Here is a 115343-nt window from a genome sequence, read left to right on the forward strand (position 1 = left end):
GAAACCGGTTTCATTTTTGTTCAAAAAAATATCAGGTGTTTTTGTGTTGTTCTTTCGGGCGCCTTCGCGAGCAGGTCGAATCGTCGCACCGTCGCTCCCACATTTGGAACGCGGTCACCTGTGGGAGCGAGCCTGCTCGCGAAGGCGTCAGATCAAGCACTACCAACCTCACGGGTTGACCCACGCTCAACCAGCACCGGCGCAAAATCCACCACCCGCGCCACCTCATCATCCCCACGCAAGCGCTTGAGCAAACACTCAAACGCCCGCGCGCCAATCTCCTGCGTCGGCTGAGCCAGCGCGGTAATCCCGCTGCCCACCAACGGATACCAATCCAGATCATCCAGAGCGATCAGCCCGACATCCTCAAACAGCCGACAGCCGATTTCGCGCAACGCTGTAGTCGCTGCCAGCGCCGCCACGCCGTTGGCGCAAAACAGTGCCTTCGGACCATTCGTAGCGTTGTTTAAAAAAGTCTGAAGATGAGTGGCGAGTTCCACGCCCGTTTCAACAACGGCGCCCGCCAACCCGGAACGCTGAGCCACCTGCGCTTGAAAACTGCTGACCCGCTCGATCCGCGAACTGGTGCCGTCATACGGCTCGGTCACCAGCAGCACATTGCGATAGCCACGTTGTTCAAGATGGGCCAGCGCCATCTCCACCGCTTGCGGGTTGTTCAAGCCAATCATGTCGCTGTCGAGCCCATCGACCTTGCGATCGACCAGCACCAGGGGCATCTCGCGGTGCAATTCATGCAACTCGTCACGGTGGTGGCCCAAGGTGTTCACGATCAACCCTTCGATGTTGTACGAACGCAACAGGGCCAGATGCTGGCGCTCCTGCTCGTCATCGCGGTCGGTGTTGCACACCACCAGGCTGTAGCCGTGCGCACGGCAGGCGGTCTCCACCCCGTGCATCACGGCAATTGAATAAGGGTTACGGATATCGGCTACCAGCATGCCGATCAGGCGAGTGCGCCCGCGTTTCAGGCCGCGAGCCATCTGGTTAGGTCGGTACCCGAGCTCGGCGATGGCGTGCTCGATGCGCTGAGCGATGGCATCGGAGAGCAGGGCGCGGTCATCGCCGATGAAGCGCGAGACGCTGGCCTTGGACACGCCGGCGCGCTCGGCGACGTCGAGCATGGTTACACGGCTGCGTTGGGCGGTGGAGAAGTCGGTCATGGCGTGGATTTCTTATTGTTGGATGCTACAGCGTAAGTTTCTGAAACCGGTTTCAGGAAACATCAATCGGCCTGTCTTCGTCAAGGACCATTTGACTTGGCGATGGGCAATGGCCCGCTTAAAACCGACGAGCGGTATCTTTACCTGTCAGATCTGACAGTAGGCAAGTGCCGTATCTCGGCGCTTAATTCCCCCATAAGCAAGACCAACCTTTCGAGTAATTTAAGTGATCTGGCGAGTACATTATGACGGCGAAGAAAGCGACCGCACGAAGTATAGGGATTCTAGCGAGCCCACTATCGGTGGAGGGTATTGATGATAGTGATCTCGACGGATATGTGCCGCGCAACATTTTACTTAATGGTACTCGAATCATTATTCCTTACTGGCCCGATCCGCATCCAATGGACGAACTTTGGGTTGACCTGAGTCAGGGTGGCGATGATAAAAGGCTTCACAAGGATTGTTACAGTCCACCACAACCATCTTACCTGTATGTTGATTTGACGCCCGCGGACCTGGCAACTGATGGCGTCGCGTTTTTGTCCTACCAGATTTGGAAGGGGGGCGGGGGCAATTCTGATCCATCACCTAAAAGAAAGTTGACGATAGATCACGCGCCCACTGTTGTTCTGGATGAACCTACATTTCCCCATGCGACGATTTGGGGTTATTTGAATAACAAAACAGTACCGTCGTTGACTTCGGGAGCAACTGTTTTAATACCTACAGCCAATGGTCCCGCGAAAGTTGGTGATAAAGCCAAACTATATTGGCAAGGGTATTCAAGTTTGAATGGAAGCGGTCCACCGGTGTCGGACACTTATGGTGACTGGGAAATAACGCTGGAACCGAAACATATGACCGGACATTGGCTGCTTGCTGTTCCATTTGAGCCTAATATTCGGCCACTTATTGATAATGACTCGGCTATTACCTACTGGCAGTTGTTTAAAGATGGGCGATTGTTCGGTGAGTCGCAAAGAGGTTTGGTAAAAATAGACAGGGTAACACCTGGCGAAAGCGGCCCTTTCGGCCTCAGTACACAAGGAGATGGAAAAATGGCTATAAAAATCGTACCAAGAACTCCAAGACCTGACTCCAACGGTGTCAAGAACGTTGATCCCTTGGCTGATGTTGCGATAGATACACTTGCAGATGGTTTGATCGCTAAAAGCGTGCTGGATACCGGATTTGTGACGATAAACTTTACCCGCACTGCAGAAGAGTTCAACGAGGATGAACTGGAACTGGAATACGGTGTTAAGGGCCAGACACTGACCTTGTGGGATCAAAAAATTTTACTGGGCGACGTTTCTTCCCGGCCGGTAGGGATTATACCAATCCGGTTGCCAGCCAGCTTGTTTCCAGAGCGCCCAACACCCGCAGAACCGACCACTTATGAAGTCATGTTTCAACTTTACAAAGAGGGGGGTGGTGTTAATGAGCCCTCCAATGTACTGGAGTTTGTTGTCGACCAGACTGCACCGTTTGGTTCAAAAAGATCAGACGCTAATGGCAATGCCATCATCACGCTCGCCGTACCAACGCCAACCCCCGTATTCGTTAATACACCCTCGGATGCACAACGCACAATTAACGAAGCCTGGTTGGCGGCCCCGGCAAACGCCAACCTGAATTTCACCGTGAACGTAGGTTATCCGCTACGTCGATTGGACGATAATCTGCGCGCCTCGTTGATTTCTGGCACGAAGCGGGTTGAGGTGTGGAATGCTGCAGTGCCGGCCACCGGCGCATTTACTGTCGCCAACACCGTGTTACGCCAATTTCCAAATGGCCGCCTCAAAATTCAGTATCAATGGACAGATTTACCTGGCAACGACAGTCGGGAGTCTGCCGCAAGTGACGTGCTGACACTGGCATTGGCACAACCCCCAGTTTCAACAAAAGGTCCTCTGGTACCGAAAACCGATCCGAACTATACCACGGCACTTTATCTGGACGATTTTGCTGGCGGTATAACCGCTATCGTGGAAAGCGCATTCATCACGAACGCAGAGCCGGGTGATAATATTTTTATTACCATTGAAGATGCCACTGACGCGACTAACTATGTAAGTCTTACCGCCCAGCCGTGGGTGGCTAATACCAATTTAACGTTTAACCTGACATACACGGATCTCTCCACAATATTTAACGATGCCGATGCGCCTAAAATGGCCAATATCTGGTATGAGATCGTTCGAACTGGTATTCCAAACGCTGAATCTCCGGTTCAACTCATCACCTTGGCGTTCGACCATGCGGGACCAACAAATCCGGATCTTCCAGATCTTACCAATCGAGACATGGTGTTGCCTGTAGTGACAGGTGCTTCGAACACGCCTAATGACTTGCGACCTGGTGACAGAAACAGTCAGGGTAAATTTAAAGTTACCCTTGCGCTAGGTCAGCCTCCTATCACTTCGGCCGAGGTGGCGAAGTGTTATATTAATGGTCAGCTTATAGATGAGTTTAATCCGTTTGTAGATGTGGACGAGTTTGAAGTTAATATTTCCGCAGATATCATATCCAGGTTGCCCGTTGGGTCGGTAAATGCTTACTGGACTATTCAAAAAGCTGGTGTTGATAAAAACGTAATTAACTCCCGTAACCAACCTGTGGCAGTTGCCGGTGCGGCCATACCTTTACCTTTACCTACAATCCGGATCCGCAATCCGGAATTGCGTGATTACATTGAATGTTGGGGCATGATCAGTCCAACCAGTAATATGGTTCTAGGCTTGCACATTCAAAAAGACCCGCTTTTACCCCCAGGTAAAACGATTACAGCCCATTTCGCAGCTTACTCGGACCCGTTAGGCAAGGATCTGATTGATAATACTGAGGACTCTAGAGACTATGTCATCAAAGACGCGGGTCTTCCTGATGTCGCGCCAGTGGCCAGTGCTGCGATTTTCAAATTGGCGCAACCTGTCAGGGGAGCAATAGCCTATGGCAAATATTGGTACACGACCGACATCAATGGACAGCAATCGTCTGTACCAGTCATCAAACGGATCGACAATATCAGTAACAATTTTAACTATTGCGATTTGACACCTGCTCCGGTTGCACCTTAATTGGTGCATTAGCTAATCGGTGTTGCGAGAGAAACATGGAAGTTTCTTTCGCGATTATCGGCATTAACAATAAGGGAGCAGTGAGGGTGCTACAGCCGACGAGGATAATTCCTCTTTCATTACGGACTATTCCTACATAAAAGTCTCGACTTTCTTATTAAGGTGTCGAACGTTTTTTTGGTGGGAGCTTTCAATACTGCCAAAAAGCAATGTCAGTAGTTGTGCAGTTTAAGGGGGTCCCCATGTTCCTTTGTTTTAAGTCTCCGTCCTTTGTGACGTTCCAGAAATTAGCGGTTGCGGCGGCATTTCTATCCTCCAGCGAGGCCTTCAGCCGAACGCTAAATCCAGGAGAGAGTGCAGTCGTCACGAACCCATCCGTACCAGAAGCCTGGGTAGTGTCCCAAGGAGGCACCCTGACCGTTAATAACGCGCAGGCGCTGACCATCTCGTCATCGAATGCCAACGTTGTTTTCAATGGTGGTCAAAGCACCCGGATCGATGCCAACGCTTCAGTGCTAAACCTCTCCGGAGCGAATGTGAACAGCGCGGCGGGCAGGGGTGCGATACAACTGATCGACAGCAGCGCCATCATCGACAACAGCACCATCATCAGTACCAATAGTTTCGGTCTTCTCCTGGGGCGCAATACCACTACCCCGGCGTCTTCGAGCGCGACGGTCAAGGGCGCAAGCACGATCATCGGCCTGAATGGCGCGGATGCGGTGGGTTTTGCCGTATTGAACGTCGAGAACTCCACCGTTCGAGGCACCGGTTCGGACAGTTATGGTGTGAGGCTTGGTGGGGCAACGCTTTCGGCCAACGGCAGCGTTCTGGCCGGGGAGAAGAACGGCCTGCAAATCAACACGGATTTAACCGGTGTCAATGCCAACACTGTAACGTTGAACAGCACCCGCGTGTCGGGGGGAACAGGATCAGCCATTTTACTTGGCTCTTCGGGTGCCGCCGGTACAGTTGCAAATATCAATGTTTCTGGCACCAGCGAGTTGATCGGCGGCAACGGTAACGTATTGGAAGCGACCAATCGCTCCACCGCCAATCTCACCGTTGATGCAAGCCAGTTGAGTGGCAACGTAGTGGCCGATACGGGCAGCTCGGTTTCTCTACTGATGCAGAACGGCGCCGCGCTGGAAGGTGATTTACAGAACGTGACCCAGGTCAATCTGGACTCCCGCAGCACGCTCAATGGCGATGTCCTGTCCGTTGCAGGTACAGCCTCAAAGGTCAGTCTGAACAATAACGCCGTGCTCAATGGCAACGTTGAAAACATAGTCGGTCTGTTGCTGAACAATGGCAGTCAAATGACCGGCAATGTGTTGGCGGACACCAATGGCCGTGTAGAACTGGACAATCGTTCGGCAATCAACGGCAACGTCGAAAACGTCTCAAGCCTTGTCTTGAACAACGGCAGCAACCTCACTGGCGACGTCATCACGGCTGCCAACGGGAGTGTATCGCTGGACAATGGTTCGGTGCTCACCGGCCAGATCACCAATTCAGGCAACCTTACCATCAACAATGCGGCGCAGTGGGTCATGACCGGCGACAGCACCGTGCAGCAACTGGGCATGAACAACGGTGTCGTGCAAATGGGCACGAACGAGCAGTTCCAGCAACTGAATGTCGGCGATCTTTCCGGTCGCGGTACGTTTGCGATGGGCACGGATCTGGGCAATGGCAATACGGACTTCCTGAATGTCACCGGCAACGCGACTGGGCAACATCAATTGCAAATCGCGGCTACCGGCACGACGCCTGTCACCGCCGAAGCCGTGAAGGTCGGCAATATCGCTGCGGGCGATGCGAGTTTTTCGCTGGGAGGGCGTGAGACGGTTGATGCGGGCACGTTCGTGTATCGGTTGGCCAAGGAAGGTCAGGGTCTGTATTTGAACCCGGACAAGGAAACCGTGAGTACTTCGAGTAACACCGCTCTGGCCTTGGCGGGCAGTGCTCGCAGTGTCCTGAATGCTGAGGCTGCCATGCTCAGCGATCAGTTGGGTGACCGCAGTCTCAGTATCCGCCCTGAGGCCTCGTTGCGTGCGATGGATGACAGCTCGGTAAAACTGAGCAATAGCGTCTGGGTTCGCACTTACGGTAACCAGTACAACGTCGACAACGCGTATGGCGACGGTTACACCCAGAACCAGACCGGTATCACCGGTGGCGCCGATACGGTCGTCGATATTGCCGGGCGCGCATGGGTACTCGGTGGATTTGTCGGCACAAGTCGAACTGACATCGATCTGAAATATGGCTCCAGCGCCATTGTCGACAGCGTGAACGCAGGTGTTTACGGCAGCACGTTTGATGTCGACAGCGGTGTGTTCGTCAATCTCATGGCTAAAGTCAATCAGTTCGATAACAAAGCCAAAGTGACCATGAGCGATGGCACCCGCACGAAGGGTGACTACAAGTCTCTGGGATTAAGTGGTTCTGCAGCAATCGGCAAACATATTCGTCTCAAGGATGATTATTTTGTCGAGCCGCAGGTGCAGATATCGACGGGCGTTGCGCAAAGCGATGAATACAGGCTCGACAACGGCCTGCAAGTCAAAGCCGATACCATGCGTTCTGTTCAGGGCAAAGTGGGTGTTCGCGGCGGGCGCGTCATCACGCTGGATAATGGCAGTCTGCTGGAACCAAGCCTGTCGACCGCGTTCAATCACGAGTTTGTCAAAACCAACGAGGTCAAGATCAACGACGACAGCTTCGATGATGATCGTGCGAGCAGCTCTGTGGAGTATGGCGCAGGGCTCAAGTGGACACCGGCACAACGTACCTGGCAGGTTTCCGGCCAGGTGGGTGGCAGTAAAGGGACAACCGTGAGCCAGGACTGGAGCGGTAGCTTGCGAGTCAGCTACTTCTTCTGATCGGTCACCGCTGCATTAAAAATGCCCTGACAGTGTCAGGGCATTTTTTTGTTCGGGGTTGTTCAGCCAAAAAGTCCTGCGGCGATATTGATGGAGAATCCCAGTATCGCTGTGTTGAATACAAACCCGATCAGCGATTGCGCCAATACGATTTTACGGATATCTCGCGTTGCCACCCCGACATCGGCAGTCTGCACTGCTACACCGATGGTGAACGAGAAGTACAAGAAGTCCCAATAGTTGGGCGTGGTCAGCCCTTCGGCAAATCGCAATGCCGGCTCCTTGCCATCCCAGGTGTAATACAACCTTGCGTAATGCACGCAGAAAATCACCCCGATCAGCAGCCATGAACTGATCACCGTGAGGGCGGTAAAGCCGTAGTGCAGAAGTTTGTGCGTGGTGTCCAGGTCCTTGCTGCCCGCCAGTTCGAAGGTGATGGTCGCCAGACTGGCGAGGGCAGCGATGCACACCACGAACAGCACCAGTCCGGCGTTTTCGTCTTCGACTTCAGCGATACGTTTGACGTCCGGCGCCTTGGCGCGCACGGTCAGCCAGAACATCAGGATCAGGTAAGTCCAGACACCGGCGTTCCAGCCGATGAGGATTTTACTGACGATGGAATCGGCGGGCGCTAACAGGCCAGTGGCGAGGCCGAACAGGGCAGCGGCAGAAAGACGAGGGTGGGTGCGGGCGAGGAAGCGCATGGGGACTCACGTTGGTGAACTGTCCATGCACCATAGCGTACGCAACCCTGATTTTGTAGGAGCTGCCGCAGGCTGCGATCTTTTGAACTTCCAAGGGCAAAGTCAAAAGATCGCAGCCTGCGGCAGTTCCTGCATTGAGATCAGTGGGGTTTGGTGAATCGTTGTACGAGCTTCATGACGACGACGAAGAACACCGGCACGAAGATCACCGCCAGCGTCGCGGTGATCATCCCGCCAATCACCCCTGTGCCGATCGCTTGCTGACTTGCCGAGCTGGCGCCAGTGGCGATGGCCAGTGGCACCACACCGAGAATGAAGGCCAGCGACGTCATCACGATCGGCCGCAGACGCAAACGCGCGGCCTGCAACGTCGCGTCGATCAGGTCGTGACCTTCGTCATACAGACTCTTGGCGAACTCGATGATCAGGATCGCGTTCTTCGCCGACAGACCGATGATGGTGATCAGGCCAACCTTGAAGAACACATCGTTGGGCATCCCGCGCAACGTCACCGCCAGTACTGCACCGAGTACGCCCAGCGGCACCACCAGCAACACCGAAGTCGGAATCGACCAGCTCTCGTACAGCGCCGCCAGACACAGGAACACCACCAGCAGCGACAGACCGAGCAGGATCGGCGCTTGATTGCCAGAGAGGCGTTCCTGCAACGACAGACCGGTCCACTCCTGGCCCAGGCCTTTCGGCCCCTGCGCCACCAGACGTTCGATTTCCGCCATGGCCTCACCGGTACTGTGCCCCGGTGACGGTTCGCCGGAAATCGCAATCGCCGGATAGCCGTTATAACGGGTCAGCTGCGCCGGGCCCTGAATCCAGTTGGCCTGCACGAACGCCGAGAGCGGCACCATGTGCCCGGCGTTGTTGCGCACATGCATTTTCAGCAGATCGGCCACCTGGCTGCGTTGATCGCCTTCGGCTTGCACGACAACACGCTGCATGCGCCCCTGATTGGGGAAGTCGTTGATGTAGCTGGAACCGACGGCAGTCGACAGCACATTGCCGATGTCAGCGAACGACACGCCCAGGGCGTTGGCCTGTTTACGGTCCACGATCAATTGCACTTGTGGCGCTTCGGCCAGCGCGCTTTCACGCACGTTCATCAGCACTTTGCTCTTTTCGGCGGCCGCGAGTAGTTCAGTTCGCGCCTGCATCAGTGTGGCGTGACCAAGACCACCGCGATCCTGCAAACGGAACTCGAAACCGCTGGACGTGCCGAGTCCGTCCACGGGCGGTGGCAGGACCGAGAACGCCATGGCGTCCTTGATTTCGCTCAGCGCGATATTGCCGCGATCGGCAATCGAGCTGGCGGAGTCATCGCTGCTGCGCTGCGACCAGTCCTTCAGCGTCGAAAACGCCAGAGCTGCGTTCTGGCCGCTGCCGGAGAAGCTGAAACCGAGAATCACCACGCTGTCACTGATCCCCGGCTCGCCGGCGTTGTGCGCCTCAAGCTGTTCAGCCACGGCCACCGTACGATTCTTGGTCGCACCGGGTGGCAGTTGAATGTCGGTGATGGTGTAACCCTGATCTTCCACCGGCAGGAACGAGGAGGGCAGGCGTGCGAAGCACAGGCCCAGCCCGACCAGCAACACGACGTAAATCAGCAGGTAGCGGCCACTGCGTTTCAGCGCATAGCCGACCCAGCCTTGATAGCGATCGGTCAGGTGCTCGAAGCGGCGGTTGAACCAGCCGAAGAAACCGGATTTCTCGTGATGTTCGCCCTTGGCAATCGGTTTGAGCAGTGTCGCGCACAGTGCCGGCGTCAGGGTCAGGGCGAGGAACGCCGAGAACAGAATCGACGTCGCCATCGACAGCGAAAACTGCTGGTAAATCACCCCGACCGAACCCTGCATGAACGCCATCGGAATAAACACCGCGACCAGCACCAGCGTGATGCCGATGATTGCGCCGGTGATCTGCGTCATCGCTTTGCGCGTGGCTTCCTTGGGCGAAAGGCCCTCGGTGGCCATGATCCGCTCGACGTTCTCCACTACCACGATGGCGTCGTCCACCAGAATGCCGATGGCCAGCACCATGCCGAACATGGTCAGCACGTTGATCGAGAAACCCAGCGCGAGCATGGTCGCGAACGTACCCATCAATGCCACCGGCACCACCAGCGTCGGGATCAGCGTGTAGCGCACGTTCTGCAGAAACAGGAACATCACCGCAAACACCAGCAGCATCGCTTCGCCCAAGGTGTAAACCACTTTGGTGATCGAGACTTTGACGAACGGCGAAGTGTCGTACGGGATCTTGTATTCCACACCGGCCGGGAAATAGCGCGACAGCTCATCCATCTTCGCCCGCACCAGCGTCGCGGTGTTCAGCGCGTTGGCCCCCGGCGACAGCTGTACGCCGACGGCGGTGGACGGCTTGCCGTTGAGGCGCGTGCCGAACTGGTATTCCTGACTGCCGATTTCCACGCGGGCGACATCGCCGATGCGCACGGTCGAGCCGTCGCGATTGGCCTTGAGCACGATGTCGGCGAACTCTTGCGGTGTCGACAACTGGCCTTTGACCAGAATCGTCGCGGTGATTTCCTGGGTCGACGGCGACGGCAGATCGCCGATGCTACCCGCCGAAACCTGAGCATTCTGCGCGACGATAGCTTCGTTGACGTCTGCCGGGGTGAGGTTGAAAGCGATCAGCTTCTGCGGATCGATCCAGATGCGCATGGCCCGCTCGGCGCCATACAACTGTGCCTTGCCGACGCCTTCCAGACGCTTGATCTCGTTCATCACATTGCGCGCCAGATAATCACTGAGCGCCACGTCATCGAGCTTGCCATCGCTGGAGGTCAGGGTGATCAGCAAGAGAAAACCGGACGACACTTTTTCGACCTGCAAACCTTGCTGATTGACTGCCTGCGGCAGGCGCGATTCGACCACCTTGAGGCGGTTCTGCACATCGACCTGCGCCAGTTCGGGGTTGGTGCCCGGCTGAAACGTGGCTTTGATCGTCGCGCTGCCGAGGCTGCTTTGCGATTCGAAGTACAGCAAGTGATCGGCGCCGTTGAGCTCTTCTTCGATCAGGCTGACCACACTTTCATCGACGGTTTGCGCCGAAGCGCCCGGGTACACGGCATAGATTTCGATCTGCGGCGGGGCGACGTCGGGGTATTGCGCCACCGGCAACTGCGGGATGGCCAAGGCACCGGCCAACAGGATGAACAATGCGACGACCCAGGCAAACACCGGGCGGTCGATAAAGAACTGCGGCATAGAAAAGCGTCCTGCTTACTGACCAGAGGTCTGGGCAAGTGGAAGAGGGGTGTCGTCGATCTGCACGGTTTCGCCGGGACGGGCGTGTTGCAGGCCTTCGATGACGATGCGGTCGCCGGGCTTGAGACCGCCGGTAACGATCCAGCGATTGTTCTGTACGGCGCCCAGTTGCACCGGTTGCTCGGCGACGCGCATCTGCTCGTCGATGGTGAGTACCTGAGCAATGCCCGCGCTGTCACGTTGCACGGCGCGTTGCGGCACGGTGATGCCGTTCTGGATGGTTGCCTGCTCCAGACGCACGCGGATGAAACTGCCCGGCAGCAAATCGAGGTCCGGATTGGGGAATTCGCTGCGCAGGATGATCTGGCCAGTGCCCGGATCGACAGTGATGTCGCTGAACAGCAGCTTGCCCGGCAGCGGGTAGAGGCTGCCGTCATCCTGAATCAGCGTGGCTTTGACCTGATCCTGGCCGACTTCCTGCAACTGCCCGGAACGGAATGCACGACGCAGTTCGTTGAGTTCACGGGTCGACTGGGTGAGGTCGGCGTGGATCGGGTTGAGCTGCTGAATCAGTGCCAGCGGCGTCGTTTCGTTCTGCCCGACCAGTGCGCCTTCGGTCACCAGCGCACGGCCGACACGGCCGGAAATCGGCGCGGTGACGGTGGCGTAACCGAGGTTCAGTTTTGCGCGTTCGACGGCAGCCTTGTTGGCCGCAACATCAGCGGCGGTTTGCCGGGCACTGGCGCGGGCGTTGTCGTAGTCTTGGCCGCTGATGGCCTTGTCATCGATCAACTGGGCGTAGCGCTGCTCTTGCAGTCTGGCCTGGAACGCATTGGCTTCTGCCTTGCGCAGCGAGGCTTCGGCGCTGTCGAGGTCAGCCTTGAACGGTGCCGGATCGATACGGAACAGCACGTCACCCTTTTTCACGTCGCTGCCTTCGCGGAAGGTGCGCTGCAAGACCACACCGGCCACTCGTGCGCGCACTTCGGCAATGCGTGGTGCAGCGATGCGGCCGCTGAGTTCGCTGCTGATCGACAGGGGATGCGCTTCGACCGTCTCGATACGCACCGTGGCCGGTGGTGCCTGATCCTCGGTTTTCGAGGACGAATCACAGGCGCTCAGTGTCAGCGCCATCGCGATCAGGCCGAGCCCGGCCAGCAGTTTGTTCGACATGTACAACCCCCAATATTGATGCCCGCATCCTACGGGCAGACGCCGAGATTAGCGGTGAAGCTTTGTAGGCGCTGTGTGAAATTGTGTAAGGGTTTTACTCAGGGATGGGCGAGGGCGTATATCCTTCAGGTCTTGAATTCTTTTGTGACGGTTAAACCGCTTTCGCGAGCAAGCTCGCTCCCACACTTGGAATGCGATCCCTTGTGGGAGCGAGCTTGCTCGCGAAAGCGGTCTGACATCCACCACAGCAATATCTGGATCACCCATGCCCAACATCCTCCTGGTCGAAGACGACACCGCCCTCGCCGAACTGATTTCCAGCTACTTGGAGCGCAACGGTTATTCCGTCAGCGTGATCGGCCGTGGCGACCACGTGCGTGAGCGAGCGCGGGTCAATCCACCGGATCTGGTGATCCTCGACCTGATGCTGCCGGGACTCGACGGCCTGCAAGTCTGCCGTTTGCTGCGGGCCGATTCGGCGACGCTGCCGATCTTGATGCTCACCGCCCGGGACGACAGCCACGATCAGGTGCTGGGCCTGGAAATGGGCGCTGACGATTACGTCACCAAACCGTGCGAGCCGCGAGTCTTGCTGGCACGGGTCCGCACACTATTGCGCCGCAGCAGTCTCGGCGAACCGATGACCGCCAATGACCGCATCCTCATGGGCAATTTGTGCATCGACCTGTCCGAGCGCACTGTCACTTGGCGCGATCAACCGGTCGAACTCTCCAGCGGCGAATACAACCTGCTCGTGGTCCTGGCCCGACACGCCGGCGAAGTGTTAAGCCGTGACCAGATCCTGCAGCGCCTGCGCGGTATCGAATTCAACGGCACCGACCGTTCGGTGGATGTGGCGATTTCCAAGCTGCGCCGCAAGTTCGACGACCACGCCGGCGAGGCGCGCAAGATCAAGACGGTGTGGGGCAAGGGCTATCTGTTCAGCCGTTCCGAGTGGGAATGCTGAGCTGATGTTTCGCATCCTGTTTCGCCTGTATCTGGTGACGATCATCTCGTACAGCGCGGCGATCTATCTGGTGCCGGACCTGGTGGTCATGGCCTTCCGGGATCGCTTCGTCACCTACAACCTCGATTATTCGCGCGGCCTGCAATCGTTGATTACCCGCCAGTTTCACGCCGTGCCGCATGAGCAGTGGCCGGCGCTGGCGGCGTCGATGGACAAGGATTTCCAGCCGCTGCACATCGTCCTGGCGCGGATCGACGATGCCGGGTTCACCGCGATCGAGCAGCAACGCCTGCGCCGTGGTGAAAATGTCGTACGCATTGGCGACTGGGGCTGGCGCACGCTGGCGGTGACGCCGCTGGACGACACTACCGCCGTGCAAATGGTTGTGCCGCCGGATCCGATGGACGTCAATCTGTTGTACTGGAGCATCAACGTGCTGATCGGCGCGAGCCTGCTCGCCTGCCTGCTGATGTGGCTGCGCCCGCACTGGCGTGATCTGGAACGCCTCAAAGGCACCGCCGAACGCTTCGGCAAAGGTCATTTGAGTGAGCGCACGAAGATCGCCCAGAGTTCCAACATCGGCAGCCTCGCCAACGTCTTTGACACCATGGCCGGCGATATCGAAAACCTGCTCAATCAGCAACGTGACCTGCTCAACGCCGTGTCCCACGAACTGCGCACGCCGTTGACGCGCCTGGACTTTGGCCTGGCGCTGGCGCTGTCCGATGACTTGCCGACCGCCAGCCGCGAACGTTTGCTGGGGTTGGTCGCGCACATTCGTGAGCTGGATGAGTTGGTGCTGGAACTGCTCTCTTACAGCCGTTTGCAGAATCCGGCGCAACTGCCGGAGCAGGTCGAGGTGTCGCTGGACGAGTTCATCGACAGTATTCTGGGCAGTGTCGATGAAGAACTGGAATCACCGGAAATCGTCATCGACGTGTTATTGCACGGCCAGCTCGAACGCTTCTCCCTCGACCCACGCCTGACCGCGCGAGCGATCCAGAACCTGCTGCGCAACGCCATGCGCTATTGCGAGAAGCGCATTCAGATTGGCGTGCAGGTCAATGCCGAGGGCTGTGAGATCTGGGTCGATGATGACGGCATCGGTATTCCCGACGATGAACGCGAGCGGATTTTCGAGCCGTTTTATCGACTTGATCGCAGCCGGGATCGGGCTACGGGTGGTTTTGGTCTTGGCCTGGCGATCAGTCGTCGGGCACTGGAAGCGCAGGGTGGCACGTTGACCGTGGAGTCTTCACCGTTGGGCGGAGCACGATTCCGTTTGTGGTTGCCCACGACCGCATAAAGTCGAACCTGTTACCGCGCAATATCCGTGTAGGAGCTGCGGCACGCTGCGATCTTTTGATGGTGATTTTCAGGATCAAAGTCAAAAGATCGCAGCGTGCCGCAGCTCCTACAGTTTTGTGTGTACATAGAATGTATGAACACCCGAAGCCCCTGTGGGAGGGGGCTTGCCCGCGAAAGCGCCAGGCCAGTCAACGCATACTTCGTTGACATACCGCCATCGCGAGCAAGCGCAGGTCTACAGCGTTCTCACGTTCTCAGTGGTTGCGCACCTAGCAATCCCGCATGCTGCTCCAGTTCCGCCGGCGAATTACGGCCAATCAACATCCACGCATGTTCACGCTCGGTCCAATACACCACGTTCAACTCACGCCGACGCTCATGGGCCAGCGGCTGACTGCCGCTGTTCGAACGTGTCACGCACAGTGCCATTGGTCCATGTTTCGCATCCAGATAAACGATCTGCGCAATGGGTACGCCGTCGTACTCAAGCATTTGTGCGCGTTTGAATTCGGCACCCGGCAGCTTTAAAGTCGCTGGCGAAAGGTTCAGGCCAAGGCGTGCATCAATCGTGCGCAGTTGCGCACGCTGGGACGCTTCGTCGGTGGGCAGATGATCGAGCGTCTGCGGCACATACAGCGCCATGTAATCGCCCACCAGCGCGCGCCAGTTGTTCGATGGTGCGGCATGCCAGCCGAGGAATAACCGGTCAGCCAACACACTGCCCGCCACCAACGCTGCGGCGGCGCCACCGATAAACCAGCGGCGGTTGAAGCCCGGACGCTGCGGTGAAGGAATCGCATCCAGCCGCGCTTGCAGGCGATCCAGCGGCGCCTGTTGCGCCAGTTCGTCATAGGCGTTCTTGTACGGCAGATTACTGCGGCTGAGCCATTGCACGCGCAGGCTCAGCAGCGGGTCTTCGGCAATGGCGCTGTCGAGTTGATGGCGATATTCCTGCTCGAGTTCGCCGTCGAGGTAGGCGACCAGTTGTTCATCCGAAGGTGTGTTCATGAACGGTCTCCTTCGGTGGATTTCGGCACCGCTTGCAACGGCGGGTATTCGGCGAGTTTCAGTCGTGCAGTGGCCAGGCGACTCATCACTGTGCCGATCGGCACTTGGAGGATCTCGGCGACTTCGCGGTAGGACAAGCCTTCGACATAAGCCAGATATACCGTCTCGCGCTGGGTTTCCGGCAAGGCGTCGACGCGACGAATCACCTGCGCCGCCATCACGTGAGTCTGCGCCGCATACTCACCATCGAACGCCAGTTGGCCATCGGCATCGACCTGTCCCGTACCCTGACGCACGCGCCTGGCGCGCACTTCATTGAGCCAGATCGAATGCAGAATGCTCAGCAACCAGCGATCCATGCGCGTGCCGGCGCTGTACTGACTGGCGCGCTCCAGCGCCCGCACACATGTGGCCTGCACCAGATCCTCGGCTAAATGCCGATTGCGCGACAGCAACAAACCGTAGCGCCACAGTCGCGCCAGATGCTGTCCGAGTTCTGCTCTGAATGCCTGATCGTTGACGATGATGGCTGTCCTTTGTAAATGCTCAGGTTTTCGATGAGCCGTTGATGGCTTCGGCCAGGTCCTGGTACTCCTCGCAGGACGTGCCGCAAATCGATTGGATCTGCTGCAGTTGTTCCTGCGCCAGGTCGACGCGGCCCTTGATCACATAGGCCTCGCCGAGATATTCGCGTACTTGCGCGTATTGCGGATCGAGTTTCACCGATTGCAGGTAATAACCGATGCCCTCGTCGGTGCGCCCCAGTTTGCGCGTGGCGTATCCGCGATAGTTGAGGGCCTTGGCGGTGTTTGGTTGCTTGAGCGTATCAAGCAGTGCCAGGGCTTCTTCGTAACGACCGTCCTTCGCGAGGCGATAGGCGTAATCGGTACGGTCAGCGTCCGGCAACAGGCTGCTGGTTTGCAGCACGCATTTCTGCGTTTTGCTGTCCCAGACCTGACCTTTCGGGCATTCGGGCTTCTTTACCGGATCTTCTTCATCACCATTGGCGAATGCCAAATGGCTGGACATCGCCGCGACCAGCAGCAACGGGGCGGCGAACATAACGGAACGGATAGTCATGGGCAAGGCTCCACAGAGGGTTATGTCTCACTTTGAACACCACAGGGTGAATTTTTATTCATTGCTTTATCAGTGACTGTTCAAGTTCAGCGTAAATTCAAGCGCTATGCTCGGGAGCGTCTGCCGTCGATCCGATGATTTGTCGTAAGGAGAGTTGCCATGACCGATCACGTCCATCATTCAGCCGCTGCCGGCTATAAAACCGCCGCCGACACCTACGTCAAAGGGCGGCCGGACTATCCGCCGCAGGTCAGCGAGTGGTTGGCCGCAACGCTGGGCCTGGATGGGCATAAAACCGTGATCGATCTGGGGGCCGGCACCGGCAAGTTCACCGGGCGTCTGGTGGCGACCGGCGCGCAAGTGATCGCCGTTGAACCGGTGGCGCAGATGCTGGAAAAGCTCTCGGCCGCCTGGCCCGATGTGCTGGCCGTGAGCGGCACCGCGAGCGATCTGCCGTTGCCGGACGCCTCAGTCGACGTGGTGATTTGCGCGCAAGCGTTTCACTGGTTCGCCAGCACCGAGACACTGAACGAAATCGCCCGGGTGCTCAAGCCCGGTGGCAAGTTGGGGCTGATCTGGAACCTGCGCGACACCGAAGTCAGTTGGGTGCCAAAACTGGACGCCATCGTCAACGCGCTGGAGGGTGACACGCCGCGCTATTACACCGGCGCGTGGCGCACCGCGTTTCCGCACCCGGCGTTCGCGCCATTGCAGGTTGAACGGTTTCACCATGGCCATACCGGCTCGCCGGAAGACGTGATCTTCAACCGCGTGCGCTCCACCAGCTTCATCGCCGCGCTGCCGGATGCACAGCGGGCGCAGGTCGATGAGCAGATTCGTGCATTGATTGCCGCCGAGCCTGAATTGCGCGGCAGGGACGTGGTGACAGTGCCTTACGAAACCGCCGCCTTCGTCGCTGTGAAAAAGGGCTGAATGCCACGACATTCCAATGTAGGAGTGAGCCTGCTCGCGATAGCGGAGTGTCAGTCATCTCATCTTTGGCTGACACTCCGCTATCGCGAGCAGGCTCACTCCTACAGGGGGTCAGGTGTTCATAGTATCTGGCTGCACTTTGCCACCGCCTTCCGGCGCTCGCGAATCCCACGCACGACCAGATACAACAACGGCCCAACCGAGACAAAAAACGCCGTCAGCAACAAATAAGGCAGCACCGACCAGACCGACTGCCCACGCGACCGGGCGTCCTTGACCATCCACACGCCCGCCAGTGTCGCCAGCAGATACAGATCAATCACCACCTGCGCGGTATCGGGCCGCGACATCAGGCTGATGCCGAAGTCGATCAATGATTGTTCGGCCTGGAGCATCACCGAAACGGTATAACCGCTAAACGTGAGCAAAGCCGTGAGGGGCAGGGTGATCGACATCATGCATTCCTTCCTTGGTGTGATGAGAGAGTCGCCAGACTAACGCCGCCGCTAAAAATTGGCCATTGACTTGCCCGTAGCGCGCAGGCTAATTTTCAGGCCATGACTTCGACTGTATCGCGTTGCCAGCCAATTATTATTACCGCCATTCCTCATTTGGCGGGCTAGCTCACGACTGCAGCACCCAACCCGCCCTAGAGGCGGGTTTTTACTTTCTGTCTCCGGGGTTTTTGAAATGTGGCTCACGTAGGAGCTGCCGGAGGCTGCGATCTTTTGATTTTGCTTTTGATTGAAAAAATCCAAGTCGAAAGATCGCAGCTTTGGCAGCTCCTACAGGGACCGTGTGAATTCTGCCAAGGAGATGTTCATGAGTTACACATACGACCAGCAAACCCTGCTTGAGCACTATGTGAAAAAGATCCTCGCCGCGCCGGTGTACGACCTCGCGGTGCGCACGCCTTTGCAGGCGGCGCCGGCACTGTCGGAGGCGCTGGGCAACCGGATTCTGCTCAAGCGCGAAGACCTGCAACCGACGTTCTCCTTCAAGATCCGTGGCGCCTACAACAAACTGGTGCAACTCAGTGACGAACAGAAGGCGCGCGGGGTGATCACCGCATCGGCCGGTAATCACGCGCAAGGTGTGGCATTGGCAGCACGCGAGCTGGGCATCGCGGCGACCATCGTCATGCCGCAAACAACGCCGGAACTGAAAGTGCTGGGTGTGCGCAGTCGTGGCGCTGAAGCCTTGCTGCACGGCGAGAGTTTCCCGTTCGCGCTGGCCCATGCGCTGCAACTGGCGGAACAGACCGGGCGCACCTTCGTGTCTCCGTTCGATGACCCGGAAGTGATCGCCGGGCAGGGCACCGTGGCGATGGAAATCCTCCGCCAACATCAAGGCACCCTGGACGCGATTTTTATCCCGGTGGGCGGTGGCGGTCTGATCGCCGGCATCGCCGCCTACGTCAAATACCTGCGCCCGGAAGTGCGGATCATCGGCGTCGAGTCCGAACACTCAGCGTGCCTGAAAGCCGCGCTGGAAGCCGATCAGCGCGTCGTGCTGGCCAATGTGGGAACGTTCGCCGATGGCGTGGCGGTAGCGCAGATCGGCGCGTTCGGGTTTGAGGTTTGCCGTTTTTGCGTTGACGAAGTGATCACCGTCAGCAACGACGACCTCTGCGCGGCGATCAAGAATATCTACGACGATACGCGCTCGATCACCGAACCTTCCGGCGCCTTGGCCGTTGCCGGCATCAAGCAGTACGTGGCGCGAACCGGGGTGCGCGAGCAGACATTCGTGGCGATCGACTCGGGGGCCAATATCAACTTCGACAGCCTGCGCCATGTCGCCGAGCGCGCCGCGGTGTGCGGCGTCTCGGCACGATGAGGCTTACGGCAGCAAAGGGCGCAGGAAGCTGCGCTCGTAACTGACGATGAACTTCTTCTCGACCAGACTGGCTACCAGCGCGGTGCTTTCCGCATCGGTCATCGCGATGTGTCGATAGCTTTCGTAATCCGCCAGTGACGGAAAACTGAACAGGCAATAAGCGATGTTGCTCGCGCCCTCGGACGGCAAAAAGTAGCCGTGATGAGTGCCGCCCAAGCGCTCGACGATCCCGAGCCAGGCCTTGGCGTAGGCCTCGAACTCGGGCAATTGGTACGGATCAATGACATAGCGGACGTGGCAGGTAATCAAGTAACGCACTCCTTGTTCGGGTTATTCCTGCAGGGCAGTACCGACTTTGTCCGACGCCGACCAGATGCGATAACGCACCTCGACATCCGACGGCGCATACACCACGACCGGCAACTTGCTGTTGTAACGCAGCATGAAGCCGTCACCGACGACCGGCACGAACGCGCGTTTCTTCTGGCTGCCGGGCGGGCAGGCCATCATCGTACTCATTGGCCCGATGACTTTTTCCAGGCGATAGAACGGATAACCCCAGCCCTCAAGATTCTTTTCATCGAGAACACCGCCCAAACGCTGACGATTGCAGTCCACTTCAAGGGTTTTGCCGGCAAGAATTTCTACCTGGAAGTTCTCTTCTTGCGCTTGCTTGGGCAAGTGAATGACCTGGCGGGTGAACCCGGCTTCAGCCTTCGGGTATGGCGCGACGTCTTCAAGCTTGGCGGCGTGGGCGAGGGTGGACAGGCTGGCGATGATCAGCCCGGTGGTCGCGTAAACGCGGAAAGAACCCATGGAAGCCTCCGTGCGGGTGTAGGGTAGATAACGGGCATTCTTACCGTCATGGGCCGTGATTGCAAACCAGCGTCGAGTTGCAAATTGCAGTGCCGGCAGGGGCGATTCTTGCAATTTGCAAGTAGCCAAATACTGGCACCGCCGCCAAGTGCTTGATTCCATGAGGGTGAAAATGAACAGATGAAAGGCACGCTTTATGCGTCTTTTCAGTGCGGCGTACCGGACTTGGGCGCCTACACTCCAATGGGCATTTCGCAGTACCACCGCTTGTCGCACCAGGGAAACAGCGGGGACACACCCGTGCAGGGGCAGCAACGGTCAGCGTGAATACTTGATTGGCATCTCACAGTAAGGAGAGGGTTTCGCCATGTTTCTGTCTGCCTTGGAACTACGCAATATCATTGAAAGCAGTTTTCTGCCGAAACGCTGCCAGTGCACGCTGTCGCCGGACTTGTCGATGACCGTCAAGGTATTCGGCGATCACCAGACCGATCAGGTGGATCTGCTGGTCAGTGGTATCGACGCCAGCCACCTCAATGGCTGTCGTGAAATCAACGAACTGATCGCCGGGCTGCGATCGGATCTGAACAAGCAAACTGTGCAACATCACTACAGCCCGCGCTCCAGAGCCGTTTAACGCACCGTTTCACCCAGTTCGACCGTCACGCGCCGGGCCTGCACAAAACCAAGGCCCAGCGCGAACTCGACCAGCACCGCCAGCAAAATCCCGGGGCCGGCATGACCGTTCAGCCATTCCGCAAACCCCAGCACCGCCAAACCAAAACAACCGACGATAAACCCGTTGCTCAGCGCATTGCGCCCCAGCGACGGCGGTGCGTTGCGCACCAGATAAAACATCACTCCCAACGCCGCAAACAGCACCGCACTGCGCCGCGCGACAAATCCTGCTGCGTCGGAATACTCGATGCTCCAGATCGCCAGCAGCCTCTCCGGGAAAACGCCCCAAGCCAGCGCCAACAAGAAACATAACGAACAAGTGAAGCCCGACAACGTGCGAAACGACAACTGCATGGCGAATCCTTGCGGCAGTGAGGAGGGCTCCGAGCATAACCGCCGAAACTCCTCACGCCTACCGCAAACCCGCAAATCAGACGTTTCTGTCAGTTCTGGAAGTTGCACGCGTCAGACAATTTCCGATAGCTGATCTCCTCGGGCTTACCGGTGTTGTCGATGTACTTCATGTCGGCCGTAACCACCTTGCAGGTTTGCGTTGGCGGCTCGGTCAACGACACCACTTTGGCCACATGCAGCGGCATGCCGTACTCATACGGCACGGCTTTTGAAGTGGCGGAAGTGTCATTGGCCTGGGCCAGCCCTGCAAACGCGGCGGAGGCGAGGGCGGCGGTGAGCAATAAAGGACGAATGTTCATGAAAAGACTCCCGTGTGGCGTTTCTAGAGTTCGGCGTGATGCACCCGAACCTGCCGCACTGGGCAACAGCCAAAACGGCTGAGGGCGTGCGGTTCAGTAGAGTTTTTGACCACGGCGTTAAGGGATGGTTAACCGAGCTGAACGCCGGCTGTCAGGGAGCGGGGTGGTTTTCTTTGAAAGGTTTGGCGAATTCCTACAAAGGCTGGTGCCTTGTCTGCTATCGGCGGCTGGAGCGGGGCGGTTATTGTCGGTTGCCGCTGCAAAATCAGTGGTTCGGGTTTGGTCACCTGAGAATAATCGATTGCATATGTGCCATCATTTGCACCGCGGAGTTCTTTGACCGTGAAGTGCACAGCTGTGGTGGCCGTGTGCAGGACGCCTTCGGGCGAGCTGAGTTGATTGTTCTCGGTTGACCAAGCCTGTACACGGTCCGCCTCCCACCGTTTGGTCACGGTGTCGGCGGTTACTTTTGAAACAATCGAGTAATCAATATGCCAATAATCAAACTGCTACAAAACCGCTATCTCCCCCTCAGCAGCAACGTCACCGAAACCCCGACACTGCTCATCGACACCCAAGCCAACCCGAAAGACATCCTCGAAGCCGCCGTCCAGCGCATCCGCGCCGCCGCCGACCTGCTCGAAACCCTGCATTGCCTGTGCTTCAAGCACGCCGACGTGCAGGACATTCCACACATCACCCATGCGCTTTACCTGCTGACGCAGGATGGCAATGATTTGCTGCAGGTGGCGCAGCAGCAGATGTTGAGTTGGAAGGCGCCGGTTTGATGGGCTAGTGAAAACGGGAGTAGGACGGCGTTGGGGCAAACTCCGAGCTATCTACTCCTCCCGTTTGTATGATTCTTGCGCCACTGTTTTTGAGTAAAATAGATCTTGCTCTATACGTCCTAACTGAATCATTGCATATAGGTTGTTTTGGTTCGCAGACACTTCGTACCATTTTCTGGCAATTGCGTTCATATAGTGATTTTTTTGTTCGAAGAGCTTCGCCTAAATAATACTGAGCTTCAGGATCGCCAGCCTCTGCAGCAATTGTTAAAAAGGAGATGGCTGAAGTGGCCTTGTACTGGTTTTAAAGTGCAATGCCTTTGTTTTTAGCGATTTTCTGCTGTGCATCCAGTTGGGCTTCCCCGTAAGAAGGAAGTGATGTCATGAGTAGCAGAAAAATGGCCAAATACTTCATGGGTTCTATCAGCTTAACTTGTCAGAAAGAGGGTAATGATAAATTTAGTTTTTAGCGACTTAATTTGTCTGGGTAGAAGGAAAGTGGGGCGTGAGTAGCCTTCCATTCTTTCGCAAGTTTTTTGCCTTCTGAAACTTGTTCAGCTGTCATCTTCGCTTCAATTTTTGGTAGCTTACTCTCCACTCTTTCTTGTAAACCCCCACCGCCGTCTAACTCCTTCAAGGTGTAAACGAGCGCATAACCTTTAACGACATCGAATGGAAATCCATACGTGTCTGGCTCATGAGCAAGATCAGAGCCGTAACTATAAACCGTTGTGGCGTAACTTGCTAAAGCTGCTTGCTCATTCCATTGACGGAACCCTTCAATATCACCTTTTTCATAAAGAAGGGCTCCGTATTCCATCATGGAAGGCGGGTACCCACCCTCAGCTGAAGCTTTGAATAGTTTTTCGACAACTTCTGAGCGTTTCCATGGAAGGAAAAAACCGTCCCCCTGATGGTAGCTTTTAGCTAACAAATACTGTGAAATTTGGTGATTTTTTGCAGCTGCTTTTTCTAGCCAATTCTTATCAAGTGTTAATTCATACATTATGTACATGGCTTCTGCATTTCCATCTTCAGCTTTAGGCTGAGCGATACTAGATGCTTGATTCAACCAGTCTGATGGCTTCTTTTCTGTGGCGGGGCAATCTTCTGATAATTTACACAAATCATTTTTTACTCGTCCAAGCTGGATCATTGCATAAAGATCCCCTTGGGTAGCTGCCTTTTCATACCATTTTTTAGCTTCAGGATTCATATAGCTATTTTTTTGTCGCAATGACTCAGCTAGATAATATTGTGCCTCATGGTCTCCAGCCTCTGCCGCTATTCTCAGTAGTGGAGTTGCAGAAACTGCTTTGAATTGATTGTAAAGAATTATGCCGCGAGATTTCATTGCAAGTTCGGCGTCAGTCAGCGCCAGCGCGGCAGAGGAAATGACTAGCAAAAATCCTGCGATAGGAAGTTTCATCTTAATCAACGGCTAAGTTTGTCAGGAAAAAATGACAGCGGAGGGTGAGAAAGTGCCCACTTTTTAGAGAGGTCGTTTGCTTCTGAAATTTGTGAGCTTGTCAATTTTGCAGCAATAATTGGAAGTTTGTATTCAACGTTAACCTTCATTCCTCCTCCACCATCCAAGATGCGGAGTGAGGATATGAGCGAGTATGCTTTCACAGGGTCGTAGGGGAAGCCGAAAGTATCAGGCTCGTGAGCAAGATACGACCCGAAGTTGTAAACAGATTCAGCATTACCTACTAGGGCAGCTTGCTCATTCCAATAACGAAAGCCGTCAAGATCACCCTTTTCATAAAGCAGAGCTGCGTATTCCATCATCGATTTAGGATTTCCATTTTCGGAAGATAGCTTGAACCACTTTTCTATTTCTTCAGAGCGCTTCCACGGTAAGAAAAAACCTTCACCCTGTTTGTAGCCAATTGCGATCCAATATTGTGCTTGCGCATCCCCTGCAAGTGCGGCTTTTTGCAGCCATGACTCATCAAGGGTGATCTCATACATCAGGTACATTGCTTCCGCATTGCCGAGTTTAGATTTTTCCTGCGCTATTTTTTTTGCTTGATTCAACCACTCAATCGGTTTTTTTTGAGGCGTCGGGCAGTCTTGAGTGATATCGCAGATGTCATTTTCACTACGGCCCAATTGTATCATTGCATATAGATCACCCTGTTTTGCTGACGCTTCATACCACTTTCTTGCCTCCGGATTCATGAAGTGGTTTTTTTTTCTCAATGCTTCAGCTAGAAAATATTGCGCTTCATGATCTCCAGCATCGGAAGCTTTCTGCAAAAAAGGAGTCGCGGATTCAAATTTAAGTTGGTTGTAAAGAATAATGCCTTGGCTTTTTGATTGTGCGTCCTCTACATTTAGCTCTGCTTGTGCTGCATAGATTTTTGAAAAGGAAAGTATAATAAATAAAAGCACTCGTACATGCATTTTTTTGTACTCATGAGGATTTTAAATGTTGGGGTTGATATACTTTGCAACTCCCGAAGGGATATAGGTTCTTCCTGAGTATTGGCTGCGCTGACAATATGAGTCACGTTTGGCGCCTAGAAGTTTAACGTGGTTTTTATAGCGATTACGCATCTCTTCTCCAGATACTGCTTTGAGGCGAAGCACTGGCTCGCTCATGAAGTTGTCAAGAGCCAAACGGCTTTCGCAATATTTTTGGTCCGCATTTGCTGGTTTTAGACCAAATTTATTCATGCACATACAAATTTCTTCAAATTGACTCTGTGCTTTTTCAATGGAACCTTGTTTTTCTGCATTGCTAACGATCCAGCCTAATATGCATTCGACTGCGCGTTGCTGAAGAAGGTAGGCTTCGTCTTCAGTGTATTTACGTTCTTTTTTATCCAGGCTTCCTGAAGAGTCTGAAACCTTAACGTTGAAGTCGCTTGGCGGACTAATAAGCGTCATCAATAGCGGTCCAAGCGCACCAGGTATCGCGTTTACACACCACTCTTCTAGTTCGGCTTGTCTGTCATAAGACATAATAGTGTCAGCTATCGCACCGCCCTTACCCGTTGCAGTCAAGCTTTCATAGAGCGTCATTACCGCATCAGCACCCATGAGATAAATCATACGGATATCAAAGCCACCAATGGCCAGAGTATTTAATTTCGAAAGGTACGCGTAGGTTTCATTTTCGATAACAAAGTACGGGTTCTGTTTGTTTTTATAGAGTTCTCTACGGAACATGTTAAGCAATTCAGTGACTGCGTCGTAACCCACTTCGAACTTGAAGGAGCCTCCAACTCCGGGGCCGGCTATCAATGCGGCCTTGAGCACCAGAATCAGGCGGCCCTCGTGCAGGGAAATACTGGCTTCAGCCCTCGCACCGAGACCGGCTGCGGCATTGAGTTCCACGGTCAAACGCGCAAGGCTAAACCATTCGCTGGATTTCATTCCGGCGGCTTTTCCAGCAACAGGCGCTTTGGTTAGCAAGGCTACTTCGGAGGGTGGAGCCCAGTTAAGCGCTCCGGTGACCATGATCCCGGTTTGCAGGCCTGCGAACAGATTGAATGCGGCTTTTGCGCCATCCTGTATCTGTAGCGTTTCAGGAGCTCTTTTAATTTGGCCACTTTTTTCAGTTCTCGCGTAGCTGCGCTTATCGGGGTTGCGCACAACTGGTTCCGGAGGCGCTAAATGGAAGCCAGCGTTGCTGACATCCAATGCAATTTCCGAAGAAAGCAGCAACGATGCTCCGGCGTAGCCCCAAGCCTTCGCGCCTAGATAGAGCGAAAAACGTCCGAGGTTCATCTTTTGCTGTATGTCTTCGGCATTTCGGTAGGTGATGACGATGTCTTTAGCGCTGGCACGGTCTGGCAAGTCGACTTTAAACAGTTCGACCTCCCCTCTGGCAAGATCAACGGCAAAAGTGGCCTTAGCCGAGGCTTGGAACCCTTCGGCCAGTGTCCAGTCTGGCCCCTCTACTTTTGTCGACGAATGGATGGTCTCCGTGGTGGAGGGCATAAGGCAACGAACCAACTGGGCCTGCGGTGTGATGTCGAAAATGCGGAAGGTCTTGCGGACGTTGTCCTTAAACAACACCTGCTGCAATCGGTCTCCCCATTCTTTACGCGTACCAGCGTTCTCCAGCGCAGTGACCTTGTACTTTTTGCTTTCAAGATAGGCGTTGAATTTTTCGATTTCGAACCAGCCTTCGGAGGAGAACCAATCGCTTTCCTGATCCTTGATTCTTAAAGCGCCTTCGTCTTTCAGCCACTGTCCGAACAAGCTCAGCTCAGTGTCGGTCGTTGCTTTTCCATCGCTATTGCCCGGACGCTTCGCCAGATCTTTGACCTTAGCGCCTACTTTCTTCCAGTCATCTTTAACGGTCTGTTTGAGTCGTGGCAGCGAATACATGCTGAGATAGGTCAGCGGTTTTTTCAGGCTGTCCGCCATGCTCATCTCGGCCAGCGGGAAGCCGTTCTTGATCAAGCGCTCTTCAGGTCTTGCCTGAAATTGTTCTGGCTCCCACAACAGATGACGGCGAACAGTCGCCGTTTCCACATTGTTTTCAGCCTGGAGCCGTAGTGTTTCTTTTGATGCTTGCAGCCGATCCCAGGCGGTACGCTCATTGGTGACAAGGTTGGTGGGCGCCTTGGCTTGTCGTCCACTTGCCTCAATCCAGCCTTTGTATTTGGTACTGAGGCGTTCATTGACCTCTTTTTGCTCTTTCTCTAGTGCCAGATACTGCTTGAACAAGTCGACGCCACCTTCGACTGCTCCACCCTCAGGAATCAATGCAAACTCGGGCAAGGCGATGCCGTACTGGGCAACATCGGTGATGGCATCCAGATAAGCGTTATAGGTCGCTTTCCTTTCCTTGCGTTTGATTTCCTGATCACGCACATACGTACACAGCATCAACTGATTATTGGTGCCGCACATCGCAATATCGTCTATTCGCTTTTTGTCCTGAGCGAGCATCGGGGCGAGTTCTGCCGACGTTAACGTAGTGAGATCCTTGTCTTCTAACAGCGCTTCTCGTGCCTTCAGATACTTTTGAACGGCTTCACGAGCGGCGATGGCTTTCGGCGCAAATAGGCTTCCGCTTTCGTACGCATAGCCTTTTTCCGTCGCGGCGGCAATGGCTGTACGCTTGAGTTTTTTCCATTCACTGTGCATGCCGTGCACGCGAGTAGCGTCGTCACGGGCGGACATCATTTCGTTTCTTTTGATCTGATCCTGTTCGAGGCGCGTGAGGGGCGTTGCGGGTGCTTCTGCTTCTGGTGCTGCGGCTTTCCTGCTCTGTTGCGCTTCAAGCAGCGCCGCGTCCAGATTACTTATGTTTGGATGTTGAGCTTCGATCTCCAGCATCCGGGATTTCTCTTCACCCTCAAGAAAGTTTGCCAGCTTGGGTTCGAGGAAATACTCGAGGAGACCGGATTCGTAGAGCCCTTTTTTGCGCTCTTCGGGTGATTTGGCAGAGCTGACTTTTTGTTCCAGATCGCTGGAAGCTTCTTTCAGTGCCGAGTTGGTTCGCTCCGGGAGCAACCAGAATGATTCATTCTCAGTGTCGTAAATGGCGCTGCCATAAACGGTGGAGCAGGGCGTTTTCACTTTGTCGTGATCGCCAGGCGTGTCTTCCGGCGCTTCGGGCTGTTCACCGATATCCCGAGGTGGTTTTGCACAAGTTTCATCGGCAACTACTGGTGTTGCAGATGCCGACTCGGTGTTAGGTGCTGCGCTGGTGTTCTGTTCCATTTTGCTTCCATTCATTCTTTACGGACGGGTCATCAAGCAGCGCTGATAGCGAGTTGCTGCAACTGCTGCACTTTGATGAACGACTCTTCCCTGGATTGCAGGATGGCCATTGCCTGAGGCTGCGTTTCGAGCAGCGGGCCGTTGGTGATTTGGCCCAGTTTCAGTAAATGACGACCTTCGTAAATGTTGTGGGCAACCAGCACGTTGAGGTTTTCCACGAGGTTGGGCAGTTGTTCGTCGGTGGGTTCACCGTAGGTCGCGTATTGCTCGTCTGCCCAATAAACCCAACCCAGATGCTCCTGAACCTTAGGCGCTGCTGGTGGCAGGTTGAACGCTGAGACGTCGCCCAGCCATTCAAGTTCCGAAACGGTGCGCCAGCTGAGCCAGCGACCGCGATTGCGCCCGAAGTGGACCGGTGCCGGACTGTAAACGTGTTGCCAAGGGCCGAAAAGCTGATGCGAACTTTCACCGGCGGTGTAGGCCAGCGCGGCCCACAGGCTTGGCTTGTGATAGCTCAACAGGCTTTGGCCACCGGAGCCATCGTTGGCACGCAGGAGCCAGCGGGCGTGCGCCAGGGCCTTGGCTGGATCTGCTGTGGAGAGGGCAATACCGGAGAAATTTTCTTCGCAGAGCTTTGCCGCTTCGGCTGCGAGTCGACTGCCCCACGGTGCGACCAGCCAGAGAGGGCCGTCAGTGGCGATTTCAGCGAAGTCGGTGTTGAGAAACAGACCTTGGGTGTCTACGGGCTCGCCGACACGGTAGAGGCGGCTCATGGCTTCGGGCTGACGGACGCGATCAATGATGAAACACAGGGTCAGGTCGGAGCTTTCTCTCGGCAGTTCCTCGAACCCATGGCGTGGCGCTTCGAGGAGGGCGCTCAGCGCTTTTACATGCATGTGCAATCCTTACGGCTGCAAGCGCCGTTACTCTGTTTTCCGCACAACGGTGTGATGCCAGACTCATTCAGACGGGCGGGGAGTGGTGCTTTACCAGCCTTGTCCGCATCCGCCACTTTCATCGGCCCCGGCAGCAATGGTGCCGCAGGCGTCCCGACCCCGGGCGAGCCGCCGGTATTCACCTTCACCTCAGCCCCGCTGATGGTCACGCCACCCGCATCTACCTTGACGAAACTCCCGCCAGCCTTGGCTGTGAGTTCCATCGCACCTTCAATCACAACTTTCTGGCCGGCGTAGTAATGGATTTCTGACCCGGCTTCGACAAACTGCGCAGTCCCCACCTTCAGATGCTGGGTCACGCCAACCGTCAGGTGATCATCCGCGCGCATCTCGCTGATTCGATCCAGATGGGTAATCCGGTGCTCTTCAACCTTGAACTCACTCAGCGTATTGGCTTCAACGGTGTCGTGCCGTTCGTTGCCGACGCGAATCTTCTGGTCGTGCTCGATGTTCTCGTCCCAGTCGCGTTGGGCGTGGATGTAGATCTGCTCAACGCCTTTCTTGTCTTCGATGCGGAACTCGTTGTAGCCCTTGCCCCCCGGTGAACTCAGGGTTTTGAAGGTGCTGCGGGTTTTGTTTGCTGGCAGGTCGTAGGGGACGACGTTTTCCTTGTGGTACAGGCAACCGGTGACCAGCGGCTGGTCGGGATCGCCTTCGAGGAAGGTGACGAGGACTTCCATGCCGATGCGCGGGATGGCGATGCCGCCGTACGCTGCGCCGGCCCAGCCGCTGGCGACGCGCATCCAGCAGGTGGTTTTGTCGTTGGACTGACCGTCGCGGTCCCAGTGGAATTGCACTTTGATGCGGCCATACTGGTCGCAGTGGATTTCTTCGCCTGCGGGGCCGGTGACGACAGCGGTCTGGCTGCCGAGCACTTTCGGTTTCGGGTGTTCGAGGGCAGGGCGGTAGTGCGCGTCCCATGGGGTGGCGAGGAAGCTGTTGCGGTAGCCCTGGTGGAAATCGCTTTTGTTGTCGGTGACGTCACTGGTGACGTTTTCGCCGAGCACTTGCGGTTGTTTGCCTTCGTGGAAGACTTCCAGCAGCAGCCACAGGTCGTTCCATTCGGCGCGCGGGTGTTCGGCCAGCGTGAGGAAATGGCCGCTGGTGAGGGTTGGTTCGTCACCTTTGCCTTCGGCGAGTTTGTAGTCGCTGCGATGACGCTCGAGGGCGCGGGTGGAAAGGAACTTGCCGCGCTCGCGGGTGGTGAAGCGGCCGGGGTAGTCGTAGTCCTCGAGGTCCGGGGCGAACTCGGTTTTCACCGCGCCTTCGGGGAGGATCTTCGGTTTTTCGAAGTCGTAATCGCGGCGGCTGACGCGGGTGGTGCGGGTTTCCAGGCGCAGGTTGAAGCGCTTGATCACCGGTTTGTCGGCAGCCATGCCGGAGTCTTGCTGGTAGCTCACCGGTTTCAGTTTGCGGAACACGGTCTGGTCGTCGCCGAACACCAGTTTGTGGCCGCTGCTGCTGTGCTGGAAGTGGAAGTGAATGCCTTCTTCTTCGCACAGGCGCTGGATGAAATGCAGGTCGGACTCGTCGTACTGCACGCAGTATTCGCGCTGCGGGTACTCGGCGCCGAGCTGGAAACTGTAGGCGTCGGCAAGGATGCCGCGATCCTCAAGGACCTGAGCGATGATCTTCGGTACGGTCAGTTGCTGGAAAATCTGCTGATCGTGGTTGTGCCGCAGATACGCCAGTTGCGGCACCAGGCTGAGGCTGTAACGGGTCAGGGTCTTGCCGGAGTCGCCTTGCTCGATGCGATAGACCTGGCCGTGGATCTTGCCTTCGCCGGTGGGGCCGAAGGTCAGGACGCCGGGTTTGTGCAGCAGCTCTTCGAGTTTGAGGTCGGGGCGGGCGCTGACGAGTTCGAGGTCGAAACGGAACGGTTCGTTGAGGGCTTCGCGACCGGTGAAGCTGAGGACTTGCAGGTCGGCGTTGGCGCCTTCAAGCGTGAGGGTAATGTGGGTTGCGTTGGCGTCCAGCATGCCTTGAATTCCGTCCGTTGAATAAGCAGGTGACGGATGATGGAGGATTAAGCGGCCTCGTTCAAGGCACAAAAGCCGTAGGTCTGGCAGGTTTGCGGTATAGGGAAAACCCTTAGATCAGGTGTTTCACTCAATGAAACCGGGCGTTTGCTGCGAATCGGCGCCCACTGCCGGCAACTTTTCCCACGACCCAGGGTTGAAGAATCGCCAGTCAGATTCAGACTAAAGTCGCCTGTAGCCCGTCAAAGCCATCTGCCATCATTGCCGTTCACCCCTGCTTGTTCACTTTCTCCTGGTTCAATCTGACCCGGGACGGGAGCTATTTTTCTGGCTTGTTGCGCGCTTGCGCAAACGCTGCATTGTTGGAGTTTTTCATGCGTCCCCCATTTCCCCTCATCACCCCGCGCCAGTCGTTTGGCTTCGGAGCCGTTGTGCTGTGCGCAGGTTTTACCGCACAGGTTCAGGCCAGCGGATTTCTTGAAGACACCACGGCGAAAATCGAATCGCGCACGGTGTATTTCAACCGCGATTTCCGTGATGGGCACACCACGAACGATCAGGGCGCCTCCAAGCGTGAGGAGTCGGCTCAGGGCTTTATTCTCAATCTGCAATCGGGCTACACCGAAGGTACGGTGGGTTTTGGTCTCGATGCGCTGGGCACGCTCGGCTTTCAACTCGATTCCAGCCCGGACCGCAGCAACAGCGGCTTGCTGCCCTCCAGCGGCAACGACCCGCGCGGCTCGAAAGGCCAGTACGCGAAAATGGGTCTGACCGCCAAGGTCAAGATTTCGGACACCGTGCTGAAGTACGGCGCGCTGCTGCCGGATCTGCCACTGCTGAAATACAACGACGGCCGTTTGCTGCCGACGATGTTCAACGGCGCCATTCTCACCTCTAAAGAGGTGAAGGATCTGACCTTCATGGCCGCGCGCCTGGACAAGTACACCGCGCGCGATTCCACCGATTCGCAAGACATCCGCGTGCATTGCAAGAACAAGCGCTACGCCTGCAACACCACCGCTGACCATTTCGACATGTACGGCTTCGACTACAAGATCAACGATCGCCTGACCGCGCAGTATCACTACGCCGAACTGGAAGACATTTATCGTCAGCACTTTGTCGGGCTGTCGGGTAATCAGCCGTTGGCGGGCGGTGTACTCAAAGCGGATCTGCGTGTGCTGAAAAGTTCCGACAGCGGTGATGCCAAGGCTGGCTCCATCGATAACCGTGCGTTGAGTGGCATGCTTTCTTACGCGCACAGCGGTCACACGTTCAGCGCCGGTTGGCAGCGCATGAACGGCGACAACTCGATGCCGTACCTCGATGGCAGCAACCCGTATCTGGTCAACTATGTGCAGGTCAACGACTTCGCCGCCGCGCAGGAACGTTCCTGGCAACTGCGTTATGACTATGACTTCAAGGCCATTGGCATTAATGGTTTGAGCTTCCTGACGCGTTATGTGAACGGTGATCACATCAAAGTGTTGGGCAGTGATCAGGAAGGGAAAGAGTGGGAACGTGACAGCGAGTTGAAGTACGTGATTCAGACAGGCACGTTCAAGGATGTGAGTTTGCGTTTGCGCAATGCGACGTATCGCACCAACTACGAGAAGTTTGCCCGGGATGTGGATGAGACCCGGTTGATTGTGAGTTACAACTTCTCCGTCCTGTAACGGCCCCCACTGTAGGAGCTGCCGCAGGCTGCGATCTTTTGATGTTGATTGTTAAAAACAAGATCAAAAGATCGCAGCCTTCGGCAGCTCCTACAGGGATGTTCGGAATCGCTACAACCAATGCCAGAACCGGCTCCAGAACCCCCGATTCAAATCCTCCTTGCACCCGGTATATTGCCGCGCATACACATCCGAACGGTTCTGCACTTTGCGCGCCGTTGGCATCAGCCAGGCTTTGCTCGCGTAGGTCTTGTTGCGGAAGCCGCCCCAGCCTTCGTGGTAGTTGAGGTATTGGTTATAGGCGTCGTACTTGTAGACGCCGTTGATCGAATAGGTCTTGTCCATGTACCAGCCGACAAAGTCGATGGCGTCGTCGAAGTCTTCGCGGTCGGCTCCGCTGCGGCCGGTGCTTTTCTGGTAGTCGGCCCAGACTTCATCTTTGGCTTGCGCATAACCTGAAGCGGTCGAGACGCGGCCCCACGGGATCACCCACAGCAGGTATTTACGCGGGGTCTTGGCGTCGTAGCGGTAGCCGGATTCCTGATACATGATCGCGAAGGGCACTTGAATCGGCACGCCCCAGCGTTTTTGCGTGACTTGCGCCGCGTCGTACCAGTCGCTTTTCTCGCGGAAGATTTCGCAGATGTCTTCCGGCGAACGGGGCGGCGAGGTGCCGCACCCGCTCAGTAGCGTTGCCAGTGTCAGTAGTCCAAGCGTCTGCCTGTAATTCAAAAGCCGTTATCCCGTCGTGCGCAAAAAGGCCGACAGTCTACGCGCTCAGCTCAATTGGTGACGATAGGGCAGATCCGGGCCGGTCTTGCTGCAGGTCAGTGCGGCGGCTTGTACGGCGAACTGGAGCATGGCGTCGATCTGCTCGCGAGCAAGTTGCTGCACGCCTTCGACCGAATCCAGCCCTTGTTCAGTCAGCCAGGTGATCAACGCAGCCTGGAAGGTGTCGCCCGCGCCAACGGTGTCGGCGATCTTCACCGAGGCGGCCGGGACTGACCATGTGCCGTGTTGGCGGCTGAACACAGTGGCGCCGTCGCCGCCCCGGGTGAGGAAGACGATCTCGCAGCGCTGTTCGAGCCAGCCTTCGATCACGCGTTGCGGGTCCTGTTCGGGGTAGAGCAGGCTCAAGTCTTCATCGCTGACCTTGATCAGGTCGGCGAGTGGCACCAACGTGGCGATGCGTTCGCGCCACAGATCGATGTTCGGCTCGGGATTGAGGCGGACGTTCGGGTCGAGGGTGATCAGGCGTTTGCCACTTTCGCGCTGTACCAGTGCCAGCAAGGTATCGCCGATCGGCTGCACCACCAGCGAGAACGAGCCAATGTGCAAGCCGCGAACATCCGGACCCAGCGCCGGCAGATGCGCCAGACTCAACTGGCGGTCCGCGCAGCCTTCACCGCGAAAGCTGTAATGCGGCGAGCCATTGGCACCGACGGCGACCATGGCCAGCGTGGTCGGTGCGGCGAAGTCCACCAGGTAATCGGGGCGCACACCTTCATCCTGCAGCACCCGCTGCAAGCGCCGGCCGAGGTAGTCGGTGGACAGCCCGCCAAACAAGGCCGAGTCCACGCCCAAACGGCGTAAACCGACGGCGACGTTGAACGGCGAGCCGCCGGCAATCGCCTTGAAATTCACGTTCGAGGCCAGACCGCTGGCGTCGTCTTCACTGAAAAAATCAAACAGGGCTTCGCCACACACCAAATACATAATTGTTTGCTCTTTATAGGGTTGCGACATGCTGTTGATAGCGTTCATAGGCCTGCTGGAAAGCCGCGACGTTGGCGGCAATCGGCAGGGTTTCACTGCTGGAATCGAGTTTCACGCAGCGCTGGCACAAGTCCGCGAGGGTGTCTTCGTGACCGTTCGACCAGGATTTGCACCACGCTGCCTGTATCGCCGCGCCGAGGGCGGCGGCTTCGCTTTGTTCGGTGCAGATCACCGGGGTGTTCATGATGTCGGCGACGATCTGCCGCCACACCGCGCTTTTCGAACCGCCGCCGATCAGGCAAATGCTGCGGCTTTGTAAACCATTCTGGCGGAGCAAATCCAGTCCATAACGCAGCCCGAAAGTAGTGCCTTCGACGGCGGCGCGGCACAGATTGGCCTGAGTCAGGTTATCCAGCGTCAAGCCGTGCAGGCTGCCAGTGGCGTGGGGCAGGGCGGGCACCCGTTCGCCGTTGAGGAACGGCAGCATGCTCACACCGTCAGCACCGATGGGCGCCTGGGCGACGAGGTCATTGAACTGCTGCAGATCGAGGTCGAACAGCTCGCGAATCGCGCCGGTGGCGTTGGTCAGGTTCATCGTGCAGATCAGTGGCAACCAACCGCCGCTCGACGAACAGAACGTCGCGACCGAGGCGTCCGGGCTGACTTTCGGCACCTCGGAATAGGCGTACACGGTGCCGGAGGAGCCGAGGCTCATGGTGATCGCGCCGGGCTGAATATTGCCGGTGCCGATGGCGCCCATCATGTTGTCGCCGCCACCACTGGCGACCAGCGCGTTGGGGTTGATGCCGAGGTGTTCGGCAATCGCGGGAAGGAGGGTGCCGACAGATTGATGGGCATCGATCAGCTCAGGCAGTGCGGCCTGCAGGCGTCCGCTGGCGTCGATGTCGCGCAGCAGTTGCAAGTCCCATTGGCGGGTGCGCACGTTGAAGTAACCGGTGCCGGAGGCGTCGCCGTATTCGCTGCAGGCGCGGCCGGTGAGCCAGAAGTTCAGGTAGTCGTGGGGCAGCAGCACGCGCGCGATGCGCGAAAACACCACGGGATGCTGCTCTTTGGTCCAGAGCAGTTTCGACACCGTGTAGCCCGGCGCGATCACCACACCGAGGCGTTCCAGCGAACCTTTTTCACCGCCCAGATGAACCAGCAAGCGGTCGTTTTCGGCGCTGGTTTCGGTGTCGCACCAAAGCTTGGCCGGGCGCAGGACTTCACCTTGGTCATCGAGCAGGACCAGACCGTGTTGCTGGCCGGAGACGCCGATGCCGAGGATCGACTGGCCATCGACATTCGCCGCCAGCAATGCCTGGCGGGTGGCGAGGGCGAAGGCTTCGAGCCATTGCTGGGTGTCTTGTTCGCGACGGCCATTGGCGCCGCTGATCATCGTGTGCGCGGCGGCGCCCTGGCCGAGGACTTGACCGCTGACGGCGTCAAGGATGATGGCTTTGGTGCCTTGGGTGCCGCAGTCGATGCCGAGGAAGAGTTGTTGTGTTGTCATTTGTTAACCCGTTGGGTGAAGATCAAGAGCTTACCCCCTCACCCCAGCCCTCTCCCCCATGGGGGCGAGGGGGAAAGGGAGCCGATTGGGGGCTGTTCAAAACCTGAGATCGACTCCGGATCTCTCAATCAGGGGATGTTCAAAATTTGAGTTCGACTCCGGTTCTCTAACTGAGGTTTGTTCAAGTTCTGAGCTCGACATCGGACGTTCAGGTCGATGTATTCCGAAAGAACCACTCGGTCAGTTCCCTCTCCCTCCGGGAGAGGGCTAGGGTGAGGGGCTTTTCAGGCGAGTATCCGTTCCAGCGTCCGCGTCACACCGTCCTCACGCAAGCTGTTGCAGCACCACTCAAACGCCGCCACAAACTCCGCCGAACGCGGAATCACCGTGCCAAAAATCTCCTCGACCGCCAACAACCGCTGCGTGATCAACGCATCATCCGCCACCAACGCCTGACAAAACGTCGCCCGTGGATCCGGAATCGAATAGGTATCGCCGTTCTCATCCACACCCTTCAAATACAACGCCCAAGCCGCGACCACCAACGCCGCGCGCTTGGTCTCCTGCCCATCGGCAATCAAGCGGTTGATCGTCGGAATAGTGAACTTGGGAAACTTCGATGAACCATCCGAACACACCCGCTCCAACTGATCGGCAATCGCCTGATTGGAAAAACGCGCCACCAGTGTGTTTTTGTAATCGGTCAGATCAATACCCGGCACCGGCGCCAGTTGCGGGGTCACGTCCAGATCCATATAGGCGCGCATGTAGCGCACGAACAGCGGGTCATTCATGGTCTCGTGCACAAACCGGTAGCCCTTCAAAAAGCCCAGATAGGTCAGCGCCAGGTGGCTGCCGTTGAGCAGTTTGATCTTCATTTCTTCGTAGGGCGAAACATCGTCGGTGAACTGCACGCCAACCTTTTCCCAGGCCGGGCGACCGTTGACGAATTTGTCCTCCAGGACCCACTGCACGAACGGCTCGCAGACCACCGGCCAGGCATCGTCGACGCCATGTTTGTCGGCCAATTGCAGGCGATGCGCGGTGCTGGTCATGGGGGTGATGCGATCGACCATGGCGTTGGGAAAACTGACGTTGGCGTCGATCCAGCTGCACAGATTGCTGTTGCGCAGCGTGGCAAACGCCAGCAGCGCCTTGCGCGTCACTGCGCCGTTGTGCGGCAGGTTATCGCACGACATCACGGTAAACGCCGGGATGCCCGCTGCCCGGCGTTTTTCCAGGGCTGCACACAAAAAGCCGAACACGGTTTTCGGTGCATCGGGATGGGCCAGGTCGTGTTGAATCTGTGGCAGGTGCGCCATGAATTCGCCGTTGCTGTCGTCGATGCAATAACCACCCTCGGTGATCGTCAGCGAGACGATGCGAATCTGTGGGTCGGCGAGTTTATCGATCAACGCCTGCGCGCCGTCCTCGGCCAGCAGCATGTCGCGAATCGCGCCAATCACGCGCACTTCGGTGTCGTCGCTGTCGCCGAGTTCGAACAGGGTGAACAGGTAATCCTGCTCTCTGAGATCGTCACGGGCGCGGCGGTCTTCGCCGCGCAGGCCGACGCCGCAAATCGCCCAATCGAGGGCTTCGCCGGTGTTCATCAGGGCATCGGTGTAATACGCCTGATGCGCGCGATGAAAGCCGCCGACGCCGATGTGGGCGATGCCCTGGCGGGTGTCGTCGAGTTTGTAGGCCGGCAGTTTCACCTCGGGGGCGAGGCGGTTGAGGTTCTGTTTGTTCAGTTTCATTGGGCAAGTCTCGAAAAAATCAGGCCGCAGCACGCAGCGGACGGGTCAGCGCCACACCTTCGGCATCGAATAAATGGCAGTGGGCGGCATCCAGATAGAGGTTCAGTTGCTCGCCATAACGGCTCGCCAGATCACCGCGCACGCGCATGGTCAGCGCTTCGCCGGCGTTGGTCTTGACGTGACAGAAGGTGTCGCTGCCCAGTCGCTCGCTGACATCAGCAGTGACTTGCAGGGTGCAGTCGCCCGGTTGCGCCAGTTCCAGATGTTCCGGGCGGATACCCAGGGTCACGGCGCTGCCGACACTGAGGTGCCCGGCGTTGAAGGGCAGGGTAATGCGCGTGCCGGCGTCCAGTGCGACTTCGCAGGTTTGCCCATCGATGCGAGCGATCGTGCCCTTGAGGAAACCCATCTTCGGCGTACCGAGGAACCCGGCGACGAAAAGGTTCGCCGGGTTGTGATACAGGTCCAGCGGCGAGCCGACCTGTTCGATCTTGCCGCCATTGAGCACCACGACTTTATCGGCCATGGTCATCGCTTCGACCTGATCATGGGTCACGTAGATCATCGTCGCTTGCAGGTCCTTGTGCAGACGCAGCAGTTCCAGACGCATCTGCACCCGCAGCGCAGCGTCGAGGTTGGACAGCGGTTCGTCGAACAGGAAAATTTTCGGATTGCGCACAATGGCACGGCCAATCGCCACGCGTTGACGCTGACCGCCGGAGAGTTGTTTTGGCTTGCGCTCGAGCATCGGCCCGAGTTCGAGAATGCGCGCCGCTTCACCGACTTTCTTCTCGACTTCGGCTTTCGGTACGCCGGCCAGATCGAGGGCGAAGGACATGTTCTTTTTCACGGTCATGTGCGGGTACAGCGCGTAGGTCTGGAACACCATCGCCAGATCGCGCTTGGCCGGGCTGACTTCGGTGATGTCACGGCCATCGAGTTCGATGGTGCCGTCACTGACTTCCTCCAGACCCGCAATCAGCCGTAACAAGGTGGATTTGCCGCAGCCCGACGGGCCGACGAAGACCACGAATTCCTTGTCGTTCACCTCAAGGTCGATGCCCTTGATGATGGAAAAGCCTTCAAAGCCTTTTTGCAGATTCTTGATTTTCAGGTTGGCCATGATGATGGGCCTCCGCAATGTTGTTTTTTTAAGATCAAAAGATCGCAGCCTGCGGCAGCTCCTACAGGGGAACGGCGTGCTCTGTGCAGGAGCTGCCGAAGGCTGCGATCTTTTGCTTTTCAATGTTCATTTCACGGCGCCGAACGAGAGGCCGCGCACCAGTTGTTTCTGGCTGATCCAGCCGAAGATCAGAATCGGTGCACACGCCAGGGTCGAGACCGCCGACAACTTGGCCCAGAACAAGCCTTCCGGACTTGAATACGAGGCGATCAACGCGGTCAGTGGCGCCGCTTTCGACGAGGTCAGGTTCAGCGACCAGAACGCCTCGTTCCAGCACAGAATCAGCGACAGCAACACGGTCGAGGCGAGGCCACCCTTGGCGATCGGCAGCAGCACGCGAACCATTTCCTGCCACAGCGTGGCGCCGTCGAGGCGGGCGGCTTCGAGGATGTCTTTGGGGATGTCCTTGAAGTAGGTGTAAACCATCCAGACCACGATCGGCAGGTTGATCAGCGTGTAGATCACGATCAGCGCGATGCGCGTATCGAGCAGGCCGAAACTCTTCGCCAGCAAGTAGATCGGCATCAGCACGCCCACGGGCGGCAGCATCTTGGTCGAGAGCATCCACAGCAGCGTGCCTTTGGTACGCTGGGTTTCGTAGAACGCCATCGAGTACGCCGCTGGCACCGCGATCAGCAGACACAGGGCCGTGGCGCTGAAGGAAATCACCACCGAGTTCCAGGCGAAACTGAAGTAATCGCTGCGCTCATTGATGTGCAGGTAGTTCTCCAGCGTCGGCGTGAAGATGAACTGCGGCGGCGTGGCAAAGGCATCGATTTCGGTTTTGAAACTGGTCATCACCATCCAGAAGATCGGGAAGAAAATCACGATCGCGATGGCCCAGGCCAGCGTGCCGAGCAGCAGGCTTTGCAGCCGGCGGGATTGTTGAAGAGTCATGGCAGGCCTCAGGCTTTGTCAGTCAGGTTTTTGCCGATCATCCGCACCAGAATGATCGCGGCGATATTGGCGATGACCACGGCGATCAGGCCGCCCGCCGAGGCCATGCCGACGTCGAACTGCACCAGCGCCTGGTTGTAGATCAGGTAGGCGAGGTTGGTCGAGGCGTAGCCGGGGCCGCCGTTGGTGGTGGTGAAAATCTCGGCGAACACCGACAGCAGAAAGATCGTTTCGATCATCACCACCACGGCAATCGGCCGCGCCAGATGCGGCAGGGTCAGGTGCCAGAAGATCGCGACCGGCCCGGCACCGTCGAGGCGCGCGGCTTCTTTCTGTTCCTGATCGAGGGACTGCATCGCGGTCATCAGAATCAGGATCGCGAAGGGCAGCCATTGCCACGAGACAATGATGATGATCGACAGCAGCGGGTAGTGCGCCAGCCAGTCCACCGGTTGTGCGCCGAACAGTTTCCAGAGGTAGGCGAGGATCCCCGAGACCGGATGGAAAATCAGGTTCTTCCAGATCAACGCACCCACCGTGGGCATGATAAAGAACGGCGAGATCAGCATGACCCGCACGATGCCACGGCCGAGGAACTCACTGGCCTCAAGCAACGCACTGATCAGCACGCCAAACACCACGCTGATCAGCAGCACGCTGCCGACCAGCAGCAAGGTATTGGTGGCGCCGGGCAGGAAGCCTGAGTCCGTCAGAAAGTAAGTGAAGTTCTCCAGCCCGACGAATTCGTTTTCACCGGGGTTGAGCAAGTTGTAGCGGATCATCGAAAAATAAATGGTCATGCCCAGCGGCACGATCATCCACAGTAGCAACAGGGCCACCGAAGGGCTGACCAGAAACCAGCCGGGATTGCGCACGCGGATTTTGCGCGCAGGTGGCGACAGGTCGATGTGGGCTTTGGCAGTTGAAGTATTCATGGTGATCACAACCGAGTCATACAGACCTATGGAGATCCCATGTGGGAGCGAGCTTGCTCGCGAAAGCGCTGGTTCAGTGCCATGTGTATTGGCTGGCACGACGCCTTCGCGAGCAGGCTCGCTCCCACAGGAGGCAGGAGCGAGCTTTACGGGTTACTTGGGATAACCGGCGCGCTTCATCTCGCGTTCAGTGGTTTGCTGGGCGGCAGCCAACGCTTGATCCACCGTGGTCTGGCCGATCAGCGCCGCCGAGAACAATTTGCCGACCTGGGTGCCCACGCCCTGGAACTCAGGAATGGTCACCAGTTGAATGCCGATGTACGGCACCGGTTTCAGCGTCGGTTTGCTCGGGTCGGCGGCCTTCAACGATTCCAGCGTGACCTTGGCGAACGGCGCCGCGCTCATGTAGGCGTCGCTATAGGTCGAGGCGCGAGTGCCTGGCGGTACGTTGGCGATGCCGTCAGTTTTAGCCACCAGCTCGCCGTACTCTTTGGAGGTCGCCCAGGCGCTGAATTGCTTGGCGGCGTCTTTGGCTTTGGAGCTGGTCGGAATCGCCAGCGCCCACGAATACAGCCACGCCGAACCTTTGTCGGTGACCTGATGCGGCGCGAAGGTGAAGCCGACGTGATCGGCGACCTTGCTCTGAGTCTTGTCGGTGACGAAGGAGCCGGCAACGCTGGCGTCGACCCAGATTGCGCATTTGCCGCTGTTGAACAGCGCCAGGTTTTCGTTGAATCCGTTGCTCGACGCGCCCGGTGGACCGGATTTTTTCATGGTGTCGACGTAGAAATTCAGCGCGTTTTTCCACTCGGGGCCGCTGAATTCCGGTTTCCATTGCTCATCGAACCAGCGCGCGCCGTAGGCGTTGGCGACAGTGGTGATCAGCGCCATGTTCTCACCCCAGCCGGCCTTGCCGCGCAGGCAGATGCCGTATTGTTCTTTGTCCTTGTTGGTGAGTTTTTCGGCGAAGCCGGCGATCTGTTCCCAGGTCGGGCGCTCGGGCATGCTCAGCCCGGCCTCCTTGAACAAATCAGTGCGGTAATAGGTGATCGAGCTTTCGGCGTAGAACGGCAGTGCGTACAGCGAACCCTTGACCGACAGGCCTTCACGCACTGACGGGAACACGTCGTCGAGGGCGTAACTGGCGGGCAGATCCTTCATCGGTTCCAGCCAACCCTTGGCGCCCCACAGTGCGGCTTCGTACATGCCGATGGTCAACACATCGAACTGACCGCCCTGAGTAGCGATGTCAGTGGTCAGGCGTTGACGCAGAACGTTTTCTTCCAGCACCACCCAATTGAGCTTGATGTCCGGATGCTCGGTCTCGAAGGTTTTCGAGAGTTTTTGCATGCGGATCATGTCGCTGTTGTTGACGGTGGCGATGGTCAGGGTCTGGGCGCCAAGGCTGACGCTGCTGAGGGTCATGCAGGTGAGGGCAAGCAGAGCTTTTGCAGTGGGTTGCATCGTGCACTCCTTTTCTGCACCCGGCGGGGGCAGAAGGACAGTTATTGTTTTTGTGTCTTCCTGTGCAGGAAGAATGTGCACTGATTACAGCCTTCAATCGCCGCACTGACAAATCATCCATCGCACTTCGATTGATACTTTTTTGCACTGGGGTTTTCCCGGACAAACGCAGGGAAGGGCTTTGCGGCGGGGAGGCGCTATCGAATGTGTACAGGTTTCAGGTGCAAATCAAAAGATCGCAGCCTTCGGCAGCTCCTACACCGAACTTGGTAGGAGCTGCCGAAGGCTGCGATCTTTTGATCTTGTTTTAAACGCGATTCTGTTCGGTCAGGCGCTGCACGGCGAGCCGTCGATAATGCGACGGCGTCATCCCCTTGAGCTGCTGAAAGCGCCGATTGAAGTTGGAAATGTTGTTGAAGCCCGACTCAAAGCACACGTCCGTCACCGGCTTGTCGCCATCGGCCAGCAGCTCGCAGGATTTGCTGATGCGCAAGCGATTGACGAATTCGATGAAGTTGCGCCCGGTCGCCTGTTTGAACACGCGGCTGAAGTAGGTCGGTGTCATGCCCAGATGCTCGGCGACTTCTTCCAGCGAAATGTCCCGGGCGTAGTGGCTGAAGATGTAATCGACGGCGCGGTTGGTGCGATCGATATTGTGTTCGTCCGCCAGTTGCGGCGTGGTCGCGCCGGACAACAACTGGAAATCATCGCTGGCCGCGAGCAACTCCATCAGGATGAAAAAGTGCCCCAGTCGGGTGATGCCCCGGGTATCGGCGATACGCTGCATCAGCGTCATGGCTTGGCGGATGGTGCGCTTGCAGCGAAACTCGATGCCGTACTGCGCACGTTCCAGCAACGGTGCCAGGCTTTTCAGCTCGGCGAACACCTGATGGCCACTGTCGAATAACTCGTCGGTGAAGTTGACCAGCATGTCGCGCTTTTCCACCACTTCGTCTTCGGCGACCTGACTGATCCAGTTGTGCGGCAGGTTGGGGCCGGTGAGGAACAGAGTTTCCGGGTAGAAGTTGCCGATGTAGTCGCCGATGAACACCTTGCCGGAACTGGCGACGATCAGGTGCAGCTCGTATTCCTTGTGAAAATGCCAGCGCACCAGCGGGCAGGGGAAGCCGTGCTGGCGGTAGATGATGGACAACCCGTTATGGTCATCCATCAACTCGTAGGAGGGGTCGGTCACGCGGGTGGTTCGGGTCATGGCCTGCCACTTTTTTGTTATCGCCTGGCGATCATGCCTCGTTCCGCGTGCGATGCGCCAGTTTGCTGTGACGACTGCCCTGAAGAGTGCTCAAACCTTGCGCAAACTCGCGGTCACTGTGATTTTTTCATTGGCCTTCTGGACGTTGGCCAGCCGACAAAAAGGTACGATATTCGAGTTTTTAATGAAGTCGAAGTTGATGATGTTACATTTCTTCGCCCACTCCGTTTTGGCAGGATCAAACCAGATATCCAGTTCATTGAGGATTCGCTGGGGGCCGCCGACGGTATAGCTTGTCGCCGACAGCGACCAGGGTCGCCACTGGCTCGGTGGGTTGCTCAGCGTTTTCTCGATGTAACGGTACAGATCGGAGGCATTGACCAGCGCTTCGCCAATCCATTTGTGTGGAATCTGCTCATGAAACAAGCTGTCCCGGGGGTTCGGCAGGGGAGCTGCGACCACAATGCGCTGGCGCGAACTGATGTTCTTTAGTTGGCCAAGCGTCAGATGAATATTGCTTTGTGGAATCATCCGTTCACCCAGATGTTCCAGTATCAATTGTTTGAATTCCTCATGGTTGAAATCACTGTCGCCCTTTTTCAATTCATGAAAATCGAGAATGATGAATTCATCGGGGTTGCCTTGCAGAAACGCCACAACGTCACGCACAAGGTCGAGAAGATTTCGACTGGAGCGATAGCCGTCGTGTTGAAAGCGAAACTTTGCAAATCCCAGGCCTTTGCTATCGTACATCAAACGAACGTCCAGTACCCTGGCGCCACGATTCAATTGGGAATAGAAAGGCACATCCTGGCATGCCAGCCAGTTTGGCCCCGGAATCAAAGAGAATGAAGCCTCCCAGTCACAGCCCGCATTATGCGTTCCCGGCAATGTCATCTCAAGTAACGACAAGTCATCAAGTTGTGGTGTATCGCCCATCCACTGGTGAGGGCCAAAGTTTTGAAGAAAAAGATCGTTCATGTAAAGCATCCTGCAAGATTGATATAAGTGCAGTCTAAAGTTGCGCCTGCAGGATGCTTATAATGGTTGAAAGGCTAGTGCGCCATGGTGGTTTTAATGCAAGTTGTTAGAGCGTCACGGACTTGTCTCGAGATTCGTCTGGGCTTTTTCTTTTTTCTCAATGGCTTTTTCAAGGTTTGCAGTTTTGCAGTGGGATACGATTTTATGAAGTTCAATAAAATCGAAGTTGATGATGTTGCATTTTTTTGCCCAGTCCGATCTGGCGGGATCAAACCATTTGTCCAGTGCAGCGGGTATTCGTTGTGGCCCGCCAAGCGGCGTGTAGCACGTCGCGGACAGCGACCAGAGCCAACGCCGGTCAGGCGGACTGCTCAATACATCTGCGATGTGGCGATTCAACTGGGAAGTGTCGACAAATGTCTGGCCAATCCACTTGTGAATGACCGGGTCGGAAATCCGGCTATCTTCTGTGCCCCATGGCATGGGAGCAGCCAGCAGAATTCTTTGTAACGGATGGGTTCTCTTTAATTGACCCAGGGGCAGGGACAGGTTTTCCGCTGGAATTAAGCGGTCGCCAAGATGTTGCAACATTAATTGTTTGAATTCCGCGTGATTGAACGTGCTTGTTCCTTTCTGCAGTTCATGGAAGTCCATGACAATAAATTCATCCGGGTATTTCGAGAGAAATTTTTTAACGTCGCGAACAAGATCTTCAAGCGTACGGGAAGACCGATAGCCGCCATGCTGGAAACGAAATCTGTTAAAACCTTTCGCCTCGCCGTCGTAAAGCAATCGTAGGTCAAGTGCTCTTGCGCCACGAATAAGTTGCATCTCAAAGGAGACATCCTGGCAGACCACCCAGTTATGGGTTGGAAGCCGCCACTCAAACAGAGATAAAAAGCCCGTGGGTTCAGGAAGTGGGAGATCGAATGCGTCATTGTCACAGCCTGCGTTATGAGTACCCGGCAAGGTCAACTCACAGAGTGACAGGTTGTCAATTTCCGGTGTTTGGGTCATCCAGTCATGATGGACGAGTTTTTCAAGAAAACGAGGGGGCATTTTACGCATCCTTGCGTGTGATGATAGGCAGTGCTATCGGAAGTGTGCTGCGCAGGTTTTTTATCATGTCGTGGGAGGGTTGGGGTACACACTTCAATGCAAGTTATGTAGTGGTGCGCGCGTGCCTGTTCAGGCTGAGGGCGCATTGCGGTTTTTGGCTTCAATCCATTGAGCCATGTATTGGGTACTTTTGTGCGCGTGATGACGCAACATGCTGCCGATAAAATTTTGCGTTCTAAGTGCCTGTAAGTGTTGTTGGCAATAACGCAGTTTTTCAATAAGCAACGGCGCGTGTACAGCCCGTTGGTAACGCTCGCCGAGTAAGGTGTATCCGGCCTTCCGGGAGGCGAGCCAATTCGCCTCATCCTTATAAATCCGTACGGCACTGTTGGCGATATCGGTCGCGCTGCGCATAACCGCACCTGGCCAGGCTTGATCGCCGTGCATGCCTTCAGCGCCTGTCGGTGTAGTGACGCTGGGTGTGCCGCACAGCATGGCGTCGACCAGTTTGCCCTTGATGCCGGCACCAAAGCGCAATGGCGCCAGACACACGCGCGCAGCCGACATGACCTGCAGCGCATCCTCCGCCCAGTTCATCACATGAAAACCTTGCGCAGCATTGTGCAGGGCCGTGGCTTTGGGCGGCGTGTAGGCGCCATAGATGTGCAGTTGCGCTTGCGGCAGTTGCTGGCGGATCAACGGCCAGATTGTCGATTTCATCCAAAGCACCGCGTCCCAGTTGGGCGCATGCCGGAAGTTGCCGATACTGAGAAAATGCACCCGTTCGGCGAATCCCCGAGGAGGGGCGCTCGGCAGGTCAATCATCAGCGGGCACCAATGCAGCAACTGGCGCGGCACGCCGAATTGTTCGATCAGCAGTTGAATTTCAACCTCGCTGATCATCAGGTTCAGGTCGCAACGAAACAGCGCCGCAATCTCCCGTTTGGCCAGATCGGTGCCGGCCATCAATTCAAATTCTTCGCGCAATGCCGGAGCAAACAGATCGCTGAAATCGTCCTGATCGCTGTTGACGTTCAGGCGCTCCTTGAGGCGCTGATGGCGAGCATGGCGCAGGCTTTGCAAGTCGGAGGTTTCCAGCACGCGAAGGGCGTCGGGGCAGTGTTTTTCCACGCGCCAGCCGAACTGCTCTTCCATCATGAACTGGTCGAACAGCACGATATCCGGCGCCAGTTCCGTGAGGAAGGTATCGAAACTACTGTTGTTCAGCTCGATGGGCACTTCGCGAATGCCCAGTGCGGTCAGATCCGCCTTGTGCTCGCCTGGGCCGGCGGGGCTGCTGAAGGTGATGTCCCAGCCTTGCTCGAGGAACGCTTCCAGGATCTGCATGACATGCCCGCTGGCCGCGGAGGAGCGAGGCTCGGGCCAGACGTAACCGATGACCAGGACTTTGGTGGCGGGAGGCAGAGTCATGAGGGTAATCCTTGGCAGCAGGCGCGTCGGCAAAAAAAGGCGCAATTAAACCACATCAGTGGTTGCATGCGCCCAGTCCGCACGATCGTCAAACTTGAATTCTCAGAGCATTGAAGATGCCTGATCTTTAGTTGGATGCCTTACCAACATTGATGGCCAAAGAACCGATGAATTGATCCATAGGGATGTTGCGTAGTGCATTCTCGATAGTGGCCATGTTTACGCCAAATCCAAAAGGGTCCGACTTGATTTGACTGATCAGGGCAACGGCCAGCTCATAGGAATCCGCATTGTATAAGGCCGGGTGGTCCTGAATCAGTTTTGGCAGACTGTCACGGATCGACTTGAATCTATCCAGGTGAGTAAATTTTTTCAGCTTCTTTGTTATATAAGGATTCACAAAAGCAGGGTCTGCCATCGCTGGATTGCGCGCGAGATCGATTAATGATGCCGCGTCAGATTCGACGTCATTGAGCCGTCTCCCGTAATACAGATCCAGAGTGCCCGGCGCTCCGTGGGAGATCTCATGGATCAGAACGTCGGCAATTCTGGACTCATCGTATTTAGACGTGCGGTACAAGTCATCCAGGTTCTCTGGAAAAATCTTGATGAATCTCTTGATCGACTCGCGCAGCACGGTCTTGTTGTTTACTGCTGTTTTCCAAAGTTTGTAGGTGTACACGTCCAACGCTGCCAATGCATCGACATCTGCCTTTCTAAAAGAGCAGTTGGCAAGGCTGACGGAATTGAGATCCTTGCGCATTTCCCGCAGCCTGCCCACCACGTGTTGCAAGGCTTCATCGGAGTCGGTGCCAAAGACAGACTTGAGTACTTGCCGAAACTCGGGCGCCCATTCTGTATCGGACGATAAACGGATGGCGTTGTCGAGTTTGGTTTTTGCGACGGGTAGAGCTTTCTGAACGTAGCGATGGGTGAAGCTTTGCGGTTTCAGGCGCCTGAATAGTTTCGATAAGGAAAAATCGCCAAACAATCTGAAATTGTTAAGTTTTCGGCCCCAGGGGCCTCCCACTTTGTAGTGATGGGCGTACCAGACACCGTTGCGTTCAAAAGCTGCAATGTCCAATGCCGGTCCAGATGCATTGACCGCTTGCCAGGTACCCTGTTGCATATCTGTGAGACGGCCAGCGTCAAGCAGGGTGTAGGCGTTAGTCCCTCTGGTCATCCTTCTCAACTGAGCAGTGGCGGTTCTGACTGCGCTCACGCCATGTTCACCCACAAACACGATGCCACGCCGGGCGAGGCGAAAGCCGTTGCGTGCCAGCGTCGGTAGCCCGTCCAGAGGGTTGGCCAGCGATAGCGCGGCGCGGGCGACGGCCTGGGCGACCTTCAATACTTTGAGGGTGGTCGAACCGGTCTTGGCGATGATGCTGGCAACCGAGGCGCCAAGACCGATCAGCAGCCCGATAATCGATAGCCCGTCCAGCACGCAACCGCCGATGCCTTGGGAGACGCGATCGTTTTGCCCGGATCGAATGTCTTCAATGCATTGCTTGAAGGGGACGATGACGTTGATGGCCGCGGATTCAAATAGCTCCTTCGTGGTGCGCCATTCTTCCAGCCTCGTCGGAATATCCAGCGATGCGTACAGCTCCTTGCGACTGGCAACCGCATGGTTGACCAACAGAAAGTCGACGAGTTTTGCAAGCTCCGGGGAGAAAAACAGCGAAATCGGTCGAACCTCATCGGCATACAAGGACAGGTGCCATAATTTCTCCACCACTACACTGGAGGTGATGCCGCTGCGCGGTTCACTGCCTTCTTTGTAAGCCGCATAGTCTATCGGCCAGTGTTTTTCTTTGTTTTTCGGTTGGAAGTCGTATTTGCTGCCAACAAAGGAAAGAGTGGGACGAGCATGAAGAATGCCTGTGCGTTTCAGCATGCTCGCCAATTCCGGGCGCGCAATGCATAGCCCGCGCAAGCTGAACAATTCATAGGCGCGAACGTCGTTGCCATTCGTGCAACACAGAATAATCCCATAACGACCTATGGCTTCATCCCGGTCGAGCTGGGTTTCTTCTTTGGGATTGAGCCAGTTGACTTCTTTACGAACCGTGTAAAGCGTCATGTTGCCATTGGTCAGGGCGTAACGATCCGCTTCGGGCATGTTGGAAATCGCCATTTTTATAATTGACGACAAACTTTCCTGCATGCCTTTGTAATACTCAGCAAAGGCCTGATCAAACAGAACGGCGGCCGACGGCAATTCCGAGAGTCGCGCAAACGCGTTCTCGGGTGGATTGAAATCGCTTTTTGTCTTGAACTTGTCTGTCAGTTCGCCGTTTTCGATCAAGTCCCCGGAAAGGTATAAATCCAGAACCGAGAGGCGCATTCGTAGCAGGCTGTTTAATGCATAGTCATTGTTGTCGGTGCTGGACATAAGGAAATCATAAAATTCACTCAGAATACCCAACGGATGCGCGACTTTGAGCGCTTCCAGCCAGCTGCGCTCTTTGAAACTGTCCCGGTACAGGATCTGAAAACTTTTTTGCTCGATATAGCGACCGTCGGGCAGCACTTTCCTTAATGCCTGCAGGGCGATTTTTTCTCGGTCAGGCGGGGGCGTTGACAATCCGGATTCGGATTGATGGAGAGCCACCATGTACTCGTTGAAATAAGTGGCCGCTTTGAGCACGATAGCTTTGCTGTAGGTGCGGTCAGCCCGGTAAGCAATGATGTGATTGAGCACGGCCCAATTGATGACCGGAATGATTCCTGTCGCTTCATGCAACTCGCTTTGCTCGGGCGAGACCGGTGCCAGTTCGGAAAACGCCCTGATCTGGGCGAATGTCATCGAACGTGATACGCCCGGCGACGTGTGTTCGATCATCGCCACCGCCTGGGCGATCGCCACCCAGCCCGGTTTTCCCAGTGTCAGGTCAGCCGGGATGTCAGGTACCAGCAGCTCAGGCGCAGCCCCGGCCAGCAGCATGTGGGCTAACAGGGGCGCGTTGTTCGGCTCGCTCAGGCCCTTGGTTATCAGATGCTGCTCGAAATCTTCGCGCACTTGCGCGGCGTTGCGTGTCGCGTTGCCGGGTTGGTAGACCTCATAGCCGGCGAGGGGGGGCTGATGGGGTTGCGCCAGCCTGTCGATGATCAGCGCAGCGACCAGAAACTCTCTTAGTTGTCGCTCGGACACTTTCGCAGCGTCGCTCAGATGCCAGCCCAGACGCTCATGGAGTGTTTTACCCAGGGTGTTGGCAACTTCCTTTTTCAAAAGGCTTTCTATGAGCTGATCCGCACTGGCCCGTTTGTCGGCGTCCGAAATTAATGTGAAATTGTCGTAAGAGAGCTTTTGCAGGAGGCTGATCTTGCCCTCGGTTATTTCCTCGATGGCTTGCCTGATGATTTCTCGATCAGGGGCCGACAGATGAAATGGCGAGTCAATGCCTGCCGACAACAACTCTTGAAAGTCGCCCAGTGCCGGTGCATCCGGCAACTCAAACTCAAGATAGGCAATAAGGTTCCTGGCCTCGCCAATGGTACAAGGCGGGGAGAGGCCCTCAAACGCCAGCCATTGCTCGACGCTGACGGTTTCTCCGGTATAGACATAACCACCGGTCTGGCTGGCAAATTCCGTGAGCATGGCCATCTCCTCGGCAAGTACTCCGCTGTCATCGGAGTCGATGGGGATGGGGAAGCGGTAACTATCAAAGAGAGTGAACAGATTGCCCTTGTCATCAACACCCACTGGAATGCCGGTCGAGTAAGAGTAACGTTTACGCAATAAGGCAAACGCTTCAGTTTCGGTCATTTTCTGCAATGCTTCACGTGCAGGGTCATAGGCATCATCAAAGCTGCTGTTGATAACTCGGGGAATGAACAGGCTTTGCAGATCGAAAGTTGCAGTCGGTGGAAATGTTGCAGTGAGAACGAATCCGTCGCCCGCTGCCGTGGCAATGCCGCTGTCAATGGCGTCCCTGATGGACTGGATAATAGCCTGCCGCTCCTGTTTGTCAGGAGTCGAACGGTCGATAAAGGAAGCGCTTTCGGGAGAGGCGGGTGTCATGGGTTATATCCTGAGTTATAAGTTGGCTCCTTAGTCGAAGTGTGGGAATACAAGTTTCCACGCGTAAACTAATGAGTTGGCTCAGGATAATTGGCGATATGTGCGTTTTAGTAGTTTTGGTTCATTGCGAATTGTTGGGTGATATAACCAGGTGCGTCAAACACAGTTAAGAGCCCGGCGGATATTCTCACGACGCAGGCTCTCAGGAGGTACTCAAGTTATTGTGTGTTACGGCAACAAAATCGATTTCACCTTGTCGCGTAATTGATCTATCGAAAAAGGTTTGCCAATGCAATGCATGTCCGCCGGTACCTCGATACTCTCGGCGTAGCCGCTGGCAAACAGGATTGGCAGGGCGGGACGCAGCTTGCGCGCTTCGGTGGCCAGTTCACGACCATCCATACCTGGCAATCCCATATCGGTCATCATCAGATCAATGCGCTTGGTCTTATCCTTGAGTTCCTTCAGCGCGCTTTCGCCGTGATCAGCCTCCAGCACCGTGTATTCCAGTTCCTCCAGCACGTCGACAATCAACATGCGCACGATGTCATCATCTTCTACGACAAGGATGGTGGAGGATGGGGTGGACATAATGGGGACTCTCAAAAAATGGAAAATGTTGGTGTCGGCCGATCAGTATTGCCGGACTTATGCATGAGTAAGTGGCGCATGGCTACAAGTTCCCGGCTCGCTGCAAAAAAGAATCGGCGCGATCAGGCTTGCAAGGATAACTGTTGGCTTCACCCGAGGTGCAGGTAAAAGCAGGAAATTGCAGCCAAAGCTGCGAGAAAAATGGATCCACGACGCCGTTTTGGGGCAAACTCCCTGTTTTTCAACAGTTCGACAAGGCTGCCCCATGTCCTCTCCGTCTTCGGTTGATGAGCAACGGTTTCGCAAACTTCTGAGTCGCAACATCAGCCTGCCGCTGGGTGTTGGTGTGCTCAGTGCCGTGTTCTTCGTGTCGCTGATCACCTATCTGCTGTCGGTCATCCAGTGGGTTGAACACACCGACCGGGTGATCAATAACGCCAACGAAGCGGTGAAGCTCACCGTGGACCTGGAAACCGGCATGCGCGGGTTTCTGCTCAGTGGCGATGAACATTTCCTCGATCCGTACGAAACGGCCAAGCCACGCATCGCCGTGGCACTCAACACCTTGCTCGAACTGACCGCCGACAACCCGGTGCAGACTGATCGTTTGCGTCGTCTGCAGGCATTGCAGACCGAATGGGCGACCTATGCGCAGTCGATGATCGATCTGCAACGCTCCAGCGGCGACTATAAAGGGGCGGTCAAGGCCGGCCGGGGCAAGCGCCTGACGGACGAAATTCGCAAACAGTTCGAAGACGTGATCGACATGGAGCAGCAGTTGCGCACCACGCGCAACGAAGAAGTGCGCCGCACCACGATCTGGAGCATCACCCTTTATCTGTTGTTTGTCGCCGCGATCAGCGCATTGCTGGCGTACATTGGCCGTCGTGACCTGGTCAATCTGTCCGACAGCTATGGCGCTACGTTAGCGGCGCAAGAAGCCAGCGCCAGGCGTCTGGAGCAGCAAGCCTGGCTGCGCAACGGGCAAACCGAACTGGCAGAGCAGGTGCTCGGGCAACTGACGCTCAACCTGTTGGGGCGCAATATTCTGCAGTTCTGCGCGCAATACCTCGGCACGGCGGTGGCGGCGTTGTATGTGCGCGAAGAGCACGGCGGCCTCAAGCGTGTGGCCACGTATGGTTTCTCCCGCGAGCAGGAAGAGCAGGAACAGTCGATATACAGCGGTGAGGGCATCGTCGGTCAGGTCGCTGAACAGGCGCGGTTGATTCGTCTCGATTCGGTGCCGTCGGATTACTTCAAGGTCAGCTCCGGTCTCGGCGAAGGCCTGCCGCACAGCGTGCTGGTGGTGCCGACCAGCGATGATGACCGGGTCAACGGCGTGATCGAACTGGGTTTCCTGCGCCCGCTCAATGATCGCGATATCGAATTGCTGGAGCTGATTGCCAGCAATATCGGCACCTCCATCGAAGCCGCGCGCTACCGCCAGCGCCTCCAGGAAGTGCTGGCCGAAACCCAGCAGCTCAACGAAGAGCTGCAGGTGCAGCAGGAAGAGTTGAAAACCGCCAACGAAGAGCTGGAAGAGCAGTCGCGGATTCTCAAGGAATCCCAGGCGCATCTGGAAACCCAGCAGGTCGAACTGGAGCAGACCAACGAGCAACTCGCCGAGCAGGCGCAGACTCTGGCCGAGCAACGCGACGCCATGGACCTGAAGAACACCGAACTGAACCAGGCTCAGGTACAACTCGAAGAACGCGCCGAAGAGCTGCAGCGTTCGAGCAAGTACAAGTCCGAATTCCTTGCCAACATGTCCCACGAACTGCGGACACCGCTGAACAGTTCGCTGATTCTGGCCAAGTTGCTGGCAGAGAACCCGCAGGACAACCTCAGCGCCGAACAGGTCAAGTTTGCCGAGTCGATCTATTCCGCTGGCAATGATCTGCTCAACCTGATCAACGACATTCTGGATATCTCCAAGGTCGAGGCGGGCAAGCTTGAAGTCATCCCTGAGAACACCAGTGTCGCGCGTCTGGCCGAAGGCCTGCGCAATGTGTTCGAGCCGTTGGCGGCAGACAAACAGCTGACCTTCAGTGTCGATTTGCAACCCGGCACGCCGGCCATGCTGTTCACCGACCGTCAGCGTCTGGAGCAGGTGATCAAGAACCTGCTGTCCAACGCCGTGAAGTTCACCGAGAAGGGCACCGTCAGTCTGACGATCGCTGGCCAGCCGGATGATCGGATTGCGTTTATCGTGCGCGATTCGGGTATCGGCATTGCCGCCGATCAGCAGGAAAGCATTTTCGAAGCGTTCCGCCAGGCCGACGGCACCACCAACCGCAAATACGGCGGCACCGGTCTGGGCCTGTCGATTTCGCGAGATCTGGCGACCTTGCTCGGCGGTTCGATCAGCGTCAGCAGCACGCCGGGGCAGGGCAGTGTGTTCACGCTGGTGCTACCGCAGCAGTACGACGAATCCAGTGAAGTCTCGTCCGCGCCGTTGACCTTCACCCCACCGACTCAGTCCGTAACACCGAGTATCGTGCCCGCCGTTGCGGTTTCGCCGTTGGCGCCGGTGCACATTCCGCGCTTCGCCGATGACCGCGACAAGGCACCGTTCGCCACGCGCTGCATTCTGGTGGTGGAAGACGAGCCGAACTTTGCGCACATCCTCTACGACCTGGCGCATGAGCTTGGCTATCAGTGCCTGGTGGCCCATGGCGCAGACGAGGGGTATGACTTGGCGAAAGAGTTTGTGCCGGATGCCATCCTGTTGGATATGCGCCTGCCGGATCACTCTGGCCTGACCGTGCTGCAACGTCTGAAAGAACACGCCGAAACCCGCCACATCCCGGTGCATGTGATCTCCGTGGAAGACCGTGTCGAAGCGGCCATGCACATGGGCGCGATCGGTTATGCGGTCAAACCGACCACCCGCGAAGAACTCAAGGATGTGTTCGCCCGTCTCGAAGCCAAGCTGACGCAAAAGGTCAAACGCGTGCTGTTGGTTGAAGATGATGATCTACAGCGCGAAAGCATTGCCCGGCTGATCGGCGACGAAGACATCGAAATTACCGCCGTCGGCCTTGCGCAGGACGCTCTGGAGCTGTTGCGCACAACGATTTATGACTGCATGGTCATCGACCTGAAATTGCCGGACATGCTCGGCAATGATCTGCTCAAGCGCATGTCCACCGAGGATATTTGCTCGTTCCCGCCGGTCATTGTCTACACCGGGCGCAACCTGACCCGCGATGAAGAAGCCGAACTGCGCAAGTATTCGCGCTCGATCATCATCAAGGGCGCACGCTCGCCTGAGCGCTTGCTGGATGAGGTCACACTCTTTCTGCACAAAGTCGAATCGCAGTTGTCCCATGAACGGCAGAAGATGCTCAAGACCGCGCGCAGCCGCGACAAGGTCTTCGAGGGTCGCAAGGTGCTGCTGGTGGACGACGATGTGCGCAACATTTTCGCCCTCACCAGCGCCCTGGAGACCAAAGGTGCAGTCGTGGTGATCGGCCGTAACGGTCGTGAGGCGATTGAAAGACTCAATGAAGTCGAGGACATCGATCTGGTGTTGATGGACGTGATGATGCCGGAAATGGACGGTTTCGAAGCCACCATTGAAATCCGCAAGGATCCGCGCTGGCGCAAGCTGCCGATCATCGCGGTGACGGCCAAGGCCATGAAGGACGATCAGGAGCGCTGCCTGCAGGCGGGCGCCAATGATTACCTGGCCAAGCCCATCGACCTGGATCGCCTGTTCTCGCTGATTCGCGTGTGGTTACCGAAGATGGAACGCATTTAGTGGAACGTAGTACGCCAGCCGAACGAAACAGTGAAATCGAACTGCGCTTGTTGATTGAGGCGATTTACCTCAAGTACAGCTACGATTTTCGCGATTACTCCGGCGCTTCAATCAAGCGCCGGGTGCAGCACGCGCTGAGCCAGTTCGAATGCGCGACCATTTCGGCGTTGCAGGAAAAAGTCCTGCACGATCCGACGGCGTTCATGCAGTTGCTGCAGCTGCTGACGATTCCGGTCAGCGAGATGTTCCGCGATCCGTCGCACTTCCTCGCCATTCGCAAAGAAGTGGTGCCGTTGCTGCGCACCTATCCGTCGATCAAGATCTGGATCGCCGGGTGCAGCACGGGCGAGGAGGTCTATTCGATGGCGATTCTGCTGCGCGAAGAGGGCTTGCTTGATCGCACGATCATTTATGCCACTGACATCAACCCGCGCTCGCTGGACAAGGCCAAGCAGGGGATTTTCTCCATGGAAAATGTTCGCGCGTACACGGCCAACTATCAGCAGGCCGGTGGTCAGCGATCGTTTGCCGAGTACTACACGGCAGCGTACGGTTACGCGATTTTCGACAAGAGCCTGTGCGAAAACGTGACCTTCGCCGACCACAGTCTGGCGACCGACAGTGTGTTCTCCGAAACCCAATTGATCTCCTGCCGCAACGTGTTGATCTATTTCAACAAGAAGCTGCAGGATCGGGCGTTTGGCTTGTTCCATGAATCGCTTTGCCATCGCGGCTTTCTGGTGCTCGGCAGTAAAGAGACGCTGGATTTTTCCAGTTATGCCAACCAGTTCGAACCGCTGGTGAAACAAGAACGGATCTACCGCAAAACATGAACGAGGCCGTGGATTTACCTCGTGTCGAGGCGATTGTGGTCGGTGCTTCCGCCGGTGGCGTTGAGGCGCTGCTGAGCCTGCTCGTGCCGCTGCGCCGGGGCTATGCGTTGCCGATCATTGTTGTCCTGCATCTGCCCGAAGAGCGCCGCAGTCAATTGGCCGAGGTTTTCGCCCGACGTGTGGATATGCCGGTGCACGAGGCGGCCGACAAGCAGGAAATTGTCCCCGGCAACGTGTATTTCGCCACACCGGGTTATCACCTGTCGGTGGAGCAGGACCGCAGCCTGTCGCTGAGTCTGGAGGAGCGCGTGCATTATTCCCGTCCCTCGATCGATTACCTGTTTGAATCGGCCGCCGACGCTTACGGTTCATCACTGGCCGCTGTACTGCTGACCGGCGCCAATCACGATGGTGCGCGCGGCCTGGCGCAGGTCAAACGTCGCGGGGGTTTCACCATCGTTCAGGACCCCGAAGAGGCGCAAGTCGCCACCATGCCTCTGGCTGCGTTGAAGCTTCAGCAGCCGGATCATGTCCTACCCATTCACGGCATCGGCCGTCTGCTTGTCGAGCTGGAACGAATCGCATGCTGAGTAATATCCAAGCCAAACTGCTGATCGTCGACGATCTGCCGGAGAACCTGCTGGCGCTCGAAGCGCTGATCAAGCGTGAAGACCGTACTGTCTACAAAGCGTTGTCGGCGGACGAGGCGCTGTCGTTGCTGCTGCAACACGAGTTCGCCATGGCCATCCTCGATGTGCAGATGCCGGGCATGAACGGCTTCGAACTCGCTGAGTTGATGCGCGGCACCGAGAAAACCAAGAACATCCCGATCATTTTCGTCAGCGCCGCCGGCCGTGAACTCAACTACGCGTTCAAGGGTTACGAGAGCGGGGCGGTGGACTTTCTGCACAAGCCGCTGGATATCCACGCGGTGAAGAGCAAGGTCAACGTCTTCGTCGATCTGTACCGCCAGAGCAAGGCGCTGAAGCAACAGCTCGAAGCGCTGGAGCAGGCTCGCCGCGAGCAGGAAGCGCTGTTGCAACAACTGCAAAGCACCCAGCTGGAACTGGAGCAGGCAGTGCGGATGCGCGATGACTTCATGTCCATCGTCGCCCATGAAGTGCGCACGCCGCTCAATGGCCTGATCCTTGAAACCCAGCTGCGCAAGATGCACCTGGCCCGTGACAACGCGGCGGCGTTCACCCTCGACAAGATGCACGCCATGGTCGACCGCGATGAGCGGCAGATCAAAAGCCTGATCCGCCTGATCGAAGACATGCTCGACGTGTCGCGCATTCGCACCGGCAAGTTGTCGATCCGCCCGAGTCGTTTCGACCTGGTACAACTGGTGAGCAACCTGCTGCAAAACTTCGCGCAACAGATCGAAGCCGCAGAAACCGAAGTGTCGTTTACCGCGCCAGCGCCGGTCGAAGGCAATTGGGATGAGTTCCGCATCGAGCAGGTGGTCACCAACTTGCTGACCAACGCCCTGCGCTACGGTGGCCGCAGCCCGATTCAGGTGCGTGTATACCGTGAAGGTGATGAGGCGCGGGTCGAGGTGCAGGACCGGGGCATCGGCATCAGCAAAGAGAATCAGAGACGTATTTTCCAACAGTTCGAACGGGTTTCCGCCAAGACGGTAGTGGCCGGGCTCGGGCTGGGTCTGTTCATTTCCGAGCAGATCGTCGCCGCCCATGGCGGCTCAATCGTCGTCGAGAGTGAAATCAACGAAGGCGCCCAGTTTCGCGTTTGTCTGCCAATTCAGGAAAACGGCACATCCGACGCAACCTCTGATTGACCGTACGGTCGTATCAGCAGCTATTGACCGAACAAAGGCTTCCCATGAGCGTAGATGCACAAGATGTAGTACTCGTCGTCGAGGACGAACCGGTTATCTTGATGGTCCTGACGGATTACTTGTCAGGGCAGGGGTATCGCGTGTTGCAGGCCGAAAGTGGCGAGCAGGCGTTCGAGATTCTGGCGAGCAAGCCGCATCTGGACGTATTGATCACCGATTTTCGCTTGCCGGGCGGTATCTCCGGCGTGCAGATCGCTGAACCGGCCGTCAAATTGCGCCCGGACCTGAAGGTGATTTTCATCAGCGGTTATCCGCAGGAAATCCGTGAAACCGGCAGCCCGATCACACGTAAGGCGCCGATCCTGGAAAAACCATTCGACCTGGATGTGTTGCAGGAAAAGATTCAGGAATTGCTCGCCTGATATCCGTGTAGGAGCTGCCGCAGGCTCGGGCCGCGATCGGACGATCTTTTGATGTAAAACAAGATCAAAAGATCGCAGCCTGCGGCAGCTCCTACAGTTTCAGCAGTTTCAGCTTTTGATCATCTCCCGCACCTTGGCGGTCAGCAGGTCGAAAGTGAACGGTTTGGTGATCATCTGCATCCCTGAATCGAGGAACCCGCCACGCACTGCGGCGTGCTCGGCGTATCCGGTGATAAACAGAACCTTCAGCCCCGGACGATATTGCCGGCCGACTTCCGCCAGTTGCCGGCCGTTCATGCCTGGCAGGCCGACATCGCTGATCAGCAGATCGATACGCTGCGTCGAATTCAGAATCGGCACGGCGCTGTCGGCATCCCAGGCTTCGACGAAGGCATAACCCAATTCCCCAAGCACCGCACAAACCAGCACGCGCACGGCCGGGTCGTCTTCGACGATCAGCACGGTTTCGCCATCCAGCGCATCCGGGGCTTGTTGAATGGCGGAGTCTGGACTGGACAGTTCTTCGCCGCGAAAGCGTGGCAGGTAGAGTCTGACCGTGGTGCCCTCATCGATCTCGCTGTCGATCGAGACATGCCCGCGTGACTGCTTGCTGAACCCGTAGATCATCGACAGGCCCAGCCCGGTGCCCTGACCAATCGGTTTAGTCGTGAAAAAAGGATCGAACGCACGGTTGATGACACTTTGCGGCATGCCGCAGCCGTTGTCGGTGACACTGAGCATCACGTAATCACCGGGTTCAAGGTTGCTGTAGGCCTCGGTGAACTCGCGATTGAGCACCTGATTGCTGGTCTCGACCACGAGTTTGCCGCCGTCGGGCATGGCGTCGCGGGCATTAATGACCAGGTTGAGCAGGGCACTTTCCAGTTGATTGGGGTCCGCCTCTGCAACCCACAGCTTGTCGTTGAGGCGCATCTCCAGTTGAATGCTTTCGTTGAGGCTGCGTTGCAGCAGTTCACCCATGGACAGCACCAGGGTGTTCATCTGCACGGCTTTTGAATCGAGCGATTGCCGGCGCGAAAACGCCAGCAGGCGGTGGGTCAGACTGGCGGCACGGTTGGCCGAAGTCACGCCCAGATCGATCAGGCTGTCGAGATCGTCCAGACGTCCACGGGCCAGGCGCCGACGCAATAACTCAAGACTGCCGATGATGCCGGTCAGCATGTTGTTGAAGTCGTGGGCGATACCGCCAGTGAGTTGGCCGACCGCTTCCATTTTCTGCGACTGGCGCAGGGCTTCTTCATTGTGCCGCAGTTGCGCGGTGCGCTCTTCGACCTGTTGCTCAAGGGTTTCCAGCGTCGATTGCAGACGCCGTTCGCTTTCACTGAGGTCAACCAGCCGGTCGCGGGCCTCGTACTGTCGTCGTCGACCGCGCAATGCGGCGGAAACCAGACTGACCAGCGTCGCAGGATGAAACGGTCGCTCCAGGAACGTCACGTTGCCCAACAGATCGCTCAGGCGCGAGGAGGGGCCCTGTTCCTGACCGCCATGATGGGTCAACAGCACAATCGGCAGATCCGACCACGCCGGTTGCTGCTCCAGGTACAGGAACAGCGCCTCCAGCTCCGGCCCGCGCAAGGCTTCGGCGGCGACCAGCACCAGACCGGCACCCCGTTCAAGCTCCGTGCACAGCGAGCCCAGCCCGGGCGTGATGAGCCCGTCGTAGCCGGCCTCGTTGAGGATCATCAGCGCAATCTGGCTGTCGCGACCCACGGGCGCCAGAATCAGCGCCCGTTCGGCCAGCGCCACCTGAACCGTCACAAGATCTCTTCCTGCAACAATGGATTACTCGCGCCGAGGTAGGTGGGGACGCCTCGCAATACGCCCTGAAAGGCTTCCAGCGGTTCACCGATGGTCATGCCTTGGTTGGAAATTCGGTATTCACGAATGGTCGATTCGTGGCTGCCGGTGCGTTTCTTGATGATCGAGATCGCGCGGCGGACTTTGCCCAGTGCTTCGAAGTAGCGCAACAGAATCACCGTGTCCGCCAGATAAGTAATGTCGACCGGCGCTTGCATGTCGCCGACCAGACCATGCTGAGCGACCGTCATGAATGTCGCCGCGCCTTTGCGGTTGAGGTACAGCAACAACTCGTGCATGTGCAGCACCAGCGCGTTTTCTTCCGGCATCGCCGCCTGATAGCCGTTGATGCTGTCGATGACCACGGTTTTGATTTGACCTTCATCGACGCAACGCCGCACGCGATGGGAGAACTCGCCCGGCGACAGCTCGGCGGCGTCGACCTGTTCGATCAACAGATTGCCGGTGGCTTGCAGTGCCTTGAGATCGATGCCGATGTTTCTCATGCGCTCGAACAACAGGCCCAGTTCTTCATCGAAGATAAACAGCGCAGCCTTTTCCCCGCGTAGTACGGCAGCGGCGGCGAAGATCATCGAGATCAACGATTTACCGGTACCGGCAGGGCCGAGAATCAGCGTACTGGAACCGGTCTCGATGCCGCCGCCGAGCAGCGCGTCCATTTCCGGGATGCTGCTGGACAGTTGCAATCGCGCATACTCGCCACGATGTTCAGCCGCCACCAGCCGTGGGAATACATGCACGCCATCGCCCATGATGGTGAAATCATGGAAGCCGCCGCGATACTTCTGGCCGCGGTATTTGACCACCCGCACGCGTCGACGCTCGGCGCCGTAGTTGGGCGTCAGCTCTTCAAGGCGAATGACCCCGTGCGCCACACTGTGCACGGTCTTGTCGAGGGACTCGGTGGTCAGGTCGTCAAGCAGAAGTACGGTGGCGTTGTAGCGCACAAAGTAATGCTTGATGGCCAGAATCTGCCGGCGATAGCGCAAGGAACTCTGCGCCAGCAAGCGGATTTCCGACAGGCTGTCGAGGACCACGCGGGTGGGCTTGAAGCGTTCGACTGCTTCGAAAATCTGCTTGGTGGCTTCGCCCAGTTCCAGGTCGGAGGAGTACAGCAGGCTCTGCTGGTGCTCGGCATTGAGCAGGCTTTCCGGTGGCGTCAGCTCAAAGATCTTGATGTTGTCATCCAGCGTCCAGCCATGGGACAGCGCCCCTTGCCTTAATTCACGCTCGGTTTCCGAGAGCGTGATGTACAACGAGCGTTCGCCGGCTTTCGCGCCGGCCAGGAGAAAATGCAAAGCGACCGTGGTTTTGCCGGTACCGGGTTCACCCTCCAGCAAGAAAACATGACCGCGAGACAAGCCACCGGCCAGGATGTCGTCCAGACCTACAATGCCGGTAGCGGCTTTCGCACTGATCAACTCGTTAGATGTAGACAAAAAATGCCCTCTCATGACTAGGGGGAAGCGAGGCCGCCGGGAGAATCGGACGGCCTGATTAACTTGACCCTTTGCCGTGATGGCAGTTCCGAAATTACTTGCGAGATGTGTCGAACAAGCTGTCGAAAGTGGGTCAGAGGCCCTGCTGCAATGCCGGATCATCCGGATTGAGCTGCTCCAGCTGTGCCAACAGGATTTGCACATTCTGCAGTTGACCGCTTTCTTTCCAGTAGTTGATCAACAAGACCCGCGCTTTGCGGTCAGCGGGGTGGCGCTGGACGATTTCCTGCAATTGCTTTTGTGCCGCTTCCAGTTCCTCGGCGCTGTGCAGGGTGGTAGCGAGGTCGTAGCGATAGTCCTTGTTGTCTGGCTCAAGTTCGACGGCCTTGGACAAGCCGAGCAGGGCGTACTCCCGTTGATCGTGGTGCAGCAACCAGAGACCCAGGGCATGTTGCAAATAGGCAGAATCAGGTTGTGCCTTGAGTTGCTGGCCCAGCAGTTGCCGGGCGGCGTCGGTCTGGCCCTGGCGATCGAGGACATCGATCTGCATCACCAATGCCTGCAGATTGCCCGGTTCCAGGCGCAGGGTATTGTCGAGCGCGACCTGCGCCTCCTTGAGTTCGGCGTTGTGAAGATGCAGCCGGGCGAGTTGCGCGTAGTTGGCGGCGCTTTCCGGTTGTGCCTTGAGCGTTTGTTCCCAGCCGTCTATTGCTTGTTGCAGAGGCGCGAAATACAGACCCAGTTCATCCGGCGTCAAGCCCAGCAGGGCATTGATCGCAGCAAAGCGTACGGTGTGCTCCTCATCCTCAAGCAGGGGGCCAAGCAACAGGCTGCGTTGCCCGCCCGGCACGAGTCCCACCACACTTTTGATCGCCGCCAACCGCACTTCGGGGGCTTCGTTCTGTAGGTCAGTGTCAGCCAGTTTCAATGCCTGCGGGCTCGGGTAATTAGGCAGTTCACCATGCAGCCACACGCGGCGCTTGATCGAGATGTCCGGACGGCCCAGTTGCTGATACAGCTGACGCGCCGCGCCCGGCTCGCCGGTGCGGGCGGCATTCAGCGCTTCGCTGTAGCCGTGTTTGATCGCATCGGGTATGACCGGGGCGGTACTGCGCACAGATAACCAGGCCACGAGGATGACAAGCACAAGGCCCAGGCTGATAAGCAGGTAGCGGCGAGACTGAGGCATGCAGGTTTCCGGAACAGACGTACTTGAGCAGAGCGGCAAGCTTCGGTCAGCTCGGGCCACGAGTCAAACCCTGTGCATGCGAATCGCCCTACAAGCTGCGTCGACTCAGTTACCCGTCAGGCTTTCGATGCAGTGTCTACGCTTGCAGAAGTCGCTTCAATGAGTGTGCCCATGCCAGCCCTGTTCAATTACTTCAAGGCCGTGATCCACCCCGGTCAACCCGCTCTGCTGTTTGCCCTGCGAACCATTGTGGCGGGGTTGCTGACGCTGTATCTGGCGTTCTTGTTCGATCTCGATCAGCCGAAATGGTCGATCATGGCGGTGGTCATCGTCAGCCAGCCGTTGGCCGGGATGGCGCTGGCGCGCAGTTTCGGCCAGGTGATCGGCACGACACTCGGGGCTGCGGTGGCGGTAGTGATCATGGCGATCTTTCCCCAGGCCCCGCTGCCATTCATTACCACTCTGGCCCTGTGGCTGGCGTTGTGCACGGCCGGCGGCACGTTGCTGCGCTACACCAGCTCGCAAGCGTTTGTGCTTAGTGGTTACACCGCTGTGGTCGTGGCGCTATTGGCAATTCCCGACCAGGACGGCACGTTTCTATTGGCCGTTACGCGTGTCACTGAAACCTTGCTGGCCGTGGCGTGCGTGTGTGTCGTCAGCCTGCTGACAGCGCGCCCGCAAGCTGTGGCCAAGGGTTATTTCGCCAAAGTCGATCAAGTCATCAAACTGGCCGCCAGTCACGCAGCGGCGGTGCTTCGCACGGAAGAAAGCGAGGCCGATTTCCAGCGCCGGCAAATGCAATTGCTCGGTGAGATCAGTGCCCTCGAAGGCCTGCGCCGGCATTTGTATTTCGATGCGCCACGATTACGCAGCGCCAACCACCTGGTGCTGCTGCTGGGCAATCAACTGATGCTGTTGACCTCGCGATTGACCGCGCTGCGCCATCAGCGAGAACTCCTCACCGAGCGTTGGGAGGGTGATCTGCCGCTGGACATCCAGCGACTGCGTGCGGACGAACTGGCGCTTCTCGATCAGTTGGCGGAGCAGGGTCGATCGCTGCCCGAGCCCACACGTCACCGGTTTATCACGCTGCAGCAACAGTTCGAGGCTCTCGCTTATCAGGCTGAACAACTGACCGAAGACATGAGCGCCACATTGCGTTCACTGGCCTGGGCGTTGCGCTGGGAGCAAGCGCGGCTGTTGCAGCAACTCGAGCAGATCCTCGAATTGAGCGATGCCATCCAGGAAGGGCGCGAGGCCAGTTGCCTCTATCGCGGTCAGGTCAGCCCGCTGCATCTGGATTTCACCCTGGCGTCGATGAACGCGATCCGCGCTTTCACTGCGTTGCTGGTGGCCGGGTTGATCTGGATCGAAACCGCGGGGGACGGTGCGCGGGGCGGGATGATTCTGGTGGGAATCCTCTGCTCGCTGATGGCTACTTTTCCACGTCCACTGATAGCCGCGCAGAGTTATGCACGAGGCTTGGGGCTGGCGCTGGTGGTCTCGGCGTTCTATCAATTCATGCTGGTGCCGGCGGTCAGTGATTTCGAGCTGTTGGCATTACTGCTGGCGCCGCTGCTGTATGTGATCGCAATTGGTCTGGCCAGCCCGGCGACGGCGGGCATCGGCATGGGGCTGGGGTTGTCGAGTTTCCTGATGCTCGGTCCGCAGAATGTCGGTACCGGGCAGAACACGGCGATTCAATGGTTCGAATTCGCCGGTGCCTACGTCAGTGCGGCCATGCTCGCCCTGATCGTATATGCGTGGATTTTCCCGTTTCGCCCGGCATGGCGCCTTCGCCGTTTGTATAACGAAGCGCGCGAGCAGGTGTATGCACTGAGCAAAACCGCGGCGACCGATGAACAACAGTTCGCCTTCGAAAGCCGCATGGTGGATCGCCTGACCAGCATGCTCGGCCTGCTGCCGGCGGTGAATGGCCGCGCGATGCAGCAACTGTACGAAATCAGCCTGGCGTGTGTTGCGCTGGGTGTGGCGATGCATCAGATGCGTCAGCAGGCCCACAACAATGCGCTGCTGACAGACTCCTTCAATCAGCGTCTGGCTTCGGTAGTGCACAAAACCGGGCGTTTTGTCGCCGGGCGTCAGGATGTGCAGTTGGCGCCACTGCTGATCACACTGCACACACTGGGCGACGAACTGGATGAACTGCACGTCGCCAGTCATGAGCATGTGTGGTCGCTGTTTCGCATGCGCGTGGCCCTGTTGATCGTCGTGTCGTTCCTGCAGCGCCACGGTGACGCCATCCAGCATTCCGTCCCGGAAGGAGAAGCGGCCCTTGTCCATTGATTTCGAGATTGGCGGTGTCTATCTGCCGCCCATTGCCCAGGCGCTATTGTTGGCCATACCGATATTCATGCTGCTCGACTGGGGGTTGCGGCGTCTGGGTGTGCTGCGTCTGGTCTGGCATGAAGCGCTGTTCGAAGGCGCCTTGTATGCCTGCGTCTGTGCCACGCTGATTCTGCTGATGGGAGGCTGATGCCTTGAAAGTGTTATTCACGCGATTGATCACATTGGCAGTGGTGCTACTGGCGATCGTGCTTGGCTGGTTCGCCTGGGAGCATTACACCCGCGCACCATGGACTCGCGATGCCCGGGTCAGAGCCGATGTGGTGACGTTGTCGGCGGATGTCTCGGGGCGCATTGTCAGTCTGGCCGTGCAGGACAACCAGCATGTCGACAAGGGGCAACTGTTGATGGAGATCGACCCGGCGCGCTATAGGTTGGCGGTGGAGCATTCGCGACGTTCAGTGGAAGTGGCCAAGGCAACACTGGGCCAGTCGCAAGCGGCCATCGTTGCCAGTGAAGCCTTGCTCAAGCAGCGGCAAAGCGAAGAGCGCAGGCGGCGTACGCTCAAGCAGGGTTTCGCGATTTCCGGGGAAGAGTGGGAGAAATCCAGTACCGATGTGGCGGTGGCCCAGGCGGATCTTTTACGTAATCAGGCCAATCTCGGCCTTGCCGAAGCCAACGTGCAGTTGGCGATTGCCGCGATGACTCAGGCCGAACTGGACTTGCAGCGCACCCGCGTCGAGTCCCCGGTGAGCGGCTATGTCACCAACCTGCTGACCCGTGAGGGCGATTATGCGGTGGCCGGTGGCGCGTTGTTGGCGCTGGTCGACAGTGATTCGTTCTACATCAGTGGTTATTTCGAAGAAACCAAATTGCCGCGAATTACAGAGGGCGCTCGGGTACGCGTGCAATTAATGAGTGGGGAGACCTTTGGTGGCACAGTGCAGAGCATTGCCTTCGCCATCGCCGACCGGGAAAACGCCCCGGGAAGTCGGTTACTGGCCAACATCAACCCGAGTTACACGTGGGTAAAACTGGCACAGCGAGTGCCGGTGCGGATCGACATTGATGGCGACTATGCCGGCAAAAACCGCTTGCGTGCCGGCACCACAGCCACCGTCACAGTTCTGGAAAACTGATCCCGGTAGGAGCTGCCGCAGGCTGCGATCTTTTGCTTTTGCCTTTAAAAGAGCAGATCAAAAGATCGCAGCCTGCGGCAGCTCCTACAGAGGGAACAGTGGCGTTCGGGTGATGTGACCAGGCATAAAAAAGCCCCGCGACCGAATGATACGCGGGGCAAAAAATTTGGTTGGTTGCGGCCAACCAAAGGAGCTCTTTAACAATCGATTACTTGCTGGCGACAGTCTCCGGTTGCCAGCCGCCGCCAAGGGCCTTGTAGATCGCGACTATGCCGCGATACAGATCGACTTCAGCCTGGGCCTGACTGTCTTCGGCATTCAACCGTTCACGTTGAGCGTCGAGGAGCACGAGGAAATCAGTTGTCCCTTCGCGATAGCGGATTTCAGCCAGGTCGGCAGCCTTGCGGCTCGATTCACTTTGGCGAATCAGCGAGATCAGGCGTTGCTGACGCTTGCCGTAATCGCTGAAAGCGTTTTCCGACTCTTCCAGTGCCAGCAGTACTTGTTGCTCGTAAGTCGCCAGTGCGCCTTCGGCATCAGCATCGGCGCCACGCAAACGGGCGCGCACGCTGCCAAGGTCGAACGCCGCCCAGGTGATGCTCGGGCCGAGTGCCCAGGCGTTGGCCGCCGAGGAACCGATCTGCGAACCACGCCCGGCCGTCCAGCCGAGGAAGCCGCTAAGGCTGACCCGAGGGAACAGATCGGCTTTCGCCACGCCGATACGCGCCGTGGCCGAAGCCAGTTTGCGTTCAGCGCTGAGAATGTCCGGACGACGCTGCAGCAGTTCGCCCGGATCACCGATCGGCAAGGCCTTGGCAATCGCCGGCAAGTCTTTCGGGCTCAGATCGACAGTCAGTTTGTCCGGACGCTCGCCCAGCAGGGTGGCGATACGGTTTTTCTGCCGAACCTGTTCTGCCTGCAATTGCGGCACGCTGGCTTCGACCGAGGCCAGACGCGCATCGGCCCGTTCGACGTCGAGTTGATCGCCAACGCCGGCATCACGCAGGCTGATGGTGATCTTGCGCGACTCCTGCTGGTTGTTCAGGTTGGCCACGGCGATCTTTTCGCGCAGTTGCGCACCACGCAGTTGACCGTAAGCATCGACCAGTTCGGCAATCATGGTGACTTGCAGTTGGTAGAGATCAGCCTCAACCGCTTGCTGCTCGGCGTCGGCCGATTCCAGATTGCGCTGGATACGGCCGAACAAGTCCAGCTCCCAGGCCATGTCCAGCCCCAGGTCGTAGCGCTCACTGTTGACCCGTTTGGTGGTCTGGCCGGGGATTTGCCCCTTGGCCAGATCACTGCTGGCGCGGCTGGTGATGGTCGGCATCGCATCGTTGCTGACGTCGTCGCGGATCGCCCGGGCGGCTTTCCAGCGAGCGAATGCTACGCGCAGTTCACGGTTGCCTTGCAGCGATTGCGTCACCAACTGGTTGAGGGTCGGATCGTCGAACTGCTGCCACCAGATGCCTTCGAATTTCGAACGGTCGAAGTTCTTCTGGCCGGCGGCGCCGTCGGTGGCGGACGTGATGTTCGCCGCCTCCGTCGTCGGGGTCTTGTAGTCAGGGCCGACGGCGCAGGCACTCAGGGCCAGCACCAACAGGCTCGGCAGGAAGACTTTCAGACTCATTGGTGCGCCTCCAGTGGCTTTTGAAGAGTGAGCGCCTTGGCCGCTTTGCGCTGCTCGCCGCGTTCGACAAAGTTACGGATCAGTACGTAGAACACGGGTGTCAGCAACAGACCGAAGAAGGTCACCCCGAGCATCCCGGAGAACACTGCCACACCCATGGCATGACGCATCTCGGCACCGGCACCGCTGGAGAACACCAGTGGCACCACACCCATGATGAACGCGAAGGAGGTCATCAGGATCGGCCGCAAACGCAGACGGCAGGCTTCCAGTACCGCAGCGAGCGGGTTGAGGCCTTCTTCCTGTTTGTCCTTGGCAAACTCGACGATCAGAATCGCGTTCTTACAGGCAAGTCCCACCAGTACGATCAAACCGATCTGGGTGAAGATGTTGTTGTCACCCCCCGAGATGATCACGCCGGTGATAGCTGACAGCAGCGTCATCGGTACGATCAGGATTACCGCCAATGGCAGGCTCCAGCTTTCGTATTGAGCGGCGAGCACCAGGAACGCCAGCAATACGCAGAGAGGGAACACGAACAACGCGGTGTTGCCGGACAAAATCTGCTGGTAGGTCAGGTCGGTCCACTCGTAGGTCATGCCGTTTGGCAGTTCATCTTTCAGCAGTTTCTCGATGGCTTTCTCGGCCTGGCCGGAGCTGTAACCGGGAGCTGCCGCACCGTTGATTTCTGCGGTGATGAAGCCGTTGTAGTGCATCACGCGATCCGGGCCCGAGGTGTCGCTGACCTTGATGAAGGTCGCCAGCGGGATCATTTCGCCTTTGTTGTTGCGTACTTTCAGCTGGCCGATCTGGTCGGATTCGAGACGGAACTGTTGTTCAGCCTGAACGTTGACCTGATAGGTGCGCCCGAAACGGTTGAAGTCGTTGGCATACAGCGAGCCCAGGTAGATCTGCAGGGTGTCGAAGATGTCGCTGACGGCCACCCCGTGGGTCTTGGCTTTTTCACGGTCGATGGCGGCATCGACCTGTGGAACGTTCACGGTGTAGCTGGTGAACAGCCCGGCCAGTTCCGGCACGCTGTGGCTTTTGTTGATGATGTTCATGGTTTCTTTGTACAGCTCGTCGTAGCCCAGGTTGCCCCGGTCTTCGATTTGCAGGCGGAAACCACCAATGGTGCCCAGACCTTGTACCGGCGGTGGCGGGAAGATCGCCATGTACGCCTCTTGAATGTTCGCGTACTGGCCGTTCAAGGCACCGGCAATTGCACCGGCGGACATGCTCGGGTCTTTACGTTCGTCGAACGGTTTCAGGGTCACGAAGACGATGCCGGCGTTCGGGCTGTTGGTGAAGCCGTTGATCGACAGGCCCGGGAACGCAACGGCGCTTTCCACGCCTGGCTGTTTCAGCGCCAGGTCGGACATGCGTTTGATCACGTCTTCAGTGCGATCCAGGCTCGCGGCGTCCGGCAGTTGCGCGAAAGCTACGAGGTATTGCTTGTCCTGGCCAGGTACGAAGCCGGTCGGGGTGTTGGAGAAACCGAAGAAGGTCAGCACCATCAGACCGGCGTAGAGCAGAAGGGCGATGCCGCTGCTGCGGATAACCCGGCCCACCGTGCCGACGTAGCCATGGCTGGCGCGGTCGAAGAAGCGGTTGAACGGACGGAACAGCCAGCCACCGAAAATCTTGTCGAGCACCTTGGAGAAGCGGTCTTTCGGCGCGTCATGGCTTTTGAGCAATACAGCGGCCAGTGCGGGCGACAGGGTCAGCGAGTTGAACGCAGAGATCACCGTCGAAATAGCGATGGTCAGTGCGAACTGCTTGTAGAACTGCCCGGTGAGGCCAGAGATGAAAGCTGCCGGGATGAACACTGCACACAGCACCAGGGCCGTTGCGATGATCGGGCCGGTGACTTCACGCATCGCCCGTTTGGTTGCTTCGACCGGTGTGAGTCCGAGTTCAATGTTCCGTTCGACGTTTTCCACCACCACGATGGCGTCGTCCACCACGATACCGATGGCCAACACCAGACCGAACAGCGACAGCGCGTTGAGCGAGAAACCGAACAGGTGCATCACCGCAAACGTACCGATCAACGATACCGGCACCGCCACCAACGGAATGATCGAAGCGCGCCAGGTTTGCAGGAACAGGATCACCACCAAAACCACGAGGATCAGCGCTTCGAAGAGGGTGTGAACCACCGCCTCGATCGAGCCACGCACGAAGATCGTCGGGTCATAGACGATGCTGTAGTCCATGCCTTGCGGGAAGCCTTTCTTCAGCTCTTCCATCTTGCCGCGAACTTCGTTCGAGATGTCGATGGCGTTGGAACCCGGACGCTGGAAGATCGGGATCGCTACAGCAGGCTGGTTGTTCAGCAACGAACGCAGGGCGTATTGGCTGGATCCCAGTTCAACCCGAGCGATGTCCTTGAGGCGAGTGATTTCACCGTTGTCGCCTGCGCGAATGATGATGTTCTCGAACTCTTCCTCGGAGACCAGACGGCCCTGAGTGTTGACCGACAGCTGGAAGCTCTGGGCATTCGGGGCAGGCGGCGCACCCAGTTGCCCGGCAGCCACCTGACGGTTCTGCTCACGGATCGCGGTGACGACATCGGTCGCGGTCAGGTTGCGCGAAGCGGTCTTGTTCGGGTCGAGCCAGACACGCAACGAGTAGTCGCCCATACCGAACAACTGCACGTCACCGACACCGCCCAGACGAGCGAGCTCATCCTTGATGTTGAGGATCGCGTAGTTGGACAGGTAGAGCATGTCGTAGCGCTTGTCCGGCGAGGTCAAGTGCACAACCATGGTCAGGTCGGGCGAGGCCTTGTCGACGGTGATACCGATGCGCGTCACTTCCTCGGGAAGTTTCGGCTCGGTACGGGTCACCCGGTTTTGCACCTGCACCTGCGCGTTGTCCAGGTCAGTGCCCAGGGCGAAGGTGATGGTCAGGGTGATCTTGCCGTCGGCGGTCGACTGCGAGGACATGTACAGCATGTTCTCGACGCCGGTGATGGCCTGCTCCAGCGGAGCCGCCACGGTTTCACCGATGACTTTAGGGTTAGCGCCCGGGAAGTTGGCACGTACCACCACGGTGGGTGGCACGACTTCCGGGTATTCGCTGATCGGTAGCTGGAACAGCGAGATCGCACCGGCGATCAGGATCAACAGCGAGAGCACCGCTGCGAAGATCGGCCGTGAAATGAAGAATTGGGAAAAATTCATCGGAGTTGTCGTCCCTTAACCGCGTGGGGTCGTAGCAGCCAGCTTCACAACCGCACCGGACGCACCTTTGGCAGGGGCGACTTTGGGCAGGTTGCTGGCTTCCAGCGCTTGACGTTGTTGAGCGAGTGCCGCGATGGTCTGTTCGCTGGCCATCGGCACCACTTCCGGGGTAACCGGTGAACCAGGACGAACCCGTTGCAGACCCTTGACGATGATCGTGTCGTCCTTGTTCAGGCCGGTACGGACGATGCGCAGGCCTTCGATTTTCGGACCGAGTTCGACGGCGCGGTACGCGGTTTTGTTGTCCGCATCCATTACCAGCACGAATTTCTTGCCCAGGTCAGTGCCGACCGCTTCATCGTTGATCAGCATGGCGTTGTAGGTGCCGCTGCCGACCAGCTTCAGGCGTGCGTACAGGCCCGGGGTGTAGGTGCCATCGCTGTTGTCGAACACCGCGCGACCACGGATGGTGCCGGTTTTCGGGTTGACCTGGTTGTCGACGAAGTTCATCTGACCGAGGTGCGGGTTGCCGTCTTCGTTGGACAGGCCCATGTACACCGGGGTCGTGGCGCCGCGTTGACCGTTGCGGGCGAGCTGGGTGTATTTGAGGAACACACGCTCGTCGGCGTCGAAGTAGGCGTAGACGCGGTCGGTGGAAACCACGCTGGTCAGTGGCGTGGTGTCGGCGGTCACCAGGTTGCCGGCGGTGATTTCGGCACGGCTGACGCGGCCACTGATCGGCGCGGTGACGCGGGTGAAGCTGAGGTTCAGCTTGGCCAGATCCAGTTGTGCTTGCAGGGCACCGACGGCGGCGCGGGCTTCCTGTGCGGCGCTGGTGCGCGAATCGGCCAATTCGGCGGAAATGGCGTTGCTGGCGCGCAGACGTTCACCCCGGCCGGCTTCGTTTTCACTGCGGGTGGCGTTGGCGCGGGATTGGGCTACCAGGGCTTCGAGGCGGCGAACTTCAGCCTGGAACGGACGCGGGTCGATCTGGAACAGCAGATCGCCTTTCTTGACCAGTGCGCCTTCAGTGAAAGCGACGTCGTCGATCTGGCCGGAGACCCGTGGACGGATTTCAACGGTTTCCGGCGCTTCGAGGCGCCCGGTGAATTCGTCCCACTCGTTGACCGGTTGTTCCAGCACCTTGGCCACGCTGACTTTCGCAGCGGGCAGGGTGGCGGCAGTCTCCGGAGTCTTGCCGCAGGCGCTCATCACCAGTACGGCCAACAGGGCCAACGGGAAGCGCAAATGTTTGAATGACTGTTCCATGGATGCATCCGCCAATGTATTGAAGATGGGCGGATGATGCTTGGCGGGGTGTGATGGCACGAATCGAATGAAGCAAAGGTAACTATCATTCGGAATGATATAAGACCCGAACGAGCCCTCTAGCATGCACCTTTCGTTAGGTGGCTATCAATCTCTCCGAGAGCAATTCTGTGTTGCCCGGTGTGCAAAAGTCAGGGACGAGGCTGCGCGGCGGAGATTATGCGGGGATTAAAAATGTCGAACCCGCCATGGCGGCGGGTTCGACAGTGCGATCAGAGTTTCGGCAACTGGCCGATGCGTCCGATCATTTCAGTCACGATCTGCAGATCCAGCTGGAATTGCTCCACAGTCTTGAACTCGCCATCGGTGTGACCGGTGTACTTCACGTTCGGCATGGCCAGACCGAATTGCACGCCGTTGGGCAATTCATGCACCGAGGTGGCGCCGGCGGAGGTGCCGAACTCGTGTTTCATGCCGAGGTTTTCAGTCGACACTGCCAACAGCGCCTTGACCCATTCGCCCTCAGGATTGCGGTACATCGGTTCGGCGATCGAATAGTCGAAGGCAACGGCTACGTGGCTCTTCTTGCTCCAGGCAGCCAGTTTCTCAGCGATTTCAGCCTTGAGTTTTTCTGGCGACTTGCCCTTCGGCACGCGCAGGTTGACTGCAAGCTTGAAGGCTTTTTCATCCATGCCGACGTAGGTCAGCGACGTCGTCAGCGGACCCATGAAGGCATCCGAGAAACCGACACCGAGCTTATTGCCAAGGTAATCCAGACCCCAGTTGTCGGCGGCGTAGCGCGCGGCATCGGTGATGTGGTTGTGCTTGAGCGCGACCTTGCCATCAAGACTATTGATAAAGACCAGCATCCGCGCGACCGGGTTAATCCCGGACTCAGGTTCGGAGGAGTGCGCGGACACACCGGTCACCGTCAGTTTGACGTCCTTGCCGTCGACCTTGGCGCTCACCTGGAAATCGCCGCCATTGCGTTTGGCAAACTCGTCGCCAGCTTTTTGCAGGCTGGCGGCCAGTTCGGCAGGTTTATCGGTCACAAGTGTGGCAACCGACGCCGAAGGAATCTGGTTGGTCGCCAGGCCACCGGTCATCGAAATGATTTCCGCACCTTTGCCTTCACCTTTGCGCTTGGCAAAGTTGGCCATCACGGTGCCGTAGCCTTTCTCGGCAATTACTACCGGGTAGCCACCATCCAGCGCCAGGTTGTAGTTCGGTGTCGGATTGCGTTCGAAGTAGTACGGAATCGCATCGCCCGTGGTTTCTTCAGTGGTGTCGACCAACAGCTTGAAGTTGCGCACCAGCGGCAGCTTTTCTTCCTTGATGACTTTCATGGCATAGAGCGTGACCACGATGCCGTTCTTGTCATCCTCGGTGCCGCGACCGTACATGCGGTCGCCGATCAGGGTGATCTTGAACGGGTCGAGGCGGGTGCCATCCTTGAGCACCCAGTTTTCCGGTGTCACCGGCACCACGTCGGCATGCGCATGAATGCCAACCACTTCATCGCCACTGCCATCGAGGGAAATCTCGTAGACGCGATTATCGATGTTGCGGAATTTCAGGTTGAACGATTCGGCAAGGCTCTGGATCTTCGCCGCGATCTTGATGAATTCCGGGTTGTCATGCTGATCGACACCGTCCTTGCGATAGGTCGGAATCTCCACCAGTTCGCGCAGGGTTTCGGTGGCGGCAGCGCTGTATTTCGCTCGCGTGTAGATACCCAGCAGACGATAGATTTCGTTCTGCTGATCAGCGGTCAGCGTCTTGTTATCAAGGTAAGCGCCAATCGCCGGGCCGATGTCGGCGGTCTTGGCCAGATCACTCTTGCCCAGATTGCCAAGGAACTGGCGGAAATCTGTAACCTTGTCGGCACTGAAAGACTTGAGGATTTCAGCGCTCTGTTGCGGGGTGATATTGGCTTGCGCGGGCGCAGTAAATACGGATAGACCGGCCAGCATCAACGTGGTGGCAGCCAGTTGTTTGAAAGGGAAATTCATTAGGAAGGGCATTCCTTTGCAGGGCAGTGAGATAGGCGTGTCTCAACGCTGAGACACATACATTTACAAACTAACACCGTGCTAGAGCCTTGCGGGAGTCCTGAAAGGGGATGTGTCGCACAAAAATGCAAAAGAGGCGCACAAATGAAAAAGCCCGGGGACGGTTCCCGGGCTTTTTATGGGGGCGATTAACTGACGACCAGCGCTTCTGCAAATACCTGCGCCAGGTTCAGCAAAGGGCGGCTATCGGAAGATCTGTTCAATCATGATCCTGGAGGGGATCAATAACGTGTTCGTGTAATAGGCCTCGTACCCGTAGGCGGTTATGCGAACTTTGCACGGGATTGAGGCTTGCGACGTCAGCAACGGTTTGATGGCGTCGTAGTCATTCAAGTCGCGTTGCGTTCCATCCGGATTGGTGTAGTAAAAGATTAGATCGGAGGAAAACGTGTAATTGGGCTTGGCTTGACTGCTTGCGTTCACTCGCCCTTCGGCTTTTACCGCGATTGAATGCTCGGATGAGAATTCCGTGTCTCGATTCAGAGAGCAGATCAGGGTAGGGCTGAGCTGGTTGGCGTTTTCGTAATCATTGAAAGCATTCTGCAAATCCACGGTGGAGCTGAATTGCGCCGTGAACAGATTCGCGGGGCCGAGCTCAAACGATGATAACGTGAGGTCGGCAGGTGGAATGCTGGCCGTTTTTACGCAGCCAGTGCAGAGAGCAACGCTCAGGTAAATGACCGCGCGGAAGCTGTTCATTGGCCGAAGATACCGTTGATTGAGTCAAAAATGAGGTCGCAGGCGGACTTCGTCCCTTGCACAGGCTCTATAAACATCCAGTCAGCAGAAGCATGGTGCCTATCAATGGTTTTATTGATGGTCGGACCGGCCTCGATCATCCAACGCTCGCCGAAGTCAGCGACACCGTCAGATTGGTCAGGTGTACTGGCGTTGGCCCGGATGTTGATCCATGTTTCAGCGACCGGCGTTGGTTCAGAGAAATAGATGTCGGAACCCAGCCATACGAAGAACCCTTCACCCACTGGATCGAGTGTCACCAGATATTTGATGGTGTAACCGGCTTCGGAAAGGATCTGTGACAGATGTGCCCCGTTCCATCCGCCGAGGCTGTGGCCGACGATGTAAACCGGGCAGGATTTGCTGGGAATGTTGTCGATGAAGTGAGTCTGGATATCGCCGGAACCCCTTGCATCCTTATAGCTTTTAGGGATCCCCGTGTATTTCGCCTTCAGCTTGGCGTTGCCGGCTATTTTGGCGTCGAGCAGTTTTTGTGCGTCATCGATATTGTGGAACGCGCCCTGGAAATAGTATTTCTCTTGGTCGGCAGCCCCACCAATGAAAAAAACGATCGCCTTCTTCGCTGGAACGGGGGCCGTCTTTACCGATTGATCCTTTACGAGTGTTAACGTCGGCGTGACGGCGAGACTCGCGGTATTACCATTGGGAAGCTGGATTTGCTCTGCCGGCATGTTTTCAATCTTCCAGAAATAGTTTGAAGGTTTCTGCCACGTGTGAACTCACAACGTGCGTGAACCCCAGCGAATCACTGGTTCCGTACTCGAAACTGCCGTCAGCGCGTTGAATGGCATAGCCATGATTAGGCATGGGTTCACCGGTGCTTTCGTCGATCAGCTTGATCCTGTCGCTGAAGTGCACCGGCATCGGCAGCAGGCCGCTGAAAGGTGCCGAGACGAATGTGTCGCCGATGATGACTGTTCCGGAGCCACCCACCACGACATTGCCGTGTCCGCCCGTGCTGTCTATCGTCGCAGCGTTCAAACCGTTGATGAAGACGGTCGAGCTGACGCCCCCCGTGATTGGACTGCCGCAAGCGGACTTGTCGGTCATCCTGGCGGCAGCAAGCCCGTCAAAGTTTACGTTGGGTGAGCCACTGGCAATTGGATTGGTGCCATGTCCCGGAAGAGGGCAACTAGTAGGGTCCGAGAGGCGCGCAGCAGGTTTTCCGCTCATGGGAAGTTCCGTTTCAAGAGGTCAGATCGGGCAGCTGTGATGAATAGCCAGCGCGCAGGGCACGATGGCTATTCGTTGAGTGATGTCGTGCAGTGACGGCCGGGTAGCGGCGTTTGAATGTGCGTTCAACGCGGCGGGCCAGAGAATGGCAGCCTTAAGCAGTCGTGGTGACCGGGGCTTGCAAAGCTGTGGGGCAAGGTCCGCGAGACATTGACCCCGTGGACACCCGGACGGATGCGAGTGCTCGCCTTCAATCACACCGGTGGCGGTTGAAGAGGCGAGGGGCACAAGGGCCTGCATACATGAGGCATGCATAAAATCTTACCGTCCTTGGAAATTTCGTCGCGAAGAATGCCGCAAGTCATTGTTGCGTTCAACCCTGTTCAGGATTGCCAGCGCGGACTCAGAGGCTATCCGGATCGCCAAAAAACATCTGAATCCGCGACCGCAACCAACGCTCACCCGGATCATTGTCCTGCGACCCACGCCAGGCCATGTGCAGCTCAAACGTGCGCGTCGGCAACGGCGGATCTTCCGCACGAACGCCGCCAGCCGCTGTCAGCGCATCCGCCGTGTAATCCGGCACGGTCGCGACGATGTCAGTACCGGCCAACAATGTACTCAACCCGTTGAACTGCGGCACGGCCAACACCACATGCCGTTTGCGCCCCAGTTTCTCCAATTCTTCATCGATGAAACCACTGAGATCGCCGGCAAACGACACCAGCGCATGCGGACGCGCGCAATAGTCATCCAGGCTCAACGGGCCCGGCACGGTATCAGCGCGCAACAGTTTCGGCTGGCTGCGACGCAACACTTTGCGTTTGGCGTTGGCCGGCAGGTCGGTGGTGTAGCTGACGCCTATGGAGATTTCGCCGGAGGCCAGCAACCCGGGCATCAGGATGTAATTGACGCGGCGCACCACCAGCACGATCCCCGGGGATTCGGCGCGCAGGCGTTTGAGCAGCATCGGCAGCAGGGCGAATTCGACGTCGTCGGACAAACCGATCCGAAATACCGATGTGCTGGTCGCCGGGTCGAATTCGGCTGCACGGCTGACGGCGGTCGAAATCGAATCGAGGGCCGGGGACAGCAGGGCGAAGATTTCCACCGCGCGGGCGGACGGCTCCATGCTGCGCCCGGTGCGTACAAATAGCGGGTCATCGAACAGGCTGCGCAGGCGCGAGAGCGCCGCACTGATCGCCGGCTGCCCAAGAAACAGCTTTTCTGCCGCCCGGGTCACACTGCGCTCGTGCATCAATGTTTCGAATACGATCAACAGGTTCAGGTCGACACGACGCAGGTCATTACGATTCATCTGGAGTCCTGGCAGAGTCATCAAGCTTGACGAGAGCGGCCATATGAGAACAATGGCCGGCATGAATCTTACGGGGAAAGGCTGGTACTCTGCACCGGAAAATTCAGCTTAACTGAGACGGTGGCAGCAGTTTTTCATGGATTTTGCCAATGCCGCCCCTGCTGCGGAATCAATGACAGGCATGTCGACTATTAATAGCCACTGATGGTCTTGGGTCAAAAGCCCAGATAGAGTTCATGGCATTAGAGGTTACTTTGACGAGGTTTGCGATGTCCCGCACGATCCGTTTTCACAAGTTTGGTCCGGCCGAGGTGCTCAAATGCGAAGAGCATGCGGCCGCGCAGCCAGGTCCTGGCGAAGTGCAGGTGCGTGTCGAGGCAATCGGCATCAGCTGGTACGACACCCTTTGGCGTCAGAACCTGGCGTCGTCCCAGGCACGTCTGCCATCGGGCCTTGGCCATGAAATGGCCGGTGTGGTCACGGCCGTGGGTGCCAACGTCGAGGATCTGTCCGTCGGTGACAAGGTCGCGAGTTTCCCGGCTGAGAGCCCAAACGATTATCCGGTCTACGGCGAGTCGATTGTGCTGCCGCGTACCGCACTGACCCGTTATCCGGACGTGCTAAGCCCAATCGAAGCCAGCGTGCATTACACGCCGTTGCTGATTGCCTACTTTGCCTACGCCGATCTGGCGCGGGTCAAGCCGGGGCAATTCGCTCTGGTCACGGACGCCAGCCATTGCGCCGGTCCTTCGTTTGTCCAGTTGGGCAAGGCGATGGGCGTGCGGGTGATCGCCGCGACCAAAGAAGCCGAAGAGCGCGAGTATCTGCTGTCCCTCGGCGCTGAAAAGGTCATCGTCACTGAAGAGGAAGATCTGTTGATGCGAATCAACAAGATCACCGACAACCGTGGTGTCGACGTGGTGTTCGACGGTCTCGGCGGCCCACAGATGTCGCTGCTTGGTGATGTGCTGGCACCGCGTGGCAGCCTGGTACTTTACGGGTTGCAGGGCGGCAACCAGACGCCGTTTCCGGCCTGTGCAGCGTTCCAGAAGAACATTCAGTTTTTCGTGCACTGCATCGGCAACTTCACCGGCAAGCCAGAACTGGGCATCACTCAGGACCACGTCGCATTACAACGTGCCTTGCGTGACATCAACCAGTTGACCGCTGATCGTGTGTTGCTGCCGCTCAAGACGCGTGTATTCCCGTTCAACGAATTCGTCGAAGCGCATCGCTACATGGACGAATGCCCATGCCGCGAACAGGTTGCCCTGCAAGTCGAACCGGCGTAAGCCTTGCCATCAGAGTCCGTGGCCCCACGGACTCTTGTGCGTTTACCTCCCTCCTGAAAAACAGAGCTCTCTGGTGCAGCACACGGGGACCGTTCAGCAACTGAACTGGTTTTTGCTCTCGATCTGTATCTTCTAATCACAATGTAAGCCCTGATAATTGAATGATTACTTTCATCTCAAGGAATGAGCCATGGGTGTGCATTCAATTTGTCCTGCGCGATATCAAACGAATAAATCGATTGATCAAGCCAACTTTTGTTTAATTGTTGTAGGGCTATTCGGAAACTGCTTCTCTTTTTCTTGTACTCACTTGCCGTGGGACATTGTGGGAAGTTTCCTAGGACAGCGTCCAGAAAAAAATATTCCTGCAATTACAGTGGCTTGAGGCTGCTGGTCGGTCGCTGAATGGGTTTTTACAGCTCAAGTGTTTCAAATAACTACAAACTTGTAAGTGTTAGCATTCGAACGTCTATTACTTATTGATGAATTGTCGCCAGACTGATTTTCAGTCCGCGCGGCATGAAACTTTCGATACCGGGTAAATACCGATGAGCACGATCCATGATCAGGCAATGAACTATGTCTACCAGCAAGTATTGCAACGTTTGCTGAGTTTCTTCTCTCGCGCGGAACGCACGGCGTTGCAGTTGCTGATCCAGCGACTGGAAGTCGCCGCCGGCGGTATGGAGAACATCGGTCATTTCAAGGTTCTGGTGAACCAGTCAGGGTCGCGCGACAGTTGTTATACGCTGGCCCTTTTACGGGCTGCACAACTGACCATCGCTGGCCGATCCCCCGCGACCTTTCAGTTGCGGGTCGCCAACCTGCGTTGGAACGGCAGCAGCCAGGCGTCCCTGCAAAACATGCATCGCAGCTACAGCGCGCTGTTTCTGTATGACGATCCACGAGTCGAACTGGTTATGGTGGATCACCGCGAGGTCCTGCCGTTTGACCATCAGGCACCCATTGGCGAGGCGGGGCGTGAAGCCAACCGCATCAATCTGCTGCTGATCGGGCATCGTCGAACCTGGAACGAAACGCTCGAACTGTGGGATGACGCTTATCTGGCCACTGCCGAGTTCTACGGTCAGGTTGCCCGCTGGAACAATGGCGTCGATGCGATGGTCGGCAGTGAATCCGTGCGCCGTCAGGGTCACTTCCTTGAGGGATTGGCGCGCGCCGCGCAGAAAGCCGCGATTGCCGGGCCGCAGGTGAGTTCTCTCGGCTTTGACATGCTGTTCCCGCTTCTCGATGGACTGGGTGGCGATTATTACCGCGAGTTTTATCCCGAAGACGAGCGGGTAGCCTGGCGTCCCGAGGGTCAATTCGAGGCCTGTCGGCGCACCAGTTTCATCAGTATCAACGACATGATTGTCGGCAAGCTCGAAGAACGCTGGCCCTTGTTGAGTGATTTTCTCGGTTTCCAGGCTGATGACCTGACGCTTTATCAAGGTGATAACGAACATGTCGAACCTCTGGTAGCCGCGCATCTGCGGGGCTTGCAGGCGCACTTCATCGAGGGGCGGACCTACGAGGCTGGCGTCAGCGATTACCTGAAAAACAGCCTGATATCCATGCGGCAAAAACAGGTTCCCGAACCTGTCTGCGAACAGTTGTTGGCGAGTTTCGGCAATCTGCAGGAGCCCGAGTATCTGCGCAAGAAGGCAGAAAGCGCTCTGCTGGCCAATTTTGAACTGAATGAAACCCAGCTGACGTGCCTGCTGTTTTCACCATTCATCAATGCTGGCGACGGCCTCGAGCGGTTTTTGCGCAATTGTCACCCCGGCATGCTGGTGGCGCTGCCGGATCTGCACCGGGCGATGCAGGGCCTGCATGCGCCGGAACAGGTCATGAAATGGATGACGGATGTCAGTGGGCTTCCGGTCAAGCTGATTGTGCGCCTGTATGCAATGGGGCCTGTGCATATGCCTGCTGCCGGTGCAAAAGCCTCGCAGGACCCGGTCGTTGAACCGACAGATGATCGATCAGCGGAGGGATGAACGTGAGCCTCGTGCAGGGAGATAACGCCATGCCAACGGATGCGAGCTTGTGAAAGCGGCGAGGCAGAATGACTTTGTTTATCAGGCGGTATATCGATACCTCACGCTGCTGATAGACGAGGCGGGCAGTGGCTCGGCGGTGCGCTTGCCATCACTGCGACAATTGGCGGATCGGCTCAATGTGTCGATCTCGACGGTCCAGTACGCCTATTCGCTGTTGGAAAAGGAAGGCAGGGTCTATTCAATCGCCAAATCCGGATACTACGCGCAAGCGCTGCACGTGTCGGACTCACCCGACAGTGGCAGTGATTTGCTGGAAACCGTTTACGTCAATGCCAGGCGCCCGGGCATGTGTGTGCTGAGCGCCGATGAGCCGGCCTCTCTGCAACCGCTGGACAGTCCATTACTGATGCTGGAGCGGGAACTGCTGCGTCAATATCCGCGCCAGCCGCAAGCGCTCCTGCAACCTTGCGGAGAGCTTGAACTGCGCACGGTAATGGCCGCGCGTTATACCTCGTCGACCGCCAATTACTGGCGTGCGGATGACGTCTACATCGGCGCTGATCTGCGCGGTGTCCTGGACATTCTGATTTCCGTGCTCGAGTTGCGTCGCGCCACCGTGGTCGTCGAATCGCCCTGTGACTGGGTGATCCTGCGTCTGCTGGAAGCCTGCGAGGTGCGTGTTATCGAACTGCCGTTTGCCGGTGGCGTGATTGATCTGCAGCGGCTGGAGTCGGTGCTCAAGAGTGAGTCGGTGCGTTTGATCCTGTTGTCTTCGGCGTTGAGCATGCCACGGGGTAGCCTGATACCGCTGAGCAACCAACAGGCCGTCGCGCATTTGCTCGGGCGCCATGGCACTTGGGTGCTGGAAAACGATTGTTACAGCGAACTCCACGAAGGAGGGGACGCCCAACGATTGCGCGACTGGCTGGACCCCGATCGTCTGCTGGTGTTTTCCACGTTCGAGAAGTTCATCGGTGCCGAGGCACCTTTCGGCATATTGCTCTCACGGCAGTGGCGCAACGAGTTGCAGCGGCATTTTCTGTTGCGCGCGTTTCGCTTGTCGCCGATCCGTCAGAAGGCCGTTGCCAGGCTGGTGGCGGGTGGTCGGCTGGATCAGCATTTGTTGATACTGCGACGAATGCTCAAGGAGCGTCGCACGCAATTGATTGAGCTATTGCGCGAACGTCTCGGCGATGCGTTGCAGGTTGTCGAACCACAAGGTGGCGCGACCGTGTGGGTGCGTTCTTTGCGGCCGGTCAACATGGCGCAAGTGTTCCAGCGCCTGTTGAGGCAGCAGATCATTATTGCGCCGGGCGAGCTGTTCAGCTTGCAAGGCCTGCATGCGCAGCATGTGCGGTTGAGCCCGCTGAGCCACGGCGAGCATGACCTGACCCGCGTGGTCGGCCTGCTCGGTGACGCCTTGCGCCTGGCACCCGGTGAATAACGTTAAAAAACATCGGGAGTGTCCCGGATAGATCCCATCGCACTGCGGTCAAACTGCCAGTAAACTGCGCTCTATTCCTGAACCACTCTATTTCAGAGGTTTTGCATGACACTCAGTCCTTTTGCGGGCAAACCGGCACCGGCAGAATTGTTGGTCGATATCCCGCGACTGGTAACGGCTTACTACACCGGACAGCCCGACGCCTCGATTTCCACTCAGCGTGTGGCGTTCGGTACATCCGGGCACCGGGGCAGCTCGTTCGACTTGAGTTTCAACGAGTGGCACGTTCTGGCCATCAGCCAGGCGATCTGCCTGTACCGCGAAGCCCAGGGCATCACCGGGCCGTTGTTTGTCGGCATCGACACCCACGCACTGTCGACTCCGGCCGGAGCCAGCGCGCTGGAAGTTCTGGCCGCCAACGGTGTGACCGTGATGATCGCCGAAGGTGATGAATACACGCCGACGCCGGCCATTTCCCACGCCATTCTCTGCTACAACCGTGGCCGCACCTCGGGCCTGGCGGACGGCATCGTCATCACGCCGTCGCACAACCCGCCACAAAGCGGTGGTTACAAATACAACCCAACCAACGGCGGGCCGGCCGACACCCATATCACCAAATGGATCGAAGCCAAGGCCAATGAACTGCTGGCCGCCAAACTCGCCGGTGTGAAACGCATCAGTTACGAGCAGGCGCTAAAGGCCAGCACGACGCATCGCCACGATTACCTGAATACCTACGTAGCCGACCTGATCAACGTGATCGACTTCGACGCCATTCGTGACGCCAAACTGCGACTGGGCGTTGATCCGCTGGGCGGAGCAGGGGTGCGCTACTGGTCGGCGATTGCCGAGCATTACCGCCTCGATCTGCAAGTGGTCAACAAGGAAGTCGACGCGACGTTCCGTTTCATGACCGTCGACTGGGATGGCCAGATTCGTATGGATCCGTCGTCCAGCCACGCGATGCAAGGGTTGATCGGCTTGAAAGAGCGTTTCGACGTCGCTTTTGCCTGCGACCCCGATCACGACCGTCACGGCATCGTGACGCCGTCCGGTGGTTTGCTCGCGCCGAACAATTATCTCGCCGTTTCGATCGATTACCTGTTCCAGAACCGCCCGCAGTGGCGTGCGGACGCCGGCGTGGGTAAAACCGTGGTCAGCAGCGGTCTGATCGATCGCGTGGCCAAGCGCTTGGGGCGTCGTCTGTACGAAGTTCCGGTCGGTTTCAAATGGTTCGCCGACGGCCTGTTCGACGGCTCGCTGGGCTTCGGCGGCGAAGAAAGCGCGGGCGCATCCTTCCTGCGCAAGGACGGTGGCGTGTGGAGCACCGATAAGGATGGTCTGATCCCGGCGTTGCTCGCCGCTGAAATGACCGCACGCACCGGTCGCGACCCGAGCCAGGCCTACAAGGCATTGACCGATGAGCTGGGCGAACCGTTCTCGGTGCGCGTCGATGCCAAGGCCAATCCGGAGCAGAAAGCGTTGCTGAGCAAGTTGGCGCCTGCGCAGGTCACCTCGACGGAACTGGCCGGCGAGAAAATCCAGAGCATTCTCAGCCATGCACCGGGCAACGATCAGGCGATTGGCGGTCTGAAAGTGATGACTGAAAACGGCTGGTTCGCCGCGCGTCCGTCGGGCACCGAAGACATCTACAAGATCTACGCCGAAAGCTTCATCAGTGACGACCACCTCAAGCAATTGGTCGTTGAAGCGCAGACGTTGGTGGACGGTGCTATTTCCAGCAAGTGAAGCAATAAGTGCTGCGCTTTATTAAAAAAAGGGGCGACCAAATGGTCGCCCCTTTTTTTGCGTCCTCAGTCCCGCAAATCGGGAGTGTTGACTGGCAAATCAGTCAACCGCACTTGAAATGGCTGAAACGGTTGTCTATGTCGCTGGTGACTTTAAGACGATCATGGCGATGATCCGCCGTGTAGACGTACCCGTCCTGTTCGTGACGAACGTATGCCGCCCCAGACATTACGCGCAACTCTTCGAGTAAAGCGGGCGTCACCATGATCGGCGCCAGGGTATCGAATGCAAAGTTATCGTTGCATCGACCCGTCTCGCCCTCGGAAGCCGAAGCCTCAAACGCTGCGATGCCAACGGTCATGAGTACAGCCAGAACTGCATTTTTCAAAACGATTTTCTTGAACATGTTGCTTCCTTGCAGGGTTGATCGGAAATGCGCCTGACTCCTTCCAGGCGCAGGACAGATCATTGCGCAGAAACGCATCAAGCGTGCGATATATATGTATCGCTATCGCCGCGTGCTTTGCCCCTGCAAGCACCCTCAGAGGGTTTGCGAATCAGGCCAGATCCACCAGAACGATTTCGCTGTCCTCAATGGCCGTGACGCTCAGCACGCGCTCATGCGCTACCGCCACACCGTCCCGAGCTTGTGCGCGCAAGCCGTTGACTTCAATCACGCCGGTGCTCGGTACCAGATACGCGCGACGGCCTTCATCCAGATGATATTCGGCAGTTTCACCCGCCTTGAGGTTGGCCGCGACCAATCGCGCATCAGCGCGAATCCGCAGGCTCTGGTCATCGCCGTCCTTGCCGCTGGCCAACGTAACAAAACCTTCACGCTGACCTTTCGGGAACGGTTTCGCACCCCACGAGGGTGGCGCGCCAGTTTCCGTCGGCAGAATCCAGATCTGGAAGATCTTGGTGTCTTTGGTTTCCAGGTTGTATTCGCTGTGAGCGATGCCGGTGCCGGCGCTCATCACTTGTACGTCGCCAGCCTCGGTGCGGCCCTTGTTGCCGAGGTTGTCCTGGTGAGTAATCGCACCTTCACGGACGTAGGTGATGATTTCCATGTCGCGATGCGGGTGCTGCGGGAACCCGGTGCCCGCTGCGATCACATCATCGTTCCACACCCGCAGGTTGCCCCAGCTCATGCGCTGCGGATCGTAGTACTCGGCGAACGAAAAGTGGTGATGAGCGTCCAGCCAGCCGTGATGGGCGCCGCCCAGCGAGCTGAAAGGTCTGAGTTCAAGCATGATCGTCTCCTCAAAAGGCTCGTCAACGGGGTGTGATGGTTGCACCCGATGCGAGACCGGTGGTTTATGACGTGGATCATCTATCAGTTAACTATCGATAAAAAGCGTAAAAAATGCGGCATTAGCATCGAATCCGTTGATATGAAAATAGCCCGCAAGCGTCTCATCTCACCTTCAGTTCATCGCCTAAACCAATGAGCTGTAAGCATTTCGCTAGAACTGAGCGGCAAATACAGCCACCATAGCTGCAACAGCCTCACACACTGGAGCCCGTCAGCGTGGCGCAACACACCCCCGATCTTCCTCCCGAACTTCGCCCCTTGGCCGAGATGCCTTGGTTCAAACGCCTGGCAGCACGCTTCTTCGGCCATGGTTTGACCCGTTTGCGTGCGCAGCACCGTGCTTCGTGGTTGCACGGTCAGGCCGATGGCTTTCGTAGCGGCCACACCGCTGGTGTCGAATATGGTTTTAAGGAAGGCAAGCTTGAGGGGCTGGAAGAAGGCCGTCAGGTGCTGTTGATCCGTGATAGCCGCAGCACTGAACATCGTCCGCCCAGCATCGATAATCATCTGTTCGACGATTGGCGTCCGCCGCTGAGTGCCGAGCTGAAGAAGCGCATGAAGGCCGATGTCGCCCGTTTGCTGCCTGAGCATGCTCAACCCAGTAGCGCGCAATGGAAGATGATTTTCAGCGAAACACCGTCGACGTCAGTGGTCGCCGGCGCTGGCGCGGGCAAGTCCACCACGCTGGTGTTGCGCATCCTGTTGCTCAAGCACTATCTGGGCTTTGAGCTGGATTCGATGACCGTGGTGACCTTCACCCGCGAGTCGCGCAAGGATTTCATCAACAAACTGATCGAGCTGTTCGCGCTCTGGGGTCTGGCGCTGAATCTGCGCCAGGCGCGCGAACTGGTGCGCACCTTCCATTCGCGCATTCTGCCGATGGTGCGCAGCTTGCCGGGTTTCGAACGTTTGCAGGCCTTTGAAAACCTCAGCCATCGACCGCAAGGTGCCGACGAGGAGGCCGACAGCAATCCGTTCGACCTGCGCATCAACGATGCACAACGCCAGCAACTCAACGCCTGCTATCACCGCTTGTTCAAAGAGGACGAGCGTTTCCGCCAGTTGATTCAGCCACTGTCGCGCGCCGGTTTACAGCTCAAGGAGCTGGAACGTGATCACCCGGACGTGCAAAAACGCGTTGCCGTGACGGAACTGGCCTCCCGGCGCGACGAAGAGCTGTGCGATGCCATCGAAGATTTGTGGTTCCGTGCCGGCGCCTGGCCGATCAAGGGGATTGAGCCGAACCGGCAGAGTTTCGATATCAACGGCGCAAAATTTCATTGTCATGGTTACATTCCCAGTCTGGATGCCTGGGTGGTGCTCGGTTTTGATCCACGGGAAAACCCGCAGGTCAGCCGGCCAAACGCCAAGCTCAGCGTGCGTGCGGAGTGGGCAGTCAAGCGCACCCTGTTTCAAGCTTTCTGTCGTAAGCCTTTGATTTGGCTGGATAGCTACGAGTCGTCGAGACGCGTTCTGGCAACGCTGGAAGGCGATGCCAGCGCCGGGCCGGGCTTCGAATACAAGGTCAAGGGCGAGTTGGCTTCCGCGCCGTTGCTCGACTGTTTTGTCGCGGCGGCCGGTTTCATCGAAAACCTCGGCCTGGACGTGCCTGACGCGGTCGCTCGCATGAGTTTTGCCAAAGACGACCCGGACCGGTTTTTCTTTGAGGCGCTGAGCCTGTTCTGGCGGGCCTTTGAAGATCATCTGCTCGATCAGAAACCGCCGATCATGACCTACAACCGCATGTTCGCGTTGTTCAGCGAGCACTCACCGGAAAACCTCAAGCTGTTGAGCGATGAACTGCTCAGGCCGCTGTCGCACCTGATGATCGATGAGTTTCAGGATGTTTCACCACAGATCGTTTCGTGGATCCGTGCCAGCCTGATGGAGATTCGCAGTCGTGGCCCGGCCATGCACGTCGGACGGGGCGCGCAACGCTCGTCGCTGTTGTGTGTTGGCGATGACTGGCAGTCGATTTACGGCTGGCGTGGCAGTTCGCCGAGTTACTTCATGGCGTTCGACAAGGAATTCCCGTCGCCTGCCACTACGCGGGTGATGCTCAGCGACAACTACCGCAGTCATCAGCACATTATCGACGCGGCCGAGCACATCGTTCGTGCCGCCCCGGCGATCCCCGGCAAGAAGGCCAAGGCCAGCGGCGCAGCCAAGCCGCTGCAACCGGTCAACGTGCTGGAGCGCGATGATCAGGCATTGGGCCAACGCCTCGCCGAACATTATCGTCAGGGTCATTCAATCTTGATGCTGTATCGAAAAAGTAGCGATAAGTCATTGATAGAGCAGCATATTCAGTCAGTAGTTAATGTCGATTCGAGCTTGCCGTACGAAGCGCGCCGGCTGAAGCAACTGACCTACCACAGTGCCAAAGGCTTGCAGGCCGACGCGGTGTTTCTGCTCGGCGATTGCCAGCACCTGACCAGTTCGCCCTATAAGAATCAGGTCTATCGCATGGCGGGACTGGGCAAGCCGGGCGACAGCGAGCCCTACGACACCGCGCAAAAAGACGAAATCCTGCGGCTGGCGTATGTCGGCATCACCCGCGCGGTCAGCCATTGCTACTGGTACGTTGAACCGCAGGAAGCGCAAGCGGTGAACATGCCCAGGGCGTCCGACCGGGTGGCCAAGGACAAGCCGTTCTTCGTTGATCACCGCAGCGCCAAACACAGCGCATGAGCACAAAAAAGCCCACATCGCTGTGGGCTTTTTTGTTTTAAATCATAAGCTTATGCGTAACTCTTGAGAGACTCCGGAGGTATGAATGCTTCCAGCTCGTCCTCCACAGCCTCGATGATTCGCTCTACATCCGCTGCATTCATCACCGTCGCACACGGGATGCCAGCGATGGCGATCATGGTTTCGCCACTGGCGCGATCGAACAGACGGGCGATCATGCTGCCCGGCGCGTCCATCGTCGCCTCGAAACCCATGGGATGAAAATGCCAGCGCATCAGCTGGCAGGCATTGGGGAACGTGACTTTGCTTGACCCTTTATTCATGTGTTGCCCGCCTTCTTCATCGAGCGCTTCCGTTTGCTCATGTTAGGTGGGAAGAGCCTTCATTGGCTCAACCGGTGACTGACATTAAAAGTAGCATCCCGATGTGAAATTCCTGTGAGATTTTTCAGTTCTTTTTGCGATTGCTTCGCATTTTTTGATGTAAGTCACGGCGTACGCAATCGTCGCCAAATGGCCACTATGGTTTAGTCATTGAAGCCTGCGCCGAACTTGGGCAAGCTCGGTTCTTTTGCGCCGAGCCCCTTATGCACGCCGACGACGACGGCCCAGAACAGACCCAGGCCACGGCGGCCACGGTCATGCGCTATCACCTGAGCTGGAAGCACCGTGACCTCGACAGCGTCATGGCGCTGTATCACCCGGACATCCAGTACAACGACTTCTTCCAGAACCGCGTGCTCGGCCTTGATGAATTGCGCGAGTACGTGCGCGTCAGCATGCCGCGCGAATCCGACGAATTGCTTGAGCATTGCGATCGCATTCGCGTCGACGGCAACACCGCGTTCATTCAATACGAAGTCACCTTGCGCGGCGGTGACGGGCTGGTGTCGTTTCGTTCCAGCGAGGCGATCACGGTCAGGGACGGGCTGATCTGGCGCGTCAACGAATACGCCTCGCTGGTGCGCACGCAAACTCTCGGCACAAGCTCTTCAAGTCAGCGCCCGGCGGTCAGTCGCCTGGGCCTGTCCCCACGCCAGTTAAGTTTTATGGCTGAAGACCTGCAGCAGTATTTCGAAAACCAGCAGCCGTACCTCGACCCCGAACTCGATTTGCAGCGAGTGGCGAAGGAGTGTGGCTACAGCCGCAACCAGATTTCCTATCTGCTCAATCAGGTGCTTGGGCAAAGCTTCTATCGCTACGTCAACCAGGCACGCCTGCAACATCTGCTGCGCGCGCTCGACAACGCGGCGCCACCCGTACGCATTGATGAACTGGCTTTCGCTGCCGGTTTCAATTCGTTGTCGGCGTTTTACAGCTGTTTCCGTCAACACACCGGCCAGTCGCCCAAGGCTTACGCCAAACAAATTTCTTTGCGGGCACGCGCGCAAGACATCAACTGAGCACAGCCACTAGGATCGACGCCATCGAAGTTTTCAGTGGCGGAGTCTTGCATGCCGGCGTGGCGCACTATCAGTTTGTGGATGGATCAACTCGATGAGCCGCTGACCGCGCGGCCCGAGCTTGAGCGAGATCTGGACGTCGACGTGGCGATCATCGGCGCCGGTTACACGGGCCTGTGGACGGCGTACTACCTGAAAAAACTCGCGCCGGGGCTCGACATTGCGATTGTCGAAGCGCAGACCGCCGGTTTTGGCGCGTCCGGTCGCAATGGCGGCTGGCTGATGGGCAACCTGCTTGGCGAGGATCGCTTGCTGGCCGGGCTGTCGCCGGAACAACGCCGCGCCTCATTCGATCTGCTGCACAGCATTCCCGATGAAGTGGAAATTGTTCTCGAACGCGAAGGCATTGACTGCGATTACCGCAAGGGCGGGGTGCTGTACTGCGCCGCCCGCTATCCAGAGCAGGAAGCCACGCTGCGTGACTATCTGGCCAAACTGCACGCCCAGGGCCTGACCGACGACGATTACCGCTGGCTCAGTCCCGAGCAACTGGCGCAGCAGATCCGCGTGGCCAAGCCGTACGGCGGGATTTACGCGCCGCACGTGGCGACCATCCATCCGGCGAAACTGGTGCGGGGCCTCGCGCGCACGGTGCAGAACATGGGCGTGAAAATCTACGAAAACAGTCCGGTCACCCATTGGCAGTCGGGCAGTTTGCGCACGGCGAAAGCCAGCGTGCGCAGTCGCTGGATCGTGCCGGCCGTCGAAGGTTATTCGGTGACCTTGCCGCCGCTGGGCCGCTATCAATTGCCGGTGCAGAGCCTGATCGTCGCCACTGAACCCTTGTCCGCCGCGACCTGGGATGAGATCGGCCTCAATCGTGGCCAGGCGTTCAGCGAATTCAGCCGGCAGGTCACTTATGGCCAGCGCAGTGCCGACAATCGTCTGATCTTCGGCGCACGCGGCGGTTATCAGTTTGCCGGCAAGTTGCGGCACAACTTCGATCTGACCCGCGATGAGGTCGAGCTGCGCCGCTATCTGTTCGGCGAACTGTTCCCGCAACTGAAAAACGTGCAGATCACCCACGCCTGGGGTGGCAACCTTGGCATGTCCCGCCACTTCAAACCGCACATGCTCTGTGATCGCGCCAACGGCATCGCGCTGTCCGGCGGTTATGGCGGGGAGGGCGTCGGCGCGAGCAATCTCGGCGGGCGCACCTTGGCCGATCTGATTCTCGAGCGCGACACCGAACTGACCCGGCAGCCGTGGGTGCTGCCGGACGGCGGCATTCATGCCCTGCGCGCCTGGGAGCCGGAGCCGTGCCGCTGGCTCGGCTACAACGCGATCATCAAAAGCTTCGTCCACGAAGACCAGACCCTGGCCAACCCGGCGACCGCGCCATGGCGGCGCAAGCTCGCCAGCCAAGTTGCGGGTTTCATGGAAGGTTTCATGCATTGAACGTCGATTTACTTCAAGAAAGCCCAAAGACAGGTCAGACCATGAGCATTACCCAGTTCAAGAACACCGCAACCCTGCCACTCGACGAGTCCAGCCCGGTCGCCGTGCCCCTCGGCGAACCGGTGGCGATCGCCTCGACCACCAGCGTCGAGCGCGATGACGGCGTCGAAACCGGCGTCTGGGAATGCACGCCCGGGCGCTGGCGTCGGCAGATCACCGCGCAGGAGTTCTGCCATTTCATTTCCGGGCGCTGCACGTTCACCCCTGACGGTGGCGGCGAAACCCTGCACATACAAGGTGGCGACGCACTGATGTTGCCAGCCAACACGCTCGGTATCTGGGATATCCAGGAAACCGTGCGCAAGAGCTACGTGCTGATTTTCTGATTGTTTGATCCTTTGATTGCCTGCCAACAAAAAAGAAAACCCACACAGGAATCGATCCATGATCCGCAAGACCCTCGCTCTGGCACCGCTGATGTTCGCCGTTTCCCTTGCTCAGGCAGCGGAAACGGTCAAGGTTTACAACTGGTCTGACTACATCGCGCCGGACACCACCAAGAATTTCGAGAAAGAGACGGGCGTGGGCGTCACCTATGACGTCTACGACAGCAATGAAACCCTTGACGGCAAGTTGATGACCGGTAAATCCGGTTACGATGTGGTGTTCCCGTCCAACCACTTCATGGCCCGGCAGATTCAGGGTGGGGCGCTGAAAAAACTCGACAAGAGCCAGTTGCCGAACTGGAAAAACCTCAATCCGGTACTGCTCAAAGCCCTGCAAACCAACGACCCGAATAACGAACACGGCTTCCCGTACCTGTGGGGCAGCACCGGCATCGGCTACAACATCGCCAAGGTCAAAGCGGTGCTGGGCGATGACGCGCCGGTGGATTCCTGGGACCTGATCTTCAAGCCCGAATACATGGAAAAGCTGCAGAAGTGCGGCGTGGCGATCCTCGACAACGGCCCCGAATTGCTGCCGGCGGCGCTCAATTACCTGGGCCTGCCGCACCACAGCAAAAATCCCGAGGATTACAAAAAGGCCGAAGCGCTGCTGATGAAAGTGCGGCCCTACGTCAGCTATTTCCACTCGTCGAAATACACCAGCGACCTGGCCAACGGCGACATCTGCGTGGCGGTCGGTTTCTCCGGTGACATCCTGCAAGCCGAGAACCGCGCCAAGGAAGCGAAAAACGGCGTCGACATCGGTTATGCGATTCCCAAGGAAGGCGCAGCCATCTGGTTCGACATGGTCGCCATGCCCGCCGATGCGCCGGACGAGAAGGCCGGTTACGCGTTCATGAACTACCTGCTGCGCCCGGACGTGATGGCCGGCATCAGCAACTACGTGCATTACGCCAATGGCAATGAACAGGCCGACAGCCTGATCGACCCGGCGATCAAGAACGACACCAAGGTGTATCCGAGTCCGGAGATGATGGGCAAGCTGTTCGCGCTGGAGGCGATGCCGTTGAACATTGACCGGATCCGGACGCGGGTGTGGAACAAGATTCGCACCGGTAGCTGACTCGCTTCCCCTCTGTAGGAGCTGCCGCAGGCTGCGATCTTTTGATCTTGCTTTTATAAGGCAAAGTCAAAAGATCGCAGCCTCGTTTCACTCGTCAGCTCCTACAGTTTTGGCGACCATTTTGGTTGATATCAATACACTGGCATCGCACTAATAAAGTGCAGCAAAGTGAGACGCGCCTAACAAAAAACAACTTACCCATATTTAATATTTAAATAGGAAATCGTCAGACAATTAGGCAGAAGCCGCGCAACTAAAACATTCTTTCTTCCCCGCACGCTTTGTTTACGGCAGTTTTCCGAAACAGCCCGATTTGATCTCAAAAAAATCCTTTACGACAGATTTCAAATTGTGTCAGGTTTCTTACGCCTTCATTGGGCGAGTGATAGGACGCTCTCGCCAGCGAGACGCCTATCGGACAAAAACTGTTCCATTGCTAAACAAGGAAGTGTGTTTATGTCGAAAGTAAAAGCTAATGCTATTGATACCGCCGAACAGGCTTTTCTGTTGTCTGCGGCGCCGCAACCTCTGGCTGCAACCAGCTCAGCCTGGAACCAGATCAATAGCTTCAGCCACCAATACGATCGTGGCGGCAACCTCACGGTCAATGGCAAGCCCTCTTACTCCGTCGATCAGGCCGCAACCCAGTTGCTGCGCGACGGTGCTGCCTACCAGGACAAGGACGGCAGCGGCAAGATCGAACTCACCTATACCTTCCTGACTTCGGCATCGTCCAGCACGATGAACAAGCACGGGATCACCGGGTTCAGTCAGTTCAATGCGCAACAACAAGCCCAGGCCAAGCTCGCCATGCAATCCTGGGCGGATGTAGCCAACGTGACCTTCACCGAGAAAGCCACGGGCGGTGACGCTCACATGACCTTCGCTAACTACAGCGGTGGTGTCGACGGTGCAGCGGCATTCGCTTATCTGCCAGGGACTGGCGCCGGCTATGACGGCACCTCGTGGTACCTGACCAACACCAGTTACACGCCGAACAAGACGCCGGATCTGAACAACTACGGTCGTCAGACCCTGACCCACGAAATCGGCCACACCCTGGGCCTTGCTCACCCTGGCGACTACAACGCCGGTAATGGCAACCCGACCTACAATGACGCGACCTACGGCCAGGACACCCGCGGCTACAGCGTCATGAGCTACTGGAGCGAAAGCAATACCAACCAGAACTTCAGCAAGGGCGGTGTCGAAGCGTATTCGTCCGGTCCGCTGATGGACGATATCGCGGCCATCCAGAAACTCTACGGTGCCAACACCACCACCCGTACCGGTGACACCACCTACGGCTTCAACTCCAACACTGGCCGCGATTTCCTCAGCGCTTCGTCGTCGAGTGACAAAGTGGTGTTCTCGGTGTGGGACGCGGGCGGCAAGGACACTCTGGACTTCTCGGGTTTCACCCAGAACCAGAAGATCAACCTCAATGAAGCCTCGTTCTCCGACGTTGGCGGCCTGGTGGGCAACGTGTCCATTGCCAAAGGCGCGATCATCGAAAACGCCATTGGCGGTTCGGGTAACGATCTGCTGATCGGCAACAGCGTGGCCAACGAGCTCAAGGGCGGTGCCGGCAACGACATCCTCTACGGCGCTGGCGGTGCCGACAAACTGTGGGGCGGTGCGGGTTCGGACACCTTCGTGTTCGCGGCCAGCTCTGACTCCAAGCCAGGTGCGATCGATCAGATCCTCGATTTTGTCAGCGGTCTGGACAAAATCGATCTGACCGGCATCACCAACGGCGCCGGCCTGCACTTCGTCAGCAGCTTCACCGGTGCTGCCGGTGACGCGGTCCTGACGTCGTCGGGCGGCAACAGTCTGCTCTCGGTGGACTTCTCCGGGCACGGCGTGGCGGACTTCCAGGTCAGCACCGTTGGCCAGGCAGCGACCAGCGACATCGTGGCGTGATGTAGCAATGGAAAGCGGCGTGTGATGCGCCGCTTTCTTTGCTTGCATCGTGTTGGTCGGTAAGTAAGGCTACATGTCGGAGCGAATATTCCCATGATCAGTAAAGCTTTTACCTACAAGGCGGCGTGGCTTTCGGCGGCGCTCATGATGATTTCAGGAGAAACCACTATGGCAAGCAGCCTCAGACTTGAAGAACCCTCCGTTTTTGCCGGGCAGTGGCAAGCGACGCTGTCCACCCGAGGTGATGACCCACAAGCGCAACAGCAGCAGGACAAACCCTCGAATACTTGCCTCGTCGAATTGCAGGCGAACAAAACCCTGGGTGAAGGTGCCGACTGTCTCGGTGCATGGATTGAACAAACCCCGATCGGCTGGTTTCCCGATCCGGACGGCCTCTCGATTACCGGCAAGGAAGGCTCAAGAATCCAGTTCTTCAGCCGACAACGTGACGGGCTTTATCTGGCGACTTTGAAGTCGGGTCTGGTGATTACGCTTGAGCGCGCAGCGCAACAGCCTTGATTATTCAAACGGCGACAAAGTTTTAATATAAAGCGCCACGCGATGGTTATAAGAAACGCTGGATGGCAACTGCACCGCAGTTAATCGCGCAAGTTGTTATGAAAGTGTAAGCGGTAGACGAAAAAGCAAGTTCCGATGTTGCGCGGATCATTAATTCGAATCTCGTCAATGAGTGGCGGGAAATATTTTTCCAGGAATAATCAATGAAGATGGCGAAGGCCCCAGCCACCGCTCCCTTATTCAAGGCATTGGGTGACTATAAAAGTATCCTGATCAGCGTCGGCTGCTTTACCGCGCTGATTAACGTGCTGATGCTGGTGCCCTCCATCTATATGCTCCAGGTCTATGACCGGGTGCTGTCGTCGCAGAACGAAACGACCCTGGCGATGCTGTCGTTGATGGTGGTCGGCTTCTTTGCCTTCATCGGCATGCTGGAAGTGATCCGCAGCTTTATCGTGATCCGCATCGGCAGTCAGTTGGAGCGCCGCTTCAACCTGCGTGTTTACCAGGCGGCGTTCGAACGCAACCTGTTCAAGGGCGAGGGCAACGCCGGGCAGTCGCTGGGCGACCTCACGCACATTCGCCAATTCGTTACCGGGCCTGCGCTGTTCGCGTTTTTCGATGCGCCGTGGTTTCCGGTCTACCTGTTTGTGATTTACCTGTTCAACGTCTGGCTCGGCGTGCTCGCCACCGCCGGCGCACTGTTGCTGATCGGGCTGGCCTGCCTCAACGAATACATGACCAAAAAACCGCTGGGCGAAGCCGCCGGTTATTCGCAGAAGTCCAGTCAGTTGGCCACCAGTCATCTACACAATGCCGAAACCATTCAGGCGATGGGCATGCTCGGCTCCCTGCGCAAGCGCTGGTTCCAGGTGCACTCGCGCTTCCTCGGCCTGCAGAATCAGGCCAGCGACACCGGTGCGGTGATCAGCTCTGTGAGTAAAACCCTGCGCCTGTGCCTGCAATCGTTGGTCTTGGGCCTGGGCGCATTGCTGGTGATCAAGGGTGATATGACCGCCGGGATGATGATCGCCGGTTCGATTTTGATGGGGCGTGTCCTGAGCCCGATCGATCAGTTGATTGCCGTGTGGAAGCAGTGGAGCGGGGCGAAGCTGGCTTACCGTCGTCTCGATGCGCTGCTGCAAGCGTTCCCGCCCAGCGACGACGCCATGGCGCTGCCGCCGCCGAAAGGCCAGATCACTTTCGAACAGGTCAGCGCCGGCCCACCGGGGCAACGCGCGGCAACCCTGCACATGGTCAATTTCAATCTGAATGCCGGCGAGGTACTGGGCGTGCTCGGCGCTTCCGGCTCCGGCAAATCGACGCTGGCCCGCGTACTGGTGGGTGTCTGGCCAACCCTCGGCGGCACCGTGCGCCTCGATGGCGCGGACATTCATCGCTGGAATCGCGACCAGCTCGGCCCCTACATCGGCTATCTGCCGCAAGACATCGAACTGTTCAGCGGCAGCATCGCCGAGAACATTGCCCGTTTCAGCGAGGCCGATCCGCAGAAAGTCGTCGCCGCGGCGCAACAGGCTGGCGTGCACGAAATGATCCTGCGTCTGCCGCAAGGCTACGACACGCAACTGGGCGAGGACGGCAGCGGCTTGTCCGGCGGCCAGAAACAGCGCGTGGCACTGGCGCGTTCAATGTATGGCACGCCAAGTCTGGTGGTGCTGGATGAGCCGAACTCCAACCTCGACACCGTTGGCGAAGCGGCATTGGCCAGCGCCATCGCAGCGCTCAAAGCCCAAGGCACCACGGTGGTGCTGGTGACGCACCGTTCTTCGGTGTTGGCGCAGGCTGACAAGCTATTGGTCCTCAATGACGGTCGTTTGCAGGCGTTTGGTCCAAGCCAGGACGTGCTCAAGGCACTTTCCGGCCAGCAAGAGCAACAACGGGAGAAAGCTGCACAGGCACCGGGCGGGCTCAGCATGAGTCGCCAGTATCAGCCCTCGACAAGGAATTCGGGTGTATGAGCAGCGCAAGCATGAACACGGAAAACGAAGCGAGCATGGAACACGCCTACATCACTGAGCGCCCGGAACGCGATGCAAAGTTCTTCGCGCGCATGGGCTGGATTCTGGCGATCGTCGGCGCCGGCAGTTTCTTCACCTGGGCGGCACTGGCGCCGCTGGATCAAGGCATTCCGGTGCAAGGCACGGTCGTGGTCTCGGGCAAGCGCAAAGCCGTGCAGTCGATGAGCAGCGGCGTGGTCAGCCGGATTCTGGTGCGCGAAGGCGAAATCGTGAAGCAGGGCCAGCCGCTGTTCCGCCTCGATCAAACGCAAGTCGCCGCCGACGTCCAGTCGCTGCAAGCGCAATACCGCATGGCCTGGGCCAGCCTCGCGCGCTGGCAAGCCGAGCGCGACAACCTCAAGCAAGTGACCTTTCCGGCCGAGTTGAGCAATGACCCGGATCCACGTCTGGCACTGGTACTGGAAGGTCAGCGGCAACTGTTCAGCAGCCGCCGCGAGGCGTACTACCGCGAGCAGGCCGGACTGCGTGCAAGCATCGAAGGCGCCACCGCGCAACTGGCCGGCATGCGCCGCGCCCGTACCGATCTCAATGCTCAGGCCGACTCGCTGCAACAGCAGTTGAGCAATCTGCAACCGCTCGCCGACAACGGCTACATCCCGCGCAACCGCTTGATGGAATACCAGCGTCAACTGTCGCAAGTGCAGCAGCAACTGGCGGAAAACACCGGTGAAAGCGGCCGGGTCGAGCAGGGCATCCTCGAGTCGCGGCTGAAGCTGCAACAGCACGCCGAGGAATACCAGAAGGAAGTCCGCACGCAACTGGCCGACGCGCAGCTGAAAAGCGTGACCCTGTCGGAGCAACTGACTTCCGCCGGTTTCGACCTGCAGCACAGCGAAATCATCGCCACCGCCGACGGCGTCGCGGTCAACCTCGGCGTGCACACCGAAGGTGCCGTGGTGCGTCAGGGTGAAACGTTGCTGGAGATCGTCCCGCAAGGCACCACGCTGGAAGTGGAAGGGCACTTGCCGATCAACCTGATCGACAAGGTCGGCGCGCATTTGCCGGTGGACATTCTGTTTACCGCGTTCAACCAGAGCAAAACCCCGCGTGTACCGGGTGAAGTCAGCCTGATTTCCGCCGACCAGATGGTCGATGAGAAAACCGGCGTGCCATATTACGTCCTGCGCAGCAGCGTCAGCGATCAGGCCATGGAGAAACTCAACGGTCTGGTGATCAAGCCCGGCATGCCGGCAGAAATGTTCGTGCGCACCGGCGAACGTTCACTCCTCAACTATCTGTTCAAACCGCTGCTCGACCGGGCCGGCTCCGCGTTGACCGAGGAATAAGGATGTTCGGCTGTATGAATAAGCTTTCCATGCTTGCGGCGGCAATGCTGCTGCTCGCGAGTCACTCAGCAGTGGCGGCCATGGGGCCGTTCGAGATCTACGAACAGGCGTTGCGCAATGACCCGGTATTCCTCGGGGCGATCAAGGAGCGTGATGCGGGCCTGGAAAACCGCGCCATTGGCCGCGCCGGCCTGCTGCCGCGCATCGGTTACACCTACAACAAGGGCCGCAACACGTCGAAAGCCACTTCTCTGGATGAGCGCGCGCGTAACCGTACCGATGATCGCAACTACAGCAGTTACGGTTCGGCCCTGACCCTGCAACAGCCACTGCTCGACTACGAGGCGTATGCCGCGTATCGCAAGGGTGTCGCGCAGTCGCTGTTTGCCGATGAAAACTTTCGTGGCAAGAGCCAGGAACTGTTGGTTCGCGTGCTGGATAACTACACCAAGGCGCTGTTCGCGCAGGACCAGATCGACATCGCGCAGGCGAAGAAGAAGGCCTACGAGCAGCAGTTCCAGCAGAACGAGCACATGTTCAAGCAAGGCGAGGGCACGCGTACCGACATTCTCGAGGCTGAGTCGCGCTATGAACTGGCGACCGCCGAGGAGATCGAGGCGCGTAACGAGCAAGATGCGGCGCTGCGTGAACTCGGCGCTCTGGTGGGCACGCCAGCGGTGGACATTGGCGATCTGGCGCCGCTCGATCAGAACTTCCAGACCTTCGCGCTGATGCCTGCCAATTACGACACCTGGCACGAAATGGCGGTGAGCAATAACCCCAATCTGGCCTCGCAGCGCCAGGCCGTGGAAGTTGCGCGTTATGAAGTGGAACGCAATCGCGCCGGGCATCTGCCGAAAATCAATGCCTACGCCTCGATGCGCCAGAACGAATCGGAAAGCGGCAACACCTACAACCAGCGCTACGAAACCAACACCATTGGTTTTGAGGTTAGCGTGCCGTTGTATGCCGGTGGCGGTGTTTCGGCGTCGACACGTCAGGCCAGCCGCACCATGGAACAGGCGGAATACGAACTGGACGGCAAGACGCGTGAGACGCTGATTGAACTGCGGCGGCAGTTCAGTGCCTGCCTGTCCGGGGTGAGCAAACTGCGCGCTTATCAGAAAGCGCTGAGCTCGGCGGAAGCGCTGGTGGTGTCGACAAAGCAGAGCATTCTGGGTGGCGAACGGACCAACCTCGATGCGTTGAACGCCGAGCAGCAACTGTTCACCACCCGCCGCGATCTGGCGCAGGCGCGGTACGACTATTTGATGGCCTGGACCAAGTTGCATTACTACGCCGGGACCTTGAACGAGCAGGATCTGGCGCGGGTGGATGAGGCGTTTGGTGTTGCTCATCGTTGATGTGCATGCCTTTAGACCGCCCCCTCACCCTAACCCTCTCCCGGAGGGAGAGGGGACTGATCCGGGGATATTGCAGAAGTACACCGACCTGAACGAGCGGTACCGAATCCAAGATCGACTGAGATTTTTCAGTTCGATAAATAACGCAAGACACCCCGGTCAGCTCCCTCTCCTCGGGGAGAGGGCTGGGGTGAGGGGATGATCGACGCGGTTTTTCAGGTCGATGAATAACGCAAGACACCTCGGTCAGCTCTCTCTCCTGAGGGAGAGGGCTGGGGTGAGGGGATGATCGACGCGGTTTTTCAGGTCGATGAATAACGCAAGACACCTCGGTCGGCTCCCTCTCCTCGGGGAGAGGGCTGGGGTGAGGGGAACAGGCAACACCGCAGAAGAACCTGCATAAAACAATAAAAGTGAGTGGTGAACATGGACGTACGCATCAAGCCGATTTCGGTCGGCACCCTGCTGCTTGTGATTTCTACAACCCAGGCGCAGGCCCAATACCTCGAAACCGGCCAACCCGGTGATCCTGCCAGTTGGCGCAGCGCCGAATTCCTCCGCGACTGGGGTTTGAGCCGCATGCAGGCCGAGCAAGCCTACGCCGCCGGCATCACCGGCCAAGGCGTGAAAATCGGCGCGCTCGATTCCGGTTTCGATGCCGCCCACCCGGAATTCGCCAGCGATCGTTATCACCCGGTCACGGCCAGCGGCAGCTACATCGACGGCTCACTGTTCGACGTCAATGGCACCCTCAATCCCAACAACGACTCGCACGGCACCCACGTGGTCGGCACCATGGGTGCCTCGCGCGATGGCGCCGGCACGCACGGCGTGGCGTATAACGCGCAGATCTACGTCGGCAACACCAACAAGAACGACAGTTTCCTGTTTGGCCCCAACCCCGATCCGCGCTATTTCAAAGCGGTGTATGACGCGCTCGCCGATGCCGGCGTGCGCGCGATCAACAACAGTTGGGGCAGCCAGCCGCCGGATGTCAGCTACCGCACCCTGGCCGATCTGCACGCCGCGTACGCCCAGCACTGGAACAAAGGCACGTGGCTCGACGCGGCAGCCGATGTTTCCCGGCGCGGCGTGATCAACGTGTTCAGCGCCGGCAACAGCGGTTATCCGAATGCCAGCGTGCGTTCCGCGTTGCCCTATTTTCAGCCTGATCTGGAAGGCCACTGGCTGGCGGTGTCGGGCCTCGATCAAAGCAATCAGCAGAAGTACAACCAGTGCGGCCTCGCCAAATACTGGTGCATCACCACGCCGGGGGCGAAGATCGACAGCACGGTTCCCGGTGGCGGTTACGCAATCAAGTCCGGCACCTCGATGTCTGCGCCGCATGCGACCGGCGCGCTGGCGCTGGTGATGGAACGCTACCCGTACATGAACAATCAGCAGGCGCTCGAAGTGCTACTGACCACCGCGACGCAACTGGATGGTTCGGTTACCGATGCGCCGACCGAACGGGTCGGTTGGGGCGTGGCCAATCTGAATCGGGCGATGCGCGGGCCGGGGCAGTTGCTCGGTGCGTTCGACGCCAGTCTGGGCGCCGGGCAGCGCGATGTCTGGAGCAATGACATCTCTGACAAGGCGCTGATTCAGCGCCAGAGTGAAGACCTCGCCGAGCACAGTGCCTGGCAGCAAACCCTGCAAGACAAGGGCTGGCAGAACGGTGTTGCGCCTGGCGCGAGCCAACAGGATCAGACCGACTACGCAGTCGGCAGCGCTCGCGATGCAGCCGCGGCGAATCGTGTGTATCAGGGCAGCCTGATCAAGTCTGGCGGCGGGCACTTGATGCTCACTGGCGACAACACGTATCGCGGTGCGACCACGGTCAATGGTGGCTTGCTCACGGTCAATGGCTCCCTGACCTCAAGCGTGACGGTGAACGACAGCGGCACCCTCGGTGGTTCCGGTCGGATCGGCGCGTTGACCGCCAACAGCGGCGCTCGCGTGGCGCCGGGCAACTCGATCGGCACTTTGAACGTGGCCGGTGATGTGACCTTCGCGCCAGGTTCAACTTACGCCGTTGAACTGTCGCCAACCCGCAGCGACCGCATTGTTGCCGGCGGCAGCGCCAACATCAGCGGCGCCACCGTCAGTCTGTCGCTGGAAAACAGCCCGACGCTGCTCAGCACCAGCGAAGCGCAAAGCCTGCTCGGTCGCCAGTACGACATCCTGCAGGCGGCCGGTGGCGTTCAGGGCCAGTTTGGTGCCGTGCTACCGAATTACCTGTTTATCGGCGGCAGCCTCGATTACGCCGCCAACGGCATTCAACTCGATATCGAACGTAACGCGACAACCTTCGCCAGCGTCGGGCAAACGCCCAACCAGCGCTCGGTGGCCGTTGCCGTCGACGGTCTGGGCGCCGGCAACGCGGTGTATGAAAGCCTGTTGCTCTCGCCAACAGCCGCTTCGGCGCAACAAGCGTTCCAGCAGTTGAGTGGCGAAATCTACCCGGCGTTGAGTTCGATGCTGATCAATGACAGCCGCCAGTTGCGCGACGCGGTGGGTGAGCGTCTGCACGATACAAACGCGACGCAAAGCAATGGCTGGATCAAAGCCCTCGGCGCGTGGGGCACGACCGATTCGAGCCACGACACGGCCGGCTACAGCACCTCGATTGGCGGCCTGCTGGCCGGCGTTGACGGCGCACTGGACGAGCAGACCCGTATCGGTCTGGTCAGCGGTTACAGCGACAGCTCATTGAGCATGGGTTCGGGTACGCATTCCTCGGCCAAGGTCGACAGCTATCACCTGGGCGCGTACGCCGGTCGTGAAATCGGCGCGTGGCGCTTGAGCACCGGTGCGGCCTATAGCTGGCATCGCGCCGATGTGAAGCGCGATCTGCAATACGGCAACGTCAGTGGCAAACAGAAAGCCAAGGTCGACGCGGCGACCACGCAAGTGTTCGGCGAGGCGGCTTACCGCTTGCACCTGCAACCGCTGGCGCTGGAACCGTTCGCCAACCTTGCCTACGTGCATCTGGACACGGAAGGTTTGACCGAGAAGGGCGACGCGGCGGCCCTGAAAAGCTCGGGCGATCAGCGTGACGCGGTGCTGAGCACCCTCGGCGTGCGGGCGATCAAGACCTTCAGTCTTTCGACGCAACAATCACTCGACGTGAGCGGCCACCTCGGCTGGCAGCACAGCCTCAGCGATATCGATTCCGAGCAGCATCTGCGCTTTGCCAGCGGCGGCACGCCGTACGCGGTGGAGAGTTCCGCAATGGTGCGTGATGCCGCGCTGGTTGGCGTGCAGGCCAGCCTCGCGCTGAGCCGGGATGTCCGGGTCAACCTTGATTACAACGGACAACTGGCCAGTCGCGAAAAGCTGCATGGCGTTGGCCTGAGTCTGAACTGGCAGTTTTAATCGCTACAACCTGATCGTTCCCACGCTCTGCGTGGGAATGCCTCCAGGGACGCTCTGCGTCCAGTGACGCGGAGCGTCACGGGCTGCATTCCCACGCGGAGCGTGGGAACGATCATTGCTCTGGGTGGGAACGATCAGGATTTTTTCGCAACATCACTAAGGAAGGTCGCTGGATGAATAACAACAATACCCCCGCGCAAACGGGTGGCCGCTTTGCCCTGAAAACCCTCACGCTCGCCGTGCTCTGTGCGATCGGCACAGTTCATGCGGCGCCCTACGTGGAGAACGGTCGCACGGGCGATCCATCGAGTTGGCGCAGTGCCGAGTTTCAGGCCGATTGGGGCCTGGGCGCGATCGGTGCCGATTACGCCTACGCCGCCGGGTACACCGGCAAAGGCGTGAAACTGGGGATCTTTGACCAGCCGGTGTATGCCGCGCACCCGGAGTTTTCCGGCAGCAATAAAGTCGTCACTTTGGTCACCAGCGGGATCCGCGAATACACCGACCCGTACATCCCGGTCAAAGCCGGCGATGCGTTCCGCTATGACGGTTCGCCCTCGGTCGGTTCCGACGGCAAACTCGGCGCCCACGGCACCCACGTCGGCGGCATCGCCGCCGGCAGCCGCGACGGCGGGCCGATGCACGGCGTGGCGTTCGGTGCGCAGATCATCAGCGCCGACAACGGCGACCCGGGCCCGGAAGACGGCATCGTTCGTGGCAACGACGGCGCGGTCTACAAGGCCGGTTGGGACGCCCTGATCGCCAGCGGCGCGCGGATCATCAACAACAGTTGGGGCATCGGTATCACTGACCGTTTCGACCTCGGCGGCCGCGATCCGGCGTACCCGCATTTCACCGTCAATGACGCGCAGTTGCAGTTCAACGAGATCCGCACACTGCTCGGCACCAAACCCGGCGGTGCCTACGATGGCGCGATTGCCGCCGCGCGCAGCGGCATCGTGACGATCTTCGCCGCCGGCAACGACTACAACCTGAACAACCCGGACGCCATCGCCGGCCTCGGCTATTTCGTTCCCGACATCGCGCCGAACTGGATCACCGTCGCCGCGTTGCAGAAGAACCCGGACCTGGCCAGCGCCAACCCGTACATCATGAGTACGTTCTCTTCGCGTTGTGGCTACACCGCGAGTTTCTGCGTCTCGGCGCCGGGCACGAAGATCTTCAGTTCGATCATCGAAGGCACCAACGCCGACAACCTGACCACCGGCTACAAAAATTACAACGGCACCTCAATGGCCGCGCCACACGTGGCCGGTTCCATGGCGGTGTTGATGGAACGCTTCCCGTACATGAGCGGTGATCAAGTCGCCACGGTCTTGCGTACTACGGCCACCGACCTCGGCGCGCCGGGCATCGACGCCTTGTACGGCTGGGGCATGATCAACCTGCGCAAGGGCATCGACGGCCCTTCGATGTTCGTCACCGAGCAGGACATCCCGGCCGAATTCCGCATCGACGGCGCGTATGGCTCCGGCCAGTTTGTCGCGGATCTGCCGGGCATCGGCGCGATCATCGATCAAGGCAAACCGACCGAGCGCGTGTGCACCGACATCACCTGCGGCCTCGACACCTGGCGCAACGACATTTCCGGCCACGGCGGTCTGACCAAGCAAGGCCTCGGTACGCTGGTGCTGACCGGCAACAACAGTTACAGCGGTCCGACCCTGGTCAATCAGGGGCGTCTGGCCATCAATGGTTCGCTGGCCTCTGCGGTCACCGTCAATGACGGCGGCATTCTCGGCGGTAACGGCCACATTGGCGCGCTGTCGGTGAAAAGCGGCGGTACGGTGGCGCCGGGTAACTCCATCGGCACCCTGAACGTGGCCGGGGACGTGACGTTCGCGCCGGGTTCGACCTACGCCGTAGAACTGTCGCCAACCAGCAGCGATCAGATCATCGCCACTGGCAAAGCGGTCATTGAAGGCGCCACGGTGAGCATGTCACTGGAAAACAGCCCGACACTGCTGACCACCAACGAGGTGCAGAGCCTGCTCGGCACGCGCTACAACATCCTACAGGCGGCGGGCGGCATTGAAGGGCGCTTCGGTCAGGTGTTGCCGGATTACGCCTTTCTCGGCGGCACGCTGGCGTACTCGGCCGATGGCATCCAGTTGGCGGTCGGGCGTAACGACGCCTCGTTCGCCAGCGTCGGTCTGACGCCAAACCAGCGTGCCGTCGGTGCGGCGGCTGAACGTCTGGGCGCGGGCAATGCGCTGTTCGAAACGCTGTTGCTGTCGCCGAATGCGGCGTCGGCGCAGCAAGCCTTCCAGCAACTGTCCGGCGAAATCCATCCGGCCATTGGCACGATGCTGATCAACGACAGCCGTTACCTGCGCGAAGCCGTGGGCGAGCGTCTGCGTGAGCGTGACCTGTTCAACGCCGGCGCACCGACTGACGATCGCAGCAACGCCTGGGTCAAGGTGCTGGGTTCGTGGGGCAAGAGCGATGGCGGGCATGACAATGCCGACTCCAACAGCTCTATCGGAGGCTTGCTGGCCGGTGTCGATGGCTTGATCGCTGAAGATACCCGTCTGGGTTTCGTGACCGGTTACAGCGACAGCTCGTTGAGCATGGGCAGCGGCACGCATTCGTCGGCGTCGGTCGACAGCTACCACTTGGGTGCGTACCTGGGGCATCAGATCGATGCGCTGCGTCTGACCGTCGGCGGCGCCTATAGCTGGCACCGTGTCGACGTCAAACGTGACCTGCAGTTCGGGGACGTGAGCGGTAAACAAAAGACCAAGCACGATGCCGCAACCACTCAAGTGTTCACCGAGGCCGCTTATGATCTGGGCCTGCAACCGATGAATCTGGAGCCGTTCGCCAATCTGTCCTATGTGCACCTGAACACCGAGAGCTTCAGCGAAAAAGGTGACGCGGCAGCGCTGAAGGGCGGTGAGGACAATCGCGATGTGGTGCTGTCGACCCTCGGCGTGCGCGCCAAACGCAGTTTCGTCTTGTCGGATCAGCATCAACTGGAGCTGGGCGCGAGCCTCGGCTGGCAGCACAACCTGAGCAGTGTCGATGCTGACAGCCATCTGGCCTTTGCCAACGGCAACAGCGCGTTCACCGTGCAGAGTGTGTCGATGGATCGCGACGCCGCGGTGGTCGGTGTGCGTGCGGGTCTGGCGCTCAATCGCGATGTGCGAGTGAACCTGGATTACAACGGGCTGATCGGTAACAACGAGAAAGACCACGGTGTGGGTCTGACCCTCGACTGGCAGTTCTAAAGAGTACTGGCAGTTCTAAGGCGCGCTGGCAGCTCTGCAAGGAGCTGCCAGACATTTGATGGAAGAGAGAGCACAACATGGGACTGTTCGATTATAAAAATGCCGATGGCAAAGCGTTGTACAGCGACGCCATCGCACTGACGCTGTATGCCTACACGCCGACCGGCAAGCCTCTGCCGGCCACCGCTTGGGCGCCGCTCACGGCCACCGCGCTGGGTTATCAGGGCAAGGTCGGGCCGCAGGGCACGTTCTTCGGCGAGAAGGATGGTTTCACCAGCGCTGAGGCCGAAGTACTCGGCAAATACGACGCCGCCGGCAAACTGATCGGCATCGGCGTGGCCTTTCGTGGCACTGGCGGGCTGGGTTACAGCGACACCTTCGGCGACCTGAAAAACAACCTGCTGGCCGCCATCGGGCCGTCGGATTACGCGAGCAACTACGCGAAAAACGCCTTCGACAATTTGCTCAAGGCTGTCGCGGCATTCGCCATTGCCAACGGCATCGCCGCCAAGGACGTCCTGCTCAGTGGCCACAGCCTCGGCGGGCTCGGGGTCAACAGCGTCGCCGAGCTGAGCGCAAGCAACTGGGGCGGCTTTTTCAAGGACGCCAACTACATCACCTTCGCCTCGCCAACCCAGAGCAGCACCGGCAATAACGTGCTGAACATCGGCTTCGAGAATGACCCGGTGTTCCGTGTGCTCGACGGCACCACGTTCAGCACAGCCTCAATGGGCAAGCACGACAAGCCCCACGATTCGACGACCGACAACATCGTCAACTTCAACGATAACTACGCCTCCACCGCGCAGAACCTGGTGCCGTTCAGCATCATCAACCCACTGAACTGGTCGGCCCACAGCTCGCTGGGGTATGCCGATGGCCTGAATCGGGTCATCGACTCGACGTTCTATAACCTGACGCATAAAGACTCGACGATCATTGTTTCCAACCTGGAAGAGGCTTCTCGAGGCAAGACCTGGGTCGAGGATCTGGGCCGTAGCGGCGAGCCGCACACCGGCAGCACGTTCATTATCGGCACTCAGAGCAACGACTGGCTCAAGGGTGGCGCGGGCAACGACTTCCTTGAAGGTCTGGGCGGCGATGACCGTTTCCGTGATGACGGCGGCTACAACATTCTGCTCGGTGGCCAGGGCCACAACACCTTCGAACTGCAGAAACCGCTGCAAAACTTCAGCTTCGCCAACGACGGTGACGGCACGCTGTATGTGCGCGATGCCTACGGCGGTATCAGCATGACCCGCGACATCGGCGCCTTGGTGAGCAAGGAGTCGGGTTCGTGGTGGGGCAGCAAGGAAATCACCTGGGGCGTTACGGCCAAGGGCTTGACCAATGGCAATGAGCTGACCCAGTACAACCATTCGCTCAACGGCGATGGCTACGGCAATGCGCTGCACGCCACGGCTGACGGTGACTGGTTGTTCGGCCTCGGTGGCGACGACAAGCTGATCAGCGACAAGGGCCATGTGACCTTCGTCGGTGGCGCCGGCAATGATGTGATGACCGCCGTGGGTGGTAACAACACGTTCCTGTTCAGCGGCGCGTTCGGTTTCGATGCCATCAACGGTTATCAGGGCAGCGACAAACTGGTGTTCATGGGCGTCGAAGGCGCGGGGCAGGGCTACGACTACAGGCAGCACGCGTCGCAGACCGGCAACGACACCGTGCTGAAGATTGGCGACTATGCCGTGACCCTGATCGGGGTGGGAGTGGCTAACCTGTCGGACTCGGCGTTCGTGTTCGCCTAAGCAACGACTCCCCCTGTAGGAGCTGCCGAAGGCTGCGATCTTTTGATTTTGTTTTTTAAGGTCAAAAGATCGCAGCCTCGTTTCACTCGACAGCTCCTACAAAGGGTGATGTGCAAGTAGTACTGAAATGCTCCGGGGCGTCCCCGTGGGGCGCCCTGGCTGTGAGCTATCTCTAACAATTCCAACAAGAGAGAGGCAATGGCAATGGGTGTGTATGACTACAAGAACTTCGGCACAGCCGATTCCAAGGCGTTGTTCAGCGATGCCATGGCGATCACGCTGTATTCCTACCACAACCTCGACAACGGTTTCGCCACGGGGTATCAGCACAACGGTTTCGGCCTCGGCCTGCCCGCCACGCTGGTCACGGCGCTGCTCGGCGGCACCGATTCGCAAGGGGTGATCCCCGGTATTGCGTGGAACCCCGACTCGGAAAAACTCGCCCTCGACGCGGTAAAAAAGGCCGGATGGACGCCCATCACCGCCGCGCAATTGGGCTACGACGGCAAGACCGATGCCCGCGGCACCTTCTTCGGCGAGAAGGCCGGTTACACCACCGCGCAAGTGGAAATCCTCGGCAAGTACGACGCCCAGGGCCATCTCACGGAACTGGGCATTGCCTTTCGCGGCACCAGCGGTCCGCGGGAAAACCTGATCCTCGACTCCATCGGCGACGTGATCAACGACCTGCTCGCCGCCTTCGGTCCCAAGGACTACGCGAAGAATTACGTCGGTGAAGCCTTCGGCAATCTGCTCAATGATGTGGTGGCGTTTGCCAGGGCCAACGGCCTCAGCGGCAAGGACGTGCTGGTCAGCGGCCACAGCCTCGGCGGCCTGGCGGTCAACAGCATGGCGGATCTGAGTGGCGGCAAGTGGGGTGGCTTCTTTGCCGATTCCAACTACATCGCCTACGCCTCGCCAACCCAAAGCGGTACCGACAAAGTGCTCAACGTCGGCTACGAAAACGACCCGGTGTTCCGCGCCCTCGACGGCTCGGCCTTCACCGGCGCCTCCGTCGGCGTGCACGATGCGCCCAAGGTATCGGCCACCGACAATATCGTCAGCTTCAACGATCACTACGCCTCGACCGCGTGGAATCTGCTGCCGTACTCGATCCTTAATATTCCCACGTGGATCTCGCACCTGCCGACCGCGTATGGCGACGGCATGAACCGGGTCATCGACTCAAAATTCTACGACCTCACCAGCCGCGACTCGACGATAATTGTCGCCAACCTGTCCGACCCGGCGCGGGCTAACACTTGGGTGCAGGACCTCAACCGCAACGCTGAAACCCACAAGGGCAGCACGTTCATCATCGGCAGCGACGCCAACGACCTGATCCAGGGCGGCAACGGCAACGACTATCTGGAAGGTCGCGCCGGCAATGACACTTTCCGCGACAGCGGCGGCTACAACGTCATCCTGGGCGGGCAGGGCAGCAACACCCTCGACCTGCAAAGCGCGGTGAAGAACTTCGACTTCGCCAACGACGGCGCCGGCAATCTGTACGTGCGCGATGCCAACGGCGGGATCAGCATTACCCGCGACATCGGCAGCATCATTAGCAAAGAACCGGGGTTTCTCTGGGGCCTGTTCAAGGATGATGTGACCCACAGCGTCACGGCCAGCGGCTTGAAGGTCGGCAACAACGTCACGGCGTACGAGTCCAGTGTCAAAGGCACCAACAGCGCTGACACGCTGAAGGCGCATGCCGGTGGCGACTGGTTGTTCGGGCTGGATGGCAACGATCACCTGATCGGCGGCTCGGGTAATGACGTGTTTGTCGGCGGCGCCGGTAACGACCTGATGGAGTCGGGGGGCGGGGCGGACACGTTCCTGTTCAATGGTGCGTTCGGGCAGGACCGGGTGGTCGGGTTTACCGCCAACGACAAACTGGTGTTTCTCGGTGTGCAGGGTGTGTTGCCGGCGGAAGACTTCCGTGCCCATGCCGCCACTGTCGGCCAGGATACGGTGCTGACGTTTGGCAACGATTCGGTGACGTTGGTCGGGGTATCGCTGAACACTCTGAGTGCTGACGGTATTGTGATCGCCTGAGGTTGATGGGGTGCCGGTAAGGGCCCTTTCGCGAGCAAGCTCGCTCCCACAGGGATTTGTGAACGACACAGATCCACTGTGGGAGCGAGCTTGCTCGCGAAGAACGATAACGCGGTATCAAAAGTGACTCGGCAACCACTCTCTGACTCAAACCCCTGCGAAAACAGGAAATGCGGCCTAAAGCCAGCACGTGCGCACACGTTCTATTGCTAGCCGCCATTGAGTACAGGAGATTCAAACGTGAAAGGTTTCAAGGGGTATGTCGGGTTCGTCGCACTGGCGCTGTGTTCGGCCAATGCTTGTGCCGATCTGCCTCAAAGCTCGATTCTGAGCCGTTACGGCATCACCACCGATCAATTGCCGAGCCCGCCGAAAACCGACGCGGTCGAACCGGTTGAAGAAAAGAGCCGCTTTCAGATTCAGCCCGAACAACCGTTCGTGACCCTGCGCCTGGGTGACGGTAAACAGCCGCAAATCACCGGCAATCTGAGCATTGATCGCATGGCGCAACAGGATCTGGAACGCTGCCGGCGCTTGCAGGGTGAAGTGGTCAAGCGGGGCGGCACGTACATGCCCTGCGACGGCAGCCTTCCGGGCCTGCCGGCCTTCGAATAGCACGAAACTGCCCTGATACTGATCGTTCCCACGCAGAGCGTGGGAACGAGCGAAACCTAGTCTTCTTCGCGCACGGTCGCTACTTCATCAGCGCGGACCTTCACCTTGGCCCCGGAAATATCTTCGAACTCATAGAAACCGTCCTTGGTTTTGGTCTTCGGCATGTCCTTGGTCAGATACTGCGTGCCGTTCTGCAGAGTCACCACTGTCGGGGTCGAGCAACCGGCCAGTGCCAGCGCGGCAACGACGGCGAAAGGGATGCCCAGTGATTTGATTTTCATACCCACCTCTAAATCCTCATTCGATGTGATGCCGAGCATTGTCGGCCCTCTAACGCGGTTGGTGCCATCCCCGGGGGAAAAGTTCGATGGCCCGGCAAAAAAATGCCATTGATCATTTTCCGTTTGCGCCGGGCAGGGCACAGCTGGTATCTGTACGCATAACCAGTACTCGTTTGCCATGGCCCAGAATTTCCGTGACTGCCAATCCCCTCGACGACCCGTTCTATTACCTCAACAACTTCCGGCAAGTGCTTGATTGGCTTGAGCTTCGCTATGCCGACGTGATGAGCGAAACGGAGCACGCGTTCATCCGCGACTTCAAGGCCTTGCCCCGTGCGTCGCAGGGTTTGCTGGTGCGGATGGTCATGCGCAAGGGCGTGCACTTTCGTGCAGGCAAACTCAATTACGCTGAAATCGGTGACATCGCCGAGGCCGCGCAACCCTTGCTGGACCATGGCTGGATCGATGAACACGCGCCGCTGACCCTCGCCGAGTTGTTCGACGTGTTGCTCAAAGCCGAGCTTGTGCAAGCCTTCGGCGCCGCCATCGAACAGCCCAAGGGGCGCAAGGATGACTGGCTGCCGCTGCTGCTCGAGCAGTTCAACGAACCGCGCAGCCTGCGCGACTGGGCGCCAATGCTCGATGATCGATTGTTCAGCCTGACCATCATGGACCTGTGCGACCGCTTGCGTCTGATGTTCTTCGGCAACCTCTATCAGGACTGGTCGGAATTCGTTCTCGCCGACCTTGGCATCTTCACCTATGAAAAAGTCGAGTTCTGCGCAGACTCGCGAGGCCTGCGCAGCCGCGAAGACGTCGACGCCTGCCTGTTCCTGCACGATTGCCAATTACGCTTCGAAGCCGGCGAGCCGCTGCAAACCATCGTCGCGCAAGTCAATTCGCTGCACTTCGACAACCCGTGGCTGCAACGTCGGCGCGGCAAGGTACTGTTCCAGATCGGCCAGTATTGCGAACGCCTCGGTGAGTTTGCCCTGGCCCTGAGCATTTACCGCGACTGCACCTATCCCGGCGCCCGGTTGCGCATGATTCGCGTGCTGGAGCGCAGCGGCGAATACCCGTTGGCGCTGGAACTTGCCACGCTGGCAGAACAGGCACCGGAAAGCGCCGCCGAGCAACAGGGCCTACAGCGGATTCTGCCAAGAGTACGGCGCAAACTCGGCGGCCCGCCGCTCAAACGTGCAGCGGCCAGACCGGTCAAGCGTCTGGACCTGCAATTGCCCCGCAGCGATCCCGCGTTGTCCGTGGAGTTTTACGTGCAGGCGCATCTGCACGATGACGATGGCCCGGTGCATTACGTGGAGAACAGCCTGATCAACTCGCTGTTCGGCCTGTTGTGCTGGCCGGCGATTTTCGCGCCATTGCCCGGCGCGTTCTTTCACCCTTTCCAGCGTGGCCCGGTGGACCTGCTCAACGAAGACTTTCAGCAACGCCGCGCCGAGCTGTTTCAGGCGTGCCTGAGCGAACTCGACGACGGTCGCTATGCTGCGACCATTCGCCAGCGATTCGTCGACAAATGGGGCATCCAGTCGCCGTTCGTGTTCTGGGGCGCGGTGAATGAACAATTGCTCGAACAGGCGTTGGCCTGTCTGCCGGCCGAACACCTCAAGCACTGGTTCAACCGTTTGCTGCTCGACATCAAGGCCAACCGCGCCGGCATGCCTGACCTGATCCAGTTCTGGCCGCAGCACAAAACCTACCGGATGATCGAGGTCAAAGGCCCCGGCGATCGCCTGCAGGACAACCAACTGCGCTGGCTGGAGTTCTGCCACCAACACCAGATGCCGGTGGCCGTGTGTTACGTGCAATGGGCGGAGCAAAGCGCTTGAGCTATAGCATTGCCGTGCGCGCACTGTGCGAGTTCACCGCCAAGACCGGCGACCTCGACCTGCGCTTCACACCGTCACCCACGGCGCTGGAAGGCATCGCCGGCCACCGCACCGTGGCCTCACGGCGCAGCGAAAAGTATCAAAGTGAAGTCGCGCTGGAAGGCGAGTTCCGGCAATTGAAGGTCAAGGGCAGGGCGGACGGCTACGACCCGGCGCAAACCTGCCTGGAAGAAGTTAAAACCTACCGTGGCGATTTGAGCAAACAACCGGCAAATCACCGCCAGTTGCACTGGGCACAGGCGAAGATCTACGGCTGGTTGATGTGCCGCAAACTCGAACTTGAACAGATCAATCTGGCGCTGGTGTATTTCGATATCGTCAGCGAGAAAGAGACCTGTCTGGTCGAAGCCTTCAGCGCCAACACACTCAAGGCCTTTTTCGAGCAGCAATGCACGCTGTTCCTGCAATGGGCTGAGCAGGAAATGGCCCACCGTGAGGCGCGCAATCTCGCCGCACAACAATTGGCGTTTCCCCATGCCGATTTTCGTCCCGGTCAGCGGCATCTGGCCGAGTCGGTGTTCAAGGCCGTCAGCACCGGGCGCTGTCTGATGGCCCAGGCGCCGACCGGCATCGGCAAAACCCTTGGCACGCTGTTCCCGATGCTCAAAGCGCTGGCGCCGCAGCAACTGGACAAGGTGTTCTTCCTCACCGCCAAGACACCGGGACGCAAGCTGGCGCTGGATGCCAGCCAGGTGTTGTTCGAGCAGTCGCCAGCCTTGCCCTTGCGGGTGCTGGAAATGGTCGCCCGGGACAAGGCCTGCGAACACCCGGACAAAGCCTGCCACGGTGAATCCTGTCCGCTGGCGCAAGGCTTTTATGATCGCCTGCCAGCCGCGCGTGAGGCAGCCAGTCGAATCCGCTTGCTCGATCAGGCGGCCATGCGCGAGGTCGCCGCGCAGCACGCGGTGTGCCCGTATTACCTCAGCCAGGAGATGGCGCGTTGGGTGGACGTGGTGATCGCCGACTACAACTATTACTTCGACTTCAGCGCTCTGTTGTTCGGGCTTGCCCAGCTCAACCAATGGAAAGTCGCGGTGCTGGCGGACGAGGCGCACAACCTCGTCGAGCGCGGCCGGCAGATGTACAGCGCCAGTCTTGATCAATTCACCCTGGGCAGCGTGCGCAAAACCGCGCCCCCGGCGCTGAAAAACGTCCTGCAACGGATCAACCGTGAATGGAATGCGCTGCACGCGCCGCAATTGGCGGCGTATCAGGCGTACGACAAGGCGCCGGAAAAACTCCTGCAAGCGATCTCGTTGTGTTGCGCGGCCATTGGCGATTACCTCAATGACCACCCGCAGGGGCTCGACAGCGCCTTGCAGAACTTTTATTTTGAGCTGCTGCAATTCGGCCGGGTGGCCGAGCTGTACGACGCGCATTACCTGTTCGACATCAGCAAGCGTGATCTCGACCGTAAAAAGCCGCTGTCGCAGTTGTGTCTGCGCAATGTGGTGCCGGCCGCATTCATCGGCCCGCGCCTGAAAGCGGCGCGCAGCAGCGTGCTGTTTTCCGCGACCCTAAGTCCGCGTCACTATTACGCCGATTTGCTCGGCACGCCCGCCGACACCGTGTGGATCGACGTCGAGTCGCCGTTTTGCGCCGAGCAGTTACAGGTGCAGATCGTCAGCCGCATCTCGACGCGCTTCAACCATAGGCAGGCCTCACTGGAACCGATCGTCGAGCTGATCGCGCGGCAGTTCAGCGAGCGCCCTGGCAACTATCTCGCGTTTTTCAGCAGCTTCGATTACCTGCAACAAGTGGCGTCTTTGCTGGCTGAGCGCTATCCGCACATCACCCTCTGGCAGCAATCGCGGGGGATGCTCGAAGGGGCGCGGCAGGCTTTTCTCGATCAGTTCACCGTACACAGCCAGGGCATCGGCTTTGCCGTCCTCGGCGGTGCGTTCGGCGAAGGCATCGATTTGCCCGGTGCGCGCCTGATCGGCGCGTTCATTGCCACACTGGGGCTGGCGCAGTTCAATCCGGTCAACGAACAACTCAAATACCGCATGGCGGCCATCTTCGGTGCCGGTTACGACTACACCTATCTGTACCCCGGCGTGCAGAAAGTGGTGCAGGCCGCCGGGCGAGTCATCCGTACCCGCGAGGATCGCGGCGTGGTGATGCTGATTGATGATCGCTTTGCCGAGAGCCGGATCAAACAACTGCTGCCGCGCTGGTGGGCAATCAATCATGAGACGGCCGCTTCCCAATTCGCCGGATTACCGCATACTTCTGCTCATGACAATGGCTGGTGAGTGTGATGAGCGAGAAAAACAAGACCGCGGCGATCGAAGAGATGCGTTTTCGTCTGCTGATCGATGCGGTGGTCGACTATGCGATCTACATGATCGATCCCGACGGCATCATCACCAGTTGGAACTCCGGCGCCAAACGCTTCAAGGGTTATGAGGAAGCGGAAATCCTCGGTGAACATTTTTCGCGGTTCTATACCGCCGAGGATCGCGCCGCC

Annotated in this window: 85 protein-coding genes and 1 pseudogene (1 of these 86 only partly in view); 40 read left to right on the top strand and 46 right to left on the bottom strand. The window is 58.0% G+C overall.

The window, feature by feature from the left end; genetic code table 11:
- Window positions 1-152: 152 nt before the first annotated feature.
- The gene (locus P3G59_RS13900) at window positions 153-1181 is read right to left on the bottom strand and encodes a LacI family DNA-binding transcriptional regulator (RefSeq protein WP_277762002.1); all 1029 of its coding nucleotides are present in this window, start codon (window positions 1179-1181) and stop codon (window positions 153-155) included.
- 245 nt (window positions 1182-1426) lie between these two features.
- Between P3G59_RS13900 and P3G59_RS13905 the strand changes: the two genes are divergently transcribed.
- Together P3G59_RS13905 and P3G59_RS13910 are read left to right on the top strand one after the other, a co-directional pair.
- Window positions 1427-4264, top strand: coding sequence for a hypothetical protein (locus P3G59_RS13905; RefSeq protein ID WP_277762003.1), 2838 nt, complete (start codon window positions 1427-1429; stop codon window positions 4262-4264).
- A gap of 242 nt (window positions 4265-4506) precedes the next feature.
- Entirely contained in the window at window positions 4507-7152 is a 2646-nt protein-coding gene (locus P3G59_RS13910) for an autotransporter outer membrane beta-barrel domain-containing protein (protein WP_277762004.1), read from the top strand.
- A gap of 62 nt (window positions 7153-7214) precedes the next feature.
- Here the strand turns inward: P3G59_RS13910 and P3G59_RS13915 are convergent, their stop codons facing one another.
- The 3 genes from P3G59_RS13915 to P3G59_RS13925 all read right to left on the bottom strand — a co-directional run bounded on the left by P3G59_RS13915 (window position 7215) and on the right by P3G59_RS13925 (window position 12268).
- On the bottom strand, window positions 7215-7856 hold the full coding sequence (locus P3G59_RS13915; RefSeq protein ID WP_277762005.1) for a DUF1345 domain-containing protein: 642 nt from the start codon (window positions 7854-7856) through the stop codon (window positions 7215-7217).
- Between the two features lie 140 nt (window positions 7857-7996).
- Window positions 7997-11095: an efflux RND transporter permease subunit gene (locus tag P3G59_RS13920; RefSeq protein WP_277762006.1), complete on the bottom strand. Its 3099-nt coding sequence runs from the start codon at window positions 11093-11095 to the stop codon at window positions 7997-7999.
- Between the two features lie 15 nt (window positions 11096-11110).
- Complete coding sequence (locus tag P3G59_RS13925) at window positions 11111-12268, bottom strand: efflux RND transporter periplasmic adaptor subunit (protein WP_277762007.1); 1158 nt, start codon at window positions 12266-12268, stop codon at window positions 11111-11113.
- Between the two features lie 265 nt (window positions 12269-12533).
- On the opposite strand from P3G59_RS13925, the gene P3G59_RS13930 reads away from it, so the two are divergent.
- The gene (locus P3G59_RS13930; protein WP_277762008.1) at window positions 12534-13235 is read left to right on the top strand and encodes a response regulator transcription factor; all 702 of its coding nucleotides are present in this window, start codon (window positions 12534-12536) and stop codon (window positions 13233-13235) included.
- 4 nt (window positions 13236-13239) lie between these two features.
- Window positions 13240-14541, top strand: a complete 1302-nt coding sequence (locus P3G59_RS13935; RefSeq protein ID WP_277762009.1) for an ATP-binding protein — start codon at window positions 13240-13242, stop codon at window positions 14539-14541.
- A gap of 248 nt (window positions 14542-14789) precedes the next feature.
- Here the strand turns inward: P3G59_RS13935 and P3G59_RS13940 are convergent, their stop codons facing one another.
- The 3 genes from P3G59_RS13940 to P3G59_RS13950 are packed head-to-tail and all read right to left on the bottom strand — an operon-like array spanning window position 14790 to window position 16631.
- Complete coding sequence (locus tag P3G59_RS13940) at window positions 14790-15551, bottom strand: transcriptional regulator (protein WP_277762010.1); 762 nt, start codon at window positions 15549-15551, stop codon at window positions 14790-14792.
- A complete protein-coding gene (locus P3G59_RS13945) occupies window positions 15548-16075 on the bottom strand; it encodes a sigma-70 family RNA polymerase sigma factor (RefSeq protein ID WP_277762154.1) in 528 nt (175 codons plus the stop codon). Before P3G59_RS13945 ends, P3G59_RS13940 begins: the two co-directional genes overlap by 4 nt.
- Before the next feature lie 22 nt (window positions 16076-16097).
- Window positions 16098-16631 carry a tetratricopeptide repeat protein gene (locus tag P3G59_RS13950; RefSeq protein WP_277762011.1) on the bottom strand — a complete coding sequence of 178 codons (534 nt, stop codon included), beginning with the start codon at window positions 16629-16631 and terminating at the stop codon, window positions 16098-16100.
- A gap of 159 nt (window positions 16632-16790) precedes the next feature.
- Between P3G59_RS13950 and P3G59_RS13955 the strand changes: the two genes are divergently transcribed.
- On the top strand, window positions 16791-17564 hold the full coding sequence (locus P3G59_RS13955; protein ID WP_277762012.1) for a class I SAM-dependent methyltransferase: 774 nt from the start codon (window positions 16791-16793) through the stop codon (window positions 17562-17564).
- Window positions 17565-17683: 119 nt separating this feature from the next.
- Here P3G59_RS13955 and P3G59_RS13960 read toward each other — a convergent pair whose 3' ends face one another.
- Window positions 17684-18022, bottom strand: coding sequence for a DUF2834 domain-containing protein (locus tag P3G59_RS13960; RefSeq protein WP_277762013.1), 339 nt, complete (start codon window positions 18020-18022; stop codon window positions 17684-17686).
- Window positions 18023-18380: 358 nt separating this feature from the next.
- On the opposite strand from P3G59_RS13960, the pseudogene ilvA reads away from it, so the two are divergent.
- Window positions 18381-19376 (top strand): annotated as a pseudogene (gene ilvA, locus P3G59_RS13965) (threonine ammonia-lyase, biosynthetic); the annotation flags it as partial.
- A 30-nt stretch (window positions 19377-19406) separates the two neighbouring features.
- On the opposite strand, the gene P3G59_RS13970 reads toward ilvA, so the two are convergent.
- Window positions 19407-19712 (bottom strand): NIPSNAP family protein, encoded by a 306-nt coding sequence (locus P3G59_RS13970; RefSeq protein WP_277762014.1) that lies wholly within the window; start codon window positions 19710-19712, stop codon window positions 19407-19409.
- A gap of 21 nt (window positions 19713-19733) precedes the next feature.
- Window positions 19734-20219, bottom strand: coding sequence for a serine protease inhibitor ecotin (gene eco / locus P3G59_RS13975; protein ID WP_277762015.1), 486 nt, complete (start codon window positions 20217-20219; stop codon window positions 19734-19736).
- A 367-nt stretch (window positions 20220-20586) separates the two neighbouring features.
- Between eco and P3G59_RS13980 the strand changes: the two genes are divergently transcribed.
- Entirely contained in the window at window positions 20587-20856 is a 270-nt protein-coding gene (locus tag P3G59_RS13980; protein ID WP_277762016.1) for a DUF1652 domain-containing protein, read from the top strand.
- Here P3G59_RS13980 and P3G59_RS13985 read toward each other — a convergent pair.
- Both P3G59_RS13985 and P3G59_RS13990 read right to left on the bottom strand, forming a co-directional pair.
- Window positions 20853-21251 (bottom strand): hypothetical protein, encoded by a 399-nt coding sequence (locus P3G59_RS13985; protein WP_026000451.1) that lies wholly within the window; start codon window positions 21249-21251, stop codon window positions 20853-20855. The two genes, P3G59_RS13980 and P3G59_RS13985, sit on opposite strands and share 4 nt — an antisense overlap.
- An 89-nt stretch (window positions 21252-21340) precedes the next feature.
- The gene (locus P3G59_RS13990; protein ID WP_277762017.1) at window positions 21341-21610 is read right to left on the bottom strand and encodes a DUF2790 domain-containing protein; all 270 of its coding nucleotides are present in this window, start codon (window positions 21608-21610) and stop codon (window positions 21341-21343) included.
- Window positions 21611-21624: 14 nt separating this feature from the next.
- Here P3G59_RS13990 and P3G59_RS13995 point away from each other — a divergent pair, with 14 nt between their 5' ends.
- Together P3G59_RS13995 and P3G59_RS14000 are read left to right on the top strand one after the other, a co-directional pair.
- Window positions 21625-22023, top strand: coding sequence for a hypothetical protein (locus P3G59_RS13995; RefSeq protein ID WP_277762018.1), 399 nt, complete (start codon window positions 21625-21627; stop codon window positions 22021-22023).
- A 78-nt stretch (window positions 22024-22101) separates the two neighbouring features.
- The gene (locus tag P3G59_RS14000; protein WP_007912147.1) at window positions 22102-22398 is read left to right on the top strand and encodes a hypothetical protein; all 297 of its coding nucleotides are present in this window, start codon (window positions 22102-22104) and stop codon (window positions 22396-22398) included.
- Between the two features lie 466 nt (window positions 22399-22864).
- Here P3G59_RS14000 and P3G59_RS14005 read toward each other — a convergent pair whose 3' ends face one another.
- The 5 genes from P3G59_RS14005 to P3G59_RS14025 are packed head-to-tail and all read right to left on the bottom strand — an operon-like array spanning window position 22865 to window position 31021.
- Window positions 22865-23827 (bottom strand): sel1 repeat family protein, encoded by a 963-nt coding sequence (locus tag P3G59_RS14005; RefSeq protein WP_277762019.1) that lies wholly within the window; start codon window positions 23825-23827, stop codon window positions 22865-22867.
- A gap of 5 nt (window positions 23828-23832) precedes the next feature.
- Window positions 23833-24807 (bottom strand): tetratricopeptide repeat protein, encoded by a 975-nt coding sequence (locus P3G59_RS14010; protein ID WP_277762020.1) that lies wholly within the window; start codon window positions 24805-24807, stop codon window positions 23833-23835.
- Between the two features lie 21 nt (window positions 24808-24828).
- A complete protein-coding gene (locus P3G59_RS14015) occupies window positions 24829-28086 on the bottom strand; it encodes a hypothetical protein (protein WP_277762021.1) in 3258 nt (1085 codons plus the stop codon).
- A gap of 32 nt (window positions 28087-28118) precedes the next feature.
- The gene (locus P3G59_RS14020; protein ID WP_277762022.1) at window positions 28119-28982 is read right to left on the bottom strand and encodes a DUF4123 domain-containing protein; all 864 of its coding nucleotides are present in this window, start codon (window positions 28980-28982) and stop codon (window positions 28119-28121) included.
- Window positions 28973-31021, bottom strand: coding sequence for a type VI secretion system tip protein VgrG (locus tag P3G59_RS14025; RefSeq protein WP_277762023.1), 2049 nt, complete (start codon window positions 31019-31021; stop codon window positions 28973-28975). The genes P3G59_RS14020 and P3G59_RS14025 overlap by 10 nt, the downstream gene beginning before the upstream one ends.
- Before the next feature lie 374 nt (window positions 31022-31395).
- Here P3G59_RS14025 and P3G59_RS14030 point away from each other — a divergent pair, with 374 nt between their 5' ends.
- Window positions 31396-32697, top strand: coding sequence for an OprD family porin (locus tag P3G59_RS14030; RefSeq protein WP_277762024.1), 1302 nt, complete (start codon window positions 31396-31398; stop codon window positions 32695-32697).
- Between the two features lie 111 nt (window positions 32698-32808).
- Here the strand turns inward: P3G59_RS14030 and P3G59_RS14035 are convergent, their stop codons facing one another.
- From P3G59_RS14035 to P3G59_RS14100, 14 genes are all read right to left on the bottom strand, one after another.
- Entirely contained in the window at window positions 32809-33429 is a 621-nt protein-coding gene (locus tag P3G59_RS14035; protein WP_277762025.1) for a hypothetical protein, read from the bottom strand.
- A gap of 45 nt (window positions 33430-33474) precedes the next feature.
- Window positions 33475-34413, bottom strand: a complete 939-nt coding sequence (locus P3G59_RS14040; RefSeq protein ID WP_277762026.1) for a carbohydrate kinase — start codon at window positions 34411-34413, stop codon at window positions 33475-33477.
- Window positions 34414-34426: 13 nt separating this feature from the next.
- Entirely contained in the window at window positions 34427-35923 is a 1497-nt protein-coding gene (gene xylB / locus P3G59_RS14045; RefSeq protein WP_277762027.1) for a xylulokinase, read from the bottom strand.
- Between the two features lie 284 nt (window positions 35924-36207).
- A complete protein-coding gene (locus tag P3G59_RS14050) occupies window positions 36208-37680 on the bottom strand; it encodes a mannitol dehydrogenase family protein (RefSeq protein WP_277762028.1) in 1473 nt (490 codons plus the stop codon).
- A 19-nt stretch (window positions 37681-37699) separates the two neighbouring features.
- Window positions 37700-38803: a sn-glycerol-3-phosphate ABC transporter ATP-binding protein UgpC gene (gene ugpC, locus P3G59_RS14055; protein ID WP_277762029.1), complete on the bottom strand. Its 1104-nt coding sequence runs from the start codon at window positions 38801-38803 to the stop codon at window positions 37700-37702.
- Window positions 38804-38929: 126 nt separating this feature from the next.
- Window positions 38930-39760: a carbohydrate ABC transporter permease gene (locus tag P3G59_RS14060; RefSeq protein ID WP_034154211.1), complete on the bottom strand. Its 831-nt coding sequence runs from the start codon at window positions 39758-39760 to the stop codon at window positions 38930-38932.
- A gap of 8 nt (window positions 39761-39768) precedes the next feature.
- On the bottom strand, window positions 39769-40695 hold the full coding sequence (locus P3G59_RS14065) for a sugar ABC transporter permease (RefSeq protein ID WP_277762030.1): 927 nt from the start codon (window positions 40693-40695) through the stop codon (window positions 39769-39771).
- Between the two features lie 153 nt (window positions 40696-40848).
- Entirely contained in the window at window positions 40849-42159 is a 1311-nt protein-coding gene (locus P3G59_RS14070; RefSeq protein WP_277762031.1) for a sugar ABC transporter substrate-binding protein, read from the bottom strand.
- 307 nt (window positions 42160-42466) lie between these two features.
- Complete coding sequence (locus P3G59_RS14075) at window positions 42467-43372, bottom strand: AraC family transcriptional regulator (RefSeq protein ID WP_277762032.1); 906 nt, start codon at window positions 43370-43372, stop codon at window positions 42467-42469.
- Window positions 43373-43462: 90 nt separating this feature from the next.
- Window positions 43463-44353, bottom strand: a complete 891-nt coding sequence (locus P3G59_RS14080) for a phospholipase (RefSeq protein WP_277762033.1) — start codon at window positions 44351-44353, stop codon at window positions 43463-43465.
- A gap of 114 nt (window positions 44354-44467) precedes the next feature.
- On the bottom strand, window positions 44468-45412 hold the full coding sequence (locus P3G59_RS14085) for a phospholipase (protein WP_277762034.1): 945 nt from the start codon (window positions 45410-45412) through the stop codon (window positions 44468-44470).
- A gap of 129 nt (window positions 45413-45541) precedes the next feature.
- Window positions 45542-46843, bottom strand: a complete 1302-nt coding sequence (locus P3G59_RS14090) for a glycosyltransferase (RefSeq protein WP_277762035.1) — start codon at window positions 46841-46843, stop codon at window positions 45542-45544.
- Between the two features lie 127 nt (window positions 46844-46970).
- Entirely contained in the window at window positions 46971-50870 is a 3900-nt protein-coding gene (locus tag P3G59_RS14095; protein ID WP_277762036.1) for a hypothetical protein, read from the bottom strand.
- Window positions 50871-51098: 228 nt separating this feature from the next.
- Complete coding sequence (locus P3G59_RS14100; protein ID WP_277762037.1) at window positions 51099-51461, bottom strand: response regulator; 363 nt, start codon at window positions 51459-51461, stop codon at window positions 51099-51101.
- 265 nt (window positions 51462-51726) lie between these two features.
- On the opposite strand from P3G59_RS14100, the gene P3G59_RS14105 reads away from it, so the two are divergent.
- The 5 genes from P3G59_RS14105 to P3G59_RS14125 are packed head-to-tail and all read left to right on the top strand — an operon-like array spanning window position 51727 to window position 58277.
- Window positions 51727-55224: a response regulator gene (locus P3G59_RS14105; protein WP_277762038.1), complete on the top strand. Its 3498-nt coding sequence runs from the start codon at window positions 51727-51729 to the stop codon at window positions 55222-55224.
- On the top strand, window positions 55224-56057 hold the full coding sequence (locus tag P3G59_RS14110; protein ID WP_277762039.1) for a protein-glutamate O-methyltransferase CheR: 834 nt from the start codon (window positions 55224-55226) through the stop codon (window positions 56055-56057). The genes P3G59_RS14105 and P3G59_RS14110 overlap by 1 nt, the downstream gene beginning before the upstream one ends.
- The gene (locus tag P3G59_RS14115) at window positions 56054-56647 is read left to right on the top strand and encodes a chemotaxis protein CheB (RefSeq protein WP_277762040.1); all 594 of its coding nucleotides are present in this window, start codon (window positions 56054-56056) and stop codon (window positions 56645-56647) included. Before P3G59_RS14110 ends, P3G59_RS14115 begins: the two co-directional genes overlap by 4 nt.
- Complete coding sequence (locus tag P3G59_RS14120; protein WP_277762041.1) at window positions 56641-57855, top strand: hybrid sensor histidine kinase/response regulator; 1215 nt, start codon at window positions 56641-56643, stop codon at window positions 57853-57855. Before P3G59_RS14115 ends, P3G59_RS14120 begins: the two co-directional genes overlap by 7 nt.
- A gap of 44 nt (window positions 57856-57899) precedes the next feature.
- Window positions 57900-58277, top strand: coding sequence for a response regulator (locus tag P3G59_RS14125; protein WP_053119909.1), 378 nt, complete (start codon window positions 57900-57902; stop codon window positions 58275-58277).
- Between the two features lie 108 nt (window positions 58278-58385).
- On the opposite strand, the gene P3G59_RS14130 is transcribed toward P3G59_RS14125, so the two are convergent.
- The 3 genes from P3G59_RS14130 to P3G59_RS14140 all read right to left on the bottom strand — a co-directional run bounded on the left by P3G59_RS14130 (window position 58386) and on the right by P3G59_RS14140 (window position 62744).
- A complete protein-coding gene (locus tag P3G59_RS14130) occupies window positions 58386-60056 on the bottom strand; it encodes an ATP-binding protein (RefSeq protein ID WP_277762042.1) in 1671 nt (556 codons plus the stop codon).
- Entirely contained in the window at window positions 60053-61555 is a 1503-nt protein-coding gene (locus P3G59_RS14135) for an ATPase domain-containing protein (RefSeq protein ID WP_277762043.1), read from the bottom strand. Before P3G59_RS14135 ends, P3G59_RS14130 begins: the two co-directional genes overlap by 4 nt.
- Before the next feature lie 133 nt (window positions 61556-61688).
- Complete coding sequence (locus P3G59_RS14140; protein ID WP_277762044.1) at window positions 61689-62744, bottom strand: tetratricopeptide repeat protein; 1056 nt, start codon at window positions 62742-62744, stop codon at window positions 61689-61691.
- A gap of 171 nt (window positions 62745-62915) precedes the next feature.
- Between P3G59_RS14140 and P3G59_RS14145 the strand changes: the two genes are divergently transcribed.
- The 3 genes from P3G59_RS14145 to P3G59_RS14155 are packed head-to-tail and all read left to right on the top strand — an operon-like array spanning window position 62916 to window position 66190.
- On the top strand, window positions 62916-65051 hold the full coding sequence (locus P3G59_RS14145; protein WP_277762045.1) for an FUSC family protein: 2136 nt from the start codon (window positions 62916-62918) through the stop codon (window positions 65049-65051).
- Window positions 65041-65241: a DUF1656 domain-containing protein gene (locus P3G59_RS14150; RefSeq protein WP_277762046.1), complete on the top strand. Its 201-nt coding sequence runs from the start codon at window positions 65041-65043 to the stop codon at window positions 65239-65241. Before P3G59_RS14145 ends, P3G59_RS14150 begins: the two co-directional genes overlap by 11 nt.
- A 4-nt stretch (window positions 65242-65245) precedes the next feature.
- Window positions 65246-66190 carry an HlyD family secretion protein gene (locus tag P3G59_RS14155; protein ID WP_277762047.1) on the top strand — a complete coding sequence of 315 codons (945 nt, stop codon included), beginning with the start codon at window positions 65246-65248 and terminating at the stop codon, window positions 66188-66190.
- 208 nt (window positions 66191-66398) lie between these two features.
- On the opposite strand, the gene P3G59_RS14160 is transcribed toward P3G59_RS14155, so the two are convergent.
- The 8 genes from P3G59_RS14160 to P3G59_RS14195 all read right to left on the bottom strand — a co-directional run bounded on the left by P3G59_RS14160 (window position 66399) and on the right by P3G59_RS14195 (window position 77599).
- Window positions 66399-67820 carry a TolC family protein gene (locus P3G59_RS14160; RefSeq protein ID WP_277762048.1) on the bottom strand — a complete coding sequence of 474 codons (1422 nt, stop codon included), beginning with the start codon at window positions 67818-67820 and terminating at the stop codon, window positions 66399-66401.
- Window positions 67817-71008 (bottom strand): efflux RND transporter permease subunit, encoded by a 3192-nt coding sequence (locus P3G59_RS14165; RefSeq protein WP_277762049.1) that lies wholly within the window; start codon window positions 71006-71008, stop codon window positions 67817-67819. The genes P3G59_RS14160 and P3G59_RS14165 overlap by 4 nt, the downstream gene beginning before the upstream one ends.
- 15 nt (window positions 71009-71023) lie before the next feature.
- On the bottom strand, window positions 71024-72277 hold the full coding sequence (mexE, locus tag P3G59_RS14170) for a multidrug efflux RND transporter periplasmic adaptor subunit MexE (protein WP_277762050.1): 1254 nt from the start codon (window positions 72275-72277) through the stop codon (window positions 71024-71026).
- A 272-nt stretch (window positions 72278-72549) separates the two neighbouring features.
- Window positions 72550-74289 carry a dipeptidase gene (locus P3G59_RS14175; protein ID WP_277762051.1) on the bottom strand — a complete coding sequence of 580 codons (1740 nt, stop codon included), beginning with the start codon at window positions 74287-74289 and terminating at the stop codon, window positions 72550-72552.
- A gap of 243 nt (window positions 74290-74532) precedes the next feature.
- Window positions 74533-75048: a hypothetical protein gene (locus tag P3G59_RS14180; protein ID WP_277762052.1), complete on the bottom strand. Its 516-nt coding sequence runs from the start codon at window positions 75046-75048 to the stop codon at window positions 74533-74535.
- Complete coding sequence (locus tag P3G59_RS14185; protein WP_277762053.1) at window positions 75045-75779, bottom strand: alpha/beta hydrolase; 735 nt, start codon at window positions 75777-75779, stop codon at window positions 75045-75047. Before P3G59_RS14185 ends, P3G59_RS14180 begins: the two co-directional genes overlap by 4 nt.
- A 4-nt stretch (window positions 75780-75783) precedes the next feature.
- On the bottom strand, window positions 75784-76281 hold the full coding sequence (locus tag P3G59_RS14190) for a PAAR domain-containing protein (protein ID WP_277762054.1): 498 nt from the start codon (window positions 76279-76281) through the stop codon (window positions 75784-75786).
- A 403-nt stretch (window positions 76282-76684) separates the two neighbouring features.
- A complete protein-coding gene (locus P3G59_RS14195) occupies window positions 76685-77599 on the bottom strand; it encodes a LysR family transcriptional regulator (protein ID WP_242489501.1) in 915 nt (304 codons plus the stop codon).
- A gap of 269 nt (window positions 77600-77868) precedes the next feature.
- On the opposite strand from P3G59_RS14195, the gene P3G59_RS14200 reads away from it, so the two are divergent.
- The 4 genes from P3G59_RS14200 to pgm all read left to right on the top strand — a co-directional run bounded on the left by P3G59_RS14200 (window position 77869) and on the right by pgm (window position 84090).
- The gene (locus tag P3G59_RS14200) at window positions 77869-78891 is read left to right on the top strand and encodes a zinc-dependent alcohol dehydrogenase family protein (RefSeq protein ID WP_277762055.1); all 1023 of its coding nucleotides are present in this window, start codon (window positions 77869-77871) and stop codon (window positions 78889-78891) included.
- Between the two features lie 548 nt (window positions 78892-79439).
- Window positions 79440-80891: a hypothetical protein gene (locus P3G59_RS14205; protein ID WP_277762056.1), complete on the top strand. Its 1452-nt coding sequence runs from the start codon at window positions 79440-79442 to the stop codon at window positions 80889-80891.
- 49 nt (window positions 80892-80940) lie between these two features.
- Window positions 80941-82338 carry a PLP-dependent aminotransferase family protein gene (locus tag P3G59_RS14210; protein WP_277762057.1) on the top strand — a complete coding sequence of 466 codons (1398 nt, stop codon included), beginning with the start codon at window positions 80941-80943 and terminating at the stop codon, window positions 82336-82338.
- A 105-nt stretch (window positions 82339-82443) separates the two neighbouring features.
- A complete protein-coding gene (gene pgm, locus P3G59_RS14215; RefSeq protein ID WP_277762058.1) occupies window positions 82444-84090 on the top strand; it encodes a phosphoglucomutase (alpha-D-glucose-1,6-bisphosphate-dependent) in 1647 nt (548 codons plus the stop codon).
- A 103-nt stretch (window positions 84091-84193) separates the two neighbouring features.
- Here pgm and P3G59_RS14220 read toward each other — a convergent pair whose 3' ends face one another.
- Window positions 84194-84496, bottom strand: coding sequence for a hypothetical protein (locus tag P3G59_RS14220; RefSeq protein ID WP_277762059.1), 303 nt, complete (start codon window positions 84494-84496; stop codon window positions 84194-84196).
- 151 nt (window positions 84497-84647) lie between these two features.
- A complete protein-coding gene (locus tag P3G59_RS14225; RefSeq protein ID WP_277762060.1) occupies window positions 84648-85343 on the bottom strand; it encodes a pirin family protein in 696 nt (231 codons plus the stop codon).
- Window positions 85344-85621: 278 nt separating this feature from the next.
- On the opposite strand from P3G59_RS14225, the gene P3G59_RS14230 reads away from it, so the two are divergent.
- The gene (locus P3G59_RS14230) at window positions 85622-88096 is read left to right on the top strand and encodes a UvrD-helicase domain-containing protein (RefSeq protein ID WP_277762061.1); all 2475 of its coding nucleotides are present in this window, start codon (window positions 85622-85624) and stop codon (window positions 88094-88096) included.
- 50 nt (window positions 88097-88146) lie between these two features.
- On the opposite strand, the gene P3G59_RS14235 is transcribed toward P3G59_RS14230, so the two are convergent.
- Window positions 88147-88419 (bottom strand): DUF1652 domain-containing protein, encoded by a 273-nt coding sequence (locus P3G59_RS14235; protein WP_025109621.1) that lies wholly within the window; start codon window positions 88417-88419, stop codon window positions 88147-88149.
- Window positions 88420-88682: 263 nt separating this feature from the next.
- Here P3G59_RS14235 and P3G59_RS14240 point away from each other — a divergent pair, with 263 nt between their 5' ends.
- The 14 genes from P3G59_RS14240 (at window position 88683) to P3G59_RS14305 (ending at window position 110685) form a co-directional block, all read left to right on the top strand.
- A complete protein-coding gene (locus P3G59_RS14240) occupies window positions 88683-89498 on the top strand; it encodes a helix-turn-helix domain-containing protein (protein ID WP_277762062.1) in 816 nt (271 codons plus the stop codon).
- Window positions 89499-89549: 51 nt separating this feature from the next.
- The gene (locus P3G59_RS14245) at window positions 89550-90956 is read left to right on the top strand and encodes an FAD-dependent oxidoreductase (protein ID WP_277762063.1); all 1407 of its coding nucleotides are present in this window, start codon (window positions 89550-89552) and stop codon (window positions 90954-90956) included.
- Between the two features lie 41 nt (window positions 90957-90997).
- On the top strand, window positions 90998-91342 hold the full coding sequence (locus P3G59_RS14250) for a cupin domain-containing protein (RefSeq protein WP_038367864.1): 345 nt from the start codon (window positions 90998-91000) through the stop codon (window positions 91340-91342).
- A 58-nt stretch (window positions 91343-91400) separates the two neighbouring features.
- Window positions 91401-92486 carry a polyamine ABC transporter substrate-binding protein gene (locus P3G59_RS14255; protein WP_277762064.1) on the top strand — a complete coding sequence of 362 codons (1086 nt, stop codon included), beginning with the start codon at window positions 91401-91403 and terminating at the stop codon, window positions 92484-92486.
- Between the two features lie 456 nt (window positions 92487-92942).
- Window positions 92943-94409 carry a serralysin family metalloprotease gene (locus tag P3G59_RS14260; protein ID WP_277762065.1) on the top strand — a complete coding sequence of 489 codons (1467 nt, stop codon included), beginning with the start codon at window positions 92943-92945 and terminating at the stop codon, window positions 94407-94409.
- A 93-nt stretch (window positions 94410-94502) separates the two neighbouring features.
- The gene (locus tag P3G59_RS14265; protein WP_277762066.1) at window positions 94503-94928 is read left to right on the top strand and encodes an AprI/Inh family metalloprotease inhibitor; all 426 of its coding nucleotides are present in this window, start codon (window positions 94503-94505) and stop codon (window positions 94926-94928) included.
- 203 nt (window positions 94929-95131) lie between these two features.
- Window positions 95132-96907, top strand: coding sequence for a type I secretion system permease/ATPase (locus tag P3G59_RS14270; RefSeq protein ID WP_277762067.1), 1776 nt, complete (start codon window positions 95132-95134; stop codon window positions 96905-96907).
- Complete coding sequence (locus P3G59_RS14275) at window positions 96904-98253, top strand: HlyD family type I secretion periplasmic adaptor subunit (protein WP_034154169.1); 1350 nt, start codon at window positions 96904-96906, stop codon at window positions 98251-98253. The genes P3G59_RS14270 and P3G59_RS14275 overlap by 4 nt, the downstream gene beginning before the upstream one ends.
- Before the next feature lie 2 nt (window positions 98254-98255).
- Complete coding sequence (locus P3G59_RS14280) at window positions 98256-99617, top strand: TolC family outer membrane protein (RefSeq protein WP_277762068.1); 1362 nt, start codon at window positions 98256-98258, stop codon at window positions 99615-99617.
- Between the two features lie 426 nt (window positions 99618-100043).
- Entirely contained in the window at window positions 100044-102995 is a 2952-nt protein-coding gene (locus P3G59_RS14285; RefSeq protein WP_277762069.1) for an autotransporter serine protease, read from the top strand.
- 173 nt (window positions 102996-103168) lie between these two features.
- Window positions 103169-106246 (top strand): autotransporter serine protease, encoded by a 3078-nt coding sequence (locus tag P3G59_RS14290; protein ID WP_277762070.1) that lies wholly within the window; start codon window positions 103169-103171, stop codon window positions 106244-106246.
- Between the two features lie 77 nt (window positions 106247-106323).
- Window positions 106324-108012, top strand: a complete 1689-nt coding sequence (locus P3G59_RS14295; RefSeq protein ID WP_277762071.1) for a polyurethanase — start codon at window positions 106324-106326, stop codon at window positions 108010-108012.
- 204 nt (window positions 108013-108216) lie between these two features.
- Entirely contained in the window at window positions 108217-110070 is a 1854-nt protein-coding gene (locus P3G59_RS14300) for a polyurethanase (RefSeq protein ID WP_277762155.1), read from the top strand.
- Window positions 110071-110310: 240 nt separating this feature from the next.
- The gene (locus P3G59_RS14305) at window positions 110311-110685 is read left to right on the top strand and encodes a hypothetical protein (RefSeq protein ID WP_277762072.1); all 375 of its coding nucleotides are present in this window, start codon (window positions 110311-110313) and stop codon (window positions 110683-110685) included.
- Between the two features lie 56 nt (window positions 110686-110741).
- Here the strand turns inward: P3G59_RS14305 and P3G59_RS14310 are convergent, their stop codons facing one another.
- Entirely contained in the window at window positions 110742-110966 is a 225-nt protein-coding gene (locus tag P3G59_RS14310) for a YgdI/YgdR family lipoprotein (protein WP_077572987.1), read from the bottom strand.
- A 194-nt stretch (window positions 110967-111160) separates the two neighbouring features.
- On the opposite strand from P3G59_RS14310, the gene P3G59_RS14315 reads away from it, so the two are divergent.
- The 3 genes in view from P3G59_RS14315 to P3G59_RS14325 are tightly spaced (at most 5 nt apart) and all read left to right on the top strand, a layout consistent with a single transcriptional unit that may run on beyond the window.
- Window positions 111161-112813 (top strand): VRR-NUC domain-containing protein, encoded by a 1653-nt coding sequence (locus P3G59_RS14315; RefSeq protein WP_277762073.1) that lies wholly within the window; start codon window positions 111161-111163, stop codon window positions 112811-112813.
- Window positions 112810-115128 carry an ATP-dependent DNA helicase gene (locus tag P3G59_RS14320; RefSeq protein ID WP_277762074.1) on the top strand — a complete coding sequence of 773 codons (2319 nt, stop codon included), beginning with the start codon at window positions 112810-112812 and terminating at the stop codon, window positions 115126-115128. Before P3G59_RS14315 ends, P3G59_RS14320 begins: the two co-directional genes overlap by 4 nt.
- Before the next feature lie 5 nt (window positions 115129-115133).
- A protein-coding gene (locus P3G59_RS14325) for a PAS domain-containing sensor histidine kinase (protein ID WP_277762075.1) crosses the window boundary here: on the top strand, window positions 115134-115343 show its 5' portion. The gene runs 1710 nt beyond the window's last position; only the first 210 of its 1920 coding nucleotides appear in the window; the start codon lies at window positions 115134-115136; its stop codon lies beyond the right edge, outside the window.

This window comes from Pseudomonas sp. A34-9, assembly GCF_029543085.1.
Classification (GTDB): domain Bacteria; phylum Pseudomonadota; class Gammaproteobacteria; order Pseudomonadales; family Pseudomonadaceae; genus Aquipseudomonas.

Bases quoted from the DNA above. Each gene is read 5' to 3' on its own strand.
- P3G59_RS13900 (WP_277762002.1), bottom strand. From the start codon at position 1,181: ATGACCGACTTCTCCACCGCCCAACGCAGCCGTGTAACCATGCTCGAC.
- P3G59_RS13905 (WP_277762003.1), top strand. From the start codon at position 1,427: ATGACGGCGAAGAAAGCGACCGCACGAAGTATAGGGATTCTAGCGAGC.
- P3G59_RS13910 (WP_277762004.1), top strand. From the start codon at position 4,507: ATGTTCCTTTGTTTTAAGTCTCCGTCCTTTGTGACGTTCCAGAAATTA.
- P3G59_RS13915 (WP_277762005.1), bottom strand. From the start codon at position 7,856: ATGCGCTTCCTCGCCCGCACCCACCCTCGTCTTTCTGCCGCTGCCCTG.
- P3G59_RS13920 (WP_277762006.1), bottom strand. From the start codon at position 11,095: ATGCCGCAGTTCTTTATCGACCGCCCGGTGTTTGCCTGGGTCGTCGCA.
- P3G59_RS13925 (WP_277762007.1), bottom strand. From the start codon at position 12,268: ATGTCGAACAAACTGCTGGCCGGGCTCGGCCTGATCGCGATGGCGCTG.
- P3G59_RS13930 (WP_277762008.1), top strand. From the start codon at position 12,534: ATGCCCAACATCCTCCTGGTCGAAGACGACACCGCCCTCGCCGAACTG.
- P3G59_RS13935 (WP_277762009.1), top strand. From the start codon at position 13,240: ATGTTTCGCATCCTGTTTCGCCTGTATCTGGTGACGATCATCTCGTAC.
- P3G59_RS13940 (WP_277762010.1), bottom strand. From the start codon at position 15,551: ATGAACACACCTTCGGATGAACAACTGGTCGCCTACCTCGACGGCGAA.
- P3G59_RS13950 (WP_277762011.1), bottom strand. From the start codon at position 16,631: ATGACTATCCGTTCCGTTATGTTCGCCGCCCCGTTGCTGCTGGTCGCG.
- P3G59_RS13955 (WP_277762012.1), top strand. From the start codon at position 16,791: ATGACCGATCACGTCCATCATTCAGCCGCTGCCGGCTATAAAACCGCC.
- P3G59_RS13960 (WP_277762013.1), bottom strand. From the start codon at position 18,022: ATGATGTCGATCACCCTGCCCCTCACGGCTTTGCTCACGTTTAGCGGT.
- eco (WP_277762015.1), bottom strand. From the start codon at position 20,219: ATGGGTTCTTTCCGCGTTTACGCGACCACCGGGCTGATCATCGCCAGC.
- P3G59_RS13980 (WP_277762016.1), top strand. From the start codon at position 20,587: ATGTTTCTGTCTGCCTTGGAACTACGCAATATCATTGAAAGCAGTTTT.
- P3G59_RS13985 (WP_026000451.1), bottom strand. From the start codon at position 21,251: ATGCAGTTGTCGTTTCGCACGTTGTCGGGCTTCACTTGTTCGTTATGT.
- P3G59_RS13990 (WP_277762017.1), bottom strand. From the start codon at position 21,610: ATGAACATTCGTCCTTTATTGCTCACCGCCGCCCTCGCCTCCGCCGCG.
- P3G59_RS14000 (WP_007912147.1), top strand. From the start codon at position 22,102: ATGCCAATAATCAAACTGCTACAAAACCGCTATCTCCCCCTCAGCAGC.
- P3G59_RS14005 (WP_277762019.1), bottom strand. From the start codon at position 23,827: ATGAAACTTCCTATCGCAGGATTTTTGCTAGTCATTTCCTCTGCCGCG.
- P3G59_RS14010 (WP_277762020.1), bottom strand. From the start codon at position 24,807: ATGCATGTACGAGTGCTTTTATTTATTATACTTTCCTTTTCAAAAATC.
- P3G59_RS14015 (WP_277762021.1), bottom strand. From the start codon at position 28,086: ATGGAACAGAACACCAGCGCAGCACCTAACACCGAGTCGGCATCTGCA.
- P3G59_RS14020 (WP_277762022.1), bottom strand. From the start codon at position 28,982: ATGCATGTAAAAGCGCTGAGCGCCCTCCTCGAAGCGCCACGCCATGGG.
- P3G59_RS14025 (WP_277762023.1), bottom strand. From the start codon at position 31,021: ATGCTGGACGCCAACGCAACCCACATTACCCTCACGCTTGAAGGCGCC.
- P3G59_RS14030 (WP_277762024.1), top strand. From the start codon at position 31,396: ATGCGTCCCCCATTTCCCCTCATCACCCCGCGCCAGTCGTTTGGCTTC.
- P3G59_RS14040 (WP_277762026.1), bottom strand. From the start codon at position 34,413: ATGTATTTGGTGTGTGGCGAAGCCCTGTTTGATTTTTTCAGTGAAGAC.
- xylB (WP_277762027.1), bottom strand. From the start codon at position 35,923: ATGACAACACAACAACTCTTCCTCGGCATCGACTGCGGCACCCAAGGC.
- P3G59_RS14050 (WP_277762028.1), bottom strand. From the start codon at position 37,680: ATGAAACTGAACAAACAGAACCTCAACCGCCTCGCCCCCGAGGTGAAA.
- ugpC (WP_277762029.1), bottom strand. From the start codon at position 38,803: ATGGCCAACCTGAAAATCAAGAATCTGCAAAAAGGCTTTGAAGGCTTT.
- P3G59_RS14060 (WP_034154211.1), bottom strand. From the start codon at position 39,760: ATGACTCTTCAACAATCCCGCCGGCTGCAAAGCCTGCTGCTCGGCACG.
- P3G59_RS14065 (WP_277762030.1), bottom strand. From the start codon at position 40,695: ATGAATACTTCAACTGCCAAAGCCCACATCGACCTGTCGCCACCTGCG.
- P3G59_RS14070 (WP_277762031.1), bottom strand. From the start codon at position 42,159: ATGCAACCCACTGCAAAAGCTCTGCTTGCCCTCACCTGCATGACCCTC.
- P3G59_RS14075 (WP_277762032.1), bottom strand. From the start codon at position 43,372: ATGACCCGAACCACCCGCGTGACCGACCCCTCCTACGAGTTGATGGAT.
- P3G59_RS14080 (WP_277762033.1), bottom strand. From the start codon at position 44,353: ATGAACGATCTTTTTCTTCAAAACTTTGGCCCTCACCAGTGGATGGGC.
- P3G59_RS14085 (WP_277762034.1), bottom strand. From the start codon at position 45,412: ATGCCCCCTCGTTTTCTTGAAAAACTCGTCCATCATGACTGGATGACC.
- P3G59_RS14090 (WP_277762035.1), bottom strand. From the start codon at position 46,843: ATGACTCTGCCTCCCGCCACCAAAGTCCTGGTCATCGGTTACGTCTGG.
- P3G59_RS14095 (WP_277762036.1), bottom strand. From the start codon at position 50,870: ATGACACCCGCCTCTCCCGAAAGCGCTTCCTTTATCGACCGTTCGACT.
- P3G59_RS14100 (WP_277762037.1), bottom strand. From the start codon at position 51,461: ATGTCCACCCCATCCTCCACCATCCTTGTCGTAGAAGATGATGACATC.
- P3G59_RS14105 (WP_277762038.1), top strand. From the start codon at position 51,727: ATGTCCTCTCCGTCTTCGGTTGATGAGCAACGGTTTCGCAAACTTCTG.
- P3G59_RS14115 (WP_277762040.1), top strand. From the start codon at position 56,054: ATGAACGAGGCCGTGGATTTACCTCGTGTCGAGGCGATTGTGGTCGGT.
- P3G59_RS14120 (WP_277762041.1), top strand. From the start codon at position 56,641: ATGCTGAGTAATATCCAAGCCAAACTGCTGATCGTCGACGATCTGCCG.
- P3G59_RS14125 (WP_053119909.1), top strand. From the start codon at position 57,900: ATGAGCGTAGATGCACAAGATGTAGTACTCGTCGTCGAGGACGAACCG.
- P3G59_RS14140 (WP_277762044.1), bottom strand. From the start codon at position 62,744: ATGCCTCAGTCTCGCCGCTACCTGCTTATCAGCCTGGGCCTTGTGCTT.
- P3G59_RS14145 (WP_277762045.1), top strand. From the start codon at position 62,916: ATGCCAGCCCTGTTCAATTACTTCAAGGCCGTGATCCACCCCGGTCAA.
- P3G59_RS14160 (WP_277762048.1), bottom strand. From the start codon at position 67,820: ATGAGTCTGAAAGTCTTCCTGCCGAGCCTGTTGGTGCTGGCCCTGAGT.
- P3G59_RS14165 (WP_277762049.1), bottom strand. From the start codon at position 71,008: ATGAATTTTTCCCAATTCTTCATTTCACGGCCGATCTTCGCAGCGGTG.
- mexE (WP_277762050.1), bottom strand. From the start codon at position 72,277: ATGGAACAGTCATTCAAACATTTGCGCTTCCCGTTGGCCCTGTTGGCC.
- P3G59_RS14175 (WP_277762051.1), bottom strand. From the start codon at position 74,289: ATGAATTTCCCTTTCAAACAACTGGCTGCCACCACGTTGATGCTGGCC.
- P3G59_RS14180 (WP_277762052.1), bottom strand. From the start codon at position 75,048: ATGAACAGCTTCCGCGCGGTCATTTACCTGAGCGTTGCTCTCTGCACT.
- P3G59_RS14185 (WP_277762053.1), bottom strand. From the start codon at position 75,779: ATGCCGGCAGAGCAAATCCAGCTTCCCAATGGTAATACCGCGAGTCTC.
- P3G59_RS14190 (WP_277762054.1), bottom strand. From the start codon at position 76,281: ATGAGCGGAAAACCTGCTGCGCGCCTCTCGGACCCTACTAGTTGCCCT.
- P3G59_RS14195 (WP_242489501.1), bottom strand. From the start codon at position 77,599: ATGAATCGTAATGACCTGCGTCGTGTCGACCTGAACCTGTTGATCGTA.
- P3G59_RS14200 (WP_277762055.1), top strand. From the start codon at position 77,869: ATGTCCCGCACGATCCGTTTTCACAAGTTTGGTCCGGCCGAGGTGCTC.
- P3G59_RS14205 (WP_277762056.1), top strand. From the start codon at position 79,440: ATGAGCACGATCCATGATCAGGCAATGAACTATGTCTACCAGCAAGTA.
- pgm (WP_277762058.1), top strand. From the start codon at position 82,444: ATGACACTCAGTCCTTTTGCGGGCAAACCGGCACCGGCAGAATTGTTG.
- P3G59_RS14220 (WP_277762059.1), bottom strand. From the start codon at position 84,496: ATGTTCAAGAAAATCGTTTTGAAAAATGCAGTTCTGGCTGTACTCATG.
- P3G59_RS14225 (WP_277762060.1), bottom strand. From the start codon at position 85,343: ATGCTTGAACTCAGACCTTTCAGCTCGCTGGGCGGCGCCCATCACGGC.
- P3G59_RS14235 (WP_025109621.1), bottom strand. From the start codon at position 88,419: ATGAATAAAGGGTCAAGCAAAGTCACGTTCCCCAATGCCTGCCAGCTG.
- P3G59_RS14240 (WP_277762062.1), top strand. From the start codon at position 88,683: ATGCACGCCGACGACGACGGCCCAGAACAGACCCAGGCCACGGCGGCC.
- P3G59_RS14245 (WP_277762063.1), top strand. From the start codon at position 89,550: ATGCCGGCGTGGCGCACTATCAGTTTGTGGATGGATCAACTCGATGAG.
- P3G59_RS14250 (WP_038367864.1), top strand. From the start codon at position 90,998: ATGAGCATTACCCAGTTCAAGAACACCGCAACCCTGCCACTCGACGAG.
- P3G59_RS14255 (WP_277762064.1), top strand. From the start codon at position 91,401: ATGATCCGCAAGACCCTCGCTCTGGCACCGCTGATGTTCGCCGTTTCC.
- P3G59_RS14260 (WP_277762065.1), top strand. From the start codon at position 92,943: ATGTCGAAAGTAAAAGCTAATGCTATTGATACCGCCGAACAGGCTTTT.
- P3G59_RS14265 (WP_277762066.1), top strand. From the start codon at position 94,503: ATGATCAGTAAAGCTTTTACCTACAAGGCGGCGTGGCTTTCGGCGGCG.
- P3G59_RS14270 (WP_277762067.1), top strand. From the start codon at position 95,132: ATGAAGATGGCGAAGGCCCCAGCCACCGCTCCCTTATTCAAGGCATTG.
- P3G59_RS14275 (WP_034154169.1), top strand. From the start codon at position 96,904: ATGAGCAGCGCAAGCATGAACACGGAAAACGAAGCGAGCATGGAACAC.
- P3G59_RS14280 (WP_277762068.1), top strand. From the start codon at position 98,256: ATGTTCGGCTGTATGAATAAGCTTTCCATGCTTGCGGCGGCAATGCTG.
- P3G59_RS14285 (WP_277762069.1), top strand. From the start codon at position 100,044: ATGGACGTACGCATCAAGCCGATTTCGGTCGGCACCCTGCTGCTTGTG.
- P3G59_RS14290 (WP_277762070.1), top strand. From the start codon at position 103,169: ATGAATAACAACAATACCCCCGCGCAAACGGGTGGCCGCTTTGCCCTG.
- P3G59_RS14295 (WP_277762071.1), top strand. From the start codon at position 106,324: ATGGGACTGTTCGATTATAAAAATGCCGATGGCAAAGCGTTGTACAGC.
- P3G59_RS14300 (WP_277762155.1), top strand. From the start codon at position 108,217: ATGGGTGTGTATGACTACAAGAACTTCGGCACAGCCGATTCCAAGGCG.
- P3G59_RS14310 (WP_077572987.1), bottom strand. From the start codon at position 110,966: ATGAAAATCAAATCACTGGGCATCCCTTTCGCCGTCGTTGCCGCGCTG.